Genomic DNA, 87,702 nt, shown 5'->3' on the forward strand with positions numbered 1-87,702 from the left:
TATTGGTAGTGAAGATCATGGGGCGTTTCTTCAAGTGGCGATGGTTGACGACATGGAACAGGACATTGGCAGCGTCCTGCCCGTAAGTCAAGTAGCCGACCTCGTCAATGACCAAGACATGAGGGCGAGTGTAAGTGAGCAGCGCTTGCTGCAACTGTCCTTTTCTGCTGGCATTGGAAAGATCCTCGATGAGTTCGGCGGCGGTGGTGCAGAACGTCTCGAAACCATTCTGGATGGCACGATAGCCGATGGCGATGGCCAGGTGGGTTTTTCCTCGGCCGGTCTTGCCGTAAAGAATCAACGAGCGTCCCTCGGTGACGAAGTCCGGTCCCAAGTAGGAACCGAGCAGGGACTGACGGAGTGTGGTCTGCAGACTGAAGTCGAACTCATCAATCGTCTTGAAGAAGGGGAAGTGAGCGCTGCGCGTACAGCGCTGCAGGCGGGTTTGCTTGCGGTGCGCCACTTCTTCAGCTAGCAGAAGAGCCAGAAAGTCGCGATAGCTCCAGCTCTCCTTTTCGGCTCGATCCGCCACGTCTTGGTAGATACGCCGCGTGTGCGCCAGGTTCAGCCTTCGGAACAGAGGCTCCAGCTGCCCTTCCGAGAGTTTGGGGATTTTCAGCGTGGGCCCGGGATTGTGATTCTTACTCGTCATGATTGCCCTCCGTTGTGATCGACATCGTGCACCGTTGAGAATGAGTTCTTTTCCTCCCTCACCGATTCTTTTGCAGCGGTCCTCGCCGTCAAGGGTCCGCTCCCGCCGCGCCCAAAATGCGGCGCGCCCTTGACCGCTGCGGGCCGCTGCAACCCCGCTCTGCCAGGGAGGAAAAGCAAAACAAAAGACCTCTCCCAGTTTTCTTCGGAAGGGAGGATCTTCCCGTTATTTTTGCTTGTGCCTCGTTCTGCACAGAAAAATTTTGCGCTAGGATCGCCTAGGAACGACGATCGCTGACTTGGTCAACCCATAGCATCCCCCTTTTCGTCGCTTTTCATTGCACCACCTGCGGGAAGCTCAACTCGGCTTGCAGAGATCGCTCCACGTAAAACGCGCCAAAGATCTGCTGCTTCAGTCCTTCTTCCATGGCTCGCCGGAGAACGTCCGGCCCGTGGCTCTGGAGAATCTGGTGCAGCCGATCGACATCCTCGAACCACTGCCGTGGTCGGCGATGTACGATCTCGGTGAGATAGCGAATGGCAGGCTCTCCCAGCTCCAGCAGCTGCTGCCGCTTCAAGTAGCGTTTGCCGCGTTTACCGGATACCGCTGCCACCATCGCCGCGCGATGCTCGGCCAAGGTGCGCACTAAACTTTCTACCCTCTCGTCCTTGACCAAACTGACACGCACCAAGCGGGAGTACTTCAGACGCGAGGCGAAGAAATGGATCCGCTCCCGGGTACCATCGCGGAACTCCACTTCCACTTGCCCAAAATCGTGCTGACTGAACTCTCCGGGAAGACCTTCGAAGCGAACCAGCGGCTTGGCCACTTTCGGGCGAAGCGAGGCCACCAGCGCGTAAAGCCACGTCTTGCCCCCTCGATAACCACTTTCCCGAACTCGCCGCAAAATCTCCAGCGTGGCCAGATCCGGCGCTTCCTGCAGAATCTCGACCACCTGTTTCCGGAAAGTCACGACCGTGCTGGGCCGACCGATCTGGCGTTTCCTGCGCTCGGCCACATCATCGACGTGCCCCACCGGGTGCTCTTCGGCGATGCGTTTTACCGAACGCAGCGAAACCCCGCTTAAGCGCGCTACTTCGGTCTTCGCGTGACCAGCCTTCAGTAAAATCTCAACTTCATGTCGTTTCAGCATGCCCAACATTCTCCTCCCTCCGCTCCTGGCTAAGCCGGAGCACAGGGAGTTTTAGCGCTTCTGGAGGTTCTTAGGCGTGCCAGAATTTCCGGAATTAGGAGGGCCAGAATTTACGGAACCGACAAATGATCACCTTGGCATTGCACTACCGTTGAAATGTCGGGTCATTCGACATGCGACGAACGAGGTGGCATGCCAACTGTCTGTGTTAAATACAGAAAACTCGGTAGTCGACGGTGTTTTCTGGTATAAAATAGGCCCCTTGTAATGTCCCGCAAAACAAAAGTCGACCCAAAACGTCCCGCTTCGCCGACAGATATTTTCGGCGACGGTGAACTTTGATGAAAGCCTCTGTCGACAAAATCGCACTCGGCATTACTGAGAATGACGTCCGACTCGGCAGCCAGCTTATCCATTCCTGGCAAAGCGACGCCGAAAGGAGGGCTAACAATGCCAAGACTTGAGCGTTCACAATGGTATGACCTGTACGCCGCGAAGCTTTACTCGGCGCCGTACATTTGGCGTTGCAACAGAACGACGGACGATGATGTCTGCATTACTGCTAGGCGACTGATAGGAAGACTCCTAAGGCGCGTGAAATCGCGCCGCCGTTGAAGGTAGAAATATGCGTTCATTTTCCACGTCAAGAGCCAACACCAAGTTGGAAGATTCAATTCCAGAAGCTGGGGCTTCGCTAGAGTCGATCCTCTGCACCGAGGAGTTGCAGCGCCGCCCATGGCGTCCTCCTGATTATGAAAAAGAGAATCGCGCGCTCGTGGCACTGATGAGCGGACTCGCCGATTCACCAAGCACCATTTTTCAGACGCTGGCTGATACGATTCTGGATATCACCCAGTGTGACTCCGCTGGCCTTAGCCTGCTGACAAGGGATGGCCAAAAACCAGACATTTGCGGCAAAAGGTTCTATTGGCCAGCTATCGCCGGCTTGTGGAATCCGCACGTTGGAGGTGGGACCCCGCGGAACTTCGGACCGTGCGGAGACGTCCTCGATCAAAATCGTACCTTGTTGTTCACCCACTTCGAGCGGCGTTATCCCTATTTGATGCCAGTCAGTCCGGCAGCCGAAGAATGCCTGCTGGTCCCGTTTTACGTCGCCGGCGAGGCGGTTGGAACCATCTGGGCGATTATGCACAGCGACCGCCGCAAGTTCGACGCAGAAGATGATCGGGTCATGGCGTCTCTAGGGAAGTTTGCCTCTTCCGCGTATCAAGCGCTGGCACATATCGAAGACCTGAAATTCCAGGTGTCCGAGCGCGAAAAGGCAGAAGCAGAAGTCCGTGAATTGGCAAGAGGGTTGGAAGCGAAGATCCGGCGTCTGGTCGATGCCAATGTTGTCGGAATGGTTATGTGGAATCTCCAAGGGGCGATCACCGGGGCCAACGAAGCATTTCTCCGCATGGTGCAATACGACATTGAGGATATCGCTTCCGGTCGTGTGCGCTGGACGGAACTCACACCTGCCGAATGGCGCGATCGTGACGAATGGGCAATAACCGAGCTAAAGACGACTGGCATCTTTCAAACCTTCGAGAAGGAGTTCTTCCGGAAAGATGGCAGCCGCGTACCTGTACTTCTCGGCGGCGCACTCTTCGAAGGCGATGGGAACGACGGTGTCGCTTTCGTGCTCGACTTGACCGAGCAAAAGCGAGCGCAAGAAAAGCTTCAAGAGGCCCAACAATCCCTTTACGCAACTCAGGTGGACCTTGCTCGGGTCTCCCGGCTGACAACTATGGGCGAATTGGCAGCTTCCATAGCCCATGAAGTTAACCAACCTCTGACCGCGATAACAAATAACGCTAGCGCATGCCTCAGACTGCTCACTGATCGCAATCTCGATCCTGAGGTTCTGCGACGGGCTCTCGAAGAAATTGTTGCGGATGCCACTCGTGCGAGTGCTGTTATAGCTCGGATTCGCGCATTCATAAAGAACGCGCCTGCGGAAAAGAGCGAACTGGATATAAACGAGGTTATCCAGGAGGTGTTGACTCTAGCTGGCCATGAGCTTCAGAAGAAACGAATCTTTGTCGAGTGCCAATTGACCAAAACATTGCCCCTCGTCCTGGCTGATCGCGTTCAGTTGCAGCAGGTTCTGCTGAACTTGATTATGAATGGCATCGAAGCGATGACCGCGGTTACAGACCGCCCTCTCGTGCTTTGGGTGCAATCCCAGGCGGATGAGTCTGGCGGAATACTGGTTGCAGTACGCGACGCCGGCATAGGCCTCGGCTCAGAGGCAGATCGTTTGTTCACCCCGTTCTTTACCACGAAGGCAAGCGGTATGGGGATGGGTCTGCCGATTAGCCGTTCGCTCGTCGAAGGTCATGGTGGCCGATTGTGGGTCACACCCAATTCTCCTCACGGTGCGACGTTTTCGTTCACGCTGCCGGTTGCTGGCGGGAGTCTTTCATGACGGAGCCTCGCATAGTATTTGCTGTCGATGACGACCCATCAGTACGCTCTTCGCTCAAGTTCCTCTTAAGCACGGTGGGTCTGCAGGCGGAAACCTTTGATTCAGCAGATAGCTTTCTGCGCAAAAAACTGCCCGACGTTCCCAGCTGCCTTGTACTGGACGTGAGGCTACCGGGATTGAGTGGACTCGATTTCCAACGCGAGCTTGCGGCGAGAAATATTCGTATCCCAATAGTCTTTCTCACCGGGCACGGCGATATTCTCATGAGTGTTCGAGCGATGAAGGCTGGCGCCGTTGAATTCCTCACCAAACCGTTCCGTGACCAGGATCTGCTGGACGCTGTTCGCGCCGCACTCGATCGGGATCGTGCCAGACGCGAACAAGAGAAAAAAGTGGCGGACCTTCGGCGGCGCTTCGACTCTCTGACATCTCGCGAGCAAGAGGTGATCTCCTTGGTGGTCTCGGGGATGCTCAACAAACAGATAGCAGCTCAACTCGGAACCGCGGAAAGCACCGTAAAGGTCCAGCGCGGCCGGGCAATGGAGAAGATGCACGCAGCATCACTTGCCGAGCTGATAAAAATGATCGAGAAGCTCAAGGTCCCGTCAGAAAAAGCGTCGTAAGCTAAAGCTTACGGGCATTCTCCTTTTTGCCGACTTAAAAATACCAACACCGAATAGATTCTTCTCCCGTTGAGGAATACCTTCAGTTCAATGGGAGTTGAGAGTGATGAAAAATCTAATCTCGGTAGTTGACGACGACGAGTCCATCCGCAGAACCACATCGCTCCTCATCGAATCTTTTGGGTTTCGAGCGGCAGCCTTCGAATCTGCCGAAAGTTTTTTGAGATCCGCGGAGGCCCGGGAGACGTCATGTCTCATCGTCGACGTGCAGATGCCGGGGATGAATGGGCTCCAGCTTCAAAGCCATTTGGCCGCTGCCGGTTACAGGATCCCTATCATTTTCGTCACCGCCTACGACAACCAAGAATCCCGTCGACGGGCATTGCAAGCCGGTGCCGTCGCATTCCTCGGCAAACCTTTTAGTGATGAGCTTTTGCTTCAAACCATTCGTTCAGCTTTACGGGAAGAATGCGGACTAAGAAAGAATCTGATCTCGATAGTTGACGACGATGAGTCCGTCCGCAGGACGACGACATTGCTGATCGAGTCTTTTGGCTTTCGAGCGGCGGCCTTCGAGTCTTCCGAAACTTTCTTAAGGTCTTCCCACGTAAACGAGACCTCGTGTCTTGTTGTTGACCTACGAATGCCGGGCATGGATGGGCTGCATCTTCAAAGCCATGTCGCTGCCACAGGATGCAACATTCCAATTATTTTCATTACCGCTTACGACGATAAGGAATCCCGTCAGAAGGCATTGGAAGCCGGTGCCGTCGCATTTCTAAGCAAGCCTTTCAATGACGAGCTTTTGCTCCAAACCGTTCGTGCAGCCTTGCGGCATGACGAAGGCAGTGCGAAGACCATATGACTAAAGGAGTCATGCAGATGTACACATCACGTGTTTCTCTAGGCTCCAGCTCGGGCTTTACAGAGAATGTTTGTGGGGGGTGAGTCATGGAAAACGTCAACAGAGTTCCGTCCAGTGAAAATGGTTGTGCTGAGGATAGATTTAAACAAATCATAGGCAGTAGCCCTGCTCTGAAATCTGCGCTCGCCGAAGTGGACCGCGTGGCACTAACCGATTCCACTGTGCTGGTTCTAGGAGAAACCGGATCGGGCAAGGAATTAATTGCCCGCGCTATTCACAATCTCAGCCCACGCTGCGGGCGCCCATTCGTGAAGCTGAACTGCGCTGCCATTCCCTTCGATCTGTTAGAGAGCGAGTTGTTCGGGCACGAAAAGGGTGCATTTACCGGGGCCGTGGCGCAAAAAATTGGCCGCTTCGAAATGGCCGATGGCGGAACCTTGTTCTTGGATGAAATCGGGGATATTCCCCTGGCGCTCCAACCCAAGCTGCTGCGCGTCTTGCAGGAACGGGAATTCGAGCGGCTGGGGAGCGGCCGGACACATCGCGTCAATGTTCGTTTGGTTGCGGCCACGCATCGCGATCTTGCCGAGATGGTCAGGCGGAAAGAATTCCGCAGCGATCTCTATTACCGTCTGAATGTTTTCCCTCTGTCGGTTCCACCCTTACGCGAGCGCGTCGAGGACATTCCGCAGTTGGTATCACATTTCGTTGAGGTTTTTTCACGGCGCATGGGAAAACAGATCGATGAGATACCGGCGCACACACTCAATGCCTTCGTGTCGTATTCCTGGCCAGGGAACGTGCGCGAACTTCAGAACCTGGTGGAGCGAGCGGTCATCCGGTCGGACGACGGAGTACTTGCTAGTCCTTTGCCGGCATCGCATCAAGGCGCAGAGACAGTTATTCCTGAAGACGGCACATTTTGGGAATCCGAACGGGCTCTGATCTTGAAGGCTTTGCGTGCGGCAGGCGGTATGATCGGAGGGCCTGGCGGCGCTGCCGCAAGCCTGGGAGTCAAACGCACGTCGCTCATTTCCAAAATGAAACGCCTCGGAATCTATCACCCCCGGCGCCAAAGAGGGATAGATGCGCTCAGCCAACAGCTGTCTGGATCTGGCTCGATTGCGGACAGTGCTTAGTCAGAGTCTGTCGAGATCTCACAGGACAGCAAATGGACGGCATTATGAACGAGGTGGACTGACGGTTCAGTACATCGAATGCAAAGTTAGGAAGAGGCGCGACATGACTGCGACCGCAACTCATAGCAAGAAATCCGCATCGCGTACACTCTTGGCGCTGTCGTTAGCGTTGGTCGTCTCAACGTATGGCTGGTCGCAAACGCAGCTTGGGAAAGTTTTCGGCACCATCACCGATTCAACAGGTGCTGTTGTTGTCGAAGCCGAAGTCACTCTCGTTAATATAAGCACCGGATTGAAACGGAATGCGCGCACCGACGCCAAAGGCCAGTTCTACGTAGCCGGCCTGCCAAGCGGAAAATACACGGTCCGTGTAGAGAAAGAAAGCTTCCAAACAGAGGTTCGAGAAGGAATTGCACTCGGATCAGGTGATGCGTTAGCGATAAATCTGTCACTTGCGGTGGGCACCGTGCCACAAGAAGTCAGGGTCACAGCGGACGTCGTTGGAGTTGACAGTACTTCTTCGACTGTAGGCGGCTCCCTTGATGAACGAAACCTGGCCGAACTTCCCCTGAACGGCCGCGATTTATTTAAGGCCGCGGTTTTGGAGCCTGGCGTCGCCCCAACGCCCAGCAGTGCTCCGTCATTGCTTTCAAACGGCAAGACCGGGCAAATTTCAATTCACGGTATGCGTCCGAGTTGGACGAACGTTCTGATCGACGGCATGGACGCAAACGATCCCGTGTTTGGCTTTTCGCCGGCGGGTGCCTCCGGACTCTTTCTCGGGCTCGATGAATTCGCGGAGGTAAACGTCCTCACCCAGACCTTTAATGCAGATTATGGCAACCATGGTGGCGGAATCGTCGAGGCCATCACCAAGTCAGGAAGCAATCAGCTTCATGGATCGTTATTCGAAATGCATCGCGATGCAGCACTTGATGCCAAGAACTACTTCGATGTGCCTAATCTTCCGATCCCACAATTTGTCCGGAACCAATTTGGCGCCAGCGTTGGTGGGCCCATAGTGCATGACCGCACATTCTTTTTTGTGAGCTATGAAGGCTTCCGCGAAGTGCAGGCATCCACAGCAATAGCTACCGTCCCTGACGCCCTTGCTCGTCAAGGCCTGCTGCCCTCTGCAAGCGATCCGAGCGCTTGCCGCAGTGCCACTCCTAACGGTTGTATTCCCATCGGTGTTAATCCCCGAGTGCAGCCTTTTCTTGCACTTCTACCACCTTCGAATGGGGAAGATAACGGTGACGGAACGGGCGACCTGATCACTGCCGATAAAGGCGCAACAAATGAGCACCGTGGTATGGTTCGCATGGATCACAATTTCTCCGATGTCCATTCGTTGTTCGGGCGTTACATAATTGATGACAGTTCGTCACTGGTTCCTTATTTCGGCTCTCCTCCCGGCACGTACGTCCCTGGCTTTCCAGTAGGTCAGCAGGCTCGGAATCAGTACTTCACTCTGCAGGATCGGAAAAATTTCGGACCGCAGTTGTCCAATGAACTACGCTTCGGTATCAACCGCACAACCGCGTCAACCTCGATTGTCGACACACACCCTGGTCTCTCTATTTCCAGAGTTCCAGGCCGGCCCTTCGGGATGCTCGACATTGCGGGTATGAGCTTCATTGGCCACAACATAGACATTCCCCTGGGTGATTTTTCGACGGTATATCAAATTCAGGAACAGGTTTCGCGCACAACTGGCCGTGAGACTTTTAAATTCGGGGGTGAGTTCCGAAGAATTCAGTCCAACGGCCCCTTAGATGCTGCGGTAAATGGACTGTATTCGTTCGTGGATTTGAGTCCCTTCGGTTTTCCAGTACACAGCAACAACCCGCCTCTGGAATTCTTTCTTGAGGGGCTGCCTTTTTCATACTTGGGTTCTGTTCCCTCAATGTCCGATTCGCACCGTAACTACCGACAGAATACTGTGTCTGGATTTGCGCAGGATTTCCTGCGAGTAAGCAGCCGTCTGACCGTGAATGCAGGGTTGCGATACGATCTTTACTCCAACCCAACCGAGGTACAAGGACGTCTGTCGGTCATTCGTGATCCGGCCACCGATTCCGGGCCGACGGTTGGCAAAGTATTTGCGGCGACACCGCGGGATCTCATCTCACCACAGGTTGGCTTCGCTTGGGGCATATCGGGTGACGGCAAGACTGTACTGCGCGCGGGAAGCGGTATCTTTCGCGACCAATTGCCCGTAATTCTATTTGGCATTGATCGGTTTCTACCTCCTTTTTTTGGCATAGATACTTTGATTTTCCCCAGTTTTCCTAACCCTCAAAATGCGGTGCTCACACAACCACTATTTCTGATCCAAACGACTTACCATCCGAAGTTCCCGTACGCGATGCAATATAACCTCAACTTGGAACGGGAAATCACGCAAGGTACGATTCTCAGCGCAGGATACTTTGGTGCGCGCGGCAATCACCTCACGCGTGCGGGAGAGCAGAACCCATTCGAACTAGCGTTGGGACATCGCTTCAATCCCAACTTGCCCTCCCCTCTGCAGATGGTGCTAACCGATGCTCAATCTTTCTATAACTCCTTCCAACTGTCCGTCTCAAGACAGCACAGCGATAATTTTTCCTGGCAGGTCTCTTACACGTTGTCTCATTCGATTGATGATGCTTCTAACGCTTTTCTCATAGAAGCGGTTAACGAGCCAGAGTCTCAGGACATTTTCAATCGCAAGGGAAGCCGAGGCCGCTCGGGATTTGACATCCGGCACAATTTCGTCGGGAACGTTGTATATGAACTGCCGTTTGGACGCGGAAGGGAGTTCGGCGGATGGCAGCTCTCGGGCATTGCCAGCGTTCACAGCAATGTGCCTTTTACGCCAGTACTTTCGTTCGACAATGCGGGTTTGCAGTCTGTGGTAACCGCGGAAAGACCAAACCTCATTGGCAATCCTTACTCAGGTGTTTGTCCAAACGGCACCAGAGTGGGTACACCAGCATGTTGGTTTAACCCGACTGCATTTGCGTTACCGCCTCTCGGTCAGTTTGGCACTGCTGGCAGAAATTCGCTGAGCGGACCTGGCTTCGCGCAATTTGATCTGAGCCTTCGTAAGGCCTTTCATCTACCGAAAGAAACGGAAATCGCCTTCGGAGCAGACTTGTTCAATTTGCTGAATCATCCGAATTTTGCCGTTCCCAGTAACACGCAAAATCCTATCGCTCTGGGAGGGAACGGAGACGCTATTTTTAAAAATGCGGCTGGTGATTTCGCTGACAACTCCGGCCGGATATTTACCACCGTCGGGCGTTCGCGTGAGATTCAATTGGACGCACGGTTCATCTTCTAACGGCCAGACCACCGGGCAGCGCGGAGCCGCGAGCCCTAACACCACAGTGGTGTTCTGGTGGGGGAAGGATAAGAAATCGTGGAACTCTCAGGGTATGAAGTAGAACTCCTACGCAGGGACCAAGAATTTATCCTGTATCGGGGCCACTCGAAAGAGGTAAAAGTCCCCCCTATCCTCCTACTCGAAACTGTTTCACCTCACTCAGCGCTCGAAACTCTCAAGAAGCTGGAGCACGAATATTCGTTGAGAAGCGAACTGGACACAACATGGGCACTTCGGCCCATAACCTTATCCCAGCACAACGAGCGGAGTGTTCTCGTATTCGAAGATCCCGGGGGTAAACCTCTCAATCAGCTCGTTGACGCGCCGATGGAAATGAAAGTGTTTCTGCCCCTGGCTATCGCTATTGCAGATGTAGTCGGTCAGTTACACAAGCGGCATATCATCCACAAAGACCTGAAGCCCTCGAACATTTTGGTTGCACCTGAAGATGGCCGCGTATGGCTTACGGGTTTCGGGATCGCTTCACGCTTGCCGCGCGAACGCCGGTCCCTCGAACCTCCTGAATTCATTTCGGGAACCCTCGCTTACATGGCACCGGAACAGACGGGACGCATGAATCGTTCGATCGATTCTCGTACCGATCTGTACGCACTCGGTGTCATGCTCTACGAACTGCTCACCGGTAGCCTGCCCTTTATCGCATCGGATCCGATGGAGTGGGTGCATTGCCATATCGCACGACAACCCATGCCGCCTCACGAGCGGTCACAGAATGTACCTCTCACAGTCTCTGCAATCGTAATGAAGTTGCTTGCCAAAACTCCTGAGGACCGTTATCAGACAGCGTACGGTACCAAAAAGGATCTTGAGCGTTGTCTTGCTGAGTTGGAAAACGATACGAGTATCAGTCAATTTCCGCTTGGCGAACATGATGTGCCGGACAGGCTGCTAATTCCGGAGAAGTTGTACGGGCGAGCATCCGAGATCGACCGATTGATTGCATCGTTTGACCGAATCGTATCTGGCGCCAGACCGGAGTTGGTGTTGGTTTCCGGATATGCCGGTGTTGGTAAGTCATCCGTCGTAAATGAGCTTCATAAAGCTCTGCTTCCACTGCACGCACTCTTTGCGTCGGGTAAATTCGATCAGTACAAGCGCGACATCCCCTATGCCACTTTGGCGCAGGCCTTCCAGGGCCTCATTCATCCACTTCTTGGCAAGAGCGAAGCAGAGCTGACCCCATGGCGCGATGCCCTTCGTAAGGCGCTAGATCAGAACGGACAGCTCATTGTTGATCTGGTTCCGGAACTGAAGCGGATTATAGGAGAACAGCAGCCTGTTCCCGAACTTTCGACGCAGGATGCTCAACGTCGGTTCCACGTAGTGTTCCGCCGATTCATCAGCGTTTTTGCCCGCTCGGAACACCCTCTGGCACTTTTTCTCGACGACTTGCAATGGCTCGATGCTGCGACGCTGGATTTGATCGATGATCTGTTGAGCCAGTCCGACGTGAAGCATTTCATGTTGATCGGCGCTTACCGAGACAACGAAGTGGACCCCACACATCCGCTGATGCGCAAGCTGCAAGCGATACGTCAGACCGGAGCAATCGTGCACGATATCGTACTTGCTCCCTTAACTCGCAATGATCTCGAGCTACTGATTGCAGATGCGCTTCGTTGCGAGCCGGATCGTGCTACCCCACTGGCACAACTTATCCATGAGAAGACCGCGGGCAATCCGTTTTTCGCGATTCAGTTCATTGCTTCGCTGGCTGAAGAAGGATTACTCGCCTTCGATCATGGCGAAGGGCGATGGTCTTGGGAACTGAATCGCATTCACTCGAGGGGTTACACCGATAATGTGGTCGACCTAATAGTGGAAAAGTTTAGTCGCCTGCCTGCCGAAACCCAGAACGCATTAAAGCTGCTTGCATGCCTAGGCACCAGCACAGAGTTCACCACGTTGCGCATGCTTCACCAAGAGTCAGAGGAGGAGATCCATCGCCAGCTTTGGGAAGCTGTCCAAGGCGGCCTTATCTTTCGCTCCGAAGATTCCTACTCGTTCCTCCATGATCGCGTTCAGGAAGCCGCCTACTCGTTGATCACAGAACAATCGCGCGCCGAGGCGCACCTCCGAATCGGAAGGCTGCTGGCAGAGAGAACTCCTTCAGAGGAGCGCGAAGCAAGAATTTTCGAGATCGTAACCCAGCTTAATCGCGCCACTCACCTCATTACCTCGAATGACGAGAGAAAGCGTATCGGAGAATTCAACTTGATCGCAGCCAGGCGGGCGAAACTCTCGACCGCCTATGCCTCAGCTCTTTCTTACCTTGCGAAGGGTCGGACGCTACTGGCAGAAGAGAATTGGGACACAGATTACGATCTTATTTTTTCGCTCGAATGCCTGACAGCTGAATGTGAACTACTGACTGCCGATATGGAGTCCGCCGAAAAGCGGCTTTCAATGCTCGCCGCGAGGGCAAAAAGCGCCCATGATTTGGCTGTTGTCACACGTTTGCAGCTTACGCTCTACACGGCGTCGGATCGACTCGAACGTGGCGTAGAGATATGCCTTGAATATCTTCGGCGTGACGGGACGAGCTGGTCGGCTCATCCGACCGACGACGACGTACGACGCGAATACGATCGGATTTGGTCACTGCTCGGCGACCGACAGATCGAGGACCTCCTCGATCTGCCCTTGGTCGCCAACCCCGATATTTTGGACGTTCTAGAGGTTCTGACGGAACTTGTTACGCCTGCAGTGTTCTTCGACAAAAACCTATGCGCACTCGTAGTTTGCCACTTGGTGAATCTTAGTCTCGAGCACGGCAATGGCGATGGGTCATGCTTTGCGTATGTGTGGTTTGGGATCATCGCCGGACCGCGCTTCGGTAGGTACAAAGATGCATTTCGATTTGGTCAGCTCGGCCACGACTTATTGTGGAAGCGCAGGTTGAAGCGTTATGAGGCTCGCACTTGTCTGTGCTTCGGCGTCGTTGTCCCGTGGACAAAACATGCGCGGCACAGCCGCGACCTGGTGCGTCATGCCTTCGATGCCGCTTACAGGATGGGCGATTTTACATATGCGGCATATAGCTTCACGCAGTTGGTCACGAATTTTCTGGTTGTCGGAGATCCCCTTGCCGAGGCGCAAGCGGAAGCGGAGAAAGGAGTCGAGTTTGCTAAGAGCGCACGCGTCGGACTCGTTGTCGATATCGTCAGGTCTGATCTCCAGCTAATCCGGACCCTCCGTGGCTTGACGAATAAATTTGGTTCGTTCAACGACAAAGAGTTCGATGAAGCTGGGTTTGAGCAGCATCTGGCAAGTAATCCCGCTTTAGCGGATCCTGGTTTTGGATATTGGACTCTTAAGGCAGAAGCACGGTTCTTTGCAGGTGACTATGTTTCCGCCGTCGAGGCGTCATTGAGGGCGCAAGAACTGTTGTGGGCAGCACCAGCACTGCTTGAATCAGCAGCATTCCGATTCTATGGTGCGCTTTCACACGCAGCAGCCTGGGATTCCGCATCTCCCGATGCGCGTCAGAAGCATTTCGAAGCTTTAATAGCTCATCACAAACAGCTCGAAATATGGGCGGAGCATTGTCCAGCGAATTTTGAAAACCGTGTGGCGCTGGTCAGTGCCGAAATCGCACGAATAGAAGGCCGGGTGCTCGATGCCGAAGGCTGTTACGAAAAAGCCATCCGCTCCGCGCACACAAACGGATTCATTCACAACGAGGCCGTTGCCTACGAGCTTGCTGCCCGCTTCTACGCGGCACGAGGCTTCGACAAGATCGCGGATACGTATTTGCGGGAAGCCCGGTATTGCTACGTCCGTTGGGGAGCTGACGGCAAAGTAAAGCAACTCGACTATCTCTATCCCCGCCTTAAAGACGAGGACCCTGCTCGGGGCACAACGAGCACGATTGTGGCACCGGCCGAACTCCTGGATCTAGCGACCGTAATCAAAGTCTCGCAAGCATTCTCAGGCGAGATGGTTTTGGAAAAACTGATCGAGAGGATCATGCGTGTGGCCATCGAGCATGCGGGCGCTGAACGCGGTGTCCTGATCCTTCCCCGATCTGATGAATTGCAGATAGAGGCGGAGGCCACGGCTACGGAAAACGACGTCAGAGTGGAACTCCGACATGTCAACTCAGCCGTGTTGCCCGAGTCCCTCGTTCGCTACGTAATGCGCACTCGCCAGGACGTGATTCTCGACGATGCCAGTACAGGGAACCCGTTTTCGGCGGATCCGTACATTGTTCAGTATCACGCACGTTCCGTTATCTGTTTGCCGTTGGTTAACCAGGCCAGGCTCACCGGAGTCATTTACCTTGAAAACAACCTGACTCCCCGCGTTTTCAATTCCGACCGGATCACTGTTCTGAAGGTGCTTGCGTCGCAAGCGACCATCTCGCTCGAAAATACGCGACTCTACCGCGATCTCGAAAACCGTGAAGCGAAGATTCGGCGTCTAATCGACGCCAATATTCTGTCAGTCGTTATGTGGACTGTTGAGGGTGCCATCGTCGCGTCCAATGATGCCTTTCTACGCCTGGTGCAATACGAGCGTGAAGATGTCGCCTCGGGTCGCGTACGCTGGACTGATTTGACCCCAACGGAATGGCGTGAGTGGGATGAACGCGCTTTGGCACAAATAAAGCAGACTGGCTCCGTACAGCCTTATGAGAAGGAATTGTTCCGGAAAGACGGCAGCCGCGTGCCCGTGCTGGTCGCAGGGGCGGTGTTCGACGAAGGCGGCCACGAGGGTGTTGGTTTCGCGCTTGATTTAAGCCAACAAAAGCGGGTCGAGGAGGCATTGCGCCGAAGCGAGAATTACCTTGCCGAAGCGCAGAAGCTGACCCAAACAGGCAGTTGTGCCATTGATGGCACAAGTCGCGAGACGGTGTACTGGTCCGACGAAATGTTCCGACTTTTCGGCTTTGATCCACACCAGGGCTTACCAATGTTTGACCAATGGTTGCAGCGAATACACCCAGAAGACCGCGATAAGGTGAAGCTGGCGAATGAAAGGACGTTCCTCAATAAAGTAAATTGCGACGTCCAGTTCAGGATCGTGAAACCCGATGGAACACTCACGCATATTCATGGCATCGGCCATCCACTTTTGGGTCCCAATGGAGAGCTTGTTCAAGTGGTCGGCACGATGGTCGATATCACGGAGCGCAGGCGTGCCGAAGAAGCTCTGCGAGAACAAGCTGATCTCCTGAACTTGACGAATGACGCAATTTTCGTTCGCGACATGAATTTGGTCGTCATTTACTGGAATCGTGGAGCAGAGGAATTGTACGGGTGGACTGCTGCAGAAGCCCAAGGCACGAGTAGTGCTGAGTTGCTGAAAACAGTATTCCCGGTGCCGCTTGAACGGATCAAGGCGGAGTTGGTGAGCCATGGCCGCTGGGAAGGCGAGCTCTTGCGCACCAAAAAGGACGGAACTCAGGTGGTCGTGGCGAGCCGGTGGTCCTTGCAGCGCGACGACAAGGGCGAGCCAACAGCCATTCTGGAAACCAACAACGACATTACGGACCGCAAGCGCGCGGAAGACGCGCGCGACAGGCTACGACAGCTAGAGGCGGATCTCGCGCATATCAACCGCGTGAGCACGATGGGAGAATTGACCGCCTCGTTGGCACACGAAATCAAACAACCAATTGGCGCGGCGGTAACCAACGCTGAAGTGTGCTTACGATTGCTTAATCGCAATCAGCCCGATGTTCCGGACGCGCTCGAAGCTGCTTTTGAGATGGCTAAGGACGCGAGGCGCGCAGCCGATATCATCGAACGTGTCCGTTCGTTGTTCCAGAAAGGTTCTTCGCGACTGGAACTTTTTGATGTGAACGAAGCCATTGCGGAGATGTTGATTTTGTTGCACAACGAGGCGAATCGACATTCAGTTATGATGCGCACGGATCTCGCCGAAGGACTCCCTCAAGTGACGGCAGATCGGGTGCAGTTGCAACAGGTATTGATGAACCTCATGCTCAATGGTATTGAGGCGATGAGGCAAAACGGCGGCGAGCTAAGCATCAAGTCGCAGTTGAGTGAAGATGGTCAACTGCTGATCTCGATAAGTGATAATGGCGTGGGTTTGCCTGCCGAAAGAGCAGATCAGATATTCAAGGCATTTTTTACTACCAAGCCTCAAGGCACAGGTCTGGGATTATCGATCACTCGTTCCATTGTGGAATCGCATGGTGGGCGCGTGTGGGCCGCCGCGAACTCTGGACGAGGCACAACGTTTCACTTTACGCTGCCCATCAGAACGGCTGTCGCCGCATGACTTCTCCTGATGAAGCTACCGTTTTCATCATCGATGATGATGCCCGAATGCGCGCCGCGACACTGCGACTCTTGAAGACCGTAGGTTTGCATTCTGAGTCGTTCGCTAGTCCGCAAGATTTTCTACGTCACAAGCTTCCAAATGGTCCCAGTTGCCTCGTCTTAGATGTGCGCCTTCCGGGAATCAGTGGACTGGATCTTCAACGCAAGTTAAACGAGATGGGAGTCCACATCCCCATCATTTTCATCACTGGCCACGGAGACATCCCGATGACTGTGAAAGCGATGAAGTCCGGGGCGGTGGAATTTCTGACGAAGCCATTTCGGGATCAAGATCTCTTAGATGCAATTCAACAAGCTCTCCAGCGCGACGCAAAAGAACGACAACAGCAGACTGAAATTGCGGAGCTGAAGGAACGGTACGCCAAGTTGACTGCTCGCGAGCGCGAGGTGATGGGCCTCATCGTTTCCGGCATGCTTACCAAGCAGATTGCATCCACCCTCGGCACAAGCGAAATCACCGCAACTGTTCATCGCGGGCAAGTGATGCATAAAATGCAGGCTAACTCCCCGGCTGAGCTAGGAAGAATTGCAGAGAAACTTAAGCTTCCGATAACGAGCTAGTCATTGGCTAAATGCAAGTCCTGCGATGACTGGCATCCCGCGTCCCTCTTGCAAAGAGTCCCTTATATAAAGACGTCAGTGACCCTATTACAACCAATAATTGCGTTGTGCGGAGAAAGGGTTATCTTTGACCCGTATGACCAGAAAGAGGAAGCGGAAAATGGTCGCAATTGTTGAAGACGATGAATCTTACCGAGCTGCCGTTCAGCGCTTTCTGAAATCGGAGGGTTTTTGGGTGGAATCATTCCCGTCTGCGGAAGATTTTCTGAACTCTGGCCGACAAAGCGAAACCGGCTGTCTGATAACAGACATCCGCATGCCTGGAATGTCGGGGTTGGATCTGCAGGCCAAGTTAAACGCCGAAAATCATCCGATTCCGACGATCTTCATCACAGCCCACGGCGAGGAGAAGATGCGATTACAGGCAATGCGAGGTGGTGCAGTGAAATTTCTCACAAAACCGTTTGACTGCGGAAATCTACTCGAGGGCGTTCGCGCCGCCCTGGATATGACGACTGCCCCTAGTTAATTAACCACAGTTTTGGTAGGAGGTGGTTGTGGGCTCCTTCGGCACACCACGGTCTCGTGATCGAGAGGATCGAGATCCCCAATTTGACCAAGTCGTCGGCAGCAGCCCTGCTCTGGAATCTGTGTTAGCCGAAGTGGAGCGTGTAGCGCCTACTGATTCCACCGTACTGGTTCTTGGAGAGACTGGAACGGGCAAGGAATTAATTGCCCGCGCTATTCACAATCTCAGCCCACGCTGCGGGCGCCCATTCGTGAAGCTGAACTGCGCTGCCATCCCTTTTGATCTCTTGGAAAGCGAACTCTTTGGTCACGAGAAGGGAGCCTTTACCGGAGCCATCGCACAGAAAATTGGCCGCTTCGAAATGGCCGATCAAGGTACGTTGTTCCTGGATGAAATTGGAGATATCCCGCTGGCGCTGCAGCCGAAGCTGCTGCGGGTTCTGCAGGAACAGGAGTTCGAACGCTTGGGGTCCTGCCGAACGCACCGTGTAAATGTTCGTTTGGTCGCGGCCACGCATCGCGATCTTGCCGAGATGGTCAGGCGGAAGGAATTCCGCAGCGATCTCTACTACCGCCTTAACATCTTCCCTGTGTCGCTGCCACCCTTAAGGGAGCGCCGCGAGGACATTGCGCAGTTGGTCTCACATTTCGTCGGAGTCTTTTCAAGCCGAATGGGAAAACGCATCGATCACGTACCGCAGGAAACGATGAATGCGTTCATCTCGTATTCCTGGCCTGGGAACGTGCGGGAACTTCAGAATCTGGTGGAACGAGCGGTCATCCGTTCGGAGAACGGAGCACTGGCGAATCCTCTGCCAACGTCACAGAAGAGTGCACTGGCGTTGGTTCCGGGAGAACGGACTTTACGTGATTCCGAACGCGCTCTGATCTTGAAGGCTTTGCGTGCGGCAGGCGGAATGATCGGAGGGCCTGGCGGCGCTGCCGCAAGCCTGGGGCTCAAACGCACGTCGCTCATTTCCAAAATGAAACGCCTCGGAATCTATCACCCCCGGCGCCAAAGAGGGATAGATGCACTCAGCCAACAGCTGTCAGGATCAGGCTCAATTGCGGACAGTACTTGGTCAGAGTCTGCCCGAGATCTCACAGGAACGTAACCCGCGACTGTAACTGATGCATCTCTACATCATCAACATGCTTGATCTAATGCAGTGGAGCGCAGATCCCGAACTCCTCGCTTCCCACTCGCTCCTCGGGTCCGAATTGGCCGACTACTTGCGAACTCAAATCGCCCGATCCAATGAGTCTGCCAAGCTTACGATTTGATTAGAGAGAAGAAGAAAGCTCCGTACATGTGATTTGAGCTGGAGTTCTGGTATCGATTCAGTCGTCCGTTCTAGATCAATGTAGGAAGCTGCCAGGTCCTGTTTTTGCGCCGATGGATGACCTTCCAGGCGATCGGCGATTCCGTCCAGTGCCGCAGCCAAGCGGTTGTCAAGCGTCACCTGTGCTGCCTCAATAAATGGCGGCAACTCAAAGCCGGCTAAGTGGAGACGGTACTTCAGCAGCGTGATTCGTATAACGAAGAGCAGGCGTAGCTGTGGACTCAAAGCGCGGATCCGCCGTCGTAATGCAAGATCGCTGTGCCGCGAGGGGGCAAATTCGAAGACAACCGCATCAGCCTGAGCCCGCACCTCATCGAACTTGCTGTTGATCGCGTCGCGAAGCTCATAACTACGTTCGATGGCAGCTTTCAACTTCCCGGAAGTTGGCTCTCTTGAAAACTGCGCCAGCAGTCGGAATGTCGCTACGAAGTTCGTCTTCATTGCCATTCCTGCAGACATTCCCCATAGCTGGTCGAAAACAAGCCACATCATGAATAGCCCGAGCAGAATGCCTACAACGCGATCCCGCGCCGGCTCAAGTGAGGTTTGCACTGCAAAATCGGTAAGGTTGATCAAATAGAAAGCAACTGCGATTTGAACTCCAAAATACGACAGACGTGGACTAGCGGTCGCAAACCAGGCAGCCACAAGCGTGCAGGAAACGAATACGATCGTGAACCCGCCGATGGAATCGAGGTGGGGCAGAATGAATACTTGCGCACCGATCCCCATCACGCCGCCAACTGCCGCGCCCGCAATGCGCAACATTTGCTTTTGCCGAGATGATCCAATTGTGCTTAGCGCCGTAAGAAAACACGTTGCAACCGAGGTGCTGATCCCTTGCCAGTCCTTTACGTTGTACAGGAGGTAGCAAAGAGTGGCCGCGAGGCATCCCTTCAATCCGAACTTAATGTGTTCCCGGTTGGAGAAAGCATCCGCAGTAAAGATCCTTAGAAGTTGATCGCCGCGTGATGGCGCCGGATCGTAGGCTCGCAACGAAGTCGAACCTCTGAAGGCCTCCGGAATGAGTGCGATGGTTTGTTGTATTTCGCTCAAAAGGGGCAGAGAATGCGACCTGTCAATGTCGCTTTGGACTTCAAAGGGTGGGGGCATCCTTCCTTCCAGCAGATCGCGACGGATGCTAGCCATTTTTGCAGCCATGATAGAGATTTGCTCTTTATCTTCATCGCCAAGTTCGATGATGAGCGGTGTCGCACTGGCAGCAAGGTCCACAAGCCTTCCGACCAATGCAACCATAGCTCCCATTTGTTCTCGGTAATGCGGTGAATATCCAGACCGCTGCAAAGTGCGGCGAAGCGTTGAGGTTCCCAGCATGGCATAACGGGTGACCTGGTTCTTCGACTCTTCAGTGAGGGGACGCGATGCAGCATAGGAACAAAGCATCTCTTTAACCGCAGCCAATCTCTCTGCAATCGGGTGAAGAAGATCGTCCTCTGAATTCAGTTGGCTATATACAAGCTCGATGAGGACTGTGATCAAACTGCCGAGGGCAGTTGCGCCGAAGGCCCATAGACTTCCTTCCACTTTGAGCTCTGTCGAAATGTTGCGATCCCATAATGGGATCATGATGATGAGTAGATACCCAAAGCGTGCGGCTGCAGTGTAATTCGTCATTGCACTGAGTGAAAAGAACATGACGAACATGGTTCCGATCACCCAGAGCAGTCGTAAGTTCGGATCCTGCAGAAAGAACAACGCTCCGATCAGAACATAAACAACCGAGAACGCAAACGCGATGATGATCGTCTCAAAATCTCTCATGGTTGCTCGCGAATTTTCACGGGAGATGGTCAGCCCATAGATAGCGCCATAAGCTCCATACGGAATGTGCAAAATCAAGGTGAGAAACATGACCAGTGTGGCGGCGATGGTCATGCGTGCCACAAGTGCAACCCTGCCTGGAGAAGGCGTGAGTTCCTCTTTAAGAAAGTCCTTAAGCCAAGATAGCGGACCCATTGGGGGCACAGGCAGAGTTTGAGGAACAGCAGCCATTAGTTTCCGCGGATCGTGACCACAGCTGACTCGCCAACTCGAAACAGATCGGCCGTGGGATTCTCCACGCGCACCCGAACCGGATAGCGCGATGCCAAGTGCACCCAGTTGAGCGTGCGCTGCACATCAGGAAGGCCCGGGCCCAGCTTGCCAATCACGTCAGGATCCGGCGTGACGCCGAAGCCGATGCTGTCCACGACTCCGGAGAAGCGCAGGTTTGGTCTTGAGAGCACATAGATATCCGCAGACATTCCCGGCTTAATTTGTTTCAGTTGTCCTTCACGGAAATTACCGATGGCCCACCAAGTGCGCGAGTCTATCAGCGTGAACATTTGCTGCCCGACGTGTGCGTATGCACCTTCTGAAATTGTGAGATTGGTCACAAGAGCGTCGAAGGGCGCGTATACGCGACAGCTGTCAAGGTTGTAGCGCGCGGTCTTAACGGCCGCGGCTTTTGCGCCGCGCTGGTTGATCAAAGGCTCCAGCGTTGTCACAGCATGCTTCGCCTGTTCGTGTCGCGCCAGAGCAGAACTCAATTCTGTGTTTGCTAACTGCAGTCGAGACTCCGCCTGACGGAGAGCTTCTGCCTCGGCAATCTCCGAACTTCTGGCTCTATCTACTTGGTCTACGGTGACAAACTGCTTGGGCAGCAGGGGCTCGAGTCGATGCAGATTGTTGTTCGCATAACTCCATTCAGCGCGAGCACGACTAACACCCTGCTGCGCGTTGACCACCTCGGCTTCCATGCTATGGATGTTCGCTTGTGCAACCGAGACGGCACTCACCAGTGCGGCTATTCTTCGCTGTTCATCGACGATTTGTCCTTCTAGCGTGGCCTGCTCAGAAATTGCGTTTTCGACAGCGTATTCATACGGTCGTTCATCGATTTCATAGAGCAGGTCACCCTGCTTCACGAATTGATTGTCTTTGACATTCAGCCGGACCAAGGGACCCTCAACTTGCGGCGCGATGCCGATAAAATTCGCAAATACTTCGGCATCGTCGGTTCGCGGGTAGTGTCCTACGTGGTACAGCACTACGGAAGCAAGCACAGCCGTGGCAGCAACCATCCCTATGCTCACCCAGCGGCTGAGCTGCTTCGTGCCGTTTACCTCGCTTTGCATACTCTCAATTCCTCACTAGCGAAGAAAAATCAGCCAGAGCGCGAACGTGTAGAACGCGGCAAGACTCGCATAGGCCAATACCGGAAACGCTAGTGTCAGTCGGAACTGCCGCAGGGCCAATTGAGTCAGCGCTGTGAAGACGATGGCCACAATGAGACAGACGAGCCATGCCGGAAAAAACGATCCCACAATCTCGAACGATGGCGCTCGTGTACAGCCGGTAAGCAGCAGCGCTGCGATTAACGACGCAGGCCGCGTAAACTCGCGATATCTCTTGGGATTCATGGCGCCAGCTTCTTTGACGAGGGTTGAATTGAATCTGCAGTCTGGAACGCGAGATCAGCCAGCGACGCCAGTACTTGCGTGCGTGCCCTGACATCGGTCGAACGAGCTTGCGCAAGCGTTCGTTGGGCGGCGGTCACATCCAATAGATTGCGCAGACCGTAGTTGTACGATTCGAGTGCAGCGGCATAAGACTGGGTGGCCGCTTCGAGCAGCGCGTTGGCCGCCTGTCGTTGCCGAAATGCGGTATTCAGGTTCGAGTAAGCTGTCCAGACCTGATCGGCCAGCTGATCGCGCACGGAATTTACTTGTGCTTCGGTTGCGTGAAGATCAGCTTTTGCCTGAACCAGCCGGTTTTTTCTTGCACCACCATCGAAGACTGTCCAATTCAGATTCATTTCCAATCCGCCATTCAAACCAGCCGTGTGCCCCCAAGGAAATGTCTGCTGTAGTCCATAGAGTGATTGCGCGGTGGGGCCGCCGCTGAAAGAAAGCGACGGATAAAATGCCGAGCGGGCCTCTTTAACGGTTGCCTTAGCCGCTCGGAGTTGGGCTACTTGTTCGAGGAGATCGGGGCGATGAACAAGAGCGCGATCAATGGCCTGTTCGACGGTGTCACTAATTGATTCTGGAATTCTCAGCTCTGCGAGTGGCTCCACGCGAACGGCGGTCGTTGGCGACGCTCCGAGAGCAGTTGCCAAGTTACCTCTCGCAATCTCTTCCTGCCCCAACACCGCTTGTAGCTCAAAGTCCGCTTGGGCCGTTGCGCTTTTGGCTTCGAGCACATCCGGCAGAGTCGCCAGCCCGTTCTTCAAACGTTCTTCGGCCGCCTGTTGCACGGTTTTCGCGTTGGACAGACTGCTGCCGGCCGCGTCCTCCTGTCCTATTGTGGTTAAGAGCTGATAGTAGGCTTCCTCGACGGCATAGATGACGTGACGGTGAGTGTCATTAAAGGCGAAGTTGGTGGCAAGTGCCTTCGCGCTAGCTGCGTCTATTCGTCCGGAGCGTCCACCAAAGTCAAAGATGAGGTAGTTGAGATCGAGTGCAACATCAAAGTCCCCAGTCGTCTTGCGAGAGAATCTGGTGCCAAAATAATCTTGTGCGCGATTGACTTGAGAGAGGGCCGCAGCCGCGAGCGTCGGATAGAGTTCGGCGCGCGCAACCCTCAAAGCCGCTGCCCGAGAGAGAGCGCGTTGCCAGGCGACACGAGTGTCCGGGTTGTGCATCTCTGCCAAGTCGATCAGATCGGCTAGCGAGTAGGTTTTCGTAAGGTCCAGGTTGAACCTGCTATCGGAAAACTGTTTCGCATCTTCCTCGATTTTTCGCTCCTCGGGCGTATGCCACGAATGATCCGGCGAGATAGGCGCAGTCTGGGCAACAGCGGAACTCGCGTTTTGCACAGTTATCAGCAACATTGTTCGCAGCAAAACCGAACGCAGGTTCGAAAGCCTCAACTTCACTTTGAAGCGCTCACGAGTGAGCTGCACTAATTGAGACGAGAGCAAGACGAATCGCACAGCAGTATCGATATGGGAAATGAGCGCGAGCATCGGCACGACCGCAACCTCTCAGACTCACATCAATGCGCTGAGAGATCCCGAACCCAGCAGACCAGCTCACATTAGCAACGCGAAAATTGAGCGAGTTCATTTACGAATACCGTGCCCTAGGCCTCTCGGAGTGTTGCCGAGGATTGACTTGGGATGCGGCGAGCCAATGCCAAGCCAAACCAAGCGCCCAACACGCCGACTGCGATTCCGACCAGAGTGTCTAGGAAACGCAGAATGGGTTGTTTCCATGCGTGCTCGGGGCTGATGCCGGCAACGACCATCACAACCGTAGTCGTAATGCTTGCGGTGATGATGTCTTCGGATCGTCCGATCACTTCAAGAACGATCGATCCAATGGCAATCAGCAGGACAAGGCCCCAGAGTCGAAATGGGAATGCCAGAAGGTAAATGAGGCAGAGTACAAAACTCAATGACGTTGCCAAGGTCCTGGAGCGGGCTGCATGGATGCTTTCTTCGTAGCAAGAGCGGAAGACAAAGATCGTAGCGATGACAGCCCACATTCCTCCAAGCAGTTCATCGTGCCGTGGCACAAAACGCGAGAAAGCGAGCACATCCGTGATTATCTTGTAGCTAAGAAAGCAGCAAATTGCGAGCAGAACGCTGTGAGTGACCGCCCAGCTCCTATGGGAAAAGTCACGCTGCGCCGGGTTGTTATTCTGTTTTGCTTTTCCTGACATCGCATTGAGAACTGCCATATGAGGACTCCAGACATTGCAAAAGAATCTTTGGCGAAATGAGCACGTCATCCATAGCCCTAGTCTCTGTTCCAGATGTACTCGCTCCAGCTCTGACTTCCGCGCCGACGTTGCCGTTGGCTTAACCTTCAGCGTTGGCGCACTACGGGAGCGTGAAAGCTCTCTGTCGAGGTTGAAATCCGTAGGTACGACGCCGGTGATCAACCGGGCACCGCGATTGAACGTCAGATCCTGCATGGCCCACTGAACGAAGACCAGAAGACGATTCTGAAATGTGACGTTATATATAAGGTGGACGAACGCCCAGACCAACCACGCTAGCAGCCCCGAAAGGTGAAGACCGAAAACGTCGGCCACTGCGGCGGCGCGGCCAATCACTGCCAGCGTTCCTTTGTCGAAATAACGAAAAGGAGGAAGCTCCGGCTGACCTTTGACTTTTCTCAAGATTGTTTCTGCTGCGTAGGTCCCGCCCTGCATGGCCACCTGGGCCAATCCAGGCAGTGGATTTCCATTCGCGTCGGTAGCCGAGGCCAGATCGCCGATGACGTAGATGTCTGAGTACTTGGGAACAGTCAGATCGGGTCTTACTTTGACTCTCCCTCCCTTGTCGGTTTCAGCTTTTGTGCGGCTCGCCAGGATCTTTCCCAACGGTGAGGCCGTGATGCCGCCAGCCCAGATCACCGTTTTCGCCGCGATCGAATTAGTCCTCCCCTCAGAGTCGAAGGTCAAACCCTCCCTATCCACGTGCCTGACCATCGCGCCGCAGCGCACTTTGACACCGAGCCGTGCAAGGGAACGGGCTGCTTTTTCCGACAGGTCATCCGGAAATGGCATCAATACACGAGGTGAGCCGTCAAGCAGAATAATCCGCGATTCCAAAGGGTTTATAGATCGGAAGTCGTTCTTGAGAGTCTGGCGGGCGATCTCGGCAATCGCGCCGGAGAGTTCCACGCCAGTTGGACCGGCACCCACGATGACGAAGGTGAGCCATGCTCGGCGCTGTACCGGCTCGGGAATGCGCTCAGCAACTTCAAATGCATAAAGAATCTTATGTCGAATAGCCGTCGCTTCTTCGATGCTCTTTAGGCCAGGCGCCCACTCTTGCCACTCGTCGTGTCCGTAATAGGATGTCTCCGATCCGGCTGCAACGATCAACGAATCGTAAGGGACAATGGCCCCATCGGCCAATAAGACGCGCTTTAAATCGGGATTTATATCTTCAACTGTGCCAAGCCACACGCGCGTATTCTTCTGGCGGCTTAGTACTCCCCGCATTGGAGCGGCGATCTCTCCCGGTGAAAGCGATCCGGTGGCAACTTGGTAGAGGAGCGGTTGGAAAAGATGATAGTTACGCCGGTCGATAAGCGTTACATCCACCAAGTCACTCTTCAGGTTTTGTGCGGCGGATAGGCCACCAAATCCGCCGCCAACGATCACTACCCTCCAAGGTTCAATCATCGCTGCACTCCGAGAGGATGGGTCATGTCTTGTGGGCGCACCCACTCCTGAAATTGCTCAGCAGTGACGAAGCCCAGCTTCAGGGCAGCCTCACGCAAGCTGATGTCTTCGTGATACGCGGTCAGCGATATCTTTGCTGCCTTCTCATATCCAATATGCGGATTAAGGGCTGTTACCAGCATCAGAGAGTTGTCGAGATGTTCGTTAATGCGTTTGTCGTTCGACTCGATGCCGATGGCGCAGCGATCGCAGAATGACCGCGAGGCGTCGGCGAGGAGTTCGATTGACGTTAGAACGTTGTGCAGCATGACGGGCTTATACACATTAAGTTGGAAGTTCCCCTGCGAACCTGCAAACGCCACAGCATGGTCGTTCCCAAACACCTGAACTGCAACCATTGTGAGCGCCTCACACTGAGTGGGATTGATCTTTCCCGGCATGATAGAGGAGCCCGGTTCGTTTTCGGGAATCTTAAGTTCACCGATTCCGGCACGCGGACCGCAGGCATACCAGCGAACATCGTTGCCGATTTTCATCAGCGCTCCAGCTAGCGTGCGCAGAGCCCCGCTGACGCTCACCATGCCATCGTGTGCCGAGAGCGCCGCGAACTTGTTGGGAGCCGAGAAGAAAGGCTGATGTGTTTCTTCGGCGATTTGATGGGCGGCTAGTTCACCGAAACGAGGATCCGCATTGAGCCCGGTGCCAACCGCCGTACCTCCGATTGCCAGCGCGTATATCCCCGGAAGCGCCTGGCGAATGGCGTCGAGTGCCTGGTCGAGCTGCGCTGCCCAGCCAGAGATGACTTGTCCGAGCGTAAGCGGTGTAGCGTCCTGAAGGTGGGTCCGCCCGACCATCACAACGTCGCGATACTGTTTCGACTTGTTATCGAGTACCTCGCGCAAGCCGCTGACAACAGGAAATAGCTGATGCTCGATTGCCTCCACGGCCGCGATGTGCATCGCTGTGGGAAAAGTATCATTCGACGATTGACTGTGATTTACATCGTCATTGGGATGGATTGGTTTCTTTGACCCAACTACACCACCAGCAAGCTGGATTGCGCGATTGGCGATTACCTCATTGGCATTCATGTTGGTCTGCGTGCCGGAGCCGGTCTGAAAAACGACTAAGGGGAACTCATCATCCCATCGGCCTTCGATCACTTCCTGGGCGGCACGAACGATCAGGTCCACTTTTTCCTTCGGAAGTTGCCCCAAATCTCCGTTGGCTAGAGCCGCGCATTTCTTGAGAATTCCAAGTGCTCGAATGACCGGACGGCCCCAGCGAAAACGTTCGACACCAATTGGAAAATTCACGTGCGAGCGCTGGGTCTGCGCGCCCCATAGATGCTCGGCCGGAACCTGGACATCTCCTAGAGCGTCCTCTTCAATACGAAGCTGGTCAGCTGTTGTGACACTCATGTTTTCAGGTCTCCTTAAAACTGGTCTAAAACTCACTTGCTCCAGAGCAGGGTTCCCCAAGGCACAGCGATGCCAAGGAACAGTATGAGAAAGAGGGTTCCGAAAATTGTTCCGAGACGCCAATAGTCCTTAGCCGGTAGGTAACCACTATTTGCATAAATCGGGCTCGCAGCATCGGCGAAGGGAGTAATGACACCCATGATTCCTAACTCCATGCACAACAGCAGCGCGAATTCCTTTACGGGAATTCCCGGAATTGCAGCCCCTGTCAGCAAGATGACTGGTAGCAGCGCGCTCGTGTACGCATCCACGCTGGCAAACGCATAATGCGCGACGAAAAACAAGGCGAGGAGAAGGATCATTGCGAGGTGGGGCGACAATCCTCGTATATGTCCCGCTATCCCGTCAGCAAACCACTTCACAAAGCCGACATGGTTGAGGCCATCGCTGAGGGTAATCAGCGCTCCGAGCCAGGCGAATGTGCTCCATGCGCGCTTGTGCTCTGCGATGTCGTTCCAGGTCAGCACGCCTGTAAGCAACATGACCGAGACAGCAATAAATGCCACCGTGGCCGCACTTACGTAGACGCGTCCTGCAACCCAGAGCACAAGCGAGAGGACGACAACTCCTGCCAGGATCACTTCTCCTCGCTTCAGCGGTCCAATCTTCTTAAGTTGGTCAGCAGCCCACTTCGGAACCTCACTGTTCTGCTTTATCTCCGGGGGATACAGCCAGTAGGTCAGAAGAGGGATGAGGAGCAGGAGCGGAACCATTACAGGTGCGGCAGTGATAAACCAGTCAGTCCAGATCAACTCTACGTGTGCCAGCTTGTCGGCGAATGCGGCAGCCAGCAAGTTAAAGGAGGCTGCAGTGAGAAACAGCGAACTGGTTACGCATGTGGTCATGATTGCAACCCACATAAGATAGGAGCCAACCCTGCGCGAACTTGAGTCGTTCGGCTTCGAGCCGTAGTCCAAGGCCAGGTCGTTCGCGATCGGGTAAATGATCCCTCCGCTGCGTGCGGTGGGAGATGGGATGAACGGCGCCAGGATCGTGTCCGCCAAGGTGATGCCATAACCAAGCAAAAGGGTGTTCTTGCCCATGCGCTTGATAATGATGAGCGCAAGCCGGTGACCAAGTCCCGTTTTGGAATATCCTAAAGCCAGTATGAAAGCTCCGAATATGAGCCATACTGTCGAATTGCTATAACCTGAGAGCGCCCAGGCGAGAGCTGCAGGGGCCGGACGGAAGCCCGGCTCAGCTAATTGTTGTGGGCTAAACAGCACAAAACGTGCGAGTACTGTGACTAATGTGATCCCAATCACCGCGATGGCAGCGCCGGGCAATGGCTCGAGAATGAGGCCCGCGATTACCCCGACAAACATCGCGAAGAAATACCAGCCCTGCGGAGCCAAACCCGAAGGCACCGGCACTAAAGCTAGGATCACCGTAATTGCCACAGGCGCGATCGCCTTCCACACAGCGGCCGCGGAGTTTGCTTCAGGGCGTCTGCCCGGTGCCGCCACCATTTCATTGGATGGGATTGCCTGATTAGCGCCGGCGAGAATCGTGGTTGAAACGTCTGTTCCCATTATGGTTCTGTCTCCAATAAGTCGGGCTTGATACCTTGCTGCTCAATATCTGATGTCCAGCCATGCAGTCCAGTAATTGACGTTGCGACCTGCTGTGGACTGTCTTATGAACTCGCCTGGAAAGAAGTGCGCGTACTCCGTGAACCAGGTCAAGTTGCGAGTCATTTGCCACCGCAGCTGCGTGGAGGCCTGCGAAGCGACGAATCTGGCGTTGCTTTTCAGTCCAGAAACAAGGACAGCATTGCCGACGCTGTATAAACCGTCGCTCGTGCTTTCACGCCAGAAAAAGGCTGGATTGAACGTCAACGAAACGGACTTGGTCAGCTCAAGCGCGGCGGACGGTTGCAGCGCCACTAGGTTGCGTCTGGCGAACAATTCCGCATAGCTGAAATAAGGACCTTTCTCGTATATCGAATTAAATGTGCTAAGAGTGTGACTCAAAGGATTGTGATCGCCGCTAAAGGCGACGGCTCGAAGCCCAAACCTCGGTTTCAGACGAGTCGACTCGATACGATATCCGTGCTCGGTCGAAACCGCCCACGCGCGGATGGCGTCGGAACAAAAGCTGCCGAACTGGAAAGTAAACTCGTCGTTGTAATCCCAGTGCTGGTTTTTTCCCCAGAGGCGAGTGCCAACAGTCTGCCTTTGTTCTCGTCCCGTTCCTTTACCGTCATACGGCACACTCTGGTTATCCAGCCCCATGTAGTAGAAGTCGGCATTTCCGTGGGGCAGAACTCTAAATGGATGGGTTCCATAGACACTCCAAAAAGCTTGGCCGTGATTTGGTGGATCGTCGAAGTAGCCCGTATTTTCCATAGTTGGCCTGAGGGCAAGTACATCGAAAGTCCAGCCTTGCTTCACCCAGGTCAGACGGACGCCATCGAGGCTGCGCCGGATGTTGCGCCCGTCACGAGTGGAAACCAGATTTTCTGATCCGAGCGCAAGCTCTTGTCTTCCAGCTCGTAACGTTAGGCTGTCACTGCCGGACTTCCAAAGACCAAGATCGAAGAAACCTTGATGGACGTACATCTTTTCTTCGTCGAGTCCCGCTCGTGGCCCTCCGTTCCTGCCGTCTACGAGACTGCTTGCCAGTTCGCCGAAAAAACGGAAGCGGTCCCCGAGGTGAAGATCCGTGTGAAAGAAGTACCGCTGCATGAGGTACGCATTGCCGGCAGGCTTGTCGGACCAATTTGGGTTGCTGACATATTCGCCGCGCTCCCGAATCCAGAAACCGAAGGAGGCATAATAGTTCTCATTATTCTGACCCAGCGGGATGTACTGCATCGAATCGATAAAGCCGATTCGACATTCAGGGTCAGAGAGATACTGATAATCCTCGTCGTAAGTCATTTGTGGAAGCTTCGAGGATGGACTGGGACAAACCGACCCAGAGTCCTGCGTTGTTTGTCCCCAGCCGCTGACAGAGATAAAAGCGAGTGCGAACAGGATAAGCGCCGAAGTTTCTAAGCAACGTTTCACAAAAGATCTCCGCTCACTCGAAGTAAATTGGATACGCGGGGCTCCACTGCGTCTTCTCGACACGCCGACGCAGTTCGTCCGCGCTCATTTTTGGAGCTACGCCATTCTTCTGGGCCTCGATAGCGACCGCGAATGCAATTTCGGCTGCTACTCGCCTGATGTCCGGCAATGGAGGAAGTAAGGAGGCAGCGGGATCTCTGAGCGCAGGCGAATTCGCGCCGAGTGCCCGAGCTGCCGCCAGCATCATTGGCTCTGTAACGCGGCGCGCACCAGACGCAGTCACTGCAAGTCCCATCGCGGGAAAAATGTAAACGTTATTGCATTGAGCGATCGGAATCTTGCGGCCTTTATAACTCACAGGGGCAAAAGGAGAGCCTGATGCTACAAGCGCACGCCCCTCGGTCCAGTGAATCAGATCCTCAGCTTTCGCTTCCGATCTAGAGGTCGGATTCGACAGTGGGAAGATGATTGGACGCTCCGTCTTGCGCGCCATCTCGCGAACAACTGGTTCCGAAAAAGCGCCGCCAACAGTTGAGAGACCGATAAGGACTGTTGCGTTGATTTGTCCAATTACATCGGCTAGCCCAATATGGCCGTTGGAAGTTCGAGGCCACGCGGCAATGCGACTCTCGGGCTGGGCATAAACAGCTTGTTCACCGGTCAAGTCTTTGCGCCCTGAATGCATGAGGCCGTCCCTATCAATGACCCAGAAGTGGGCACGTGCCTCCTGCTCAGAGACTCCTTCTCCCTTCATAGCCTCGCGCAAGCCATCGGCAACACCGATACCCGCTGAACCTGCGCCGAGCATCACGATCTGTTGGTCCTTCAAACTCTTACCGTTCGCTTTGACTGCGCCCAAAACCGCACCGAGCGTTACTGCCGACGTACCTTGGATGTCGTCGTTGAAGGTCAACAATTGATCGCGATAGCGATTCAGAATGGGCCGGGCATGCGGAGTCGCGAAGTCCTCCCATTGCAGGCATGTGTTTGGAAACTCCTGCTTCACCGCCTGAACGAATTGATCTATGAAGTCGTAGTAAGCTTCGCCGGTAATCCGCTCATGACGCCAGCCCAGGTACTCAGGATCCTTGCATCGCTCCGCGTTGTTCGTTCCCACATCCAATACGATCGGCAGCGTTCGCTCCGGACGAATACCTCCAATGAGCGTGTACAGGGAAAGCTTGCCGATAGGGATTCCGAGCCCGCCCGCGCCTTGATCGCCGATTCCGAGAATGCGCTCGCCGTCCGTGACGACGATCACGTCGACTTCCTTATTGGGCCGATGCCGCAACAACTGTGGAATTGAATTGCGGAGTGGATAAGAGACGAACAGTCCACGAGGTCTGCGATAGATGTGGCTGAATTGTTCACATGCCAGCGCCACCGTTGGCGTGTAAACGAGGGGCATCATCTCTTCAATGTGGTCAAGAAGAAGTCGGTAAAAGAGGACCTCATTCGTGTCCTGTAGAGCGCGCAGATAGATATGTCGCTCTAGGTCGTCATCTTTTTTCTGGAATGCCTCGTACGCGCGCACCACTTGCTCGTCAAGTGTTTCCACATGTGGCGGAAGAAGCCCGTGCAGGCCAAATTCTGCCCGCTCCTCCTCAGTGAAAGCGGTGCCCTTGTTCAGACCTTGCCGATTGAGGAGATCCATGCCGCGAGGCATATCCGAAACTGTGGACCTAGTTGATATCGCTGTAACCATCTGCGTATTTCCCTTCTACTTGCAAGTTTGAGCAGTTTGAAATTGACTTACCGAAGCTCGGAAACGGCGTAGGTCCTACTCGTGAGAGGAGGACGACGATCGTGCCTGATTAGGCATTAATGGAGCAGTTCCGAAATTGACACTGAACCGTTCACACCAAACCGAAACCGCACGATATTGCGATAAGTCCACATCGGGACCGAAGCTGTAGTTCTGGTCACCGATGTTTCCTTTCATAGGTCCAAGATCGATAAAACGAGCACTCCGCACACTGCTGCTGTCCGTGGCGTCGTCAGCCCCCAGCAGGTATATGTGGACGTTAGGCCCATTTGACGTTCGGAAGTTTGTGAAGCGGAGCATGCGGCTGCCATCGCTCATCTGGTAGATCGTTGCGGTACCTTCAGTCGGGTGCACAACACTATGGAATCTTCCGGATAGAAGTGTCTGACTGAATGCACCTCCGCTTTGAGGAAATTGTTCGTTGACATTGCGATTGATAAAGAGCCGCTCGGGACGAAATGCATACCAGGCGATGAGCAGCGCGGCGACGAGTACAGGAATTGCGATTTTCCGCTTCTTCAATCCCAAGCTCCTAAAACTGAAATGATGGCCTTGTTGGCCAATCCGAGAACTGCACAGTTCATTCCGATTCGGGACCGGCGTATGTTCGGATCGCAGACTAAGTATTTGAAGATTGACCGCATGCCATATCTAACTAAGGCACGTCTTTGGCCAAACCGCGAGCGCCGGAGAATCTCATCCTCGGGCAGTTTTTATTGCTAGGGGCAAGTCTTTGGCCCACGGATCGCGTCTTTGTGACAACGCGGAGACTTTGCGTGAGAACGTCGAGACTTCTGCGCGACACACATGGTGCGCGACTTATCAATCCAGTAGTTCCGTTCAGATTGCCGAAGGATCACCCAAAATGGGTATTGAAGCCGCTCTGAAAATGTTTAAGCGCGATCTGTGCTCTTCAATTACTTACACTGATGCTGACACGCCTGGTTATGGATATTCGAATGCACATCTCTAGTAGTCCACTGAAACGATTATGCCTCTTGGAAAGATGGTTTATGCAGATAAAAGGCGACGAGCGTGATAGCCACTGTCGGAGTCAAGATTCTGTTGTGACAGTGAAAGCCTCCAAGCTGATTCGAGCCGAATATCCAGGTGGCGAAATCCCACCTGCACACCCGTCCGGAATGCACGCCCAACACGGCGGACCTGCACAACATCAGGAACACGCCGGTCACAGCGTCGCCATGTTCAGACACAAGTTTTGGCTCTCACTCGTGCTCACGATGCCTTCGCTTGTGTGGGGACAGATGCTGCCTCGGGCATTCAGGTACACGGCTCCACATTTTCCCGGCGCGATGTGGATTCCGCCTGTGTTTGGCACAGCGGTTTTCGTCTGGGGCGGCTGGGTATTCATGAAAGGAGCAATACACGAACTCCGCATCCGGATGCCTGGAATGATGACGCTCATAGCGCTGGCCATTTCTGTCTCTTTTGTCTTCAGCGCCGCTGTGACGCTCGGCTATCCAGGAATGCCGCTATGGGAAGAGCTGTCAACGTTAGTGACCATCATGCTTCTCGGCCACTGGATACAAATGCGCTCCATTTCGCAAGCGCAGGGCGCCATCAAGGAATTGGCGGAGCTTCTGCCTGACATCGCGGTGCGGCTAGTGGCCGAGCACATCGAAGAGGTGCCAATTTCGAGATTGCGTCCGGGAGACATCGTTCTCGTTCGTCCGGGCGCAAAGATTTCCGCAGACGGGATTGTGCGCCAAGGCCAGAGCGCCGTAAATGAAGCAGTGATCAGTGGCGAGTCCCGCCCTGTCCATAAAGCAGTAGGAGTTAAGGTTACAGCTGGTACGGTGAATGGCTCGGGCTCTCTGCATGTCGAAGTCACCGCAACAGGTGAGCGCACATTCCTTGCTGGCATCATGAGGTTGGTTGCACAAGCTCAGTCATCGCGCTCCCGAGCACAGGCATTGGCAGATCGCGCCGCGTTCATTCTTACACTTGTCGCGTTGGGTGCTGGGGTCTTGACTTTTATCGTATGGCTCTCACTCGGCGCAGATGTTGCAATTGCGATCGACCGACTTGTAACAGTGCTTGTTATTGCCTGCCCTCACGCGCTCGGATTGGCCATCCCTTTGGTCATAGCTATCTCGACCACGCTTGCAGCTCACAGTGGTCTCTTGGTTCGTGATCGCCGTGGTCTCGAAGAGGCGCGGACCATCGATGCCGTAGTTTTCGACAAAACCGGCACACTGACTAGAGGCGAGTTTGGTGTCGTGAACATAGTAACTACGGACAAGCTTGGCACTGACGAGGCGCTTAGCCTTGCTGCTGCCATCGAACACGACTCGGAGCACACGATCGCAAGAGGCATCATCAGAAGTGCAGAAGAGCGCAAGCTGACCATTCCAAGAGCACAATCTTTTGAAGCCATTCCTGGAAAAGGCGTGAAAGCACGCGTGGATGGGCACGAACTTTATGTTGGCGGTCCGGCACTGCTACAGACGTTGAGGATAACGGCCTCTGAAGCTTTAGCTCGAGCAGCGCAAGAGGCGAGCAGTCGTGCACAGTCGGCGATTTACCTTACCGAGCGCAACGCCGTGCTGGCCGTCTTCGCCGTCGCTGATGTCGTTCGACCTGAAGCGAGCGAAGCAGTAAGACTTCTGCATCAGCGCGGCATCGAAGTTGTCATGATGACAGGCGATGTGGGAGCCGTAGCCGATTCCGTCGCCGCTGAGCTTGGTATTGATCTCGTTTTTGCGGGGTTGTTGCCAGAACAGAAGTCAGCCAAAATCGAGGAGTTGAAGCGCTCGAATAAGCGCGTGGCGATGGTCGGTGACGGCGTGAACGACGCACCGGCACTGGTCACCGCTGACGTGGGAATTGCAATAGGAGCGGGTACCGACGTCGCCGTTGAAGCGGGCGACATCGTACTTGTGCGTAGCGATCCTCGCGACGTGCCGCGACTTATCGATCTGTCAAAGGCCAGCTATCGAAAGATGGTCCAGAACCTGGGATGGGCGACCGGATACAACGTTGTCGCGATTCCGCTCGCTGCCGGCGTTTTGGCGCGCTGGGGCGTGGTGCTTTCGCCCGCAGTTGGTGCTGCATTGATGTCCGTGAGCACGGTTATTGTTGCTATTAACGCACAATTGCTACGGCAAGTGCGGTTGTACTGACGCCATTCCAAGGATTACAAATTCTCGAAGTAGTGTGTTAGAGCCACTTCGGAGTCGGCGGTTGATCAGGATACGCAAGTGTCAGCGTGTTGAGCACTGTGAAATTGATCTAGCGAAGAAGATTGACCCGAGCGAGATCAACAATCTCGTTACCGCGTCCGTTGAGAACCGCTCTGAGCATGAACAGGCTGAAACCCTTGGCCTGTTCCAACGAGATTGTCGGCGGTATCGAGAGCTCCTGACGCGACACCAGTACCTCAACGAACGCGGGGCCGTCATACTTGAGAGCCTTCTCGATCGCGGGTTCTACCTCATCCGGTGTTTCCGCCTTAAAGGCGACTAGTCCAGCTCCCTCTGCAATCTTTGTAAAGTCAGGATTGTAGAGGTCTGTTCCAAAATCGAGAATGCCGGCCGCTTTCATTTCCAACTCAACAAACGCGAGGGAATTGTTCCTGAAAACGACAATTTTTACCGGTAATTCATGCTGCCTTAGTGTGAGGAGATCGCCCATCAGCATGGCAAAGCCACCATCGCCGGACATCGAGATCACCTGCCGACTGGGATAGCTCACCTGAGCGCCGATGGCCTGAGGCAGTGCATTGGCCATCGATCCATGTGTGAACGAACCCAGGATCCGGCGCTTGCCATTCATGGTGAGATACCGCGCCGCCCAAATGGTCGGAGTTCCTACGTCACAAGTGAAGACCGCATCATCGGCCGCAAGACGATCGAGAACGCGTGCGACATATTGAGGATGGATGGGCTTCTTGTTCGAGTCGGCCGTCGCCAGGTCATCCAGTCCCTTGCGGGCTTTTTGATAGTGCTCAAGCGATTCCTTCAGATGTCGCTCGTCCTGGTTTTGCTCCAACTTTGGCAATAGAGCGCGAAGTGTGCTCTTTGTGTCTCCTACAAAAGCGAAATCGACTTTGCTACGGCGTCCAATCTGCTCGCCGCGAAGATCGATCTGCACTACAGTTGCCTTTTCGGGAAAGAACTGGCGATAAGGGAAGTCAGTTCCGATCATCAGCAAAACATCGCAGTTCATCATTGCCTGATAACCGGACGAAAACCCGAGCAGACCGGTCATGCCCACATCGAATGGGTTGTCGTATTCGATAAACTCCTTGCCGCGCATTGCGTGGACAATAGGAGCCTGTAGCTTGCCCGCGAGTTCAATCAACTCGTCGTGAGCGCCCGCGCAACCTGCGCCGCCGAGGATAGTTATCTTTTGTGATTGATTCAGAAGATCCGCGAGAATGGCGATTTCTTCATTCGGCGGGCAGACTATAGGTTTGGGCTCGGAAAAACGCAGCCGTGGCGTTTGCTCGACAGCATCTCGCAAGGCTATGTCACCGGGCAGCGCAACCACTGCAACGCCACGTCGTGAAACAGCTGACTGCATTGCAATCTCGAGCACGCGAGGCATTTGCTCGGGCTGAGAAATGAGTTCGCAGTAGTGACTGCATTGTGCAAACAGATGCTCCGGATGCGTCTCCTGGAAGTATCCACTTCCCAACTCGGCACTAGGAATGTGTGCTGCGATCGCGAGCACAGGAACGCGGCTGCGGTGGCAATCGTAGAGACCGTTGATCAAGTGGAGATTGCCAGGGCCGGCGCTCCCGGCGCAGACTGCGAGTGTCCCGGTGAGATGCGCCTCAGCTCCGGCAGCAAAGGCTGCAGTTTCTTCATGTCTCACATGAACCCACTGAATGTCTTTTCGTTTGCGGATTGCGTCGATGACACCGTTGAGAGAGTCGCCCGAAACGCCGTAGATCCTCCGAACTCCTGCGTCGGCGAGAACATCTACCAGAACATCAGCTACTCTTTTACCCATACTGATTCGCTCCTTGTGTCCGTTTGCCTCATCGTAGATCTCACGAGGTCAGGGCTTCACCCAGGGACCAAACAGCGGCGCCGAGTGAAATGACATCCTTTAGCAAGAACTGTCCGGGCATTGCGGAAAGTGCTGGAAAGCCACCGAGACTCGGTTCCCACCCTGGCGTTGAAAACAGGAACGAAAGGGTAGTTAGGAACATCAGCACTGCCAGAGCGCTGCCAATAACGCATGCCTTGCGCGACCAAGGTCGGAGCGCAATCAAGATCGCGATAGCGACTTCGACAACTCCTAGTCCATCAGAAAACTGTCGCACCGTTGATATTCGGTACGTCCAGCTCAGGAATGGACTGTGTGCTACTAACGGCTGAATGCCGCTCGCCTCGTACCCCGTGAACTTCATAAATCCAATCCAGCCGATGACGAGCGCCAACCCGTAACGAATTAATTGATGACCAATTGAAGTGATCGTTGAACCGATTTGCTCTGTCCCAGCAACATTCTTTGCTGCTGAATAGGTCATCGTTGTTGAATGCGCCATTGTTCCGCTTCTCCTATCTATCTCCAATTGATCGGAGACATGCAGTTTGCGCCAACGTCCTTGCGATTAGCTGCGCCTCCGAAGGTCTGCATTGCACGAATGGGGCCAACAGCAAATCCGGTTTTCCGTTATTTCAAGATGTGTGAGGCAGAAAGGCTTATGCCAGCCGAAGCCATGTATCAACTCCCGAACCGGTGTCCCGCAAACGTCTTCACGTCGCCAGAGCGACACCACCAATCGACTTAACAACCAAAACGTGTTGATTGCCTGCCCTTCGTCAGCGAAGTTGCAGCAGTGCTTTTAGCATTAGATCGCGCATGACTTTCGTGAAATGCAAGTACGAATCGAGCAGCGCACCCGTCAGATTTTCCCCGGATTGAGCAATGGAAGTCGGGATGCTTATGAATCGTGCAGAACACAGCATTCAATTCTGTGTTCTGCAGAGGCTACCGCAAAATGGAAATGGATGCGAACCAAATCGCGACACAATCGGCTACGGACATCGATCTCGTGCATTCCGCCAAACAGGGGGAAGTTGCAGCATTTGAAGAATTGATGAAACGCCACATGAAACGGGTTTTCGCGATCGCGTATCACATGACTCGTTCGCGTGAGGATGCGGAAGACATAACTCAGGAGACGTTCCTCAAAGCGTGCTGCCATCTCAAAGACTTTCACGAGAAGGCGCAGTTCACTACCTGGGTGACACGAATTGCGGTAAACACCGCCTTGACCAAGGTTCGTCAGTCGAGCTTGGTCCAGATCGGCTCGAAGGGAGAGCCATTCTGGGAGCCCACCGGGACAGCCGAAGAAGTTGTGGATTGGAGCGCAAGCCCGGAAGGGATCTACAGTCGCTCGCAACTCCGTGAGCGCCTGAGAAGCGCCTTGGAAGGATTGCCGCTAATTTACAGTACGGTTTTCGTTTTACGAGATGTGTACGGGTTTTCTATTATGGAAACCGCGACTGCGTTGCAATTGAGCGTTCCCACGATCAAAACTCGGTTGCTGCGCGCGCGTTTGCAGCTTCGCGAAAGCTTGAGCGGGAGTTTTTATTCCCACGTGGATAGACGCCGAGCACGTACGATCGAACCTGGTCGTTCGTGTTCGGCGCTTCATTCGGTAAAGAGCCGAAAAACGCTACAAAAGACAGTGCTCACATAAGCGAAGTTGCAGCCGGGAAACGGTGACGCACATAGAGTGTCCCGTTCCGGTAATCCTAAGCAAATACTCATCAGACGCTCACTCTAGCATTAACGGTGTACGACACGCTCACGCCATTCCAGAGCGCGGTTGCCCAAGGCGACCTTTGCCAACAGGTTACCGCTTGTGCTGTCGGATTGATTCGGCGCGTTGGAATCTAAATCAGCGACCAGTGATCCGGATCAACATTTCCAGACCACTCGTGAGTGTGATCTTCTGACGTCCATGGAACGCGGTGGTGCCCAAACCTCCCGCGCCACCAACGATGGAGCCGATTCCAGCTCCCTTGCCGCCGCCGAAGATTCCACCCAGCAAAGCGCCAGCTCCTGCTCCGATGGCGCTGTGCACAACGGCGTTCCTGCCTCTCCCACCTGATTCGATCGCGCCTTCTACATCCACCTTCTCGCCTGATGGCGCATGGTAAAGCTGGATAATCTCGGCGTGAATCGGAGCACGACGTCCGTCCGGCATGACGATCCGGTCAAATCTAAGCATCATGCTGGTATGGCCTTTGAGTCTACCTGACATGTCGATGGAAGCGATGTGTCCGTACACCCGTGCATTCCGGTATTCCCCTTTATCGACCACGGTTGCACTGAATGGGTCTCCGATTTGAGAGTCAACGCTGGTCAATGTGTCGTCTAATCGAATTCGCAGAGCAATATCCGTTGGAACGCTGAGTATTTCGTCAGCTGCAAGCGCTTGCGAACAGAAAATTGCGATTAGCGCCATTAGCAAACCTGCAGCTATTGCCGGCTTAGAAATTGGGAACTTCTTTAGTTGTTGGACAGACATTTTCTTCTTCCTTCTAATTGATTTTGAAATGCATCCCTAGATCAGCTGCTCCCAAAAGGGATGTTCCCAGAACAAAGGGGAGTTAACTTATGCCACGCAGAGAAGATGATCATGACGAATCGGATCGGCGTCTGCAGCCTTTTTGAATCGGCGTGATCCAAGTAAACCGCGACGACAACGGACTACCGTAGGCCAACGAAAGTTGCTGAGGAGGCGCTTGCCATTGCTGCGCTGCCCTGCAACCCTCTCGCATCCTGACTGAAGTCCCGGAATCGGCTTACTGCTGCGTCGGCCTCCTTAATGAAAATCACCCGGCCTTCGGGGTCGAGATCGATGCGGACGAAGTCGCCAAACTGCAACTGGGAAGTTGCCAGCAGGCTCGCCAGTGGAGACACAAGATTCTTCTCTATCGCTCGTTTCAGATGACGAGCCCCATACTTTGCGTCCGTGCCTTCTTCCAACAGAAAGTTCCTGACGCTTTCTGAACAACCAAAGAGAAATTTCTTCGAGCCCGACGATGCGAGAATGCGCTTCTGCACCATCTCCAACTCGAGATCTAGGATCCGCTGCAAGTGAGCCGCACGCAATGTCTTGAAAACCACAACCTTATCAATGCGATTCATGAACTCCGGTGTGAACTTGCGCCGTGCCGCTTCCACCGCCGTACGATCGATCTTCTCGTCAAAGTCATCATTAAGGAGTTCTGCTTTCGGCGAAAATCCGAAGCGGCCGTTTGCCAGGTTCGACATCTCGGCCGCCCCGAGGTTGGACGTCATAATAATGATGCACTGCGAAAGATCTACGCGACGGTTATCGCCCAGAGTGAGTGTGCCCTTGTCCAAAATGCCAAGCAGTAGCTGCCACAACGCATCGGAAGCCTTTTCAATCTCGTCAAACAGCAGGATGGAAAGCTTCAGCTTCTCGGTATGCCACTGATCAATAGCCTGCTGCGTCAATACCGGATGAGTCTCACGATGCCCCAAGTATCCCGGAGGAGAGCCAATCAGCTTGGCGATTTCGTGGGAATGCTGAAACTCCGCACAGTCGATCTTGATGCAGGCACGAGGATCGCCAAATAGTGCCTGCGCCATCGTCTCCACCACTCGCGTCTTTCCCGAACCGGTCGGCCCAAGGAACAGCAGATTACCTATCGGACGTCCCGGCGGATTGAGGCCCGCCAAAAACGTTTGATAGATATTTGCCAGCTCTTCGACAGCCTGTTCCTGGCCAACAATATTTCTTCGCAGAGCATCCGCGAACACAGTCGTCTCACCGTTGCGACGGTTAGGATCCAGAACGATGGTTTGGCTTTTCATACGACGCTTACCTCTACACGGAGCAACTAAGCAGTTCGCATGCCAGACCGTCGAACTCTGTGGAAATCGCGAGGAGTACTCGCGATTGACCGTATCAGCAACATTTCAACAGCATAAGAGGTCAACGAGTGTGACTTCGTCTCTTATAAGTCGGCTACCGATCTGCCTCAACGATTCCTTCAGCAAATTAGGAATATCGGCATTACACACTCGGTCATGTCGTTATTGGGACACCGAATGATGGACTCTCTGTCGATATAGCATCAGACAGTCCATTGAACACGTACTTCGAATCGCACAAGTCGGGGTTGCCGTCCTAGCGCGTTCGCTCCTGCTCCTTCTGCTCAGGATCCGGTCGCTTCTTCGATGTCATGATCATTGCGATAGCGTACTGAAGAAAAGATGTTTAGCCGTTTTAAGAAAAGCGCTTCATTCTTTCAGGCATCATCGCTCAATGTTCGTGACACGTTCTTCACCTTATCCTGCAGAACTTACGTTCATAACGCTTTGGCAGACCAATTGCCATACGTAGATCAGAATGAAACCAGCAGCTCACAACATCTCTCAGTCATCAGCGGCTCCTATCCAGCCACTCCTCAGTAACTTCCGTTTCGGGGCAAGAATCTGTTTTTGCAAACAGACTCTTGCCTCTCGCCTCATCAAAGTGGACTGGCTGGTGCTTCGGCACTTCGAGACCGCAGAGAAGAAATCAGATGAGGCCGTTTAACAACATGCCATTCCAGCTCCGGGATGCACGGTTCTTCACTCACTTACATCGCGACGTGCAAACCCAGATGCAAAAAGGGACCTTCTTGAAAACAAAACTGATCGCCATCCTCCTTTGGACAACACTTACGATTTCTCAATTATCGTTTGCGGAGGTGCCGCGGAAAGGAGAGAACGTTCCGGCGTCGCAACTAGCAGCGACATCTGACGCAAACACATCCGAATCGCTCGCAGCTGTACTGTCTATTCCGTCCTCAACTCCACGTGGTCCTAAAGACCTGCTTCAAGACTACGAAGCAGGAATGTTAGCCGTTGCCCAGGAGTTTTCTGGAAAGCTTGTTGCTATTGCCGGAGCTGTCCAGCGCGGCGAGCTTAGTAGAGAGCAAGGAGAGGAAATCAGTGGAGAGCAATATCAGCTGGCTGAGATGCAGTTTGGTCTATTGAGCACCTTACGAGAAATGTTAGCTCAAGATCTTGCGCGAACGGCCGCAGCACCGCCCGCTGTCGCAAAAGAAACCGAGGGAAACGAAGCTGTTCTGGTAGAGGTCCCATTGTCACCTCTGCAGCTCAACACCGAGGTAATTCGGTATTTGGACCTAACTCCAGCGCAGGTCACGTCTATACAGGAGCTAGTGTCGGAGGAACGCCGTACTCTCGAGCCGTTAATGGCTCAACTGCAACTGACAAATGAACAACTGGTCGCCATTACTGGTCAAGACCAGACGAAGAACGAGAAACAGGTCAAGAGCTTAGCCAATGTGCAGGCACGCAATCTGACGAACCTGATTGTTGCGAATTCGCGGCTGCGCGCAAAGATTTATCAACTCCTCAACCCACAGCAACGACGGAGACTTGATGAGTTTCGGAAGTCGCCAGAGGCTCTGGCAGCTAACAACTAATGGTGACTAGAAAAAATTCATTTCATCCCAACTTCTCGCCGAGCCAATTGGATCTCGTTCAGAAACGGCTAGTTCGCTGCCAAATCTCTACTGTTATTGGACCACCTGACAACCGTTACCTTCTTTTATCGCCGTTAGATGAGGTGGACCCTCAGCAACGCGAAAAGCCTTCCCATGTCGACGCGGCGGCTTTCAAGACTGCCCTTCTTTAGGCCGATTCGGGCAATCTGCTGCTTGAGGGATTTCCGCCCGATCCTAGATTTCCACCATTATTTCTTCTTCGCTGCACCCGCTGAAGCGGCGGCGTGCTTTGATTTCACCTTCGCCCATCTTCTACGCTGTGCTGCGGCTATTCTGGCACGCGCCTCAGGGCTCATATGTCGCCGTCCTTTTCGAGCAACAACCGATATAACTCGGCGGGCCCCGACGGCAGAGGGTCGCGAACTGCTTTGAAGAACTGCAATCGCGCGTTCGAGGTCTACACACAACTCCCACCTCTCGCGATTTTCCGCGCTGATCTTTCCCGGTCAAGTGCTCATACGTTAGGCGTTTCCCTGCAATCTGTAAGCGTGCCACCATCTTCGTCGTCGGGATGGCCAGTGATCTCAATCAGGCTGGCGCGCGTCTGCAGCTTGCGAAGGCTCTGGCGCAACGCTGCCGCTCCCCGATCGATCGCCAACGGCACTAGGTCTAAGTTTGGGGCTGGTGCGAAGTCAACCGACTGGTGGGCGAAAACTCCGCCGGACAGAATTGCCGACAAGGCAAGGATTGAAAGCTGGCGAAGATATTTCATAAAACTTCCTCAGATCTTGATGTCCCTAGCCACCCATATATAAGGAGAGAAGCCGCCGCGTTGACATTGCCGAAACTGCCCGATGATCAGCGAAGACAAATACGAGTGCGAGCTTCCGGTCGCTTTGGTTGGCGATTCTTGCAGATCGAATTAGCTTCACTTGGAAAGGATGATTGCTTTTGCGCTCTCGATTCGCTTCGGGTACTCGCTTTGCTTGTGTTTCTTCAGCGATATCCAGGAGTTCATGGTTTCTTGCTCCCTGCGCATTACAAGAATCTGGGCGCTCAATGTCTCCTGAGCTGGACCACCCGGAATGGTCCTGATCGCGACAAAGTGTTCCGGATCGAGAGCTTGGCGAAGGAGGTTTGCGCCGGTGCGAAGCGGCCGCCCGATGATCTCCCCTGCAAGGTCCTGGACGGCAGCTACCATCGCTTCGGTCTCGTACTCGCCCAGCTTTTGCACTGCGGCATGTACTAGGCGATGCGCGAGCCGAAAGCTCAGTCCTTCGCTGCGCACTAACGTATCGGCAAGCTCCGTCACTGTGAGGAAGCCACTCCGGGCACGGCGCGCCATCTGCTCTTTATTCACCTGACAGCCCCGCATTACCCCCGCAAACAACTTCAACGCCCGGGTGGCGTCTTCGAACACCGAAAAGACTAGCGGCTGGAGATCGTCCTCGCTGTCCACGATGTCGCCAAAGGGCGTGTTGTGCGCGCAGGTCAATACCCCCTGCGCGTGGGCGAAGGCTTTACTCGCCAGAATTCTGGTGTGCTCAAGCGACACAGGGTTCCGCTTCTGCGGCATGATGCTGGAGGTCTGTACCAACGAATCGTTCAGGCGCAGAAAATTGAATTCAGCGGTGCACCATTGCAGGCAATCCTGCACCAGTTTGCCTAGGTTGATCATACAGATCGCAACCGCGGAAGCCGCTTCGGTTACGTAATCAATCGCGGCGATCGCACCGTAGGAATTGATCTGCAGGCCTTCGAAACCCAGAAGCTCTGCGGTGCAGTTGCGGTCGATAGGGAAACCGGTAGTGGTAATGGCACAGGCCCCGAGCGGATTGCGGTTGACCGTTGTCCAGGCAGAACACAGGCGATCAAAATCACGGCCCAGGAACTCGGCCGCCGCCGCCAGATAGTGGGCGAAGGTCGTCGGCTGCGCGGGCTGGGTATGCGTGTACCCCGGCATCAGCGTAGTGATGTTGGCTTCCGCCAAGCGCAACAAGGCGTCCCGCGCGTCGGCAACGCAAGTAGCACAGCCAAGCACTTCGTTGCGAACGCACATACGATAGAGAGTGAGATCGATATCGTTGCGGCTGCGCGCGGTGTGCATTCTGCCAGCGACGTCGACCCCTATGTCCGCGGCAAGCAGGTCTTCGATATAGAAGAAGAGGTCCTCGCACGTGCCGTCGTAAGTCGCGGACCTGATCTTCTCAAGGTCAAGACGATCCAGAGCGCTCAGGCAGGCTTGCGCATCCTCGCGAGAGAGGATGTGCTGACGCTCGAGCATGATCGTATGGGCATAGTGAATCTGCAGCAGACTGGCCAAGAAATAGCGCTTCGCATCTTCGAAGTTGGCCGCCAACACGGTTTCGCGATACACCGGAGCGGGAAACTTCTCCGTGGCTGCAGCCTCGTCGAGGCGAGTCGAATTGGAAGTCACGAGCCTCTCATTCATGGAAAGCGGCGGATACCCATCTCGCTGGTCTCTCCATTTGCGTTAGAAGCGGGCCACCAAGCCGAGTTGGACGATTCTGCCTTCGAGCACGGTACTGGATTTCGGGAAGCCGGATGGCAAGGGAATGACCGCGCCCGTCGAGCTAACCGGCAGACCGGTTGTCGCCGTCGGGAATCCCACGGAATCCAGACCGCCGATCGCTATCGAGCTGTTCAAGCTGGTCACGTTGGGGTGGTTAAAGAGGTTGTTTGCCTCAAGGAAGAACTGCGGCTCCAGCCGCTCCCAAAGTCTGGCGATGGTACGCGTATAGCGAAGATCTACTTGGTAGACTGATGGTCCTCGCACTGAATTGCGCCCAATAAATAGAGGCCGCGTGACTGCGGAAGTCTTCTGGTCGCCGTTGATCTGAGACTTGCCGGTAATGTTCTGCTGGTCTCCCGAGGAAAGATTGGTGAGAAGCGAAAACATGTTGTGGTTCAAGATACCTCGCAACACCGCGTTTCCGCTATTTACTCTGGGCTCAATGATCGAGCTCATGGTGAACGAGTTGGGGCGGTTCACCAAGCTGTTCCCGCGATCGCGCAGGCGGTTGCTTGGGTCCTCGATCGGCAGATTTTGTTCGAAGCTGTTCACATCGGGCGCGTCGCTAATGGTATGCGACCAGGTATAAGCCGCACTCACCTGCACTCCCGCAGAGAGCCTGTGCGTGTAGTTGATGAGACCGGCGTCATAGACGGAACGCGCTCCCGACTGCTGCAGCAGAATATTGTTGAACTGAGGAAATAGCCTCGTGCTGGCATTCACATTCTTGCTGTAGACCGGCCGTCCATCGGGAAGAGCAGCGATCGGATTAATAAGGTTTATGTTGCTCAGGAACTCGAGGTTCCTGGCTCCCGTATGAATGTAGCCGAGTGTAATGCTGTCGTTGCTGCTGAGTTCGCGAGACAGCTGCAGGCTGGTGTTGATGGTATAGGCATTGCGGAAGTTGGGGTCTACCGAGGTCACATCATTTGGGGTTCCCGTTGGTGCCACCGAAGTGAGGATGGTTGGATACGCCGGAGCACCGGAAGAGGTCGGTCCCAAGGATACTGACGAGAGATTCCCATTATTCAGCAGAGTGTTAAACCAGGTGTTGGTTGCCGGCGATTCGTAAAAGATTCCGCCGGAGCCGCGAACGATCGTCTTCGGCGTCAGCCGGTAAGCAAATCCTACTCTCGGCGCAAAATTTGCGCCGGGAGAATTAAAGTTCCGGGAATCGACGAAGGGAGCGTTCGGATCGGAGGGCGGGGGCACGAACTTGTCATAGCGGAGCCCGTAAACCAGCGTCAACTTCGGCGTGAACTGCCAGTTGTCCTGCCCGTACAAACTGAAAAAGACCGAATGATAGGACGGGACAGTGCCCCCGTTGCTCACGTTAACGGTTGAATAGGACCGCGGATTGGCGCCGGACTTTGCACTCTGATAAGCGGCGATACTGGGAAATATGTACTGCGTGAAGGAATCGGCTTTCTGCAGATCGACGTTCTCCTGCCATGATCCTCCCCACTTGTAGGAATGTTTTCCGTGAATCCAAGTCAGATTTTCGTTGAGGTTGGGGATCTTCTCGGTGAACTGATCGCCCGCAGCGGTGGTTCCATTAAAATTTGCAGTCCCTTGAATTTGCACCGCTGGTCCGGGAGCGGTCAGGGTGCCAGGAAAATGGCTGTTGCTGCGCAGCGGCCAGGAAAAGCGGAACTCATTCAGCAGACTCGGCGTAAGTGCGCTCACGACTTGCATACCAATCACGTGGGCTTTGTCCTTGAAATCGGAACTGGAATCGAGGGCAAACAGCCCGCCCACGTTGGTGTTGAACGGAAATGAATTCCTGAAATAGTTGTAGCGCACGAATGCAGAGTGCTTATTGTTAATCACCCAATCCACGCGCGTGTCCACAAACTGACCGTGCAACGTGCCGGGACCGGTTGCGAGCAGCGTCGGGTCGATCCCAATCGCTGCCGCGTTCGCGGCAGTGATCGTCACCGGCGATGGCTGGCCGCGCTCCAGATGCTCGTACGCTCCAAACCAGAACAGCTTGTCCTTGATCACCCGCCCCCCGGCATTAGTGGAGTAGTCGTTCAATTTCAACTCCGGTTTCGGCGCCGTCGGCGATAGCAGGATGGGGCGGGCGCTCGCGTCTACCCAACGGTGAATGTACTCGAACATCCCGTGGATGTCGTTGGTCCCGGAGTTGGTGATTACGTTGAAGATGTTTCCCGAGGTCATGCCGAATTCGGGTGCGTAACTGTTGGATACCGTCTGCACTTCACGCACGTAGGTATCGGAGATAGGGAAGAGGCGAAGACCGTGGCGGTCTTGCTGGCTATCGACCATTCCGTCCATCTGGTAGTTGATTCGGTCCAGCAGGCCGTTGGTGTTAATCGTTCTGGGAATTCCCAGTTCGGGATTTGGATGGCCGCTCACGCCCGGTTGAAACAAAATAAAGTTGTATGGATTGCGCGATGTCAGCGGAAGGTTCTCAATTTCCTTGGTATCGATCGTTCTCCCCACATTGACGCGTGTCGGTTCAATTAGCGGTGCGCCACCGGATACTTCTACAGTGGTCGAAACGCTTGCAAGCGGCATGTGCGCATCGATCACTGCTTCCTTGCCGGCTTCCAGCAAGACTTTTGAGGCGCGCACGTTGGCGAAGCCGTCCTTGGTAACGATTACGTCATACGTGCCTAATGGAAGGTTGGGAAAAACGTAGTATCCGTCGGAACCTGTCTGCGTGGTTCGGGAGAGGCCAGTGGCGGAGTTGTGAATCGCAACCGTGGCGCCTTCGATCGAGGCATCGGAGGCATCCGATACCCGTCCGCGCACCGTACCGTTGATCGCATCCGACTGTGCGAAGGCTTGGGTGACCCAAATCGCACTAACCATGGCGAGAACCATTGCAAATACAAACAACCGAGTTCCCCGAAGTGTCCCCTCGCGTTGCCACTTAGACGTTTTCATTCCATCCTCCTGAATGCTGTCGGCCACTTGTTGAAGCATCAACGCCGTAACCCTTGGACTCCACAGAGCCGTTTGCGTCATCAACCGGCTCGCGTCTTCACCGGAAACCGCATATGCTGGCGCCCTTCAGACCTTCGGCGAAATCCATGCTGCTCCGCGGCCTGGATGGCGAGCCAAACCGCCCCATGCAGTTGGGCATCCTGTCCCAGACCGCTCGCAACCACTTCCGGGCGTGCAAACTCGTTACGCGCAATCGCTGTGCGGGTCGCTTCGACCAGGACAGGATGGCTACCAATTCCTCCACCGAGAACAACCAATGGCGTGTCCAGAACCAGGCTCATGTTGACGATGGCTGCGGCGAGGTGCTCGGCCGTGCTGTGCAAGATTCGTTCGGCACATTCATCGCCACGGGCGGCAAGATCGAAGATCTCCGTAGGCTGTATCTGGCCGCCGTGGCCGTTGGCGCAAGCCTGCCAGGCACGCTTGATGCCTTCGCCACCGATCGCCCCCTCGAGCGCCCCGAGGCCATTGATGCGCAGAGCTTGGCTCGGCAACCCCGGCAGTTGCATGTAGCCGATTTCGCCCGATGACCAACGGGCCCCATGAAGAAGAGCGCCATTCACCACAATTCCGGCGCCCACGCCTGAGCCAATGGCAATGAAAGCAAAATTGTCGGACTGCCCGGCGACTCCACAGCAGCCTTCACCGATGGCGCCGAGATTTACGTCGTTTTCGATCGTTGTGCTGATCCCGGTCTTGTCCTGCAGAAGCTCGGCCAGGGGCACGTCATGCCACCCATGCAAATTGGGGGCAGAGAGAACCTGGCCCTCGCGCACGTTTGTGATACCAGGTGCGCCGGCCGCGAGCTCCAGAACTTTTTCAGGAGCGATGCCGTGCTCGCGGAGCAAGCGATCGATGGCTGTCGCAATGCGGGTCGTCACTTGACTCGGGGTTCCGCTTTCGGGAACGGTCTCATTGACCCTTGCGATGATGTTTCCGCCCAGGTCAGCCAATGCCAGGCGCACACTCGAACCGCCGATATCGGCGCCAAACACGCAGCCATAACGGGAATTGAACTCCAGAATGCGCGGTGGCCTCCCTCCCTTCGACCTGCCAGCCCCGATGAATCGCACCAGCCCTCTGCGCTGAAAACTCTCGATCGCCGAAGAAACCGTCGGAGCCGTCAGTCCCGAGATGCGTACCAAGTCGGCTCGTGAACAAGGCATGTGCTGACGTAAGAGGCGCAAGAGCTCTCGCGAATTCGCGGCGCGCAAGCTTCCCGGCTGACTGTGGCGCAGCTTCGAGCGAAACGGTGGGAAGTGGACTGTCGGCTCCATCCAGGAATTCTCGCCAGCCTTAGTAACTTAAATGCCTTTAGAAAGTAAGCGGGATTAATTTAGAGCTCTTTAGTAAGAAGGTCAACCATTTTTTGCGCAACCGCGTGCTATTGAAATTGCATTCCCTGGGGATGTCGAGCCTGCCAGCGTTATGGCTTTGCTGTTCACATTGGGACCAGGCGGTTCGCAAAATAGTGATCTGTATGGCATTCAAAGGGCTATTCATTGGCATCGACCGTTGCGCATCCACCGAAATCAGCGAGTTAAGCTGCGCCCGCCGTGATGCAACCGCGCTCCATGCTCGGTTTTACCCTTGAGGAAATTCGCCAGCTCTTTTTCGGCTTCCGCAATGTTACGCGCGCTTCAGAGCGCTGGCGTGCGCTGTCCCGCAAAAAACTGGCCGAACTCGAGCGTCTGATGGAAGGGATAACGACAGTACGCCGTTTGCCGAAAAGGATGATGAAAAACTGCCATTGCGACACACTGGATGAATGCGGTAAGGGTCTATTTCGGAGCGCGCTGTGACAATTGAACAAGACGCTAAGTGGGCAGCGTGCCCAGAAGGCGCATCTTTCACTTCTTGGCCGAGTAGGCAGAATTATTCGTATCTCAGTGCCACAATGGGATCGACTTGCGTGGCTCGGCGGGCTGGGAAGTAGCAGGCTGCAAGTCCGGCCAAGCCCATGACGCCGACCACCGCCGCGAGCGTGACTGGATCATGCGATGACACGCTCCAGAGTTGATGGGCCAACACGCGGGTAAGGCCGAAGCTCAAGAGCAGTCCCGCAACCGCGCCCAGCGCGATGAGCTGCAAGCCCATACGCAGCACCATGCGATGAACCTGGCGTCGCGTGGCGCCGAGCGACATGCGAATCCCGATCTCGCGCGTTTGACGCAAAACCGTGTATGCAATCAGGCTGTAGACTCCGAGCGTGACAAGTACGAGTCCAATTCCCGCAAATACTGCGAGCAGAATCAGGCTAAAGCGCGGCTCGGCATAGCTAAAGCGCTTGAGGTAGTCCTCCAGACTTCCAGTCATGGTGAGGGCCACGTTGCGATCCACCGACCAGATTTCCTTGCGCAGGGTGTCGAGCATCGCAAGCGGATCGCGCTCCGTTCTCACCAGGATGCCGCGCTCGAACGAGCCGGTTATCGTGTACGGAATGAAGATTTCGGGACGCGGCGGCTCTTGAATGCCTTGATTCTTTGCGTCGGAGACTATGCCCACAATCTCGAATACCGGATCGGTGACCGGAGGAGTGATTTCAGTGGCGAGCATCTTGAGCGTCAGGCTTCGACCGAGGGGATCCTCTTGCCCAAAGTATTTTCTCGCCAGCGTCTGATTGATGACCGCGACTTTGCGCGCATCGTTCACCTCGACTTCGGAGAGAGTACGCCCGCGTAGCTGGCGGATGCCGAGCGTACGAAAGTATCCTTCGCTGACGAGCTGGAAGATGCCCTCCCATTTGTCGGAATGCGTCTTGCCGGAGATTTCAATTTCAGTGCCGATGCCTCCATAGGGCGGAAGGGTGCTTGTCTCGGTCGCGGAGACGACTCCATGCAAGGCGGAAACGCGCTCCAGCAGCGTGCGGAAGAACTGTTGCTTGGCCGCGGGGGTAGTGTATTGTCCGCGCGGCAATGGGATGCGAGCCACGAGAATGTTGTCGGGTCTCAGCCCCAGATCAACTGCCTGCAAGGAAATAAAACTGCGCATGAGCAGCCCAGCCCCAGCCAACAACACGAGCGACAGTGCGACCTCAACCACGACCAGTGCGCTGCGCAGTTTGCCGCGCCGGAATCCGACGCTCACGGTAGCGGCGGAATCCTTTAGGCGCTCGACGATGTCGATCTTGGCGGTTTGCAGCGCCGGAGCTAGTCCGGCCAGGACCGCGGTAAAGATCGAGACAACAATGCAAAAGGCAAGCACCGTGAGATTCAGCCCGATCACGGCTTCATGGGGAATGGTGTCCTGGGGAATGAAGGTCACCAGGATCTTTATGCCGGCATAGGCAAGCAGGCAACCGGCGAGAGCTCCGCCCAGTGCCAATATGAAACTCTCGACCAGCAGTTGCCGGACCAGTCTCCATTGGCTGGCGCCTACCGAAGCACGGATCGCCATCTCCTTCTCGCGCGCCGCTCCGTGCGCCAGAAGCATGTTGGCAACGTTGCTGCACGCAATCAGCAGCAGCAAGCCTACTGCTGCCGCCAGCGTGTACAACGTCTTGCTGAATTGTCCGACCAGGCGGTCGACCCAGGTATCAATCTGCACGCTGAACTGCTTGGGATAATTCTTGGGATAGATCTGGGCCAGGCGATGGGCAATCACGTTGACGTCAGCCTGTGCTTGCCGAAGTGTGACTTCCGGCTTCAGATGAGCCTGGAACATGTAGAAGTGCGCGTCCTTCTCCGCCCGTCCGCGATCCGGGACGACGGGGATCCAGAGATCCGCACCCAGCTTGGTGACGCGTGGGGGCATGACTCCGATCAGCGTAGTCGGAACATTGTTCAGCACGAAGGTGCGGCCAACGATATTCGGGTCGAGGTTGAAGCGAGTTGCCCACAGCTTGTAGGCCATCAGAAAGACGGGAGGAGCTCCCGGCCTGGCGTCGTCGGGCAGGAGCGTGCGCCCCAGAAGCGCCGGAACGCCCAACACTTGGAACATATTCGGCGTGACCAATCCGCCGTCGAACTGCTCGGTGCCTTGCCCGTTGAAGTAAAGAACGTCTTGCCCCGTGCCTCCGATTACCGCATCGAAGACGTGGTTTTGCTCCTGATAGTCAAGGAATTCTGCGTCGCGAAACCATGAGCGTCCCCCCGGACGATTCTCCGCATCGTTATGGATCGTAATCATGACGATGCGGTGGGCGTCCACGTACGGGAAAGGATTCAGGAGGACGTTGTCGATCACGCTGAAGATCGTGGTCGCAGCGCCGATGCCAAGTGCCAGGGTTATCACCGCAACAGCCGTGAACCCGCGACTCTTGCCCATCATGCGCAGGCCATATTTCAAATCCTGAAAGACCGTTGTCATTCCCGCCACTCGCAATCGGGCGTGAAGGTCTGCCACTGCCGATATAAAGACGACTACCGGTGCCACACGTTAGCTGAATTTACAGCAGCCTTGATTTTCCAAAATGAAATCTCCGGCGCCGGATCCTGGTCCGACAAATTATGATGGTTAAAGTGGTTTGTGGATTCGGTGGGTCGCGGAGTTTGCGGTTTGGACTGAAAAAGCCGCTCGGGAGAGCGGCTTGCTTGGGAGCCTGGGACGTTGCCCAGGGCTCAGGCGGCGGTGGTCTTATGCTGGAGGCCGGCTTTGCTTTCAACCTCGCTTTTCGCTTGCAGCCAGTCGTCTACGTCCTTCCCGTCTTCTCGGGCGCGTGATTGGTAGAGTTCGTATGCGCGACGACGGATTTCTTCTTCTAGATTCTTCGGATTCGCTGTTTGTGCAGCTTTGGGCTTCTTGCCAAGATCGTTACTCATACGGGAATACTCCTTGCCTTTGATCTTGATTTCCAAACCTACGCCTTGTCTGCTGCGTCGGTCAATGACTCAACATTAGTGCGTTTCACACCGAAGGAATCCCTCTGCCATGTTGCTGCGTCCGCGTACAATTTGCTTGATGCCTTGCAAGTGCTCCGCTGCACGAAGTCTGCACATCGCAATTGCATGCCTGATTCTTCTCGGCTCCCTTTCGGCGGAACCCATCGGCCAGCTCAAGGCTACCGGATACGTCAACGATTTCGCTCATGTTCTCAGTGATGACTCAATCTCCTACCTCGAACAACTCTGTGCAGAAGTAGACCAAAAAGCCAAATCCCAGATCGCCATCGTGACCATTCATTCTCTCGATGGCAGAGACGTTGAGGGCTACGCCGTGGACTTGTACAAGGCGTGGGGCATAGGAAGCAAGTCCACAAACCGCGGTGTTTTGATTCTTCTCGCGAGCGATGACCGGCTCTATCGCATTGAGGTTGGATACGGTCTCGAACCGATTTTGCCAGACGGAAAAGTTGGCGGATTCGGACGAGAGGCCGTGCCTCTGCTGAAACAAGGGGAATACGACGCTGCAGTGCGCCTCCTAACCGAACGGGTCGCTCAGACCATTGCGGCAGATGCCGGCGTCACCGTCGGAACATTGGCTGCGCGAGCGCCGCCTGAGGTTAGCGACCAGAAACCTCTCAGAATACCCATCGGCCTCATCGTGCCTGGAGCCGTTGTATTGTTCTTGCTGCTGTTCACCGGGTTAGGGCGTTCGTTGCTCTTTGGTTTGTTATTCAGCGGGTTTGGTGGGGGACGCAGCTCTCGTGGAGGCGGCTGGGGCGGTGGTGGCGGTTTTGGTGGCGGTGGTGGGTTCGGCGGCTTTGGGGGTGGCAGTTCCGGCGGTGGAGGGGCAAGTGGAAGTTGGTAACGCAGGTCTGAAGAGAGCAATGGAACAATCTCTACAGCAGCTTGTCGACCGATTGAAAGATGCCGCCGGTGAAAGCCTGCACTCCGTTGTTCTGTATGGTTCTGCCGTGTCTGGAGAATTTCACGAAAACTTCTCGGATGTAAATGTCCTGTGCCTTGTTAAGACTCTCTCTGCGAACGTCATGCTTGCCTTATCGGAACCTGTCAACTGGTGGAGAAAACAGAAGCATCCTGCCCCGTTGCTCCTGACCGTAGAAGAGGTGAAGCAATCTTCGGACGTGTTTCCGATTGAGTTCATGGATATCCAGAAGCATCATCGCGTGCTTTATGGCGAGGATGTGTTCGCAGCCATAGAGATTCCCCGCACGCTGCACCGCGTCCAAGTTGAGCATGAATTACGCACCAAGCTCATCCTGTTTCGGCAACAACTCCTAATCGATTCAGTCAATCGCAACAGCGTGCTGAACTTGATGCTCGAATCCCTTTCTAGTTTCGTAACGCTTTTCCGGCATTCGCTGATGATTGTGGGAGAAGAGCCTGCAGCTGGGAAACGCGCGTTGCTTCTCCAGATCGAACAAAGAGTAAAGGTTGACGCCAAGGCGTTTTTGGATGTGCTCTCAGTGCGCGAAGGCAAATTGAAGGGAGATGCGCTCGACGTGAATACAATGTTGGCTAGTTATCTGAAAACAGTTGAACAGGTCATATCTTTCGTAGAACAGCTCTAAGAAGAGGGAGAACCAGGAATGAAGGCTCTAATCGCTGTCATTGTGATCGTTGTGTTGCTGTTCGCAGTCGGAGGAAGTTATGTCAGTGCCAAGAACCAAATGGTCACGAAGAACGAAAGCGTCAAAGCTGCGTGGTCACAGGTCGACATCGTACTTCAGCGCCGAGCCGATTTGATTCCTAATCTAGTGGAGACGGTGAAGGGATTTGCTCAACAGGAACAGACAGTATTTGGGGATATCGCGAAAGCTCGATCCGCTCTGCTATCAGCTGGGGGTCCATCGGAGAAGATTGCGGCGAACCAGCAATTGGACGGGGCGCTGGGCCGGCTTCTTGTTGTGGTCGAAAATTATCCGCAACTGCGATCCAACGAAAACTTTTTGCGTCTGCAAGACGAACTAGCGGGCACAGAAAACAGAATTGCCGTTGAGAGAAAGCGCTATAACGATGCGCTGCAGGACTACAACACCTTCATCGGAATGTTCCCCAACAGCATATGGGCCAACATGGCCGGATTCAAGCGAAACGATGCCTATTTTGCCGCCGCCGAGGGGTCTCGCCAAACTCCGAAGGTAGATTTTTCCGGAGTACAGCGCAACCCAACTTCCCCGCCACCGCAACCCAGTACCCAGCCGGCTCATTAAAAGCTGCCGTTCGCAGATTGAGACCGCAGTCTCAGAATTGAACGCCGTAGCCGCTAAGGTCTAGGTGCCCGTGACGGCTCTGCTGATCCTCTTGTTCACTTCGGTGACCTGTGATCGCCCGTTCACGTTAACGATCCCCGGATGTGTCCCTTCAACTCATTCCAGCGAAACGGAGAAACTGAGTATCGTATAGCTTCCACTGGGGGAACGCCGGCATGGAACATGCAGTTTTGGGAGCAGGAGCCATCGGAGGTCTGGTTGGCGCTGCGGTGGCATCGCTTGGCGAAGGTGTCACCGTACTAGTTCGACCAGAGAGGTTGCCGGGTTATCCCGCTAACTTGTCAGTGGAACGGCCGTCCGGCGCCATCGAGGCGTCGGTGAAAGTCGCGGCCACGCTCCCAAATCCGGTTGACGTGCTGTGGATCGCAACCAAAACCTATCAACTAAAAACGGCGCTGCAAGCCGTGCAGTCATCGCCACGCTGTATAGTTCCGTTGCTGAACGGAGTGGACCACGTCGAGGTCCTACGGGCACATTTTGGTCGTGATCGCGTGGTGCCGGCGACGATCGCGGTTGAAGCCGAGAAGATTGGTCCGGGACGGTTCGTGCAGCGCTCCCCGTTCGTGAATCTCAACCTTGCCGCCAGTGGCGAGCAAGTCCTCGGAGCGATCGTCGCCCGCTTGCGTGATCTCGAATTCACGTGCAGGTTCATCCAGAACGAGCAGACTCTGCTGTGGAGCAAGCTCTGCTTCCTGGGACCGTTTGCACTTGTAACGTCGGCATCAGGTATGAACAAAGGAGAGATCTACGCGGACGCGGAGTGGAAACGCAAATTGATTTCCGCCATGACTGAGGCCTGTGCCGTGTCGAAAGCAAGCCGCGCAGAAGTTGACGCGGCCCAGATCCAGGCGATCTACGACGGGTTGCCCTCGGGGATACGTAGCTCCATGCAGAAAGACCTTGCCTCCGGGCGGCAGCTGGAGTTGGATGCCATTGGCGGTCCGATTGTGCGCGATGGGGAACATTACGGCATCGACGTCTCTACCACGGAAGCCCTGATTGCTGTGATTCGCGCGAAGATCACTGAATAGACGAATGTAGGCGCGAGCTTTCTCGCCACTGCAGAGGCCTCAGTTGGTGTAACCGCCGTGGGTGTTGAAAAACTCGCTTTCCTCCCGAACAGTCAAAATTGGGGATAGAAAATGTCTGTCTGTTTATCAACAGTTACTTCCAGGTCTACACACAGCTCTAAACACGCGCGCGTTTTTGCGCTGATCTGTTTTGGTACATTGCGCCACTGTCCCGTGGTCACTGTGCCAAATGGCCCTTATTAACGTGCAGGCGTGTCAGTGTGATGTCTGCGGCCATGTCTGGCTAATGGATAAACGGTCGGACTCGACCTCGGTGTTGCTCCCGGTGCGCTGTCCGTCGCGTGCCTGTCGGTCGATTCGCTGGAATCAGTCGGCGTCCATCGCCAAGCTGCCGGATGTCTCCGCGGTCCGATCTGGTCCGTCTGTCTGTTCTGATCTGCGCGGGCCGCAGGCCCGCGTCTCACCCTTCGAGTTGGAGAGGCAAGCGCGCGATGTCCGACCGGCCAAAGTGCGCGAGGTTTGCGATCTGGCTTACGAGCGCTTCGACTGACAGAGCAGACGGCCCCGGCACCCGTCGCACACCCTCCGCGCTTACTTCCCAGACTCCAGGCCGGCGACCCGTGCCGGGCCGAGTCAAGGGTTGGAGTCCCGCCCAGAGCCGGTCGCTAAAGCGACCCCGGCTTCAGCGCCGTCGCTCTCTCACACCCCCGCGTCGAAAAAGTTTGGAGTGTTACGCGACTCACCTCCCCTGGGGCCAAGCTAAGGGTTACCGTCATTCTGAGGCATGAGGGGCCCGGGGCTGACATGTGCGGCAAAGCCGCAACTATACCATTCGAGGCGGTTTCGAAGGATCAGGTCTTTACTCGATCAGTTGTGCGGGTTGCGGAGTGGAACACTGGTCACACTTGCGAGAGTCCAGCTTGCATTTGGATGAGTACCAGTAGGTTTACAGACGAGAGAGGAGCTTGGAAATCGAAATTCCAAATCCCTGTGCTATGACCTCTAGGGTTGGTAGGCATACGTTCTTCTTTCCCCGTTCCATGTCGCTGATGTAGGAGCGATCGATACCCAAATTCACCGCCATTTGAACTTGTGTCCATCCATGTTGCCGGCGCAACTTCTGAAGTCTCTTGCCGAACCGAGCCGTAACGTTCTCATTGGACACCCAGCCATCTTGCTAGTAGGCTATCGCCGATAAATCGGCCAAAGCCTACAGGGAGCGAACCTCTCTGTGGAAGGAAACGGATACCCGAATTGCGCAGGGAAGCTCGGCAGTTAGCTGGAGGTCCGGTATGTCGTGACGCTTCGCGGTGAGGCCGCCTATTACGTTCGGCGCATTGCCTTCGTGGTGTGGATCATTCTCGGTTTCGCCATGCTCATATCCGGCGATTCAGCCATGTGGATCTGGGGAGCGATCATGATCATGCTAGGAATCTTCGGTATTGCAAAGTTCGGGCTGCGACGTTATCCGAATCATTGAGCTGAAATTAGCCTACAGCGCAATCGATCCTGTAACGACTTCTGAAAGCCGCTGGTGCCTTGGGGGGATTAGAGCAAGAAGGTCACCCGAGAAGTGAAACCACCTCCTAGTCTTTTCGATGGGTTTGCGCCGCCAGACAACGGCTGTACAGGACCCTTCATGGGTACTGGAACCGTGCCCGTAAGGCTGCCGGTCGAGGACCGCAGACTGCGGATGTTGTGGATCGAGGCGGATAGCAGGTGCGAGTCCCTCAACGGATGGCATTTCGTGCTCTGTCCTGATTGTCAGCCTGAGGCCACACGGCTACTTCATGCTATGGGTTATCAGGAAGAATGAAGTTGAATGCGTGCGCACATCCGTAACTACCCTCTCGCGCGTGTTGGTCTCGCGAAGGATGGCTCTGCCTTTGTCACTGTTCTAGTTTTTCCTTGGGATTCGTGAAGGGCCTGAGAAAGACGTCGGTGGCTCCAGCTTTCGCCTGAAGTTGTGCATGCTGCACCAGCAGACGGCAAACACGGCGGATCAACTTGGCTCTCTCTGCGTCTAGGGTACCATTTTGAATCTCGAAACCACTCATCCGGACAGCCCACCCAACTGTCGGAAGATCTCGCTCAAGAGAGGGCGGCAACCGGCCCTTTTTCGTCGCTGTGATCCGATCCAGTTGCTTTGCACATCGTTCTAAACTGGCTGCAACAGCTTCCAGGCTGAATTTTCTTTTGCTTATCTTCACTTTGCCAAGCATTCCGACTCTGCGACTCGCAGAGGCTGCGAGAGCCTCACTCGTATTCATCACCGGCGCGCGCCCACTATTGCGATTTCCTCTATCTGTTAGTAACTGTAGGCTGAGTCCAAAGTCTGGATTGATCGGCGCTCTTCGGAAGCAGCAACACAGTCTGATGATACTTGCGCGCCACTAGCGATCGTCTCATCGCTCTACGTCAGGAACAACGACAGGAAGGACAAACAGGGGAACAGAAAGTCTCTCATTATTCTTTCCTATAGGAGTTTTATAAGGGCGGAGATCGCCGTAAGTGCTTGTCTCCGAGAAAGTTGTGTATTGTCGAGAAGGAATATTTCCCTCGCAGCGGAGGAAATTCTCCGGCGCCGAAATCGATCTTGTCGGAGACCGCCTCGTAAGAATTCCCTAGGAAAAGCCGATCTCTTTGCTATTGGGAACCCGAAAGGGCTCGGAGCTGACGTAAGGATGACACTTTTCACAAGTCCAACTTTTACCATTGCGACTCCAGTGCTGGCTAATGCCATGCACTCGGCAATCTTTTGAACTTACGATCTTCGTTTCCGCCGAGTGTTGTTGCTCTTGTAGAACTCCGCGCGGATTTTTCTTCTTTGCGTCTATGAGCGCGCTGGCTGCCCGAACGGTCGAAGTTATTGGATCGTAGTGGCGGATACCTCTTCGTCCCTTGGGCGCACAAATCGGATCGCCGTGCTGATCGAGGATGATGTGCGAGTAGATGCCTGGTGGAATCTTCCGGCACCGAATGAGCCCGGCGTCTTGCAACTCCTTGCGGGCCCTGCTTAGCGTTTTGCCATCACGAATACTGACACGAGAGGAGATTTCTTTGTTGCTAAATCTGAGATCTGGTGCGGTGCTAATGAACATCTCCCGACACAAAAAGGCGTAGAGTCGAAACGCCGAGGCACTTAGCCCCTTCTCCAACTCCTCGGGCAGGCGAGGCATTTGGTAGTACTGCCTCCATTTTTGATAAAAGAGATTCGGCATTCTGCCTTCCGGTTATACCGTCTCGTGTTGCGAGCCCCTTCCCGTGGCGACACCCTCGCGCGCAATCCGGCTCAATTCATTTTCGGAAATCAGGCGACGACGACCTATCATGACGGTCTGCACTAAGCCACGGCGTGCGTAGCCGTACAACGTGAATCTCGAAATCCCCAACTGCAGTGCTCCTTCATCAAGACTCCTCAGCTTCTTCTGAGTATGCTGTTCCATTTTGTTGATTGCTCCTAGTCATTCGGTGCTATCGTATGCAGTAGTAGCAGGAGTTGTAAATACTCTTATCACTCCTAATGAAACTCAAACAACAATTTAGGTTTTGCGCTCCTGCCATCCACGTGAAGGAAGCGACGCTTTCGAAAAGCGGCGAACACGTGTTGCATGGAACCTGCCACCACTTAATCGATGAATACCTAGAGCCAGATAGAGAGGCTCTCGAATCAGTTGCAAATTGCCCGGCCGATCCTTTAGCCGTCCGGAGATTTGTTCTGAGATTTGGCCCCCTCCGACACTCTGATGTCGAAGGATCAAAATTAAAGTTGGCTATCACAGGTTTTCTAAAGTCGCAGCAGGTGCTTCGGCACATATGGCAAGACGCGATAGGCACCTGTGTTCCTCGTCGCATGACCACTGAACGACGATCGCTCATGCTGCCACGAGTGACCGAAGTGACGGGAAGCTTTGACTTTTCGGGCGGAGAATTGACATTTGTGGCTCATGACCTTTTCGAAGCGTCGATTCTCAAATTGTTCACTTTCGCACAAAGAGGAATCCTGAAAAGGTGTGCGAGGGTGGACTGCAATGTCCTACCGTATTTCATTTCCGATCATCCACGCGCGCGGTATTGCTCAGAACAGTGTGCCCAAAAAGCCCAGGCGATCTGGAAGAAACAGTGGTGGCATGAGAAAGGTCAAAGCTGGCGGAAAGAACAGAAGTCCAAGCAGCAAAAACAGAAAGGAAAAAGCTGAATGTCCTTACGAAAACGCGGAAAAATCTGGCATACAGATTTTGTCGAAAACGGAAACCGCATCCGGCAGTCCTTAGGTACGACGGACTGGCGTGAAGCACAAACAAAAGAAAGGGAGCTTATCAAGCAAGCATCGGAAGGCAAGGTAACGCAGCATTCGACGACTCTTGGCCGGCAACTATTTCTGCAAGCAGCCGATGACTATGTGGCAGCTCGCAAGGTAGAACTCGCCCGCGCGAGCCAAGCGAAGGAGAAGCAGCTCCTTGTAAAACTTCGCGAATATTTCAAACAGGAGCCGCTTAGGGCCATCAGTGCTAGGCGAATTTCAGAATACAGAACTTGGCGTGCGGAGCAAGGCGTTGGACCCGCGACGTTGAACGCGGAGTTAGGCGTCGTGCGTCGCATCTTGAAGAGAGCGAAGCTCTGGGCGCGCGTTGCTGATGATGTACGCCCTCTCAGGGAGCCAGTCAGCATCGGTCGCGCTCTGACTGAGGAGGAGAAACAGCAGCTTCTTAAAACGGCGATGCTCCGCCCGGAATGGGAGACCGCCTACCTGGCCGCAATCCTATGCCTGAACACAACGGCTCGTGGATGCGAGCTAAGGGGCCTGCAGTGGTCGGACGTGGATCTGTTCGCGCGGACACTGACAATCCGCAGATCGAAGACTGAGGCAGGCGAGCGAGTCATTCCCCTCACTGATGTTTCTGTGTCTGCCTTGGGGAGGTTGCGCAGGCGTGCGGAATCCTTCGGGGCCGTGGAACCAGCTCACTATGTCTTCGCTGCCTTCGTGCCGAACTTCACTTTTAGCGGCAGGAAAGTAATTCGGTACAGCGTCAGCTTGTTCGATCCCAAGAGACACGTAAATAGCTGGCGGTCAGCCTGGCGAACGCTCACCAAGAAGGCAGGGTTGGAGGGCTTCCGTTTCCATGATCTCCGGCACTGCGCCATCACCCAGCTTGCTGAGAGCGGCACTCCTGACGAAACGATTATGTCGATTGCCGGTCACGTCAGCCGCCGCATGCTTGCACGGTACAGCCATATACGGATGGAGGCAAAACGCAAGGCAATGGAATCCCTTGCGAGCAGTACCAAAATGGCAGGTTATGACACAACCAATGACACAAACATCATGCCTGCACCCAATCGTCCCGTTTAAGTGATTGAAGGATTTGGTGGACCTGGTCGGGATCGAACCGACGACCTCTTCCATGCCATGGAAGCGCGCTCCCAGCTGCGCCACAGGCCCACTTTTGTTTTGAATTACTTAGGAAGGATTATTCGAAACACTCCGTACTGAATCGTACCAATTGCCATCTGCATTGTAAAGAAAGACTCTTGTAAGTTGTTGACGGCGCACTCGCTACGTGCCTTTTGTGACCGGTTCCATGCTGTGGCCATAGCGCCGTCAGTATTAGACAAACTCAGGTCCAGCAGATTGCCGGCGTTGTCATAGCTGTAGGTCAGCCTGCCGATGCTCCGCAGGCTCCATTGGCGCATGCGCCCCTGCGAAAAGAACACATCGGCGGTCTTCGAGCGAGCAACGGACTCAGCCTGAAACTGGCTTAATTCACTGGTGTTCGCCGAACAGCGAATTTATCAGCGAATCTAACAGTGAATTGTTCTGAAAAAGGTGGCGAGCAACGGACAGTTCCGCGCAACCTCCTGCCGCGTCAGAGATTATCGAAATTTGCGATTTTTACGCGCCACAAAGAACAGTGAATAAGCAGTGAATCATGAATTTCGCAATCCGTTGCTCGCGCCGGCGTCCGACGATCGCGGACGAACACTCTCCCGAGCGGCATGAGTTCCAAAATGAACTTTTCGTTGACTCGCGATCTCGACTCGTGGTATCACCGAACTATGTTCGGTGTTGAGGAATGGCAGCTCCGGACCCGACAATCCGTACCAACTAACTCCTACAACCCCGGCCGCCTTCGCAACCACTCTTTCCGACGACGCCGTCACCCGCGCGGAGGGATAGAGCCGTTTTGGTTTTGACCATCAGACTCCTAAACAGAGGATGCCCCATCCTCGCGTGCTGTTTGCGAGCGAGAGTGGGGCATCTGACTTCTTGAAGTTCCACACTGAAACCGAGAACAAGGCCTAGAGTTGGGGCGGGGCCGCCTTCAGATCGCGATTCGGATCAAGTAAAAAACAAGCGATTTGAAATCGGTTCCTATAAATGAATCAGCCCACGACGCAACGCGATAGCGAGAGCCTGCGTACGATCATTGGCGCCGAGCTTTTCCATAATGTGTTTCATGTGAGCCTTTACGGTTTCCTCGCCGATATAGAGCTTCTCAGCGATGTCACGGTTGCGATTTCCGTCCACTAAGTAACGAAGAACCTCCACTTCGCGATCAGAGAGCGGTTCGTCGCTGTAGTGTTCCGCTAACGTGGTTGCGATCTGGATCGGAACTTTTCTTTTTCCCGCGTGAACCTCGCGAATCGCATCGAGCAACTCGCGAGGAGGCATGCTCTTGAGCATGTAAGCTTGCGCCCCTTCCGCGAGGGCTCGGCGAATCTCGTTTTCCAACTCGAAAGTAGTCAGGATGATGCAACGTGCGTCAGGAAACTCGGCGCGGATGGCCATCATTGCGTCTATGCCGCTCATGTCCGGAAGCCTGAGATCCATGAGAATGATGTCAGCCTTTTGCCACCGAAAATAGTCAATACCCTGCTGTCCTGTGGAAGCTTGTGCCACCAATACCATGTCCGGTTGTTCTTTGATGACGGTCTCAATTCCGTAGCGGAACACGGGATGGTCATCAATGTGCAAAATCGTAATTTTCTCACTCATACTTATCTGCCGATTGTTGCTTTTTTGCTGGGCCAGAGGCGGCGTCAATCATTGCTGTAAACAATTATTTGGTCGTCGTTCCTCAAAACTCTTCATGGTTGTTCGCTCCTAAAACTTGTATCCGGTCCATAGAGCCCAGTAATTCAGGTTGCGGCCTGGCTGACTTTCTTTCACAAACTTGCCGGCATAAAAAATTCCATAGTCGGCTTGAAACCACAGGTGACGATTCACCTGCCACCGCACTTCCGAACCCGGACGGTGCCCGACGAAACGCGCGCTGCTCTTTCCCGCGGGAATGAGCAGAAATCCCGGGACGGAATACACTCCGTCTCGCAAGCTCTCCCGCCACTGAAAGATCCAATCGGCGGAGATAGTCACACCATGCGGCAACGCGGTTTCAACGTGAGGGTGTAAATCGATAAAGTTGATGGGGCCGGGCCCGGCGGTGGCGAGGACGCCAAAATAATTGCCCTTCGGGAACAAGGGATTGAAGGTAGCGAGAGTATTTTTCCTTGGATCGTCGCCGCTGGAGATGTCCGCCTTGATGCTGAATCGCGGTTTCAGCGGAACGTTCGGAAATCGGTAACCGGTTTCCGATGCTACAGTCCATGCCTTGATATTTGCGGATCCAAAGCTCCCAAATTGCCAAAGCGCTTCATGATCGAAATCCCAACCGGACTTGGATTCAGCGACAGGACGAGAGAGACGCGCACCGATGCTGTGCCGCAATTCGTGCCCCACCCCTCGGTTGAATCCAGCAGTTTTTCGGTCAAGGCCAAGGTAATAAGTGTCCAGCGTAAATTTTCTTTTCAGAGATCGGACGCCGTACACGCCCCAAAAGCCGACTGCATGATTGGGAGCGTTATCAAAAAATCCCGGTTTGTCCAGGTCAGGACGAAGGGCGAAGTAGTCAATTTGCCAAGGGCCAATGCCGCTCTTTACCTTGAATCCGTCAAAGCTTAAGCGAACGTTCGGCCCCTCGCGCACATCGATCAGGCGCCCAGAACCGTACTCCATCTCATGTCTGCCGACTCTGAACTTGATCCAGTGTCGATCCTCCCCGGTTCCCACTTCGAGAAACCCGACCTGAAAATCCAGCTTCTTTTCGTCAATTGGCCGCGGGCCACCGATGCGGTAAGAATTCAAACCGCTTTTTAGTTCTACGAATGTGCGGACGTGCGTGCCGTAATGAAGGTCGAAATACAGCATGTACCGTTGATTGAAATAGCCGTTCATGAACGGCTGTTGGCCCCAGTTGTCGTTTCCGATCTGTTCCCAAATCTCGCGAGCTTCGCCTCCCATGGACAGGAACCAGTCATTCCGGTCTTGTCGCAGACGGACGTATTTGATGGTGTCCCAAAAATCCTGTCGCTGCACCGGATCGGCAAGAAAACTCCAGTCGTCGTCCTCGCGGAGCAAGTGATAGGTCCGCGCCGGCACACGGGATTCAGCAGCAGGAACCGGTTGGCCTCGCGAGAGTTGCGAACCTGCAAGAAACGTGACTACGAAAACCAGCAACTTTCGCATGTATCTCTTCACTTCGCGAAGTCGGTGGAGATAGCCAGTGTGCGCCAGTTGTCCAATTCCTCCGCAACGAAGGCGTTCTTTGCCTCAATCGTGGCGATGGTGTCAGAGCCGAAAGGCATCCGCAACGGCGGATTCGGGTCGTCTACGATCTTCAGGAGGGCTTTTGCCATGCGCGCTGGGTCACCGGGTTGCTGGTGATTCATCGACATTGCAGTATGGCGCATTGCTCCGGTCGTTCCGGCATAGTCTTCGATGATGGTCGGGCTAATGGTTAGTGATTGCCCATCGAGAAAATCAGTACGGAAAAAGCCAGGCTCGACGATTGTGACCTTGATGCCTAAAGGCTTAACTTCCATAGCCAATCCTTCGGAGATTCCCTCAACCGCGAACTTCGTCGAGGCATAGACGGCCCAGCAAGGCCAGCTTTGATATCCGGCGACCGCAGAGACATTGATGATATGTCCCGAACCTTGATGACGTAATTGCGGCAAAGCAGCGCGCGTGACGGAGAGTAGACCGAAGACGTTAGTCCGATAAACGGCTTCTACTTCTGCACCTGAGATTTCCTCGACCGCACCGAGCACGCCAAATCCCGCATTATTGATCAGCACGTCAATGCGCCCGAATCGCTCAACCGTCTGTCGCACAGCTTCACGAGCTTGTTCCTCATTTGTGACGTCGAGCTTGATCGCAAGCAGGTTGGGACGCGCACCGAATTTCTCTGCGATGACTTGGGGATTGCGCGCTGCCGCGACAACATTGTCGCCTCGATCCAATGCTTCTTTGACAAATAGAGCGCCGAATCCACGCGATGCGCCGGTGATAAACCAGGTCTTCATTCGATACTCCTTTGAATTCGAGTTGATGATTTCTTGTTGCAAAGCGACTAGATCCCAGGCTCTGCACCCACTATCGTTAGAAGTTGTTCGTGCGTCCTATTTCTTCGTTATGGAATGGATTTCCGCGATGTATCCTCCGGGGAACCTGACAACAATGGCATTTCGTTCGTCGACCTTGTAAGGAGGGACGAGGATGTCCACATTGGCTGCTTTGGCCTTAGTGAGCGTGTCTGCCAGATTCGTCACCTCATATCCCGTCATCTCGTGTCCGTAGGGATACGGAAGGTGACCGTCCGTAACGAACGCAGTCAACTTGCCGAACTTCGATTCGATCCTCACTCGCCGGTAGGTTTCCCCAGGCCTTCCGATTTCAACGCCTGGTGCTCGCGCTTCATCCGACACAATGCTGCCGTGGGAGAAGGCAAGAAAGCTGCGCACGAACGCATCCGCTCTGTCCGGTGACACATAGACGCGATTCTCCGGAATCGTCTGAAGTGGCGCGTAGGATGGCGGAGTGGTGTGCCAATAGAGCTGGGTATTCACACCACCTGGCCACTGGATGACGGCGTCTTTGCCGATGGGGTCGTTGAAAGGAGCGACGATGACATCGGCGCCGGTTGCGCGAGCTGCGCGGACTGCTGCATCGAGGTCGGTGACCAAATAACCCGTTCGCTCCGCGCCAAACGGATATGGAACCGGTGTTTTAAAGCCGAACACCGAGACCGAGCCCGCAGGAGTCAGGACCAGCTGCGACATCGTACTGCTTGGCGTTGGAGTTACCGTGAAGACGCCTTGTTTAGTCGTCGTTCCGCCGAATGTGGCGATCAAACTCGCGACGAAGCGGTCGAAATCTTCGGGAGCCACGTAGACGTGCGTGGTGTCGTACTGCGGTCCAACAGCCACGCCTACTGTTTCGGCTGTCGGCGCGCTTTGGGCGAACGTATGGAACGGCCGGAGTTCGCTTGCGAATCCGACTAGCAGTATCGCAGCAGTGATTCCGAGGAAGCTTTTACTCAAGCGCATCTTCTACTCCACAGTGCAGTCACCTGCCAGCAGTCACCTGCCAGTCGAAGCAATCTCGTTTCGCGCCATCGCCGTTGCGGATGGAACTGGTGTATCGTAGCGCTCTCCCACCAGGCACACGGATGCTGCGCTTGAAACGTCGACCTTCTTTGTGTGAATCAGTATGCCGAACTGTTCTCCAAGCACCATTCCCAAGAGCCCGAGTAACGCGATGATGGGCGGCGCTGGACTCTTGACCCGGATGAGCCCGTAAAGAACACCCACACCGAGGCCAACCACAAAAGATAAGAACAACACCTTCATATCCATCCTCCTCCATCGCCTGAATCAGAATGCAAAGCAGTCGCAACCCAATCCCCAAAGGCCGAGGTCTCCCAGCACTTGGACGTGCGATTTCGCCCGGCCAGTATGGGAACAGGAAGTGCGGTGCGAGACGCCAACAACTTCCGGCTGCTTTGCATAGCCACCGTATTCTTTGACAGGTGACCAGCCTGGACTCACGTGTAATTCTGGCGGCGCGAGCTTTGAGAATTCTTCGGTGGCGTAGACGATCTTTCCTCCGACGATTGTGAGCACCGATTCGAGTTGCTTGATCTCCTCCTGCGGAATGGAAAAATAATCGGCAGACAGAACGGCCAAGTCCGCTAGCTGCCCAGGAGCAAGCGCTCCCTTCTTTCCGTCCTCGGTTGAAAACCAACTGCTGCCGACCGTGTAAAGCTTGAGTGCTTCCTCTCGATCGAGTCGATTCTCTTTCGGATACAGACCAAGACCGCCTATGGTCTTGCCAGTGACAAGCCAATAGAGGGAAAGGTAAGGGTTGTAGCTCGAGACCCGCGTTGCGTCCGTGCCGGCCCCAACCGGAACACCGATCTCCAGCATTCTCCGAATTGGCGGTGTGCGTTTGGCTTGCTGCGAGCCATATCGATCGACAAAATACTCACCTTGGAAGGCCATGCGGTTCTGGACTGCGATTCCGCCTCCCAGAGCCTTCACACGTTCGATATTGCGATCGGTGATGGTTTCGCAGTGATCGAAGAACCAGTGCAGGCCGTCAAACGGAACTTCTCGATTCACCTCTTCATAAACGTTCAGCGCTCGCTCGATCGTCTCGTTGTATGTTGCATGCAAGCGAAATGGCCAGCGATTCTCGACGAGATGTCGAATTACGGCTTTCAGCTCGCTTTCCATAACGGGAAGCATGTCCGGCCTTGGTACAAGAAAGTCTTCGAAGTCCGCAGCGGTAAAAACCAGCATTTCCCCTGCGCCGTTGACGCGATAGAAATCATCGCCCTCCCCGGGCTTTGTCATTTTGGTCCAGCTCTGGAAGTCGCCCAGTTCCTGTTTCGGTTTCTGGGTAAAGAGGTTGTAAGCAAGCCGGAGGGACAGTTCTCCATTTCGGTGCAGTTCGTTGACAACGCCGTAGTCGTCGGGATAGTTCTGAAAGCCGCCGCCCGCATCGATCACACTCGTGATTCCAAAGCGGTTTAGCTCACGAAAAAAGAGCCTTGAAGAATTGAGCTGATCCGCGCGCGACAGTTTCGGACCCTTTGCGAGGGTGGAGTAGAGAATATTTGCATTCGGTTTCGCGATAAGAAGACCCGTGGGATTTCCGTGACGGTCGCGTTGAACTTCACCGGCGGGAAAATCCGGCGCATTCTTGTCATAGCCCACGGCGCGTAGCGCCGCTCCGTTCAACAATGCCCGGTCGTACAAATGCATCACGAATACTGGCGTGTCCGGTGCAACTGCGTTGATCTCATCCAGCGTTGGCATGCGGCATTCAGCGAATTGAAACTCCGTCCACCCGCCGATAACTCGGACCCACTGCGGAGCGGGCGTCCGCTCCGCTTGATCTTTCAGCATGCGCAGAGCGTCGGAGAGCGAAGGTACGCCATCCCAGCGCAACTCCATGTTGTAGTTCAGTCCGCCGCGTATGGGATGCATGTGCGAATCGTTCAATCCGGGAATGACAGTGCGGCGTCCTCCGTCGATGACGCGGGTCGCCGGGCCTTGTAGACGCAGAACCTCTTCATTTCTACCGCTGGCGGTCACCTTCCCATCAGAAATAGCGATTGCCTCAACAAACGAGGGCACTCCATTCGTGGCGATCTTGGCATTGTGCAAGATGATTTCGACAGACACACGAATCTCCTTCTTCGTTTTCCAACGATTTTGAGAAGGGCGGAAGCCAGCTTCCGCCCGCTTCGTTATTTGTGAGCTAAGGCAGCTTCGGGAACTTGATACTCAGGGAACTTCGTGGCTGGAGCGCCGTGCACCATCGTGTACGCGTACTCGACTCCGATCCCATACGCGCCGTAGTGGGTCTTCACGATGTCCATCACGGCGTCGTAAGTCTCCCTGCGGGCCCAGTCGCGCTGCCACTCCAGCATGGTTGAAACTGACGTTACGGGTTTCGCGCCCGCCTGGATCACCCGCTTCATCGCGTTTTCGTGAGCAAGCTGGCTCAAGTCGCCGCAGCAATCTTCAACCACATAAATTTCGTAACCGTCATGGATCGCCTGCACGCTGGGAAATGCCACGCAGACTTCCGTCCACAGTCCAGCAAGCACGATCTTCTTGCGTCCTGTCTTTTCAATGGCTGCTACGAAGTTCTTGTCGTCCCAGGAGTTCATCGAAGAACGCTCGATCGGCTCCTGGCCGGGGAATATTGCTCGCAGTTGAGGCCACATGTTGCCGCTGAAGGATTTCGTTTCGACCGTGGTGAGCACCACAGGCACATCAAAGACGCGGCAAGCTTTTCCCAGAGCGACAGTGTTGTTAATGATGGTCCCGCGGTCGAAATTCGAGACCCCGAAAAGCATCTGTGGCTGATGGTCAATCAATGCCACAACACAGTTATCAGGCGTAAGAAGTCCCTTCTCGCTAAGCTTGGGACGATTTCCGTTTGACGAGTAACTCATTCATTTCTCCTTCTTTCGTGCTAGTCGCAATCCCGATGTTCGCAGGGTTCCGAGAACTTGAAAACGTTCGCAAGGGTTAGATAACGGTTATTAGGCACAGGGCCGGTCGTCGGCTTCTATGAGCAGACAAAGAGGAGAAAGGTGAGTCAAATCGCAAAGCAGCGAAAACAATTAATCCAAAATGGAGCTTCGCGGACTAAAGGAAAATTCGTCGACCATTCAGATCTACCTGTCCAGCGATGCTGCGAGGCTTGCGACTTGGCGCGACACAAGAAGAAAACTCTGTACTTGTGGTGTGATCTGGGTTTGTTCTTTTGATGATGAGGATAGTAAGACCGCCTTTTGCAGGCGAGTATAAGAAGCAGTTAAATCCTCCTTTTGCGACGAGTCGTGACCTTCCAGGCGATCGGCGATTCCGTCCAGCACCGTCGCCACAGAATTGTCGAATTCCTCTTGTGCCGGCTTCATCCATTCAGGTAACTCAAAGCCAGGGAGCTGAGCACGGTATTTCCATATGACAATGGACGTGATGAATAACATTCGTAGCTGCGGCTGCCATTGCCGGATGCGATCACGCAATGCGATGTCCTGCTCGCGGGAAGGCCCGAACTCAAGGAGAACACCGTCTGCGAGGGCCCTCACCTTATCGAGGTTGGAATTGATGGTCTCGCCGAGAGCAAGCCTTCGTGCGGTTGCAGCTTTCAGGTTCTTCGAGACCGGTTCTCTGGCAAACTGTGCTAGCAGCCGAAGATTGGAGATGAAAGTCCTTTTCATCTCACGAACGGTGGGCACGCCCCACAAATGGTCGAACACTAACCACATCATGAAAAGTCCTAACAAGATGCCGACGACGCGATCTCGCGCTGCTTCGAGCGAAGTCTCTATTTTGAATTCGCTTAAGTTGATGAGGTAGAAAGCCACGGCGATCTGAATCCCGAAGTACGACAGCCGCGGACTCGATGTCATGAACCAGGACGCCAGGGCGGTGACGCCAATGAACAGAATCACAAAGCCGGCGATGGAATCGAGGTGCGGTAAAACGAAGATCTGCGAGCCCATTCCAAGAACAAATCCACCCACTATGGCGCCTGTAATCCGAAGGATCTGCTTTTGGCGAGATGAACCTATGGTGGAGAGTGCGGTCAGCAAACATGTGGTAACCGCCGTGCTAATCCCAGGCCATGCGAGGGCGTTATAGATCACGTAGCAAATGCTCGCGGCTAAGCAGCCTTTCAGCGCGAAGCGAAGGTGCTCAGGGTTAACGAACGCGTCTGCAGCGAGAAGCGACGGGGAAGATATATCGTCTGGCGCAGCAAGATGTTCCTGACTGGATTGGGAAGCGGCAAACGCCTGAGGAATGAGATTAACGGTATGCTCGATCTCTGGCAGCAGTGGCACACCCGAAGGCTCTGCATCTGTCTTGAGATCGAGCGGGCCTGGAATCCTCCGATTCACCAAATCCTGGCGAATACTCGCGAGAGCTGAGGTCAAATTCCTGAACCGCTTCCGGTCATTCGCGCCTGGCTCAAAGTTTAGTTGCGTCAGTGCGGCCGCAAGATCAACGAGCCTCCCAACCAAGCCGACAACGCCAGCCATCTCGACAAAATACGGCGGTGAATAGTTCGAGCGCCGCAAGATGCGGCGCAACATTGAGGTTCCACGCATGGCTAGCTGGATGATTTGCTCTTTGGTCGCGGCCTCGACTTGGCGGCCGTCGGCATAACAGACCAGCAGCCTTTCTATGGCAGATAAACGCTCGCAAACCGGTAACACAATGTCTTCTCCCCGCCGCCGACGCGCAAACACCAGCTCTACCGCCGCGGTAATCACGACTCCTATTACGGCAGCCAAGCACAGCCAAAGCGTATCTTCCACACTTCTTTCGGCTGGCACATAGCGGTCCCATAAAGGGATTCCAAGCGCCAGCATGACGGCAAAGACAACTGCTGCGGTGTAGTTGGTCAACGCGCTAATCGCATAAAACCCCAGGAACAGAGAGCCAACCACCCAGAGAAAATGAAGAAGGGGTGAACCAATCACGAACGATAAGGAGATCAGAAGATAGGCTGCGCCGACACCCGTGAGGAGGAATATTGTTCCCGCGGATTTTAGCGTGGCTTGAGGGCTCTCACGAGAGATCATGAGCGCATAAATGGCGCCTTGAAAGAAGAAGGGAATGCGAAATGTCATGCCGACGATGGTGATCAGGGTGGCGGCGATTACCATGCGCGCGACGAGAGCGCCTCTGCCCGGATACGGTGACAGCTCCTCCCGCAGAAAGTCTCGCAGCCAGGCCAGCGAACTGTTCCAGCGGGAGAGGGGGAGTGCGGCAGTTGCCATGATCAACGCCCGCGAATGGTGACCACTGCCGTTTCACCCACGCGAAACAGATCACCCGTAGGGTTCTCTACGCGCACCCGCACTGGATACCGCGATGCCAAATGCACCCAATTTAGAGTTCGCTGCACATCGGGAAGGCCGGGGCCTAAATGGCCGATCCTGTCGGGGTCGGGAGTGACGCCGAACCCGACGCTATCGACGACTCCCGAGAAGCGCACGTTCGGCTTTGACATGACGTAGACATCAGCCTTCATACCCGGCGCGATGCCTTTGAGCAGGCCTTCGCGGAAATTGCCGACTGCCCACCAGGTGCGCGCGTCAATCAACGTGAACATCTGCTCTCCCACGTGAGCATAAGCGCCTTCTGAAATCGTGAGATTAGTGACGATGGCGTCGAAGGGAGCGTAGACGCGGCAGTTGTTCAGGTTGTACTGCGCGTTCTTTACCGCCGCTGCTTTTGCTCCGCGCTGATTGATCAGTGGCTCAAGAGTTGTAACCGCATGCCTGGCCTGTTCATGTTGCGCCGAAGCGGATTTCAGCCTTGCCTGCGACAGCGCCAGTTGTGATTCGGCCTGCCTCACAGCTTCTGCCATTGCAGTTTCCGAGGTTCTGGCCTTGTCCACCTGGTCTACGGTGACAAACTGCTTCGCCAGCAGCGGCTGAATTCGATGCAAGTTGTTGTTCGCATAACTCCATTCGGCGCGCGCCCGGCTTACACCTCGCTCCGCGTCGGTCACGTCTGCCTCGGCACTGTGAATGTTCTCCCCCGCGACAGAGACAGCGCTCACCAGTGCGGCTATTTTTCGTTGCTCGTCCGCGATTTGCCCTTCCAGAGCGGCCTGCTCCGAAAGGGCATTTTCGAGAGCATATTGAAACGGACGTTCGTCTATTTCGTACAGCAGTTCTCCCTTTTTCGCGAACTGATTGTCCTTCACATTGAGCCGCACGAGAGGACCATCGACCTGCGGTGCTATTCCGATAAAATTCGCAGATACTTCCGCATCTTCGGTCCGTGGGTACTCGTTTGCGTGATAAAGCACTATGAGTCCGAGCAGGACAGCTGTCGCCACAATCGCGGCACTAATCGAGCGACCGAGAAGCTTGCGCCGTTCCGCATTTCCAACCAGATCCATAGTCAGTACTCCCGATTCAACGGAATAGAAGAAGCCATAAAGCGAAGGAAAAGACAGCCGTGCAGCTGGGATACACCAGAACCGGCCAGGCTATTTCAACGTAACGGCTCAACAGCGCTCGCGAAATGGCGGTTAACAAGATGGCTGCAACGAAACAGATAAGCCAGGCGGGGAAAAAAGAACCCAATATGTCAAAGGAAGGCGCACAGCCAGTGAGAAATAGAGGGGCCAGTAACAACCCGTAGCTCAGGAACGCGAAAAGGCGGCGGATCACGGCGTACTCTTCCTCACGCTGGGCTGAATTGAATCGGCCGTTCGGAACGCCAGATCAGCTAACGATGCTAGTACTTGCGTGCGCGCCGTTACATCAGTTGAACGAGCCTGAGCGAGTGTCCGCCGCGCAGCGGTTACATCCAACAGGTTGCGGACTCCATACTTGTACGCCTCAAGGGCGGCGGCGTAAGACTGGCTTGTCGCTTCGAGCAGCGCAATCGCCGCTTGCCGCTGACGGAATGCAGTACTTAGGTTCGAGTAAGCTGTCCACACCTGATCGGCGACTTGATCCCGCAAGACATGCACTTGTGCCTCTGTCGCGTGAAGATCTGCTTTAGCCTCAGCCAGCCTGTTTTTTCGCGCACCGCCATCGAACACTGTCCAATTCAGATTGATCGTCAAGCTACCGTTCAAGCCAGCCGTGTGTCCCCACGGGGACGTCTGCTGTGATCCGTACAGGGATTGGGCGATTGGACCACCGCTGAAAGTGAGCGACGGATAGAACTCGGCGCGTGCCTGTTTGACTACTGCTCTACCAGCGCGAACCAGCGCTACTTGATCGAGGAGATCGGGCCGACTCGCAAGAGCGCGATCGATCGCCTGTTCGACGGTATCGGCGATCGACTCAGGAATTGTCAACTCTGTAAGAGGCTGTATGCGAATCGAAGTTGTTGGCGATGCTCCAAGAGCAGTTGCCAAGTTTCCTCGGGCAATCTCTTCTTGCCCCAGAACCGCTTGCAACTCATAGTCCGCCTGGGCGGTGGCGCTTCTGGCTTCGAGTACGTCCGGCAGAGTCGCCAGTCCATTCTTCAAACGTTCTTCGGCAGCTTGCTGCACGGTCTGCGCGTTCGACAGGCTTGCGCGTGCAGCTTCCTCCTGCCCTGTAGCAGTTAAGAGCTGATAGTAGGCTCGCTGAACGTCATAGATGACCTTCCGGTGCGTGTCGTTAAACCCGAAATTGCTCGCGAGAGTCCTTGCTTTCGCGGCATCGATTCGCCCGGAACGTCCACCAAAATCAAAGATCAGGTAATTAAGCTCGAGTGCAGTGCCAAAATCTGCAATCGTTTGACGAGAGAAACGGGTCGCCAAGTAAGCCTCTGAACGGCTCACCTGAGACAGCGCTACCGCTGCCAGTGTTGGATACAATTCGCTGCGCGCAATTCCCAACGCCGCTGCCTGCCCGCGTGCGAGCTCCCACGCGACACGGGTGTCGGGATTGTGCGTCTCTGCCAAATCGATTAAATCCGTCAGTGAGTAACTTTTCCCCTGGTCCAGATTGAACCTCTTGTCAGAAAGCTGCTTTGTGTCTGCCTGGATTTGCAGTTCCGCCGCCGCATGCCAGGGATAATCGGGAGACACGGGCGCAGTCTGCGCGACGGAGAAGCTCGCGGCTTGTATGGTAATCAGCAGGATTCTTCCGAGAACAATCGAATGCAAGTTCGCGAGTTTCGACATCACATGTAGCCGGAATGAATGTGGCGCTTACCGTACGACAGTCGTTTGCGATGTCTCCCGCTGGACTAAATTCTTCCGCCGGACTTCAGCTTTAGAGCCCTTGCATACTGCACACTTGCGGCATGACCTCCCAGATGTCGGAGTACAACCAGTTCCATGCCGATGTTCGCAGGGTTCCAAGAACTTTAAAACGTTCGCAAGGGTTAGATAACGGTTATTAGGCACAAGACTTGTCGCTCTACCCGACATGCAGTTGGTGGAGAAGCTTCCAGCGGACGGCAGGCGATTGAATACCGTCGTAAGCACAAGGCTGACGTCATTCTCATGAATGTCAGGCTTCCGGACATAAGCGGCATCGAGGCAATGATCGCGATCCGAATTGTCGCTGTTCTTTCGGAATTCCTCCGGAATCTTGCAGACAGTTCTGGATGCAACGTCGCGGGGGGCTGTGCTCTCTCTGTCACTCCTGTGGCCGCTCAGACCAAATGCAACCCCAACTGCCAAAGCACCACCCGCTACGGCAGGTGGTTCCGCGAATTAGTTTGCCAACTAACCCGAACGTGGTATCGCCTCAGTAGCCACGCGGGGTAGCAGAAAAACCCTGCATCTGGTGATGTGACGCCTAGAGCGATCTGCGAGAGTAGGCGGGACATTATGACGGTGATGCAGGCTCACGAAGGGATGTAGGAGGTAACCATGGTGGATGCGATCTTGTGCAACATGTAGGCGGGTACTCAGGAGACCTGGCCATGCGATCACGCACCGTGAGGCCGTAAAACTCCTGGCATTCCACGAATCGAACGGAGCCGAACTCAGAAACTGTCTGACCTATATCCGTGAATGGGTCACGAAAGGATGCGGACACGAATGCGGCGGAGTAACGAATAAGAGGAAGGGACGATATTGATGCTTGATACGAGTGAAGTGTTAGGCCGTAATTCGGACCCAGGAGGGCTGAGGACGGCATTTACAGTTCTACCAGGACGCACCGCAGTCCGAAACGACGTGGTGAATGGAGTCGGTGTACAAAAAAATAAAGGCGAGATTTCCGAGGGAGCGATTCGTGATGCGCTGTCTCGAATTCTGGAGAGTTCGATATTTGCTCAGTCGCGCCGACTTAGCGGATTTCTTCGTTTCACGGTCGAAACGACGCTAGCGGGCGAGGAGGAGATGCTGAAGGAATACCTAATTGGCACTGAGGTATATGAGCGCAAGCCTTCCTTTCATCCCAGTGAAGATTCGATTGTTCGCACTGAGGCTCACAGACTCCGAAATAAATTAAAGGAATACTACGAATCCGTTGGCAAGGGCGACCCAGTCGTTATCTATTATCGGCCTGGCAGCTATGTACCTGTCTTTCGACTCCGACACACCCAGAATGGGAACGATCTCGTGAAAGTTACCGCTCCGGGTGAGCTCTTCGTTGAAGGACGGAGGATCCGTGTCGCGGTTTTGCCTTTTGTGGATGCGTCGCGCGGCAACTTGTCTAGTGCCTGCGCTCAAATCATCACGGATGAATTGATTCACGAATTGGTGCGCACGGACGGGCTCCGTGTGACCGCAGCAAGTTCAGTGGCTGCGCAACCTCGTGACATTCCTGCAATAGCTCGAAAACTCGACGTCCAGATCGTGTTTGACGGGACGGTACGCCAAAACCAAAATCAGCTGCGTGTCATGTCCAGAATCATCAATGCCGACGGATTTCAGATATGGTCAGAACGGTTCGAAACGGAAGCAGATCCACATGGGCTTTTCAAACTCTCTGAGAAAATCGTATCCGCGCTGGTCAGCCGTATCCGTCCACGAACAATCGTTGATCCGGAAACAGAGCGCCTGAGCCCGGACGTCGATCTTCGCTCTTTATCATTCGATCTCGCAGCAGGCAGCATTGCTTCATGAGGGAACTTTGGCCGACACGCAATTGGCCATTGGGCCGAATTCATGGATACAAGACATTCTCGTTCGAGAAGATCGTAACGAAAGACCCATTATGGGTAGGTCGTGTCGCAGCTGTTGTGGGCGGAGCGCTAACTTCAAGAGGCTCGACCAAGTTGCGTGAGGTGGGGACATTGAGCGGCCGAAGTCTGCGTTGCGGGGACGCTGAGAAAGGAAGCTGTCGGAAGTCGACCGCCTACGATCAGCTTGAGATTCGCGGCACCTCCAGATCGCATTACTCGCTGTTTGTGGCCGTTGCCCGTCCGGCGCTATGTTCAGTGCCCTCGGCTTCGCCGCATCTGCGAGGGCATCGGCATAAGATAAACTGCAAAATGGCAGTTTGCCTTTACCTCAGCCTCCGGTTTCCCAGCTTCGACGAAGCGGACATCATGCCGCGCACCTTCGCTGTCCTCAAGCAGTTCCCCTATCCCAGCCCGCAGCCAGGCATTTCTTGCTCAAACATGAGGGCTTCAACTCGCCGTACTGGGATGAGATGACTCCTCATATGTTTCTATCTGATTGATAGGAATGGCAACAGATATTCGACACTTCGCCGCGATGGCGCAAGCTATAATGCCTTGGTTTTGCGGGGATTCTGCGTCGCTGGTCTTTTGATGCACAGGCCAAAGTGTCGTAAGGTTCTATTTCCTTCCAGCAGTACCGTCGGGGACGTGTATGGCTACTGCATCCAAAATCTGGGTAGTCCCTCAAAACGCAGAATCGCGTCACCTGGATCAAATAGGTTCCGTTGCCCGGGGCGAGGTTCCGAGCAAGGATATGATTGAAGATGTCTCCGCTTCCTGGCGAAGATGTACTGCCGAACTTCTTATTGATCCCGAAAGCCGGTCGGCTCCCCACATCGTAACCGAGAAGGAACTCAGGGTCTTGCGAGAATCGCTTACCCAGGGGATCTTTTGTATCCAGGAAGAAATCGATCGTTTATATGCCATCGTTCGCCAAGCGGGGTATGTTGTTTTGCTATGCAACACCGATGGAGTAGTGATTCACCACCGCGGCGATGAAGCACTCGCAGAGGAGTTCAAGAGATGGGGAATCTGGCTCGGCGGAGTGTGGTCGGAAGGGATCGAAGGTACGAATGGAATTGGCACATGCATTGTTGAGCAGCGGCCGATTGAAGTCCACGCTGACCAGCACTTTCGGACGCGTCATATTGGGCTCAGTTGTGCCGGCGCTCCAATCTTTGACCCTAGCGGCAGGCTAGCTCTGGTGCTGGATTGCTCCTGCGTGACGTCAGGTCAAGCCCATTCGCTGGTGCTTGCAGCGACAAAGGTTGCGGCACGCGACGTGGAAGAGCGATTGTTTCGCCACTGTTTCGGGCATGTGTGGATCATCGCGGCTGTACCATCCGACGACAGTTGTCCAGCTGTGCTCCTCGCGGTTGACAGTGACATGCGAGTTGTCGGCGCTGACCGAGTCGCCCGCCTCGTTTTCGCTCTGAATGATGAGCTCCTAACCGGCCACACGGGTCTGGGAGCGATCTTCGAACATGATCGGTCTGCATTCCGCCGCAATCAAGAACAGAATATCCCGGCACGTTTCATTTGTACCGGTCAGGAGTGGCATGCGTTGATTACTCCTCCAATGCGCGGCGTACGAGGTTGGAACGCTCGGGCTGATCTCGCAGTTCATTCACGGCCGAGGATTAGCATGCTTCATGATCTAGCTCTGCCGAAATCTGCGCCTGAACAACACGGTGGTCTCTCGCCAGCGCGTACCCACCGCATTCACGAATACGTAAGTTCTAATCTCGATCGGAACATAAGCATTGAAGAGCTGGCCGAAATGGCCGGGTTGTCGGTGCACCACTTCGCTCGGGCATTTAAGCAAACTGTTGGCATGCCCCCGCATTCCTACATTCTGCAACGCCGTATCGAACAGGCACAGCAGATGCTTCGCACCACGAAGGTTCCTCTCTCAGAAATCGCTTTGTCACTGGGATTCTCTGATCAAAGCCATCTTGCCAGACATTTCCGCCGGATGACTGGCTTTCCGCCAAGTGCGGTCCGACAATAATCCCGAATGGGTCGATGTTTGCAAAAAGTCCAGGCCGCCGCCGAGTAGTCGCCATCGCTATCTTTATTCATTCCTGCGATCTTCGGCATCCTCGAAGAGTGATTGGCCGCCCCCTTTCACGGGGTCGCTGTAAGCTGTTCCTTCCCATGAAGACCAAAAACATTGTCACGCTGATCGTCGCCAGAGAGAATCCCTCATCCATAGTGCACTCCGCGCGCACAGCGTTAGCAGCCGTGGTTTCGCTGTTAGCGGCACGTTTGCTGCGTCTGCCGGAAGCATACTGGGCTTCGATCACCGCTCATAGTTATGCAATCAACATTCGGAGCAGCGCTTTCTGTCTCCGCGCAACGCTTCGTAGGGACAGCCGTCGGTGCGGTGCTGGGAGCCATGGCGGCAACTTACTTTCAACGCAATGTCATTGTCTACGGTGTCCTTGTCTTCCTCATCGGACTCCTATGCGCTGCCCTGCACATTGAGCGAACTGCATATCGTTATGCGAGCGTCACGCTCGCCATAATCATGATGATCCCGCGCGCTCTGGGAGCTTGGACAACCGCGGCTCATCGTTTCGTCGAAGTCTCTCTCGGGATCGTGGTAGCGCTGGCGATAGCCGCTATCTGGCCAGAACAACAGAGAGTCACGGAGACTGTCAGCACGACTCAAGTTGAGGAAAAGGGAGCGGCAACCGAAGGTTAATCAAGACCGAGGAACGAATTAATCCAGCTCCTCACCACCTGTCGGGCGGGATCGGAGTCCAGAAATTGAAATCCCACCAACGGACTCTTCTGCCAACATACTGCTCCTTCAATGGTGACGGCAGACCTTCCAGGCAGAGAGAATGAGAGGCGCAGCCTGTCTGAGAGAGATGCGAGTCGCGTCAATTGGACGGACATACCTCCGCCACTGATCTCGCGACTGGAACCCGAGAAAGATCCGGCAGGACCTTCAATAGAGACCTCAATCACGAGCGGAATGCGCACGTAGCGACGCAGTTCGTGCAGCAGCAACGAACAGGTAGATCGCGCAACACTTAGAGCATTCCCACGATCTACTGGGAACTCGATAAGCGTATTGATGCCGAACGTGGAGAAGCGCCTCACATCAACGTCGCGGGGCAAGATTCCATAGAGGAGCATCTTGTGATTTGAGCGGGAAGAGCGAACGGCTTCGAGGACAGGTGGAGCATGATCGTCCAGCAACACGACACAGCCTTGAAACTGTTCCACGCCGAGGCGCTTGGCGAAGTCTTCGGCCACGGGAATTGCCTGCACCCCACACTGCGCGAAGGCTCTCGTCAAGGTGTCAGTCGTTGGGGCATCCAGCCGCACCAGTGCTACTTTGGGAACGGCACGGGAGCGGGGTCCGGGAGTGGGGGCTGAACTCATTTTGATTTAAGCCGACGAACTTGCCTGGCACTTCTAATAATGGTTACCTGCGGCCAATCGCACAAGGTGACCAGAGTAATCCGATTCTTGCCTCGCTATTGGCTTTGTTCGCTCGGTTTCCCGGGAAGGCGATTTTAGGATGCAAAAAGGCGGACTCCGGCGACTGTTTTTCTGAGGGCAGGCACCCAGAACAACAAGTCACTGGTTAGGCAGCAGCAGCGTTATTCTTTTGTTCGTTTCGTCTATTTGCGATTGTCCAAATGGCGTGAAACCAGCGGTGCTCATCAGCAGTCATTTCACGGCCAAACGCGTCACGGAACTTCTGCTCAAACTGCTCCCACGGCATGTTGTCTTGCACATACATGCGCACTTCAGATGCAAGTCCAGCAGTTTGCGTTGTCAGGTTTTGTGACAGATCATGGAAACGCTGGATCAGATCATGACAAAGCTGTGGGAGACTCGGCGCCTTCGTGGATAACGCTGGGCCGGACCATGCCACGAGTGTGTCATAATTCATTGCCCACTTCGACTATGTCCTACTTGTGTCATGCCAATTTCGGGGTTGCGCACCAAGGTGGAAGCGAAGGAAACAGCAGACAAGAGTCGCCGTAAGCTCGTCCTCCTGTTGGTAGGAGGACGTTACACAGAATTAGAAAACCTTCTACAGCGAAGGGGTTACCTCGTTGTTGCCCCAGGCACTCCTGACCATGCTGTAGCCATTTGCCTGCACAATCGAATAGTCTCCGCACTCATTGATGAAGAGTTTCTCGCGGACGCCGATACCTGGTCCCTGGCCGAGTCGTTGAAGGCGGTTTCCCCCAACATCTCCATTGTGCTCCTGATCCGGGGGTCGGCTGCGAAGGGATACCCGCTAAGGGGAGTGGATTACATAGTGAATGACGGCGAGCCCGACCAGGTCCTGAACGCGCTAAAGAAAGGTGTCCCGCGCTGAATTCAGAGCGAGCAGCCCCGCACCGCTCGCTTGCACCTCTTGCTGAGTCCTCAGATCGACTGGTTTTGGGGAGCTGTAATTAACTTCTCCAACTCATCAGTCTTCTTTGAAGAAGTCGACGTCAACAACGTTTTGACAATCACATAAAGAACCGGAATGAAGAATAAGTTCAGGACGGTGGAGAACAACATTCCGCCAACGATAGCGGTCCCTACCGAGTGCCGCCCGAGTCTGCCGGCGCCGGTCGCGAAGTAGAGCGGTAGAACTCCGAGGATGAAGGCAAACGATGTCATCAGAATCGGGCGAAGGCGCAACTCAGCCGCTTCAATTGCGGCATCGATGATCGAGCGTCCCTGCTCTAGCAGTTGCTCAGCGAACTCGACAATGAGAATCGAGTTCTTCGCCGAGAGTCCGATGAGCATCACCAGACCGATTTGCACATAGACGTCGTTCACCAGGCCACGCATTGAGACAAACAGCAAGGCGCCCAGGACCGCCGTAGGAACTGCGAGCAGGATGATGAACGGCAACGCGAAGCTCTCGTATTGCGCTGAGAGAGTGAGATACACAACGAGTATCCCGAGTGCGAAGATCAGGACCGCCTTGCCACCCGCTTCTACTTCCTCCAGTGCCAACCCGGTCCACTGGAACGTCATGCCCTGAAGCATCTTTTGCTTTGCCAGTTCCTCCATTGCTTCCAGTCCCTGGCTGGAACTGAATCCTGGAGCCGCCGCGCCATCGATTTCGGCTGCGCGAAACAGATTGTAGTGATTAATGACCTGTGGGCCCGCCGTCTCCTTCAGGTCGACGATGTTTCCGAGCGGAACGAGACCGTTGGTCTCGGAACGCACATAATATTGCCGCAAATCGCGCGCCGACATGCGGAATGGCTGATCGGCCTGCACGTAGACGCGATAGGAGCGGTTGTTGAAGTCAAAGTCATTGACATACTGCGAGCCCATGTACACGCCGAGCGCCTGCGTGACCTGGCTGATCGGCACTCCGATGGCTTTTGCCTTCGCACGATCGATTTGCACAAGTTTTTGCGGATCGTTCGCAGTAAAGCTGGTAAACAGTCCAGTGAGATCCTGGCGCTGCCGGCTGCCGGCGACTATCTGGTGAGCTACGTTATCGATGTCCTGCAACGTGTTCCGGCCCAGATCCTGTAATTCAAATTGAAATCCGCCAAAACTCCCGATGCCGTTGATAGCTGGTGGTTCAAAGGCGACGACGATCGCCCCAGGGATGCTGAAGAGCTTCGGCGAAACGCGGGCAACAATGTCACTCACAGCATGGCCTTTCGCTCGACGCTCTTCGATAGGCTTTAGCGGAGCAAAGACAAGGCCGTAGTTGGACGAACTACCGCCGGACAGAGAGAATCCAGGAACAGCGAAGGTGCCGAAGATGTCGGGATCGGCTCGCAGAATCTGCTCAGCTCGCTTGGCGATGTCAGTCGTGTAACCGAGCGATGCTCCCTGCGGAGTCTGAACCACAACAATGAAGTAATTCTGGTCTTCCTGCGGTACGAATCCTGTAGGAACGTGGACATACATGTACGCAGTCAACGCCAGCGCCGCGAAGAAGAGAACGATCATCGCATAGCGGAAATTCAGTACCTTCGCAATCACTCTTCCGTAGGCGACTCCCAGACCGTGAATCGCTCGGTCAACTGCGTGTGCGAACCTTGCGTATCCGCGCGAAAGCCAGCCGATCCCGGTCCAGTCGAAGACCGAATATTTCTGCTCTTCACTGCGCAACAGAATCGCCGCCAAGGCGGGTGACAATGTGAGTGCGTTGAAGAGAGAAATCGCAATAGAGAATGCAATCGTCAGGGAGAATTGCCGGTAAAGAATTCCTGTAGTGCCCGGAAAGAATGACACCGGCACGAATACTGAAATCAGTACAAGCGAGGTGGCCACCACGGCGCTCGAAACTTCAGCCATAGCAACTGACGTTGCGGTGTGCGGGTCACTCCCGCCTTGATTGATATGGCGCTGAGCATTTTCGATGACAACGATGGCGTCATCTACAACCAAGCCCGTCGCCAGGGTGATTCCGAACAGTGTCAGCGAGTTGATCGAAAATCCGAAAATCTTGATGAAGGCAAAGGTACCGATCAGGGAGACTGGAATCGTAACCGCAGGAATAATCGTGGCGCGCCAGTCCAGCAGGAAGAAAAAGATCACAATGATCACGATGACGATCGCTTCTTCCAGCGTCGTGATGACTTCCTTGACCGAATCGCCCACCACCGTGGTGGTGTCGAAGGCGATCACATACTTCATGCCCGGCGGGAACGACTTTGACAATTCTGCCAGAACAGCGCGGGCAGCCTTGTCTACTTCGAGAGCGTTGGCGTTTGAGAGTTGTTGTACGCCTACGCCGATCGCATCATGGCCGCTGTAGAGCAGATTAGTGTCGTAGCTCTCGGCGCCGATCTCGGCTCGACCTACGTCCTTTAGTTGAACGATTCCGTTCCGCGTGTTCTTGAGAATGATGCTCTCGAACTCCCTGGGATCGGATAGTCGCCCTACCACGCGCAGCGTTACCTGGAAGTTCTGTTTCGGGTCTGCGGGGGGACGCCCCAACTGGCCGGCAGGGATTTCGACGTTCTGTTCTTGCAGCGCAGCTACCACATCGGCGGCAGTCAGTTCGCGCGCAGCCAATTTCGTGGGATCGAGCCAAATGCGCATCGCATACTTACGCTCGCCGAAGAGGATCACATCTCCCACGCCGGGAATGCGCTTGAGCGCATCTCGCACGTATACGTCGAGATAATTGGAAATGTACTGGTTCGTGAGGCTGCCATCGGGAGAAAAGAAACCCGCCGCAAAGACAAAGTTGGGATTTGCCTTCGTGATGGTTATGCCCGTGTTCTTGATTTCCTGCGGCAGTCTTCCTTGTGCCGTCGCGACACGATTCTGCACGTCAACCGCTGCGATGTTCAGGTCGTATCCCGTACGGAAGGTGACGTTGATGCTGCTGGTGCCGTCGTTCGAACTGGTCGAGGTGATGTAATGCATGCCCTCGACACCGTTGATTTGTTGCTCAAGCGGCGTGGTTACCGCAGATTCCACAACCTGAGCGTTCGCGCCCACGTAGTTGCTGGTCACCGTGACCTGTGGAGGCGCGAGGTCAGGATAGAGCGAGATCGGCAAAGTGGGAATGCAAACCGCGCCGGCAAGGATGATGAGCAGCGCGCATACTGTCGCGAAAATAGGCCGTCTTATAAAGAAATCTACCAAGCCGCTATTTCCTCCCTAACTGTCCCACTTCTGGACTGGAATGCGTTCCCAAATCAGAACGGTTAGCTAATCGGTTGAACGGGCGTTCCGTCGATAAGGAGCTGGATACCTGAGACGATCACTTTGTCCCCGCGCTGCAGACCGCTGGTTACGGCGTAATCGTTTCCTACCGTGTCGCCCAGAGTAACCGCGCGCTGCTTCGCAACGGTGCCTTGGTCTGTCTGAGCCGCTACGTAAACGAATGACTGTCCCCCAATGCGAGTCACGGCCAGGACCGGAACTGTTGGGGTTGGAGAGGTGCTCCACACCACTCGAGCTTTTACTAATTGTGCAGTGCGAAACTTGTCAAACGACGCGTGAATGGGGGCCTTTACGAGGATTCCTTGCAGAGAGTTGTCAACCTGCTGTGAGATGAAATCTACTTTCGTGCTCTCGATTAGATCCCCGCTGCTGGTCACGATCTGCACGGGCAATCCCATGCGAATGTCGCCTGCACGTTCCGTAGGAATGAAAATGTAGGCCTCGAGCTCCGCGTTCTCGTCCACGGTAGTGAGTAATGTCTGCGGAGAGACGTAATCGCCGATGTGCACAGGAATGTCTCCCACAACGCCCGCGAATGGCGCAACCAGGTTGTAGTACGCGAGTTGGCGTTGCTGAGTGATGCGCGCGGCGGTTGAAGCTTCCCAGTCGGCCTTGGAGTTCTGGTAAGCCTGCAGTGCGAGTTCGTAGTCTCGCTTGCTGCTCACGCCTCCCTCATACAGCTTCCGCTGGCGCTCGACTTCGTTCTGTGTGTAGTCGAGAGTTGCTTTCTTTTGCGCTTCGGTACTGCGCTGCTGATCGACCGTCGCCTGCTGCTTCAAAGGATCGATGGTCATCAGCGTCGCTCCAGCGCGCACGTGGTCCCCAGACTTTACGAATATGCGCGTCAGGGTGCCGTCAACCTGAGGCTGAATGCTCGCTGAGCGGCGCGACTTTACGGTCGCCACATATTCATCGATGCGTGGTACGGGAGCGAGATTGACCGTCTCCGTTTTCACCGGAAGAGCCTGTGGGCCAGATGCCTTGGCTTCCGTTTTGGTGCATCCCGAACTTGCGAGAACCACAACTGCCAGTAGAGCAATAAAAGAGATGCTGGTAAGGGTCTTCAATCGAATCATCCTCTTAACCTCTTGTAGCCGGTAAAGATGCTGGGCGCAGCCAGGAGGATTCAATATGCTACCGGGCGGTACACAATCACCGTAGTTTTAGATACAATTGTTGCGTTCCGGACATGCTGATTTCGGTGAGGCATTAATTTTGTGCGAAGATTTTGGCGCTAGTATCACAATCCGGTAATTTGCCATCTTCTTGTGAAATGTTCTCTTGACTGGTCACGTTCGTATCTTGGCGGGCGCCCAGCTATCGACAGTGGATTCGATCGGTTCGTGTTGCAAATACCACAATCGGGTTATCGTGCCGTTGCCCTTCGGAGGTAGGTAAATACACCCATATCTGCTGATGCGGCTGGCGACTTTACGTCGGACTATGAAAACTAGACTTCAGCGGTCACGATTTACGTAGGTGATGCGACAGGCCGTTCGGCAAAACAAAGCTGACGTTGCGAAGATGTCGGATCTTTTCAATCCAAAAGGAGCCCATCATGATCCTCGGCATGAGCACGGCGACGTTCACCCTACTCCACGTTTTAGTTAGCCTCGCAGGAATCGCTTCAGGGTTTGTTGTTCTCTATGGGTTTTTTGCCGGAAAACGTCTGGATGGTTGGACTGCCGTCTTTCTCATCACTACGGCATTGACGAGCATAAGCGGGTTCGGCTTCCCCTTTGATCATCTGTTGCCATCACACAAAGTCGCCATCATTTCCCTTGTAGTGCTGGCTGCGGTGATTCCGGCGCGTTACGTGTTTCACATGGAGGGCGCCTGGCGTTCGGTGTACGTAATCGGATCGTCCTTGGCGCTGTACTTCAACGTTTTTGTACTTGTCGTGCAGTCGTTTATGAAGGTACCGGCACTCAAAGCGCTCGCGCCAACTCAATCAGAGGCTCCGTTCCTGGTTGTCCAGCTCGCCGTGTTGCTGGCCTTTGTCTGGCTCACTACTCTCGCGGTAAAAAGGTTCCGAATCGGGACGGCGCGCGCAGCTTCATCCGCCGCGTCTTTGTCATAAAACCACCTGCCGTAACAACAAGAAATCAGCAAGGAGCTGGCATATGCCTACTATTACAACGAGAGACGGCACACAGATCTTCTACAAGGACTGGGGCAGCGGACAACCGATAGTCTTCAGTCATGGCTGGCCGCTCACTGCGGATGACTGGGACGCGCAAATGATGTTCTTTGGCGAGCGCGGCTATCGCGTGATCGCACACGACCGGCGCGGTCACGGCCGTTCCACCCAGACGTGGGACGGCAACGAGATGGACACCTATGCCGATGATCTTGCGACCCTCACTGAAAAACTTAACCTGAAGAACGCTATCCACGTGGGCCACTCGACCGGCGGTGGAGAAGTCGCCCGTTACATCGGCCGGCATGGCACAAAGCGAGTCGCCATGGCTGTGCTCATTAGCTCGGTACCGCCCCTTATGGTGAAGACCGACAAAAATCCTGCGGGCGCTCCGATCGAAGTATTCGATGACCTGCGAGCTCAATATCTGAAAAATCGGCCCCAGTTTTACATGGACATTACCCTTCCCTTCTACGGCTACAACCGGCCAGGCGCCAAGATATCGGAAGGCATCCGGGAGAAGTGGTGGCTCCAGGGAATGATGGGCGGAATGAAGGCGGGGTACGACTGCATCAAAGCTTTCTCCGAAACGGACTTCACTGAGGACCTCAAGAAGTTCGATGTGCCCACCCTCATCCTTCACGGCGACGATGACCAGATCGTGCCGATTGGTGCGGCGGCTCTGATGTCCGCTAAGATTGTGAAGAACGCCAAACTGAAAGTATATCCAGGCTTTCCACACGGAATGCCCACAACCAATGCAGACCAAATCAATGCCGACCTACTCGCCTTCTTTCAGGTCGCTGGTCGAGCTGCAGCGTAGAGACAAGTTCCCCCGGCCGTTCGTCGTCGGCGACGGCCGGGAAGACTCGTTGTCGTCCCGAATTGAGTCCGAACCA

At 54.6% G+C, this 87,702-nt stretch carries 66 protein-coding genes and 1 tRNA gene; 27 read left to right on the forward strand and 40 right to left on the reverse strand.

Annotation, left to right across the window (positions count from 1 at the left end; genetic code table 11):
* Both VNX88_08955 and VNX88_08960 read right to left on the reverse strand, forming a co-directional pair.
* Window positions 1–652, reverse strand: a 652-nt coding sequence (locus VNX88_08955) for an ATP-binding protein (protein HWY68780.1), incomplete at its 3' end; no start/stop codon positions are given.
* Window positions 653–986: 334 nt separating this feature from the next.
* Window positions 987–1,805: a hypothetical protein gene (locus VNX88_08960; GenBank protein HWY68781.1), complete on the reverse strand. Its 819-nt coding sequence runs from the start codon at window positions 1,803–1,805 to the stop codon at window positions 987–989.
* A 625-nt stretch (window positions 1,806–2,430) separates the two neighbouring features.
* On the opposite strand from VNX88_08960, the gene VNX88_08965 reads away from it, so the two are divergent.
* The 9 genes from VNX88_08965 (at window position 2,431) to VNX88_09005 (ending at window position 18,769) form a co-directional block, all read left to right on the forward strand.
* A complete protein-coding gene (locus VNX88_08965; protein HWY68782.1) occupies window positions 2,431–4,236 on the forward strand; it encodes an ATP-binding protein in 1,806 nt (601 codons plus the stop codon).
* Window positions 4,233–4,859, forward strand: a complete 627-nt coding sequence (locus VNX88_08970; protein HWY68783.1) for a response regulator transcription factor — start codon at window positions 4,233–4,235, stop codon at window positions 4,857–4,859. The genes VNX88_08965 and VNX88_08970 overlap by 4 nt, the downstream gene beginning before the upstream one ends.
* 106 nt (window positions 4,860–4,965) lie before the next feature.
* On the forward strand, window positions 4,966–5,724 hold the full coding sequence (locus VNX88_08975; protein ID HWY68784.1) for a response regulator: 759 nt from the start codon (window positions 4,966–4,968) through the stop codon (window positions 5,722–5,724).
* A gap of 86 nt (window positions 5,725–5,810) precedes the next feature.
* The gene (locus VNX88_08980; protein ID HWY68785.1) at window positions 5,811–6,863 is read left to right on the forward strand and encodes a sigma 54-interacting transcriptional regulator; all 1,053 of its coding nucleotides are present in this window, start codon (window positions 5,811–5,813) and stop codon (window positions 6,861–6,863) included.
* 103 nt (window positions 6,864–6,966) lie between these two features.
* On the forward strand, window positions 6,967–10,191 hold the full coding sequence (locus VNX88_08985; protein ID HWY68786.1) for a carboxypeptidase regulatory-like domain-containing protein: 3,225 nt from the start codon (window positions 6,967–6,969) through the stop codon (window positions 10,189–10,191).
* Window positions 10,192–10,269: 78 nt separating this feature from the next.
* On the forward strand, window positions 10,270–16,503 hold the full coding sequence (locus VNX88_08990) for an AAA family ATPase (GenBank protein ID HWY68787.1): 6,234 nt from the start codon (window positions 10,270–10,272) through the stop codon (window positions 16,501–16,503).
* Entirely contained in the window at window positions 16,500–17,126 is a 627-nt protein-coding gene (locus tag VNX88_08995) for a response regulator transcription factor (GenBank protein ID HWY68788.1), read from the forward strand. Before VNX88_08990 ends, VNX88_08995 begins: the two co-directional genes overlap by 4 nt.
* A gap of 160 nt (window positions 17,127–17,286) precedes the next feature.
* Complete coding sequence (locus tag VNX88_09000; protein ID HWY68789.1) at window positions 17,287–17,655, forward strand: response regulator; 369 nt, start codon at window positions 17,287–17,289, stop codon at window positions 17,653–17,655.
* A gap of 28 nt (window positions 17,656–17,683) precedes the next feature.
* A complete protein-coding gene (locus VNX88_09005; GenBank protein ID HWY68790.1) occupies window positions 17,684–18,769 on the forward strand; it encodes a sigma 54-interacting transcriptional regulator in 1,086 nt (361 codons plus the stop codon).
* Window positions 18,770–18,895: 126 nt separating this feature from the next.
* On the opposite strand, the gene VNX88_09010 is transcribed toward VNX88_09005, so the two are convergent.
* The 10 genes from VNX88_09010 to VNX88_09055 form a co-directional block, all read right to left on the reverse strand.
* The gene (locus VNX88_09010; GenBank protein HWY68791.1) at window positions 18,896–21,010 is read right to left on the reverse strand and encodes an FUSC family protein; all 2,115 of its coding nucleotides are present in this window, start codon (window positions 21,008–21,010) and stop codon (window positions 18,896–18,898) included.
* Window positions 21,010–22,134: a biotin/lipoyl-binding protein gene (locus VNX88_09015; GenBank protein HWY68792.1), complete on the reverse strand. Its 1,125-nt coding sequence runs from the start codon at window positions 22,132–22,134 to the stop codon at window positions 21,010–21,012. Before VNX88_09015 ends, VNX88_09010 begins: the two co-directional genes overlap by 1 nt.
* Before the next feature lie 15 nt (window positions 22,135–22,149).
* Window positions 22,150–22,419, reverse strand: coding sequence for a YtcA family lipoprotein (locus VNX88_09020; protein ID HWY68793.1), 270 nt, complete (start codon window positions 22,417–22,419; stop codon window positions 22,150–22,152).
* On the reverse strand, window positions 22,416–23,966 hold the full coding sequence (locus VNX88_09025; protein ID HWY68794.1) for a TolC family protein: 1,551 nt from the start codon (window positions 23,964–23,966) through the stop codon (window positions 22,416–22,418). Before VNX88_09025 ends, VNX88_09020 begins: the two co-directional genes overlap by 4 nt.
* Before the next feature lie 116 nt (window positions 23,967–24,082).
* On the reverse strand, window positions 24,083–26,140 hold the full coding sequence (locus VNX88_09030) for an FAD-dependent oxidoreductase (protein ID HWY68795.1): 2,058 nt from the start codon (window positions 26,138–26,140) through the stop codon (window positions 24,083–24,085).
* Window positions 26,137–27,561, reverse strand: a complete 1,425-nt coding sequence (fumC, locus tag VNX88_09035; GenBank protein ID HWY68796.1) for a class II fumarate hydratase — start codon at window positions 27,559–27,561, stop codon at window positions 26,137–26,139. Before fumC ends, VNX88_09030 begins: the two co-directional genes overlap by 4 nt.
* A 32-nt stretch (window positions 27,562–27,593) precedes the next feature.
* Window positions 27,594–29,153 carry a DASS family sodium-coupled anion symporter gene (locus VNX88_09040; GenBank protein HWY68797.1) on the reverse strand — a complete coding sequence of 520 codons (1,560 nt, stop codon included), beginning with the start codon at window positions 29,151–29,153 and terminating at the stop codon, window positions 27,594–27,596.
* Window positions 29,154–29,195: 42 nt separating this feature from the next.
* On the reverse strand, window positions 29,196–30,632 hold the full coding sequence (locus VNX88_09045; GenBank protein HWY68798.1) for an alginate export family protein: 1,437 nt from the start codon (window positions 30,630–30,632) through the stop codon (window positions 29,196–29,198).
* Between the two features lie 13 nt (window positions 30,633–30,645).
* Window positions 30,646–32,337 (reverse strand): NAD-dependent malic enzyme, encoded by a 1,692-nt coding sequence (locus VNX88_09050; GenBank protein HWY68799.1) that lies wholly within the window; start codon window positions 32,335–32,337, stop codon window positions 30,646–30,648.
* Between the two features lie 75 nt (window positions 32,338–32,412).
* Window positions 32,413–32,919: a DM13 domain-containing protein gene (locus VNX88_09055; protein ID HWY68800.1), complete on the reverse strand. Its 507-nt coding sequence runs from the start codon at window positions 32,917–32,919 to the stop codon at window positions 32,413–32,415.
* A gap of 545 nt (window positions 32,920–33,464) precedes the next feature.
* On the opposite strand from VNX88_09055, the gene VNX88_09060 reads away from it, so the two are divergent.
* Window positions 33,465–35,540, forward strand: coding sequence for a heavy metal translocating P-type ATPase (locus tag VNX88_09060; GenBank protein ID HWY68801.1), 2,076 nt, complete (start codon window positions 33,465–33,467; stop codon window positions 35,538–35,540).
* 109 nt (window positions 35,541–35,649) lie between these two features.
* Here the strand turns inward: VNX88_09060 and poxB are convergent, their stop codons facing one another.
* Window positions 35,650–37,374, reverse strand: coding sequence for a ubiquinone-dependent pyruvate dehydrogenase (gene poxB / locus VNX88_09065; protein ID HWY68802.1), 1,725 nt, complete (start codon window positions 37,372–37,374; stop codon window positions 35,650–35,652).
* Between the two features lie 40 nt (window positions 37,375–37,414).
* Complete coding sequence (locus tag VNX88_09070; GenBank protein ID HWY68803.1) at window positions 37,415–37,915, reverse strand: DUF417 family protein; 501 nt, start codon at window positions 37,913–37,915, stop codon at window positions 37,415–37,417.
* 462 nt (window positions 37,916–38,377) lie between these two features.
* Here VNX88_09070 and VNX88_09075 point away from each other — a divergent pair, with 462 nt between their 5' ends.
* Complete coding sequence (locus VNX88_09075; GenBank protein ID HWY68804.1) at window positions 38,378–39,076, forward strand: sigma-70 family RNA polymerase sigma factor; 699 nt, start codon at window positions 38,378–38,380, stop codon at window positions 39,074–39,076.
* A 201-nt stretch (window positions 39,077–39,277) separates the two neighbouring features.
* Here the strand turns inward: VNX88_09075 and VNX88_09080 are convergent, their stop codons facing one another.
* Window positions 39,278–39,910: a hypothetical protein gene (locus tag VNX88_09080; GenBank protein HWY68805.1), complete on the reverse strand. Its 633-nt coding sequence runs from the start codon at window positions 39,908–39,910 to the stop codon at window positions 39,278–39,280.
* 182 nt (window positions 39,911–40,092) lie between these two features.
* Window positions 40,093–41,226, reverse strand: coding sequence for an AAA family ATPase (locus tag VNX88_09085; protein HWY68806.1), 1,134 nt, complete (start codon window positions 41,224–41,226; stop codon window positions 40,093–40,095).
* Between the two features lie 1,028 nt (window positions 41,227–42,254).
* Here VNX88_09085 and VNX88_09090 point away from each other — a divergent pair.
* Window positions 42,255–42,851: a Spy/CpxP family protein refolding chaperone gene (locus VNX88_09090; GenBank protein HWY68807.1), complete on the forward strand. Its 597-nt coding sequence runs from the start codon at window positions 42,255–42,257 to the stop codon at window positions 42,849–42,851.
* A gap of 535 nt (window positions 42,852–43,386) precedes the next feature.
* Here VNX88_09090 and VNX88_09095 read toward each other — a convergent pair.
* The 4 genes from VNX88_09095 to VNX88_09110 form a co-directional block, all read right to left on the reverse strand.
* Window positions 43,387–43,644, reverse strand: a complete 258-nt coding sequence (locus VNX88_09095) for a hypothetical protein (GenBank protein ID HWY68808.1) — start codon at window positions 43,642–43,644, stop codon at window positions 43,387–43,389.
* 156 nt (window positions 43,645–43,800) lie between these two features.
* The gene (argH, locus tag VNX88_09100; protein HWY68809.1) at window positions 43,801–45,309 is read right to left on the reverse strand and encodes an argininosuccinate lyase; all 1,509 of its coding nucleotides are present in this window, start codon (window positions 45,307–45,309) and stop codon (window positions 43,801–43,803) included.
* A 57-nt stretch (window positions 45,310–45,366) separates the two neighbouring features.
* Window positions 45,367–48,318 carry a TonB-dependent receptor gene (locus VNX88_09105; GenBank protein ID HWY68810.1) on the reverse strand — a complete coding sequence of 984 codons (2,952 nt, stop codon included), beginning with the start codon at window positions 48,316–48,318 and terminating at the stop codon, window positions 45,367–45,369.
* An 80-nt stretch (window positions 48,319–48,398) separates the two neighbouring features.
* The gene (locus VNX88_09110; GenBank protein HWY68811.1) at window positions 48,399–49,655 is read right to left on the reverse strand and encodes an ROK family protein; all 1,257 of its coding nucleotides are present in this window, start codon (window positions 49,653–49,655) and stop codon (window positions 48,399–48,401) included.
* 282 nt (window positions 49,656–49,937) lie between these two features.
* Between VNX88_09110 and VNX88_09115 the strand changes: the two genes are divergently transcribed.
* Window positions 49,938–50,180 (forward strand): MerR family DNA-binding protein, encoded by a 243-nt coding sequence (locus VNX88_09115; GenBank protein ID HWY68812.1) that lies wholly within the window; start codon window positions 49,938–49,940, stop codon window positions 50,178–50,180.
* 73 nt (window positions 50,181–50,253) lie between these two features.
* Here VNX88_09115 and VNX88_09120 read toward each other — a convergent pair whose 3' ends face one another.
* Both VNX88_09120 and VNX88_09125 read right to left on the reverse strand, forming a co-directional pair.
* The gene (locus VNX88_09120) at window positions 50,254–52,686 is read right to left on the reverse strand and encodes an ABC transporter permease (GenBank protein HWY68813.1); all 2,433 of its coding nucleotides are present in this window, start codon (window positions 52,684–52,686) and stop codon (window positions 50,254–50,256) included.
* Between the two features lie 251 nt (window positions 52,687–52,937).
* Window positions 52,938–53,174 carry a DUF2934 domain-containing protein gene (locus VNX88_09125; protein ID HWY68814.1) on the reverse strand — a complete coding sequence of 79 codons (237 nt, stop codon included), beginning with the start codon at window positions 53,172–53,174 and terminating at the stop codon, window positions 52,938–52,940.
* 103 nt (window positions 53,175–53,277) lie between these two features.
* On the opposite strand from VNX88_09125, the gene VNX88_09130 reads away from it, so the two are divergent.
* The 6 genes from VNX88_09130 to VNX88_09155 all read left to right on the forward strand — a co-directional run bounded on the left by VNX88_09130 (window position 53,278) and on the right by VNX88_09155 (window position 58,003).
* Window positions 53,278–54,066 carry a TPM domain-containing protein gene (locus VNX88_09130; protein HWY68815.1) on the forward strand — a complete coding sequence of 263 codons (789 nt, stop codon included), beginning with the start codon at window positions 53,278–53,280 and terminating at the stop codon, window positions 54,064–54,066.
* A gap of 19 nt (window positions 54,067–54,085) precedes the next feature.
* On the forward strand, window positions 54,086–54,790 hold the full coding sequence (locus VNX88_09135) for a hypothetical protein (GenBank protein HWY68816.1): 705 nt from the start codon (window positions 54,086–54,088) through the stop codon (window positions 54,788–54,790).
* Window positions 54,791–54,808: 18 nt separating this feature from the next.
* Complete coding sequence (locus tag VNX88_09140; GenBank protein HWY68817.1) at window positions 54,809–55,432, forward strand: LemA family protein; 624 nt, start codon at window positions 54,809–54,811, stop codon at window positions 55,430–55,432.
* Between the two features lie 215 nt (window positions 55,433–55,647).
* Window positions 55,648–56,523, forward strand: a complete 876-nt coding sequence (locus tag VNX88_09145; protein HWY68818.1) for a ketopantoate reductase family protein — start codon at window positions 55,648–55,650, stop codon at window positions 56,521–56,523.
* A gap of 286 nt (window positions 56,524–56,809) precedes the next feature.
* Window positions 56,810–57,073, forward strand: coding sequence for a hypothetical protein (locus VNX88_09150; protein ID HWY68819.1), 264 nt, complete (start codon window positions 56,810–56,812; stop codon window positions 57,071–57,073).
* 747 nt (window positions 57,074–57,820) lie between these two features.
* Window positions 57,821–58,003, forward strand: coding sequence for a hypothetical protein (locus VNX88_09155; GenBank protein HWY68820.1), 183 nt, complete (start codon window positions 57,821–57,823; stop codon window positions 58,001–58,003).
* A gap of 409 nt (window positions 58,004–58,412) precedes the next feature.
* On the opposite strand, the gene VNX88_09160 is transcribed toward VNX88_09155, so the two are convergent.
* The 3 genes from VNX88_09160 to VNX88_09170 all read right to left on the reverse strand — a co-directional run bounded on the left by VNX88_09160 (window position 58,413) and on the right by VNX88_09170 (window position 59,969).
* Window positions 58,413–58,745, reverse strand: coding sequence for a hypothetical protein (locus VNX88_09160; GenBank protein HWY68821.1), 333 nt, complete (start codon window positions 58,743–58,745; stop codon window positions 58,413–58,415).
* A gap of 402 nt (window positions 58,746–59,147) precedes the next feature.
* Window positions 59,148–59,744 (reverse strand): hypothetical protein, encoded by a 597-nt coding sequence (locus tag VNX88_09165; GenBank protein ID HWY68822.1) that lies wholly within the window; start codon window positions 59,742–59,744, stop codon window positions 59,148–59,150.
* A 12-nt stretch (window positions 59,745–59,756) separates the two neighbouring features.
* On the reverse strand, window positions 59,757–59,969 hold the full coding sequence (locus tag VNX88_09170) for a helix-turn-helix domain-containing protein (GenBank protein HWY68823.1): 213 nt from the start codon (window positions 59,967–59,969) through the stop codon (window positions 59,757–59,759).
* A gap of 77 nt (window positions 59,970–60,046) precedes the next feature.
* Here VNX88_09170 and VNX88_09175 point away from each other — a divergent pair, with 77 nt between their 5' ends.
* Window positions 60,047–60,721: a hypothetical protein gene (locus VNX88_09175; GenBank protein ID HWY68824.1), complete on the forward strand. Its 675-nt coding sequence runs from the start codon at window positions 60,047–60,049 to the stop codon at window positions 60,719–60,721.
* A complete protein-coding gene (locus tag VNX88_09180; protein ID HWY68825.1) occupies window positions 60,722–61,876 on the forward strand; it encodes a site-specific integrase in 1,155 nt (384 codons plus the stop codon).
* Between the two features lie 14 nt (window positions 61,877–61,890).
* Here the strand turns inward: VNX88_09180 and VNX88_09185 are convergent.
* The 11 genes from VNX88_09185 to VNX88_09235 all read right to left on the reverse strand — a co-directional run bounded on the left by VNX88_09185 (window position 61,891) and on the right by VNX88_09235 (window position 75,031).
* Window positions 61,891–61,966: transfer RNA gene (locus VNX88_09185), tRNA-Ala, on the reverse strand.
* Window positions 61,967–62,896: 930 nt separating this feature from the next.
* Window positions 62,897–63,520, reverse strand: coding sequence for a response regulator transcription factor (locus VNX88_09190; protein HWY68826.1), 624 nt, complete (start codon window positions 63,518–63,520; stop codon window positions 62,897–62,899).
* Between the two features lie 108 nt (window positions 63,521–63,628).
* Window positions 63,629–65,047: an alginate export family protein gene (locus VNX88_09195; GenBank protein ID HWY68827.1), complete on the reverse strand. Its 1,419-nt coding sequence runs from the start codon at window positions 65,045–65,047 to the stop codon at window positions 63,629–63,631.
* 8 nt (window positions 65,048–65,055) lie between these two features.
* The gene (locus VNX88_09200) at window positions 65,056–65,886 is read right to left on the reverse strand and encodes an oxidoreductase (protein HWY68828.1); all 831 of its coding nucleotides are present in this window, start codon (window positions 65,884–65,886) and stop codon (window positions 65,056–65,058) included.
* A 96-nt stretch (window positions 65,887–65,982) separates the two neighbouring features.
* A complete protein-coding gene (locus tag VNX88_09205) occupies window positions 65,983–66,909 on the reverse strand; it encodes a hypothetical protein (GenBank protein HWY68829.1) in 927 nt (308 codons plus the stop codon).
* A gap of 33 nt (window positions 66,910–66,942) precedes the next feature.
* The gene (locus tag VNX88_09210) at window positions 66,943–67,212 is read right to left on the reverse strand and encodes a DUF1427 family protein (GenBank protein HWY68830.1); all 270 of its coding nucleotides are present in this window, start codon (window positions 67,210–67,212) and stop codon (window positions 66,943–66,945) included.
* A 24-nt stretch (window positions 67,213–67,236) separates the two neighbouring features.
* On the reverse strand, window positions 67,237–69,051 hold the full coding sequence (locus VNX88_09215; GenBank protein HWY68831.1) for an amidohydrolase: 1,815 nt from the start codon (window positions 69,049–69,051) through the stop codon (window positions 67,237–67,239).
* 65 nt (window positions 69,052–69,116) lie between these two features.
* Complete coding sequence (locus VNX88_09220; protein HWY68832.1) at window positions 69,117–69,830, reverse strand: hydrolase; 714 nt, start codon at window positions 69,828–69,830, stop codon at window positions 69,117–69,119.
* A 225-nt stretch (window positions 69,831–70,055) separates the two neighbouring features.
* Window positions 70,056–72,170, reverse strand: coding sequence for an FUSC family protein (locus VNX88_09225; GenBank protein HWY68833.1), 2,115 nt, complete (start codon window positions 72,168–72,170; stop codon window positions 70,056–70,058).
* Between the two features lie 2 nt (window positions 72,171–72,172).
* On the reverse strand, window positions 72,173–73,303 hold the full coding sequence (locus tag VNX88_09230) for a biotin/lipoyl-binding protein (GenBank protein ID HWY68834.1): 1,131 nt from the start codon (window positions 73,301–73,303) through the stop codon (window positions 72,173–72,175).
* A gap of 270 nt (window positions 73,304–73,573) precedes the next feature.
* Window positions 73,574–75,031, reverse strand: coding sequence for a TolC family protein (locus VNX88_09235; protein HWY68835.1), 1,458 nt, complete (start codon window positions 75,029–75,031; stop codon window positions 73,574–73,576).
* A 906-nt stretch (window positions 75,032–75,937) separates the two neighbouring features.
* On the opposite strand from VNX88_09235, the gene VNX88_09240 reads away from it, so the two are divergent.
* From VNX88_09240 to VNX88_09250, 3 genes are all read left to right on the forward strand, one after another.
* Complete coding sequence (locus tag VNX88_09240) at window positions 75,938–76,930, forward strand: FlgO family outer membrane protein (GenBank protein HWY68836.1); 993 nt, start codon at window positions 75,938–75,940, stop codon at window positions 76,928–76,930.
* An 813-nt stretch (window positions 76,931–77,743) separates the two neighbouring features.
* The gene (locus tag VNX88_09245) at window positions 77,744–79,000 is read left to right on the forward strand and encodes a helix-turn-helix domain-containing protein (protein HWY68837.1); all 1,257 of its coding nucleotides are present in this window, start codon (window positions 77,744–77,746) and stop codon (window positions 78,998–79,000) included.
* 306 nt (window positions 79,001–79,306) lie between these two features.
* Window positions 79,307–79,696 (forward strand): FUSC family protein, encoded by a 390-nt coding sequence (locus VNX88_09250; protein ID HWY68838.1) that lies wholly within the window; start codon window positions 79,307–79,309, stop codon window positions 79,694–79,696.
* Here the strand turns inward: VNX88_09250 and VNX88_09255 are convergent.
* Both VNX88_09255 and VNX88_09260 read right to left on the reverse strand, forming a co-directional pair.
* Window positions 79,693–80,385: a PilZ domain-containing protein gene (locus VNX88_09255; protein HWY68839.1), complete on the reverse strand. Its 693-nt coding sequence runs from the start codon at window positions 80,383–80,385 to the stop codon at window positions 79,693–79,695. The genes VNX88_09250 and VNX88_09255 overlap by 4 nt on opposite strands.
* A gap of 205 nt (window positions 80,386–80,590) precedes the next feature.
* A complete protein-coding gene (locus VNX88_09260; protein HWY68840.1) occupies window positions 80,591–80,902 on the reverse strand; it encodes a hypothetical protein in 312 nt (103 codons plus the stop codon).
* 30 nt (window positions 80,903–80,932) lie between these two features.
* Between VNX88_09260 and VNX88_09265 the strand changes: the two genes are divergently transcribed.
* The gene (locus VNX88_09265) at window positions 80,933–81,337 is read left to right on the forward strand and encodes a hypothetical protein (GenBank protein ID HWY68841.1); all 405 of its coding nucleotides are present in this window, start codon (window positions 80,933–80,935) and stop codon (window positions 81,335–81,337) included.
* 50 nt (window positions 81,338–81,387) lie between these two features.
* Here VNX88_09265 and VNX88_09270 read toward each other — a convergent pair whose 3' ends face one another.
* Together VNX88_09270 and VNX88_09275 are read right to left on the reverse strand one after the other, a co-directional pair.
* Window positions 81,388–84,582: a multidrug efflux RND transporter permease subunit gene (locus tag VNX88_09270; protein HWY68842.1), complete on the reverse strand. Its 3,195-nt coding sequence runs from the start codon at window positions 84,580–84,582 to the stop codon at window positions 81,388–81,390.
* Between the two features lie 62 nt (window positions 84,583–84,644).
* Window positions 84,645–85,730, reverse strand: coding sequence for an efflux RND transporter periplasmic adaptor subunit (locus tag VNX88_09275; protein ID HWY68843.1), 1,086 nt, complete (start codon window positions 85,728–85,730; stop codon window positions 84,645–84,647).
* A gap of 491 nt (window positions 85,731–86,221) precedes the next feature.
* Between VNX88_09275 and VNX88_09280 the strand changes: the two genes are divergently transcribed.
* Window positions 86,222–86,743, forward strand: coding sequence for a hypothetical protein (locus VNX88_09280; protein HWY68844.1), 522 nt, complete (start codon window positions 86,222–86,224; stop codon window positions 86,741–86,743).
* Between the two features lie 43 nt (window positions 86,744–86,786).
* On the forward strand, window positions 86,787–87,626 hold the full coding sequence (locus tag VNX88_09285) for an alpha/beta hydrolase (GenBank protein HWY68845.1): 840 nt from the start codon (window positions 86,787–86,789) through the stop codon (window positions 87,624–87,626).
* Window positions 87,627–87,702: the final 76 nt, after the last annotated feature.

Source organism: Terriglobales bacterium (assembly GCA_035567895.1).
In the GTDB taxonomy this organism is placed as follows: Bacteria; Acidobacteriota; Terriglobia; order Terriglobales; family Acidobacteriaceae; genus Gp1-AA112.

What these genes read in the sequence shown, in the direction of transcription:
- VNX88_09205 (HWY68829.1), bottom strand. Translation starts at nt 66,909, where the DNA reads ATGCGCTTGAGTAAAAGCTTCCTCGGAATCACTGCTGCGATACTGCTA.
- VNX88_09210 (HWY68830.1), bottom strand. Translation starts at nt 67,212, where the DNA reads ATGAAGGTGTTGTTCTTATCTTTTGTGGTTGGCCTCGGTGTGGGTGTT.
- VNX88_09075 (HWY68804.1), top strand. Translation starts at nt 38,378, where the DNA reads ATGGATGCGAACCAAATCGCGACACAATCGGCTACGGACATCGATCTC.
- VNX88_08985 (HWY68786.1), top strand. Translation starts at nt 6,967, where the DNA reads ATGACTGCGACCGCAACTCATAGCAAGAAATCCGCATCGCGTACACTC.
- VNX88_09245 (HWY68837.1), top strand. Translation starts at nt 77,744, where the DNA reads ATGATTGAAGATGTCTCCGCTTCCTGGCGAAGATGTACTGCCGAACTT.
- VNX88_09160 (HWY68821.1), bottom strand. Translation starts at nt 58,745, where the DNA reads ATGCTTGGCAAAGTGAAGATAAGCAAAAGAAAATTCAGCCTGGAAGCT.
- VNX88_09115 (HWY68812.1), top strand. Translation starts at nt 49,938, where the DNA reads ATGCAACCGCGCTCCATGCTCGGTTTTACCCTTGAGGAAATTCGCCAG.
- VNX88_09095 (HWY68808.1), bottom strand. Translation starts at nt 43,644, where the DNA reads ATGAAATATCTTCGCCAGCTTTCAATCCTTGCCTTGTCGGCAATTCTG.
- VNX88_08965 (HWY68782.1), top strand. Translation starts at nt 2,431, where the DNA reads ATGCGTTCATTTTCCACGTCAAGAGCCAACACCAAGTTGGAAGATTCA.
- VNX88_09190 (HWY68826.1), bottom strand. Translation starts at nt 63,520, where the DNA reads ATGAGTGAGAAAATTACGATTTTGCACATTGATGACCATCCCGTGTTC.
- VNX88_09000 (HWY68789.1), top strand. Translation starts at nt 17,287, where the DNA reads ATGGTCGCAATTGTTGAAGACGATGAATCTTACCGAGCTGCCGTTCAG.
- VNX88_09050 (HWY68799.1), bottom strand. Translation starts at nt 32,337, where the DNA reads ATGGTTACAGCGATATCAACTAGGTCCACAGTTTCGGATATGCCTCGC.
- VNX88_09145 (HWY68818.1), top strand. Translation starts at nt 55,648, where the DNA reads ATGGAACATGCAGTTTTGGGAGCAGGAGCCATCGGAGGTCTGGTTGGC.
- VNX88_09220 (HWY68832.1), bottom strand. Translation starts at nt 69,830, where the DNA reads ATGAGTTACTCGTCAAACGGAAATCGTCCCAAGCTTAGCGAGAAGGGA.
- VNX88_09120 (HWY68813.1), bottom strand. Translation starts at nt 52,686, where the DNA reads ATGACAACGGTCTTTCAGGATTTGAAATATGGCCTGCGCATGATGGGC.
- VNX88_08975 (HWY68784.1), top strand. Translation starts at nt 4,966, where the DNA reads ATGAAAAATCTAATCTCGGTAGTTGACGACGACGAGTCCATCCGCAGA.
- VNX88_09195 (HWY68827.1), bottom strand. Translation starts at nt 65,047, where the DNA reads ATGCGAAAGTTGCTGGTTTTCGTAGTCACGTTTCTTGCAGGTTCGCAA.
- VNX88_09235 (HWY68835.1), bottom strand. Translation starts at nt 75,031, where the DNA reads ATGTCGAAACTCGCGAACTTGCATTCGATTGTTCTCGGAAGAATCCTG.
- VNX88_09080 (HWY68805.1), bottom strand. Translation starts at nt 39,910, where the DNA reads ATGTCTGTCCAACAACTAAAGAAGTTCCCAATTTCTAAGCCGGCAATA.
- VNX88_08980 (HWY68785.1), top strand. Translation starts at nt 5,811, where the DNA reads ATGGAAAACGTCAACAGAGTTCCGTCCAGTGAAAATGGTTGTGCTGAG.
- VNX88_09170 (HWY68823.1), bottom strand. Translation starts at nt 59,969, where the DNA reads ATGGAACAGCATACTCAGAAGAAGCTGAGGAGTCTTGATGAAGGAGCA.
- VNX88_09110 (HWY68811.1), bottom strand. Translation starts at nt 49,655, where the DNA reads ATGGAGCCGACAGTCCACTTCCCACCGTTTCGCTCGAAGCTGCGCCAC.
- VNX88_09285 (HWY68845.1), top strand. Translation starts at nt 86,787, where the DNA reads ATGCCTACTATTACAACGAGAGACGGCACACAGATCTTCTACAAGGAC.
- VNX88_08970 (HWY68783.1), top strand. Translation starts at nt 4,233, where the DNA reads ATGACGGAGCCTCGCATAGTATTTGCTGTCGATGACGACCCATCAGTA.
- VNX88_09085 (HWY68806.1), bottom strand. Translation starts at nt 41,226, where the DNA reads ATGAAAAGCCAAACCATCGTTCTGGATCCTAACCGTCGCAACGGTGAG.
- VNX88_09070 (HWY68803.1), bottom strand. Translation starts at nt 37,915, where the DNA reads ATGGCGCATTCAACAACGATGACCTATTCAGCAGCAAAGAATGTTGCT.
- VNX88_09225 (HWY68833.1), bottom strand. Translation starts at nt 72,170, where the DNA reads ATGGCAACTGCCGCACTCCCCCTCTCCCGCTGGAACAGTTCGCTGGCC.
- VNX88_09135 (HWY68816.1), top strand. Translation starts at nt 54,086, where the DNA reads ATGGAACAATCTCTACAGCAGCTTGTCGACCGATTGAAAGATGCCGCC.
- VNX88_08995 (HWY68788.1), top strand. Translation starts at nt 16,500, where the DNA reads ATGACTTCTCCTGATGAAGCTACCGTTTTCATCATCGATGATGATGCC.
- VNX88_09250 (HWY68838.1), top strand. Translation starts at nt 79,307, where the DNA reads ATGCAATCAACATTCGGAGCAGCGCTTTCTGTCTCCGCGCAACGCTTC.
- VNX88_09260 (HWY68840.1), bottom strand. Translation starts at nt 80,902, where the DNA reads ATGAATTATGACACACTCGTGGCATGGTCCGGCCCAGCGTTATCCACG.
- VNX88_09090 (HWY68807.1), top strand. Translation starts at nt 42,255, where the DNA reads ATGTTAGCCGTTGCCCAGGAGTTTTCTGGAAAGCTTGTTGCTATTGCC.
- VNX88_09010 (HWY68791.1), bottom strand. Translation starts at nt 21,010, where the DNA reads ATGGCTGCTGTTCCTCAAACTCTGCCTGTGCCCCCAATGGGTCCGCTA.
- poxB (HWY68802.1), bottom strand. Translation starts at nt 37,374, where the DNA reads ATGGGTAAAAGAGTAGCTGATGTTCTGGTAGATGTTCTCGCCGACGCA.
- VNX88_09150 (HWY68819.1), top strand. Translation starts at nt 56,810, where the DNA reads ATGGATAAACGGTCGGACTCGACCTCGGTGTTGCTCCCGGTGCGCTGT.
- VNX88_09030 (HWY68795.1), bottom strand. Translation starts at nt 26,140, where the DNA reads ATGATTGAACCTTGGAGGGTAGTGATCGTTGGCGGCGGATTTGGTGGC.
- VNX88_09040 (HWY68797.1), bottom strand. Translation starts at nt 29,153, where the DNA reads ATGGGAACAGACGTTTCAACCACGATTCTCGCCGGCGCTAATCAGGCA.
- VNX88_09240 (HWY68836.1), top strand. Translation starts at nt 75,938, where the DNA reads ATGCTTGATACGAGTGAAGTGTTAGGCCGTAATTCGGACCCAGGAGGG.
- VNX88_09105 (HWY68810.1), bottom strand. Translation starts at nt 48,318, where the DNA reads ATGAAAACGTCTAAGTGGCAACGCGAGGGGACACTTCGGGGAACTCGG.
- VNX88_09175 (HWY68824.1), top strand. Translation starts at nt 60,047, where the DNA reads ATGAAACTCAAACAACAATTTAGGTTTTGCGCTCCTGCCATCCACGTG.
- VNX88_09140 (HWY68817.1), top strand. Translation starts at nt 54,809, where the DNA reads ATGAAGGCTCTAATCGCTGTCATTGTGATCGTTGTGTTGCTGTTCGCA.
- VNX88_08960 (HWY68781.1), bottom strand. Translation starts at nt 1,805, where the DNA reads ATGCTGAAACGACATGAAGTTGAGATTTTACTGAAGGCTGGTCACGCG.
- VNX88_09020 (HWY68793.1), bottom strand. Translation starts at nt 22,419, where the DNA reads ATGAATCCCAAGAGATATCGCGAGTTTACGCGGCCTGCGTCGTTAATC.
- VNX88_09230 (HWY68834.1), bottom strand. Translation starts at nt 73,303, where the DNA reads ATGGATCTGGTTGGAAATGCGGAACGGCGCAAGCTTCTCGGTCGCTCG.
- VNX88_09165 (HWY68822.1), bottom strand. Translation starts at nt 59,744, where the DNA reads ATGCCGAATCTCTTTTATCAAAAATGGAGGCAGTACTACCAAATGCCT.
- VNX88_09265 (HWY68841.1), top strand. Translation starts at nt 80,933, where the DNA reads ATGCCAATTTCGGGGTTGCGCACCAAGGTGGAAGCGAAGGAAACAGCA.
- VNX88_09280 (HWY68844.1), top strand. Translation starts at nt 86,222, where the DNA reads ATGATCCTCGGCATGAGCACGGCGACGTTCACCCTACTCCACGTTTTA.
- VNX88_09180 (HWY68825.1), top strand. Translation starts at nt 60,722, where the DNA reads ATGTCCTTACGAAAACGCGGAAAAATCTGGCATACAGATTTTGTCGAA.
- VNX88_09130 (HWY68815.1), top strand. Translation starts at nt 53,278, where the DNA reads ATGCCTTGCAAGTGCTCCGCTGCACGAAGTCTGCACATCGCAATTGCA.
- VNX88_09200 (HWY68828.1), bottom strand. Translation starts at nt 65,886, where the DNA reads ATGAAGACCTGGTTTATCACCGGCGCATCGCGTGGATTCGGCGCTCTA.
- VNX88_09015 (HWY68792.1), bottom strand. Translation starts at nt 22,134, where the DNA reads ATGCAAAGCGAGGTAAACGGCACGAAGCAGCTCAGCCGCTGGGTGAGC.
- VNX88_09025 (HWY68794.1), bottom strand. Translation starts at nt 23,966, where the DNA reads ATGCTCGCGCTCATTTCCCATATCGATACTGCTGTGCGATTCGTCTTG.
- VNX88_09255 (HWY68839.1), bottom strand. Translation starts at nt 80,385, where the DNA reads ATGAGTTCAGCCCCCACTCCCGGACCCCGCTCCCGTGCCGTTCCCAAA.
- fumC (HWY68796.1), bottom strand. Translation starts at nt 27,561, where the DNA reads ATGAGTGTCACAACAGCTGACCAGCTTCGTATTGAAGAGGACGCTCTA.